The sequence below is a fragment of the Stenotrophomonas sp. X genome (genome assembly GCF_055721025.1).
Window position 1 is genome coordinate 3017264 of the sequence record NZ_CM146756.1, and the last position, 114128, is coordinate 3131391.

The 114128-nt window shown below is 67.6% G+C and carries 102 protein-coding genes, 1 tRNA gene and 1 riboswitch (2 of these 104 running past the window's edge); of the genes, 49 read left to right on the plus strand and 54 right to left on the minus strand.

Features of this window, described 5'->3' with window-relative positions:
* Positions 1-270: the 3' end of a polyprenyl synthetase family protein gene (locus ACZ75I_RS14055; protein ID WP_346476859.1), read on the plus strand. Its footprint begins 609 nt before the window's first position; the window shows 270 of its 879 coding nt (coding positions 610-879); its start codon lies beyond the left edge, outside the window; its stop codon occupies positions 268-270.
* A gap of 75 nt (positions 271-345) precedes the next feature.
* Here ACZ75I_RS14055 and ACZ75I_RS14060 read toward each other — a convergent pair whose 3' ends face one another.
* Positions 346-717 (minus strand): DUF4870 domain-containing protein, encoded by a 372-nt coding sequence (locus tag ACZ75I_RS14060; RefSeq protein ID WP_005418071.1) that lies wholly within the window; start codon positions 715-717, stop codon positions 346-348.
* 87 nt (positions 718-804) lie between these two features.
* A complete protein-coding gene (pmbA, locus tag ACZ75I_RS14065) occupies positions 805-2172 on the minus strand; it encodes a metalloprotease PmbA (protein WP_061479649.1) in 1368 nt (455 codons plus the stop codon).
* A gap of 68 nt (positions 2173-2240) precedes the next feature.
* Here pmbA and yjgA point away from each other — a divergent pair, with 68 nt between their 5' ends.
* Positions 2241-2828 carry a ribosome biogenesis factor YjgA gene (yjgA, locus tag ACZ75I_RS14070; protein WP_088496583.1) on the plus strand — a complete coding sequence of 196 codons (588 nt, stop codon included), beginning with the start codon at positions 2241-2243 and terminating at the stop codon, positions 2826-2828.
* 41 nt (positions 2829-2869) lie between these two features.
* On the opposite strand, the gene tldD is transcribed toward yjgA, so the two are convergent.
* From tldD to ACZ75I_RS14090, 4 genes are read right to left on the minus strand one after another with little or no spacing between them, the layout of a single operon-like run.
* Positions 2870-4315, minus strand: a complete 1446-nt coding sequence (gene tldD, locus ACZ75I_RS14075; RefSeq protein ID WP_472958105.1) for a metalloprotease TldD — start codon at positions 4313-4315, stop codon at positions 2870-2872.
* 58 nt (positions 4316-4373) lie between these two features.
* Positions 4374-8231 carry a YhdP family protein gene (locus ACZ75I_RS14080; protein ID WP_472958106.1) on the minus strand — a complete coding sequence of 1286 codons (3858 nt, stop codon included), beginning with the start codon at positions 8229-8231 and terminating at the stop codon, positions 4374-4376.
* A 30-nt stretch (positions 8232-8261) separates the two neighbouring features.
* A complete protein-coding gene (rng, locus tag ACZ75I_RS14085) occupies positions 8262-9749 on the minus strand; it encodes a ribonuclease G (RefSeq protein WP_005418079.1) in 1488 nt (495 codons plus the stop codon).
* Entirely contained in the window at positions 9742-10350 is a 609-nt protein-coding gene (locus ACZ75I_RS14090; RefSeq protein ID WP_065179231.1) for a Maf family nucleotide pyrophosphatase, read from the minus strand. Before ACZ75I_RS14090 ends, rng begins: the two co-directional genes overlap by 8 nt.
* A 130-nt stretch (positions 10351-10480) precedes the next feature.
* Between ACZ75I_RS14090 and ACZ75I_RS14095 the strand changes: the two genes are divergently transcribed.
* The 4 genes from ACZ75I_RS14095 (at position 10481) to ACZ75I_RS14110 (ending at position 16655) form a co-directional block, all read left to right on the plus strand.
* On the plus strand, positions 10481-11218 hold the full coding sequence (locus ACZ75I_RS14095) for an SIMPL domain-containing protein (protein WP_005418081.1): 738 nt from the start codon (positions 10481-10483) through the stop codon (positions 11216-11218).
* A gap of 215 nt (positions 11219-11433) precedes the next feature.
* On the plus strand, positions 11434-12084 hold the full coding sequence (locus tag ACZ75I_RS14100; protein ID WP_346476856.1) for an energy transducer TonB: 651 nt from the start codon (positions 11434-11436) through the stop codon (positions 12082-12084).
* A 195-nt stretch (positions 12085-12279) separates the two neighbouring features.
* On the plus strand, positions 12280-15069 hold the full coding sequence (locus ACZ75I_RS14105) for a TonB-dependent receptor (protein WP_061479655.1): 2790 nt from the start codon (positions 12280-12282) through the stop codon (positions 15067-15069).
* A 164-nt stretch (positions 15070-15233) separates the two neighbouring features.
* The gene (locus ACZ75I_RS14110; RefSeq protein WP_061479656.1) at positions 15234-16655 is read left to right on the plus strand and encodes a basic amino acid/polyamine antiporter; all 1422 of its coding nucleotides are present in this window, start codon (positions 15234-15236) and stop codon (positions 16653-16655) included.
* Between the two features lie 102 nt (positions 16656-16757).
* Here ACZ75I_RS14110 and ACZ75I_RS14115 read toward each other — a convergent pair.
* The 8 genes from ACZ75I_RS14115 to ACZ75I_RS14150 form a co-directional block, all read right to left on the minus strand.
* Positions 16758-16834 (minus strand) — tRNA-Asn (locus ACZ75I_RS14115).
* 22 nt (positions 16835-16856) lie between these two features.
* Positions 16857-17327 (minus strand): 23S rRNA (pseudouridine(1915)-N(3))-methyltransferase RlmH, encoded by a 471-nt coding sequence (gene rlmH, locus ACZ75I_RS14120; protein WP_005418108.1) that lies wholly within the window; start codon positions 17325-17327, stop codon positions 16857-16859.
* A gap of 64 nt (positions 17328-17391) precedes the next feature.
* On the minus strand, positions 17392-17802 hold the full coding sequence (gene rsfS, locus ACZ75I_RS14125) for a ribosome silencing factor (RefSeq protein WP_005418109.1): 411 nt from the start codon (positions 17800-17802) through the stop codon (positions 17392-17394).
* Positions 17803-17859: 57 nt separating this feature from the next.
* Positions 17860-18528 carry a nicotinate-nucleotide adenylyltransferase gene (gene nadD / locus ACZ75I_RS14130; protein ID WP_185807464.1) on the minus strand — a complete coding sequence of 223 codons (669 nt, stop codon included), beginning with the start codon at positions 18526-18528 and terminating at the stop codon, positions 17860-17862.
* Positions 18529-19566, minus strand: a complete 1038-nt coding sequence (gene holA, locus ACZ75I_RS14135) for a DNA polymerase III subunit delta (protein ID WP_049414424.1) — start codon at positions 19564-19566, stop codon at positions 18529-18531. It abuts the gene before it with no gap.
* Positions 19567-19578: 12 nt separating this feature from the next.
* Positions 19579-20163 carry an LPS-assembly lipoprotein LptE gene (locus tag ACZ75I_RS14140; protein ID WP_061479658.1) on the minus strand — a complete coding sequence of 195 codons (585 nt, stop codon included), beginning with the start codon at positions 20161-20163 and terminating at the stop codon, positions 19579-19581.
* Positions 20164-20300: 137 nt separating this feature from the next.
* Complete coding sequence (gene leuS / locus ACZ75I_RS14145) at positions 20301-22943, minus strand: leucine--tRNA ligase (protein ID WP_180870248.1); 2643 nt, start codon at positions 22941-22943, stop codon at positions 20301-20303.
* A gap of 105 nt (positions 22944-23048) precedes the next feature.
* Entirely contained in the window at positions 23049-23648 is a 600-nt protein-coding gene (locus ACZ75I_RS14150) for a DUF998 domain-containing protein (protein WP_180870246.1), read from the minus strand.
* 257 nt (positions 23649-23905) lie between these two features.
* Here ACZ75I_RS14150 and trxA point away from each other — a divergent pair, with 257 nt between their 5' ends.
* The 4 genes from trxA to ACZ75I_RS14170 all read left to right on the plus strand — a co-directional run bounded on the left by trxA (position 23906) and on the right by ACZ75I_RS14170 (position 28740).
* Entirely contained in the window at positions 23906-24763 is an 858-nt protein-coding gene (trxA, locus tag ACZ75I_RS14155) for a thioredoxin (protein ID WP_180870241.1), read from the plus strand.
* A gap of 107 nt (positions 24764-24870) precedes the next feature.
* Complete coding sequence (locus tag ACZ75I_RS14160) at positions 24871-26571, plus strand: FecR family protein (RefSeq protein ID WP_472959062.1); 1701 nt, start codon at positions 24871-24873, stop codon at positions 26569-26571.
* Positions 26568-28190 carry a CHASE2 domain-containing protein gene (locus tag ACZ75I_RS14165; RefSeq protein WP_180870237.1) on the plus strand — a complete coding sequence of 541 codons (1623 nt, stop codon included), beginning with the start codon at positions 26568-26570 and terminating at the stop codon, positions 28188-28190. Before ACZ75I_RS14160 ends, ACZ75I_RS14165 begins: the two co-directional genes overlap by 4 nt.
* Before the next feature lie 97 nt (positions 28191-28287).
* Positions 28288-28740: a DUF4442 domain-containing protein gene (locus ACZ75I_RS14170; RefSeq protein ID WP_072168538.1), complete on the plus strand. Its 453-nt coding sequence runs from the start codon at positions 28288-28290 to the stop codon at positions 28738-28740.
* 137 nt (positions 28741-28877) lie between these two features.
* Here ACZ75I_RS14170 and ACZ75I_RS14175 read toward each other — a convergent pair whose 3' ends face one another.
* Entirely contained in the window at positions 28878-30194 is a 1317-nt protein-coding gene (locus ACZ75I_RS14175) for a hypothetical protein (RefSeq protein ID WP_472958110.1), read from the minus strand.
* Between the two features lie 76 nt (positions 30195-30270).
* On the opposite strand from ACZ75I_RS14175, the gene ACZ75I_RS14180 reads away from it, so the two are divergent.
* The 9 genes from ACZ75I_RS14180 to rnfB all read left to right on the plus strand — a co-directional run bounded on the left by ACZ75I_RS14180 (position 30271) and on the right by rnfB (position 39452).
* Complete coding sequence (locus ACZ75I_RS14180) at positions 30271-30954, plus strand: DUF502 domain-containing protein (RefSeq protein WP_180870231.1); 684 nt, start codon at positions 30271-30273, stop codon at positions 30952-30954.
* On the plus strand, positions 30951-31739 hold the full coding sequence (locus tag ACZ75I_RS14185) for a queuosine precursor transporter (RefSeq protein ID WP_180870228.1): 789 nt from the start codon (positions 30951-30953) through the stop codon (positions 31737-31739). The genes ACZ75I_RS14180 and ACZ75I_RS14185 overlap by 4 nt, the downstream gene beginning before the upstream one ends.
* Positions 31740-31833: 94 nt before the next feature.
* Complete coding sequence (locus ACZ75I_RS14190; protein WP_472958111.1) at positions 31834-33774, plus strand: DUF885 domain-containing protein; 1941 nt, start codon at positions 31834-31836, stop codon at positions 33772-33774.
* Between the two features lie 16 nt (positions 33775-33790).
* Positions 33791-34861 carry a serine hydrolase domain-containing protein gene (locus ACZ75I_RS14195; protein ID WP_472958112.1) on the plus strand — a complete coding sequence of 357 codons (1071 nt, stop codon included), beginning with the start codon at positions 33791-33793 and terminating at the stop codon, positions 34859-34861.
* Complete coding sequence (gene gloA2, locus ACZ75I_RS14200; protein WP_072169114.1) at positions 34858-35262, plus strand: SMU1112c/YaeR family gloxylase I-like metalloprotein; 405 nt, start codon at positions 34858-34860, stop codon at positions 35260-35262. The genes ACZ75I_RS14195 and gloA2 overlap by 4 nt, the downstream gene beginning before the upstream one ends.
* A 465-nt stretch (positions 35263-35727) precedes the next feature.
* Complete coding sequence (locus ACZ75I_RS14205) at positions 35728-36171, plus strand: DUF2147 domain-containing protein (protein WP_049415741.1); 444 nt, start codon at positions 35728-35730, stop codon at positions 36169-36171.
* 101 nt (positions 36172-36272) lie between these two features.
* Complete coding sequence (gene metG / locus ACZ75I_RS14210; protein ID WP_061480617.1) at positions 36273-38345, plus strand: methionine--tRNA ligase; 2073 nt, start codon at positions 36273-36275, stop codon at positions 38343-38345.
* Positions 38346-38423: 78 nt separating this feature from the next.
* Entirely contained in the window at positions 38424-39014 is a 591-nt protein-coding gene (locus ACZ75I_RS14215; protein WP_061480618.1) for an HAD family hydrolase, read from the plus strand.
* 24 nt (positions 39015-39038) lie between these two features.
* Positions 39039-39452, plus strand: a complete 414-nt coding sequence (gene rnfB, locus ACZ75I_RS14220) for an Rnf electron transport complex subunit RnfB (protein ID WP_061480619.1) — start codon at positions 39039-39041, stop codon at positions 39450-39452.
* Between the two features lie 50 nt (positions 39453-39502).
* Here rnfB and ACZ75I_RS14225 read toward each other — a convergent pair whose 3' ends face one another.
* Positions 39503-39850 (minus strand): RidA family protein, encoded by a 348-nt coding sequence (locus ACZ75I_RS14225; protein ID WP_005418155.1) that lies wholly within the window; start codon positions 39848-39850, stop codon positions 39503-39505.
* A 193-nt stretch (positions 39851-40043) separates the two neighbouring features.
* On the opposite strand from ACZ75I_RS14225, the gene mprF reads away from it, so the two are divergent.
* Positions 40044-42608: a bifunctional lysylphosphatidylglycerol flippase/synthetase MprF gene (gene mprF / locus ACZ75I_RS14230; protein WP_472958114.1), complete on the plus strand. Its 2565-nt coding sequence runs from the start codon at positions 40044-40046 to the stop codon at positions 42606-42608.
* Between the two features lie 128 nt (positions 42609-42736).
* Here mprF and ACZ75I_RS14235 read toward each other — a convergent pair whose 3' ends face one another.
* From ACZ75I_RS14235 to ACZ75I_RS14250, 4 genes are all read right to left on the minus strand, one after another.
* Entirely contained in the window at positions 42737-44083 is a 1347-nt protein-coding gene (locus ACZ75I_RS14235; protein WP_472958116.1) for a virulence factor family protein, read from the minus strand.
* A 78-nt stretch (positions 44084-44161) separates the two neighbouring features.
* Entirely contained in the window at positions 44162-44779 is a 618-nt protein-coding gene (locus ACZ75I_RS14240) for a DUF998 domain-containing protein (RefSeq protein WP_180870209.1), read from the minus strand.
* Entirely contained in the window at positions 44776-44949 is a 174-nt protein-coding gene (locus tag ACZ75I_RS14245) for an oxidoreductase-like domain-containing protein (RefSeq protein WP_061480629.1), read from the minus strand. Before ACZ75I_RS14245 ends, ACZ75I_RS14240 begins: the two co-directional genes overlap by 4 nt.
* Before the next feature lie 49 nt (positions 44950-44998).
* Positions 44999-45601 carry an HD domain-containing protein gene (locus ACZ75I_RS14250; protein ID WP_088496759.1) on the minus strand — a complete coding sequence of 201 codons (603 nt, stop codon included), beginning with the start codon at positions 45599-45601 and terminating at the stop codon, positions 44999-45001.
* 229 nt (positions 45602-45830) lie between these two features.
* Here ACZ75I_RS14250 and ACZ75I_RS14255 point away from each other — a divergent pair, with 229 nt between their 5' ends.
* Complete coding sequence (locus tag ACZ75I_RS14255) at positions 45831-46982, plus strand: tetratricopeptide repeat protein (protein WP_180870207.1); 1152 nt, start codon at positions 45831-45833, stop codon at positions 46980-46982.
* A gap of 7 nt (positions 46983-46989) precedes the next feature.
* On the opposite strand, the gene ACZ75I_RS14260 is transcribed toward ACZ75I_RS14255, so the two are convergent.
* Positions 46990-47325, minus strand: coding sequence for a zinc ribbon domain-containing protein YjdM (locus tag ACZ75I_RS14260; protein ID WP_010482882.1), 336 nt, complete (start codon positions 47323-47325; stop codon positions 46990-46992).
* Positions 47326-47504: 179 nt separating this feature from the next.
* On the opposite strand from ACZ75I_RS14260, the gene ACZ75I_RS14265 reads away from it, so the two are divergent.
* The 3 genes from ACZ75I_RS14265 to ACZ75I_RS14275 all read left to right on the plus strand — a co-directional run bounded on the left by ACZ75I_RS14265 (position 47505) and on the right by ACZ75I_RS14275 (position 49583).
* A complete protein-coding gene (locus ACZ75I_RS14265; protein ID WP_472958119.1) occupies positions 47505-48866 on the plus strand; it encodes an Hsp70 family protein in 1362 nt (453 codons plus the stop codon).
* Between the two features lie 271 nt (positions 48867-49137).
* The gene (locus ACZ75I_RS14270) at positions 49138-49389 is read left to right on the plus strand and encodes a YkgJ family cysteine cluster protein (RefSeq protein ID WP_032954387.1); all 252 of its coding nucleotides are present in this window, start codon (positions 49138-49140) and stop codon (positions 49387-49389) included.
* Between the two features lie 11 nt (positions 49390-49400).
* Positions 49401-49583, plus strand: coding sequence for a hypothetical protein (locus ACZ75I_RS14275; RefSeq protein WP_005410566.1), 183 nt, complete (start codon positions 49401-49403; stop codon positions 49581-49583).
* A gap of 49 nt (positions 49584-49632) precedes the next feature.
* On the opposite strand, the gene ACZ75I_RS14280 is transcribed toward ACZ75I_RS14275, so the two are convergent.
* From ACZ75I_RS14280 to ACZ75I_RS14290, 3 genes are read right to left on the minus strand one after another with little or no spacing between them, the layout of a single operon-like run.
* Complete coding sequence (locus ACZ75I_RS14280; RefSeq protein WP_346477246.1) at positions 49633-50514, minus strand: DUF4097 family beta strand repeat-containing protein; 882 nt, start codon at positions 50512-50514, stop codon at positions 49633-49635.
* 11 nt (positions 50515-50525) lie between these two features.
* A complete protein-coding gene (locus ACZ75I_RS14285) occupies positions 50526-51059 on the minus strand; it encodes a hypothetical protein (protein ID WP_346477247.1) in 534 nt (177 codons plus the stop codon).
* A complete protein-coding gene (locus ACZ75I_RS14290) occupies positions 51056-51634 on the minus strand; it encodes an RNA polymerase sigma factor (RefSeq protein ID WP_346477248.1) in 579 nt (192 codons plus the stop codon). Before ACZ75I_RS14290 ends, ACZ75I_RS14285 begins: the two co-directional genes overlap by 4 nt.
* Positions 51635-51766: 132 nt before the next feature.
* Between ACZ75I_RS14290 and ACZ75I_RS14295 the strand changes: the two genes are divergently transcribed.
* Positions 51767-51946: a hypothetical protein gene (locus tag ACZ75I_RS14295; RefSeq protein ID WP_346477249.1), complete on the plus strand. Its 180-nt coding sequence runs from the start codon at positions 51767-51769 to the stop codon at positions 51944-51946.
* Positions 51947-51981: 35 nt separating this feature from the next.
* Positions 51982-52575: a mechanosensitive ion channel family protein gene (locus tag ACZ75I_RS14300; RefSeq protein ID WP_346477250.1), complete on the plus strand. Its 594-nt coding sequence runs from the start codon at positions 51982-51984 to the stop codon at positions 52573-52575.
* A 518-nt stretch (positions 52576-53093) separates the two neighbouring features.
* Here the strand turns inward: ACZ75I_RS14300 and ACZ75I_RS14305 are convergent.
* The gene (locus ACZ75I_RS14305; RefSeq protein WP_346477189.1) at positions 53094-53360 is read right to left on the minus strand and encodes a DksA/TraR family C4-type zinc finger protein; all 267 of its coding nucleotides are present in this window, start codon (positions 53358-53360) and stop codon (positions 53094-53096) included.
* A 170-nt stretch (positions 53361-53530) separates the two neighbouring features.
* The gene (locus ACZ75I_RS14310; RefSeq protein ID WP_069139975.1) at positions 53531-54088 is read right to left on the minus strand and encodes a DUF2058 domain-containing protein; all 558 of its coding nucleotides are present in this window, start codon (positions 54086-54088) and stop codon (positions 53531-53533) included.
* A 63-nt stretch (positions 54089-54151) separates the two neighbouring features.
* On the opposite strand from ACZ75I_RS14310, the gene ACZ75I_RS14315 reads away from it, so the two are divergent.
* The 3 genes from ACZ75I_RS14315 (at position 54152) to ACZ75I_RS14325 (ending at position 57118) form a co-directional block, all read left to right on the plus strand.
* Entirely contained in the window at positions 54152-54652 is a 501-nt protein-coding gene (locus ACZ75I_RS14315; RefSeq protein ID WP_053499398.1) for a M48 metallopeptidase family protein, read from the plus strand.
* Between the two features lie 47 nt (positions 54653-54699).
* Complete coding sequence (locus tag ACZ75I_RS14320) at positions 54700-55398, plus strand: RNA pseudouridine synthase (protein ID WP_088496799.1); 699 nt, start codon at positions 54700-54702, stop codon at positions 55396-55398.
* 163 nt (positions 55399-55561) lie between these two features.
* Positions 55562-57118: a phospholipase D family protein gene (locus ACZ75I_RS14325; protein ID WP_472958120.1), complete on the plus strand. Its 1557-nt coding sequence runs from the start codon at positions 55562-55564 to the stop codon at positions 57116-57118.
* Positions 57119-57121: 3 nt separating this feature from the next.
* Here the strand turns inward: ACZ75I_RS14325 and ACZ75I_RS14330 are convergent, their stop codons facing one another.
* On the minus strand, positions 57122-58198 hold the full coding sequence (locus ACZ75I_RS14330; protein WP_346477201.1) for an HDOD domain-containing protein: 1077 nt from the start codon (positions 58196-58198) through the stop codon (positions 57122-57124).
* A gap of 277 nt (positions 58199-58475) precedes the next feature.
* On the opposite strand from ACZ75I_RS14330, the gene ACZ75I_RS14335 reads away from it, so the two are divergent.
* A complete protein-coding gene (locus ACZ75I_RS14335) occupies positions 58476-59573 on the plus strand; it encodes a Glu/Leu/Phe/Val dehydrogenase dimerization domain-containing protein (protein WP_004153019.1) in 1098 nt (365 codons plus the stop codon).
* 47 nt (positions 59574-59620) lie between these two features.
* Here ACZ75I_RS14335 and ACZ75I_RS14340 read toward each other — a convergent pair whose 3' ends face one another.
* The gene (locus ACZ75I_RS14340) at positions 59621-62464 is read right to left on the minus strand and encodes a S8 family serine peptidase (protein WP_472958121.1); all 2844 of its coding nucleotides are present in this window, start codon (positions 62462-62464) and stop codon (positions 59621-59623) included.
* Positions 62465-62646: 182 nt separating this feature from the next.
* Here ACZ75I_RS14340 and ACZ75I_RS14345 point away from each other — a divergent pair, with 182 nt between their 5' ends.
* The 3 genes from ACZ75I_RS14345 to ACZ75I_RS14355 all read left to right on the plus strand — a co-directional run bounded on the left by ACZ75I_RS14345 (position 62647) and on the right by ACZ75I_RS14355 (position 64855).
* Positions 62647-63822 (plus strand): thiolase family protein, encoded by a 1176-nt coding sequence (locus ACZ75I_RS14345; protein WP_049413060.1) that lies wholly within the window; start codon positions 62647-62649, stop codon positions 63820-63822.
* A gap of 124 nt (positions 63823-63946) precedes the next feature.
* The gene (locus tag ACZ75I_RS14350) at positions 63947-64288 is read left to right on the plus strand and encodes a hypothetical protein (RefSeq protein ID WP_049413058.1); all 342 of its coding nucleotides are present in this window, start codon (positions 63947-63949) and stop codon (positions 64286-64288) included.
* Positions 64289-64444: 156 nt separating this feature from the next.
* Positions 64445-64855 (plus strand): hypothetical protein, encoded by a 411-nt coding sequence (locus ACZ75I_RS14355; RefSeq protein ID WP_346477191.1) that lies wholly within the window; start codon positions 64445-64447, stop codon positions 64853-64855.
* Positions 64856-65135: 280 nt separating this feature from the next.
* Here the strand turns inward: ACZ75I_RS14355 and ACZ75I_RS14360 are convergent, their stop codons facing one another.
* Positions 65136-66773: an acyl-CoA dehydrogenase family protein gene (locus ACZ75I_RS14360; RefSeq protein WP_346477192.1), complete on the minus strand. Its 1638-nt coding sequence runs from the start codon at positions 66771-66773 to the stop codon at positions 65136-65138.
* 113 nt (positions 66774-66886) lie between these two features.
* Here ACZ75I_RS14360 and ACZ75I_RS14365 point away from each other — a divergent pair, with 113 nt between their 5' ends.
* From ACZ75I_RS14365 to pdeM, 4 genes are read left to right on the plus strand one after another with little or no spacing between them, the layout of a single operon-like run.
* On the plus strand, positions 66887-67885 hold the full coding sequence (locus ACZ75I_RS14365) for a ligase-associated DNA damage response exonuclease (RefSeq protein WP_472958123.1): 999 nt from the start codon (positions 66887-66889) through the stop codon (positions 67883-67885).
* A complete protein-coding gene (locus tag ACZ75I_RS14370; RefSeq protein ID WP_472958125.1) occupies positions 67882-69489 on the plus strand; it encodes an ATP-dependent DNA ligase in 1608 nt (535 codons plus the stop codon). The genes ACZ75I_RS14365 and ACZ75I_RS14370 overlap by 4 nt, the downstream gene beginning before the upstream one ends.
* On the plus strand, positions 69486-71945 hold the full coding sequence (locus tag ACZ75I_RS14375; RefSeq protein ID WP_472958127.1) for a ligase-associated DNA damage response DEXH box helicase: 2460 nt from the start codon (positions 69486-69488) through the stop codon (positions 71943-71945). Before ACZ75I_RS14370 ends, ACZ75I_RS14375 begins: the two co-directional genes overlap by 4 nt.
* Entirely contained in the window at positions 71935-72576 is a 642-nt protein-coding gene (pdeM, locus tag ACZ75I_RS14380; RefSeq protein WP_061479805.1) for a ligase-associated DNA damage response endonuclease PdeM, read from the plus strand. The genes ACZ75I_RS14375 and pdeM overlap by 11 nt, the downstream gene beginning before the upstream one ends.
* A 1-nt stretch (position 72577) precedes the next feature.
* Here the strand turns inward: pdeM and ACZ75I_RS14385 are convergent, their stop codons facing one another.
* From ACZ75I_RS14385 to rlmD, 9 genes are all read right to left on the minus strand, one after another.
* Positions 72578-72847: a hypothetical protein gene (locus ACZ75I_RS14385; protein WP_053500349.1), complete on the minus strand. Its 270-nt coding sequence runs from the start codon at positions 72845-72847 to the stop codon at positions 72578-72580.
* 180 nt (positions 72848-73027) lie between these two features.
* Positions 73028-74296: an FAD-dependent oxidoreductase gene (locus ACZ75I_RS14390; protein WP_134969075.1), complete on the minus strand. Its 1269-nt coding sequence runs from the start codon at positions 74294-74296 to the stop codon at positions 73028-73030.
* Positions 74297-74421: 125 nt separating this feature from the next.
* Positions 74422-74628, minus strand: a complete 207-nt coding sequence (locus ACZ75I_RS14395; protein WP_005410590.1) for a cold-shock protein — start codon at positions 74626-74628, stop codon at positions 74422-74424.
* Between the two features lie 88 nt (positions 74629-74716).
* Positions 74717-75463: an S-methyl-5'-thioinosine phosphorylase gene (locus tag ACZ75I_RS14400; protein ID WP_180870510.1), complete on the minus strand. Its 747-nt coding sequence runs from the start codon at positions 75461-75463 to the stop codon at positions 74717-74719.
* Positions 75464-75545: 82 nt separating this feature from the next.
* Positions 75546-76100, minus strand: coding sequence for a hypoxanthine-guanine phosphoribosyltransferase (locus ACZ75I_RS14405; RefSeq protein WP_005418223.1), 555 nt, complete (start codon positions 76098-76100; stop codon positions 75546-75548).
* On the minus strand, positions 76100-77107 hold the full coding sequence (gene nagZ, locus ACZ75I_RS14410; protein WP_061479808.1) for a beta-N-acetylhexosaminidase: 1008 nt from the start codon (positions 77105-77107) through the stop codon (positions 76100-76102). Before nagZ ends, ACZ75I_RS14405 begins: the two co-directional genes overlap by 1 nt.
* 90 nt (positions 77108-77197) lie before the next feature.
* Positions 77198-77893: a DsbA family oxidoreductase gene (locus tag ACZ75I_RS14415; RefSeq protein WP_134969074.1), complete on the minus strand. Its 696-nt coding sequence runs from the start codon at positions 77891-77893 to the stop codon at positions 77198-77200.
* Between the two features lie 113 nt (positions 77894-78006).
* Positions 78007-78492 carry a CYTH domain-containing protein gene (locus tag ACZ75I_RS14420; RefSeq protein WP_053500339.1) on the minus strand — a complete coding sequence of 162 codons (486 nt, stop codon included), beginning with the start codon at positions 78490-78492 and terminating at the stop codon, positions 78007-78009.
* Positions 78493-78526: 34 nt separating this feature from the next.
* Positions 78527-79861 carry a 23S rRNA (uracil(1939)-C(5))-methyltransferase RlmD gene (gene rlmD / locus ACZ75I_RS14425; RefSeq protein ID WP_134969073.1) on the minus strand — a complete coding sequence of 445 codons (1335 nt, stop codon included), beginning with the start codon at positions 79859-79861 and terminating at the stop codon, positions 78527-78529.
* A gap of 127 nt (positions 79862-79988) precedes the next feature.
* Here rlmD and ACZ75I_RS14430 point away from each other — a divergent pair, with 127 nt between their 5' ends.
* Positions 79989-80717 (plus strand): response regulator, encoded by a 729-nt coding sequence (locus ACZ75I_RS14430; protein WP_346477200.1) that lies wholly within the window; start codon positions 79989-79991, stop codon positions 80715-80717.
* Between the two features lie 508 nt (positions 80718-81225).
* Here the strand turns inward: ACZ75I_RS14430 and recO are convergent.
* The 9 genes from recO to rpoE form a co-directional block, all read right to left on the minus strand.
* A complete protein-coding gene (gene recO / locus ACZ75I_RS14435) occupies positions 81226-81945 on the minus strand; it encodes a DNA repair protein RecO (RefSeq protein ID WP_049447075.1) in 720 nt (239 codons plus the stop codon).
* Between the two features lie 18 nt (positions 81946-81963).
* Positions 81964-82860 carry a GTPase Era gene (gene era, locus ACZ75I_RS14440; RefSeq protein ID WP_005410599.1) on the minus strand — a complete coding sequence of 299 codons (897 nt, stop codon included), beginning with the start codon at positions 82858-82860 and terminating at the stop codon, positions 81964-81966.
* On the minus strand, positions 82857-83537 hold the full coding sequence (gene rnc, locus ACZ75I_RS14445) for a ribonuclease III (RefSeq protein WP_061479811.1): 681 nt from the start codon (positions 83535-83537) through the stop codon (positions 82857-82859). The genes era and rnc overlap by 4 nt, the downstream gene beginning before the upstream one ends.
* The gene (locus tag ACZ75I_RS14450) at positions 83527-83910 is read right to left on the minus strand and encodes a DUF4845 domain-containing protein (protein WP_014038086.1); all 384 of its coding nucleotides are present in this window, start codon (positions 83908-83910) and stop codon (positions 83527-83529) included. The genes rnc and ACZ75I_RS14450 overlap by 11 nt, the downstream gene beginning before the upstream one ends.
* A 37-nt stretch (positions 83911-83947) precedes the next feature.
* The gene (gene lepB / locus ACZ75I_RS14455; protein ID WP_005418234.1) at positions 83948-84742 is read right to left on the minus strand and encodes a signal peptidase I; all 795 of its coding nucleotides are present in this window, start codon (positions 84740-84742) and stop codon (positions 83948-83950) included.
* A gap of 54 nt (positions 84743-84796) precedes the next feature.
* Positions 84797-86590 carry a translation elongation factor 4 gene (lepA, locus tag ACZ75I_RS14460; protein WP_005418237.1) on the minus strand — a complete coding sequence of 598 codons (1794 nt, stop codon included), beginning with the start codon at positions 86588-86590 and terminating at the stop codon, positions 84797-84799.
* A gap of 182 nt (positions 86591-86772) precedes the next feature.
* Positions 86773-88305: a DegQ family serine endoprotease gene (locus ACZ75I_RS14465; RefSeq protein WP_061479812.1), complete on the minus strand. Its 1533-nt coding sequence runs from the start codon at positions 88303-88305 to the stop codon at positions 86773-86775.
* A 74-nt stretch (positions 88306-88379) separates the two neighbouring features.
* Positions 88380-89261, minus strand: coding sequence for a sigma-E factor negative regulatory protein (locus ACZ75I_RS14470; protein ID WP_472958132.1), 882 nt, complete (start codon positions 89259-89261; stop codon positions 88380-88382).
* The gene (gene rpoE / locus ACZ75I_RS14475; protein WP_005418256.1) at positions 89258-89878 is read right to left on the minus strand and encodes an RNA polymerase sigma factor RpoE; all 621 of its coding nucleotides are present in this window, start codon (positions 89876-89878) and stop codon (positions 89258-89260) included. Before rpoE ends, ACZ75I_RS14470 begins: the two co-directional genes overlap by 4 nt.
* 235 nt (positions 89879-90113) lie before the next feature.
* On the opposite strand from rpoE, the gene ACZ75I_RS14480 reads away from it, so the two are divergent.
* The 4 genes from ACZ75I_RS14480 (at position 90114) to ACZ75I_RS14495 (ending at position 95030) form a co-directional block, all read left to right on the plus strand.
* Positions 90114-92177 (plus strand): 3-hydroxyacyl-CoA dehydrogenase NAD-binding domain-containing protein, encoded by a 2064-nt coding sequence (locus ACZ75I_RS14480; protein WP_061479814.1) that lies wholly within the window; start codon positions 90114-90116, stop codon positions 92175-92177.
* A 493-nt stretch (positions 92178-92670) separates the two neighbouring features.
* Positions 92671-93534, plus strand: coding sequence for a pirin family protein (locus tag ACZ75I_RS14485; RefSeq protein WP_061479815.1), 864 nt, complete (start codon positions 92671-92673; stop codon positions 93532-93534).
* A gap of 121 nt (positions 93535-93655) precedes the next feature.
* On the plus strand, positions 93656-94375 hold the full coding sequence (gene aqpZ / locus ACZ75I_RS14490) for an aquaporin Z (RefSeq protein ID WP_346477240.1): 720 nt from the start codon (positions 93656-93658) through the stop codon (positions 94373-94375).
* Between the two features lie 196 nt (positions 94376-94571).
* Positions 94572-95030 carry a hypothetical protein gene (locus ACZ75I_RS14495; RefSeq protein WP_049414687.1) on the plus strand — a complete coding sequence of 153 codons (459 nt, stop codon included), beginning with the start codon at positions 94572-94574 and terminating at the stop codon, positions 95028-95030.
* 128 nt (positions 95031-95158) lie between these two features.
* On the opposite strand, the gene ACZ75I_RS14500 is transcribed toward ACZ75I_RS14495, so the two are convergent.
* A complete protein-coding gene (locus ACZ75I_RS14500; RefSeq protein WP_346477241.1) occupies positions 95159-96010 on the minus strand; it encodes a pirin family protein in 852 nt (283 codons plus the stop codon).
* Between the two features lie 215 nt (positions 96011-96225).
* On the opposite strand from ACZ75I_RS14500, the gene ACZ75I_RS14505 reads away from it, so the two are divergent.
* Together ACZ75I_RS14505 and ACZ75I_RS14510 are read left to right on the plus strand one after the other, a co-directional pair.
* Positions 96226-98307, plus strand: a complete 2082-nt coding sequence (locus ACZ75I_RS14505) for a carbon starvation CstA family protein (RefSeq protein ID WP_049414685.1) — start codon at positions 96226-96228, stop codon at positions 98305-98307.
* On the plus strand, positions 98307-98531 hold the full coding sequence (locus tag ACZ75I_RS14510; RefSeq protein ID WP_005410613.1) for a YbdD/YjiX family protein: 225 nt from the start codon (positions 98307-98309) through the stop codon (positions 98529-98531). Before ACZ75I_RS14505 ends, ACZ75I_RS14510 begins: the two co-directional genes overlap by 1 nt.
* A 117-nt stretch (positions 98532-98648) precedes the next feature.
* Here the strand turns inward: ACZ75I_RS14510 and ACZ75I_RS14515 are convergent, their stop codons facing one another.
* From ACZ75I_RS14515 to ACZ75I_RS14525, 3 genes are all read right to left on the minus strand, one after another.
* Entirely contained in the window at positions 98649-99899 is a 1251-nt protein-coding gene (locus ACZ75I_RS14515; protein ID WP_005418276.1) for a DUF819 family protein, read from the minus strand.
* A gap of 120 nt (positions 99900-100019) precedes the next feature.
* Positions 100020-101306, minus strand: coding sequence for a sensor histidine kinase (locus tag ACZ75I_RS14520; protein ID WP_061479822.1), 1287 nt, complete (start codon positions 101304-101306; stop codon positions 100020-100022).
* Positions 101293-102006 carry a response regulator transcription factor gene (locus tag ACZ75I_RS14525; RefSeq protein ID WP_072169171.1) on the minus strand — a complete coding sequence of 238 codons (714 nt, stop codon included), beginning with the start codon at positions 102004-102006 and terminating at the stop codon, positions 101293-101295. The genes ACZ75I_RS14520 and ACZ75I_RS14525 overlap by 14 nt, the downstream gene beginning before the upstream one ends.
* A gap of 131 nt (positions 102007-102137) precedes the next feature.
* On the opposite strand from ACZ75I_RS14525, the gene ACZ75I_RS14530 reads away from it, so the two are divergent.
* The 4 genes from ACZ75I_RS14530 (at position 102138) to ACZ75I_RS14545 (ending at position 109050) form a co-directional block, all read left to right on the plus strand.
* Positions 102138-103841 carry an ArnT family glycosyltransferase gene (locus ACZ75I_RS14530; RefSeq protein WP_061479818.1) on the plus strand — a complete coding sequence of 568 codons (1704 nt, stop codon included), beginning with the start codon at positions 102138-102140 and terminating at the stop codon, positions 103839-103841.
* Between the two features lie 113 nt (positions 103842-103954).
* The gene (locus ACZ75I_RS14535; protein WP_061479819.1) at positions 103955-104722 is read left to right on the plus strand and encodes a phosphatase PAP2 family protein; all 768 of its coding nucleotides are present in this window, start codon (positions 103955-103957) and stop codon (positions 104720-104722) included.
* Positions 104719-106368, plus strand: coding sequence for a phosphoethanolamine transferase (locus tag ACZ75I_RS14540; protein ID WP_154351223.1), 1650 nt, complete (start codon positions 104719-104721; stop codon positions 106366-106368). Before ACZ75I_RS14535 ends, ACZ75I_RS14540 begins: the two co-directional genes overlap by 4 nt.
* Before the next feature lie 717 nt (positions 106369-107085).
* On the plus strand, positions 107086-109050 hold the full coding sequence (locus tag ACZ75I_RS14545; protein ID WP_231352244.1) for a M2 family metallopeptidase: 1965 nt from the start codon (positions 107086-107088) through the stop codon (positions 109048-109050).
* Positions 109051-109177: 127 nt separating this feature from the next.
* Here the strand turns inward: ACZ75I_RS14545 and ACZ75I_RS14550 are convergent, their stop codons facing one another.
* From ACZ75I_RS14550 to ACZ75I_RS14560, 3 genes are all read right to left on the minus strand, one after another.
* A complete protein-coding gene (locus ACZ75I_RS14550) occupies positions 109178-109570 on the minus strand; it encodes a hypothetical protein (protein WP_005418286.1) in 393 nt (130 codons plus the stop codon).
* Between the two features lie 83 nt (positions 109571-109653).
* Positions 109654-110550, minus strand: coding sequence for a siderophore-interacting protein (locus tag ACZ75I_RS14555; RefSeq protein ID WP_061478838.1), 897 nt, complete (start codon positions 110548-110550; stop codon positions 109654-109656).
* Between the two features lie 141 nt (positions 110551-110691).
* Positions 110692-111918 carry a multidrug effflux MFS transporter gene (locus ACZ75I_RS14560; protein WP_472958138.1) on the minus strand — a complete coding sequence of 409 codons (1227 nt, stop codon included), beginning with the start codon at positions 111916-111918 and terminating at the stop codon, positions 110692-110694.
* A gap of 298 nt (positions 111919-112216) precedes the next feature.
* Positions 112217-112319: riboswitch (glycine riboswitch) on the plus strand.
* A 62-nt stretch (positions 112320-112381) separates the two neighbouring features.
* On the opposite strand from ACZ75I_RS14560, the gene gcvP reads away from it, so the two are divergent.
* A protein-coding gene (gene gcvP / locus ACZ75I_RS14565; protein WP_049411804.1) for an aminomethyl-transferring glycine dehydrogenase crosses the window boundary here: on the plus strand, positions 112382-114128 show its 5' portion. Its footprint extends 1121 nt past the window's final position; only the first 1747 of its 2868 coding nucleotides appear in the window; its start codon is at positions 112382-112384; the stop codon falls past the right edge of the window.

Genomic DNA, 114128 nt, shown 5'->3' on the forward strand with positions numbered 1-114128 from the left:
CTGGACGGCTTCGCCGGCGCGCTCGGCCTGGCCTTCCAGGTCCGCGATGACATCCTCGATGTCGAAGCCAGTTCCGAACAGCTGGGCAAGACCGCCGGCAAGGACCAGGCGCAGGACAAGAGCACCTTCCCCGCGCTGCTCGGCATGGACGGTGCGAAGGCGCAGCTGCGCGAACTGGCCGCACGCATGCAGGCCACGCTGGCCGACTATGGCGAAGAAGCCGATGCGCTGCGCGCGCTGGCAACGCTGGCGGTGGAACGCGATCACTGATCGCTGGCGTGACGTTGGCGCCAAACAGGAACGCCCGGCAATGCCGGGCGTTCCTGTTTGCGCATGCAGACGGTATTACTTGACCAGGCGCAGCGCGAACGGGTAGCGGTAGGCTTCGCCGTTGTTGGCCTTCACAGCGGCGATGATGCAGAACACCAGGTTCAGGATGCCGACGATCGGCGCCAGGATGCCGCCGATGATCACGATGGTCAGCACGATGCAGATCAGCATCGCAATGGTGATGGTGATCTGGAAGTTCAGCGCTTCCTTGGCCTGGTCTGTCACGAAGGACTTGCTGGCGTCATCCTTGTTGATCAGCCAGATGATCAGCGGGCCGATGAACCAGGTGAAGATGCCCAGCAGGTGCGCGGCCAGCGCCATCGTGCGCTGGTCGGCCGGGGCATTGGTGGTTGCCGGCGGCGGCGGGACGTTATCGAATTCACTCACGACAAAACTCCTTTTCATTGGGTGGTCTTGACCCACCAGCACCAAGCTGGATGCGTCAGGCGGGCATAGCTTACGCCATCGATGCCATCAATCATTACCGGCAATGGTCATCCGCCCCAGCAGGATCGAGCCGGTCCGGATGTGCGAGCGCGGGTCGACGTCGCTGCCGACCGCCTCGATGCTGCTGAACATCTCGCGCAGGTTGCCGGCGATGGTGACGCCGTCCACCGGGTACTGGATCTCGCCATTCTCGACACGGAAGCCGCCGGCGCCGCGCGAATAGTCGCCGGTCACCCCGTTCACCCCCTGCCCCATCAGCTCGGTCACCAGCAGGCCGTCACCCATCTGCCGGGCGATCTCTTCGAGCGAGCCAGCATTGGCCGCCAGCTGCAGGTTGTGCACGCCGCCAGCATTGGCGGTGGTCTGCAGGCCCAGCTTGCGCGCCGAATAGCTGCCCAGCACATAGCGCTGCAGCACGCCGTCACGGACCAGCGCCGAAGCACGGGTGGCCACGCCGTCGCCGTCGAAGGCGGCCGAGCGCAGGCCGCGGCGCAGGTGCGGCAGTTCGTCAATCTGCATCCACTCCGGGAACAGGCGCTGGCCGACGCTGTCCAGCAGGAAACTGGCCTGGCGGTACAGCGCGCCGCCGGACACTGCCGACAGCAGGTGGCCGACCAGGCTGCGCGCCACTTCCGGGGCGAACAGCACCGGCATGCTGCCAGTGGCCAACGAACGCGGCTGCAGGCGGGCGATGGTGCGCTCGGCGGCGCGACGGCCGACCAGGCCCACGTCTTCCAGGTCCCCCTGCGCCAGCGCGCTGGTGTACCAGCCATCGCGCTGCATGCCGTCGCCCTGCCCGGCGATCAGCGCGCAACCTATCGAATGGTGGGTGCCGCGCTCACGGCCGAAGAAGCCGTGCGAATTGGCGTACACCGACAGGCTCTGCATGCTCGACACGGAAGCGCCATCGGAATTGCGGATCTGCGCATCGGCCTCGCGGCCAGCCGCCTCGCAGGCCAGGGCCAGGTCCACCGCCTCATCGGCCTGCAGCGCCCACGGGTGCCAGCCATCCAGGTCCGGGAAGTCGGTGGCCATCAGTGCGGCCTCGGCCAGGCCGGCGGCCGGGTCATCCTCGGTATGCCGTGCGATCGCGCAGGCCTGCTCGACCGTAGCGGCCAGGCTGGCCTCGTTCAGGTCGCCAGTGCTGGCACTGCCCTTGCGCTGCCCGAAATAGACGGTCACGGCGATGCCACGGTCACGGGTGGACTGCACGGTCTCGACCTCGCCGAGGCGGACATTGACCTCCAGGCCGCGGTCCTCGCTGCAGCTGACCTCGGCCTGGCTGGCGCCCAGCGCGCGGGCGCGGTCGAGCAGCTGCTGGGAGAGGTCGGCCAGCCGTTCCAGCCGGGCCAGGCTGTCGTCGCCGACGGCCACTTCAGGGGCGATCACGTTCAATGCTTTATCCTGTACGGGTTGGGCCCGGCATCACGCCGGGCGACTTTTTTTGAAATCAGGTAGGGACGATGCGCGGACGCGACGAAGAAACCGGTGAATTCCACGACAAGAGCCGCAGCCAGAACCGGCGCGATGCACTCGACGTGCTGGCCCTGGGTGAGAAGCTGGTGTCGCTGACCCCGGCCCAGCTGGCGCGCCTGCCGATTCCGGAAGACCTGCTGCCGCACATCGCCGAGTGCAAGCGCATCACCGCCCACATCGCCCACAAGCGCCAACTGGCGTTCCTGGCCAAGCACATGCGCCGCGAAGAAGAGGCCACGCTGGATGCGATCCGCGATGCGCTCGACGCCAACAGCGAAACCGGCCGCCGCGAAGTGGCGATGATGCACCGCGTGGAAGACTGGCGCGACCGCCTGCTGGCCGAGGGTGACAAGGCGCTGGCCGCTCTGCTCGATGACTATCCGCAGGCCGACCGCCAGCAGCTGCGCACGCTGGTACGCAACGCGCAGGCCGAGAAGGCCAGGAACAAGCCGCCGCGCGCTTACCGCGAGATCTTCCAGGTGCTGCGCGGCCTGATGCTGCCAGCCGCGCTGGGCCTGAAGGCCGGCGCCGAAGACGCCGACCACATCGGGACCGGCGAGGCCGACGAGGACTGAGTCCCCGTCGGCCCGGGCGGTTGCTGTGGCCATCGCCACGCTCAGGCCTGGGTACCGCCGACGGTGACGCCCTCGATCAACAGCGAGGGCTGGCCGACACCCACGGGCACACTCTGCCCGTCCTTGCCGCAGATGCCCACGCCCTCGTCCAGGGCCAGGTCATTGCCGACCATGCGCACCTTCTGCATGGTTTCCGGGCCGTTGCCGATCAGGGTCGCGCCCTTCACCGGCGTGGTGATGCGGCCGTCCTCGATCAGGTAGGCCTCGGTGGCCGAGAACACGTACTTGCCACTGGTGATGTCGACCTGGCCACCGCCGAAGTTGACCGCGTACAGGCCCTTCTTCACCGAACGGATCATCTCCTGCGGGTCGTGCTCGCCGGCGCGCATGTAGGTGTTGGTCATGCGCGGCATGGTCAGGTGCGCGAACGATTCACGGCGCCCGTTGCCGGTCGGGGCCATGCCCATCAGCCGCGCATTGAGGCTGTCCTGCATGTAGCCGACCAGGATGCCGTCCTCGATCAGCGTGGTGCACTGGCTGGGGTGGCCTTCGTCGTCGATGTTCAACGAACCGCGGCGGCCGTCGAGGGTGCCGTCGTCGACGATGGTCACCCCCGGTGCCGCCACACGCTCGCCGATGCGGCCGGCGTAGACGCTGGTGCCCTTGCGGTTGAAGTCGCCTTCCAGGCCGTGGCCGACCGCTTCGTGCAGCAGCACGCCCGGCCAACCCGGGCCGAGCACCACCGGCATCATGCCGGCCGGCGCCGGCACCGCTTCCAGGTTCACCAGCGCCTGGCGCAGCGCTTCCTGGGCGAGGGCTTCGGGGCGGCCGCTGGCAAACAGGTCTTCGTAGCCATAACGGCCACCGCCCCCGGCATAGCCGGACTCGCGACGGCCGTTGTGCTCGACGATCACCTGCACATTCAGGCGTACCAGCGGACGCACATCGGCCGCCAGCACACCGTCGCTGCGGGCGATCAGCACCGTATCGACGCCGCCGGACAGGCTCACCATCACCTGCTTCACGCGCGGGTCGGCGGCACGCAGGTAAGCATCCAGGCGCTTGAGCACCTCGACCTTGGCTTCGTTGCCGATACCATCGATCGGGTCCAGCGCCGGGTACAGTGCGCGCGCATTGCCGCGCAGCAGCGATCGCCCGGACTGCGCACCGCCCTCACGCGAGATCGCGCGCGCCGACTGCGCCGCCGCCAGCAGCGCGTCGGCGTGGATGTCATCGGAGTACGCAAATCCGGTCTTCTCGCCGGAAATCGCACGTACACCCACGCCTTGCTCGATGGAATGGGCACCGTCCTTGACGATACCGTCTTCCACGCTCCAGCTCTCGCGGCGGGCGTGCTGGAAATAAAGGTCGCCGAAGTCGACACCGGGGCCGAGCAACTGGCCGAAGGTGCGCTCCAGGCCAGCGGCATCCAGGCCGCCGGGGCGCAGCAGGCGGTCTTGGGCAAGCGTCAGGGCGATATCAGTCATGGTCTCGATCTGGGGGTGCGGGGGCGCTCAGGCAAGCCCCGTGAACAGGGAACCGCGCTCAGCGCGAGCGCGGCAGGTCGGTGACGGTCGGCGGAATGGCCGGTGCAGACGCCGGCACGGGCGGTGATGGGGTCTTGTCGCGGCTGCGCTCGATCACTTCCACCTTCGGTTCCTTCCATGGACCGGTCACCTTGTAGGTTCGGGCGCCAATCTCGCCCAGCGGCTTGGACAATACCGCATTGGTGGCCGCGCCCAGCGCGGCACCCACCGGGCCGCCGGCCACCGCACCGACCACGGTCAGCAGGTTGCCCGCGCGCGGGTTGACGTCGATGGTCTGGTCGAACCGCTGGTTGCGCAGGTCGGCCTGGCCACGGATGGTGATGTTGGCCGCCGGGCCTTCGATCAGCACCTTGTCGGTGCGCGCCATGCCCTGGCCGAACTGCATGCTGCCGTCGATCTGGTTGAACGCGAAGCCCTTGGAGAAGAAGTCGCGGAAGTCGAACATCAGGCGCCGCGGCAGCTGCGCGACGCTGAGCAGGCCCAGCACGCGGCCGGCGCCTGGCTCCAGCTCCAGCAGCTGGCCATTGCGCGCGTGCAGGTCGAGGCTGCCCTGCAGATTGCCCAGCTGGAAGTCCGACGGGCCTCCGCTCCACGAGGCCTGCAACTGCGCCTGGCCGGAACCGCCGCGCAACTGGCCGCCGTAGTCAAGATTCTGCATCAACCCACCCAGATCCTCACTGCGCACCTGTGCGATCAACTCGGTTCGGGCACCGCCGGTCCGGCCCAGCCAGCGACCGCTGATGTCGATCTCCTGGTCCGGCGCACGGAAACGCAGCTCATCCACGTTCAGGCCGTTGGCCAGCGGCCGCGTGCGCAGCACCGCCTGGCCCAGTACCACCTTGCCGAACTTCAGGTCGGCAATGTCCAGCGCGAACGGCGGCAGCTTGGCCGGATCCATGTCGTTGGCGCCGGCCTGCACCCGCGCCGGCGCAGCCGGCGCCCCCGGTGCGGCTGGCAGCGACTGCCAGTGCACGCGGTCGAGCTGGCCACTGATGGTGCCGCCCTCCGCATTGGGAACGGTCAGGCGCCCGGCCAGCGACGGGCCGTCCAACCGCACATCCAGTGCCTGTGGACCCGGGTGCAGCTGCAGCCGGGTCTGCTCGAACACACCGCCGATCAGCTTCAACTGGCCGACCTGGACGTCCACCGCTCGCAGCGGCATCGCATCGTCGTCCCCGCCGCCCCGCGCCAGGCCGATCCACTCCATCGCATCCAGCGTCGCGCTGCGGCCATTGACCGTCAGCCCGCTCGGCGGCGGCTCACGATCAACATGATCACTGCCCAGCGTGACCTGCACGCCGGTCTGGTTGTTGTGGCTGCGTGCGGCCAGGGCCAGGCGCTGGCCGAAGGCCACATCGATGCGGCCGGCACCCATCGGCAACTGCGCGGCCACCGTGGTCGCCAGCGCTTCGGCGGCCGGCTTGTCCAGTGGTGCCGGCAGGTCCAGCCGCGTGCCGACCAGGTCCGAACTCAACCGCAGTTCACTCGGCGGCGCGGGCGCCCCCGGAGCCACCTTGGGCAGGTTGACCGCGATGGTCCACGCTGAAGTGCCGGTGATGTAGGGCTTGAGCCAGGTCATTTCCGGTGCGCGGTCAATCAGTACGCCCGCATCAAGATGCGCCGTCAGCTTCGATTCGAAGGCCCGCGTGCTGTCGTGCACGTAGCCACCGGCGCGCAGGCTCAGGCGGCCATCCTGGCCGAGGTGGCGCACCGCCAGTTCCTCGGCGCCGAAGCCGCCATTGCTGTAGCGCGCCTGCCCTCGCATGTTGTCGAAGGCCAGCTGGAAGCGCTTGTCGACCAGCTTCACGCCGGTCAGGTCGACCGTCCCCTGCAGATGACCACCGCCTTCATCGTGGTGCAGCGGCTGCAGCAGATCGAAAGTCACATGCGCCGGACCACTGGCAACCAGGTTGTCCAGGGTATCGCCATAGTCCTTGTGCAACGGGCTCTGGCGCAGCATCGCCAGCAGCTTGCCGGCCTCGCTCGGCGCGTCGGCGCGCACGTACAGCGGCTGATGGCCGAAGTCCGGAATGCCGGCTTCGAATTTCTGCACCGCCACGCCCGCCAGATCGCCACGTCCACGCATCTCGAAGCCGGGGCCGATGAAGGCGATATCGGCATCGACCTGGCGCATCAGCGGCCAATCGTGCTGGAAGCGGATGTCGCCATTGCTGATGTGGCCGGTGGCCTCGAAGCGGCCATCGTTGTTGTCGAACGGCCAGTCGTCCAGGTCACCGGTGACCAGGCCGACACCGCCACGCACCTGGCCGCCGGCCAGTGCCATGTCCAGCCAGTCGGTGGCGCCCTTGCTCATCTTGGAGTGGATCCAGAAGCGCTTGGCCGCCGTCATCGGCACGTCGTCCAGCTTGGCGGCCAGCTGCAGCCACGGCCGCGTGCCGTCGCCCTGGAACCAGACGCCGCCGCGCACGTCGGCCGCGTAGTCGGTGCCCTCCACGCGCATCGCCGGCGTTCCGATCCGCCAACCGCCGCCCTCGTCGCGCCACCCCACGATCTGTCCGGCCAGATGCAGGTCATGCCGCACGCCAAAACCGGTCGGCCAATCGAACTGCAGCTGCCGTTGCGGCTGCAGCTGCAGGCTGAAGCCATCAGCATCGCCTTCGAAACGCCCCCCGAGGCCGCGCAGGCCCGGAGAATTGCCGACGCTGGCAAAGCCCAGCGACTGCAGTTCGCCCTGTGCCCGCAACGGGCCATCACGCTCGCCGGCCAACTGCAATCGGCGCACCTCCAGCTGCGGCCGGGACAGGAACAGCCAGCGCCGCAGTCCCGGTTCAAGGAGATTGCTCAGGGCCAGCCCTCGCAGCGCGGTGCCGGCCTGCACCGCACCGGCGTTCACCCGCAGCTGCTTGCCGATCTGCAGCTGCAGGCCATCGAGCTGCTGTTCGCCATCTTCGGTCTTCAGGCGCAGGCGCGGCACCTGCAACGCCCAGCCATCGGCCTGGCGCTGCCAGCGCAGGCGGGCCTGCAGCCGCTGCAGCTGCAGCTGTGGCGCTGCCACGCCGGGCATCGGTGCACCGTCGACGCGCACGTCCCGCAGGTCCGAATCGGTGGTCAGCGCGACCGGCGCGAAATCACGCAGGGTCAGCCACAGGTTCAGCTCGCCCTTGCCCTCGCGGAGGCGCACGCCGCCGGCCGCCAGCAAGGGCGACCAGGCATGGAAATCGACCGGGTCGGCGCCGAGCCAGGCCTGGCCGTTGCCGCGCGCACGGTCCACGTCCAGTACCGCGGTCAGCGGCAGCGCTTGCGCATCGGCCCAGGCGCGTACACCCACGCGCAGGCGATCACCATTGACCCGCATGCGCAGGTCGATGCGCGGCAGCGTGGTGTCGATGCCGATCCCCGGCGCGTGCACGCCCAGGCGGCCGCCGATCACCTGCAGCTCGCCGAGCCGGCGCAACGCATCCAGCGGATCCCCCCCGTTGTCGGATTGCGGCAACCCGCGCACCGACCAGCGTCCGTCTTCGCCCTGCTGCAGGTCCAGGGCCAGGCCACGCAGGCGCAATTCGGTCAGCGAGCGCCCGGGCAGCAGCCCGCTGTACATCGATACCAGCACCTCGGCCTCGCCGATCGCCAGGCCCTGCCCGGCACCGATGCGCAGGCCCTTCAGCTGCAGCAGCGGGCCACGACGGGTCCAGGTCGTCTGCAGCTGGTCAAAACGCACCGGCTGGCCAGCCCGCTCGCTCAGCCAGGCGGCGATCCTGTCGGGATGACGCTCGGCCAGCGGCAGCAGTTGGCTGAAGGTGCCCACCAGCAGTGCAAGCCCGACCAGGCCCACCGCACAGGCGGCAATGAAATGACGGCGGATCCTTCGCAGTCGCAGGCGCGGCGGCGCGCTCATCGGCCACCGCCGGCCTGCAGCCGGCGAGGATCAGAGCAGAACAACATCGAATTGCTCCTGCAGGTACTGCTCGTCCGCCTGGAAGCGGATGCTTTTGCCGAGAAATTCCTCCAGCTCAGCCACCGCCGAGGACTCCTCATCGGTGATGCGCGCGACCACCTTGGTCGACGCGATGACCAGCAGCCGCGCGGCATCGAACTGGCGCACGGCGCGGGTGATCTCGCGGAAGATCTCGTAGGTCACCGTCTCGGTGGTCTTGATGCTGCCGCGGCCACTGCACTGCGGGCAGGTTTCCGACAGCTGGCGCTCCAGGCTTTCGACCGTGCGCTTACGGGTCATTTCCACCAGGCCCAGCGGCGAGAAGTCGTACACCGTGGTCTTGGCATGGTCGCGGGCCAGCGCCTTTTCCAGCGTGCGCAGCACCTGGCGGCGATGCTCTGCATCATCCATATCGATGAAGTCGATGATGATGATGCCGCCCAGGTTGCGCAGCCGCAGCTGACGCGCCACTGCCTGCGCCGCTTCCAGGTTGGTGCGGAACACCGTTTCTTCCAGGTTGCGCTGGCCGAGGAACGAACCGGTATTGACGTCGATGGTGGTCATCGCCTCGGTCTGGTCGATCACCAGGTAGCCACCGGACTTGAGCGGCACCTGCTTGTCCAGCGCGCGGCCGATCTCGTCTTCCACGCCGAACATGTCGAAGATCGGGCGATCGCCGGAATACAGCTCCAGCTTTTCGGCCAGCACCGGCATGTACTTGGCGACGAAGGCCTGCAACTGGCCGAACGTCTCCTTCGAGTCCACCTTCACCTTGTCCACGTCCTTGCGGATCAGGTCGCGCACGGACCGCAGCGGCAGGCTCAGGTCTTCATAGATGATGCTGCACGACGGCGCCTCGCGGCCGCGGCGCTCGACCACGTTCCACACGCGCGACAGGTAGGCGATGTCCTCGGCGATGGCCTCGGCCGGCTGCCCTTCGGCGTTGGTCCGCACGATGTAGCCGTAGCCACCGTGCTGCGCCGACAGTTCGGTCACCAGCGCCTTCAGGCGGGCGCGCTCGGTTTCGTCTTCGATGCGCGCCGACACGCCCACCACCTTGGACTGCGGCAGCAGCACCATGTAGCGCGAGGGAATGCTGATCTGCGTGGTCAGGCGCGCGCCCTTGGTGCCGATCGGGTCCTTCACCACCTGCACCACGATGTCCTGGCCGTCACGCAGCAGCTCGACGATCGGCACGCTGGCCGGCGGTGGCAGGGTGGTGTTCTCGGTGTCGGCGCTGGCCACCGGCGCCGGCCGCACCACGTCATTGGCGTGCAGGAACGCCGCGCGCTCCAGGCCGACTTCGACGAAGGCGGCCTGCATGCCGGGCATGACCCGCTGCACCTTGCCCTTGTAGATGTTGCCGACCACACCACGGCGCCAACCGCGCTCGATGTGAAGTTCCTGCAGCATGCCGTTTTCGATCACCGCGACACGGGTCTCGCGCGGGGTCACATTGACCAGGATTTCCTCAGACATCGGCAGCCTCCCTGGCGGCATCGGCAGTGGGGACCGGCACGCCACAGCGCGCCAGCAGACGATCGGTATGCAGCAGCGGCAGCCCCATCACGCCGGAGTAGCTGCCGGAAAGGTGTTCGATCCAGCGTTCGGCCCCACCCTGGATGGCGTAGGCGCCGGCCTTGTCCAGCGGCTCGCCGGTGGCGACATAGGCGGCGATGTCGGCGGCATCGATCGGGGCGAAGGTCACTTCGGAAATGACCAGCTCGCTGTCCAGGCCGCCCGCGCCGACCACCACCACGGCGGTCATCACCTGGTGGGTGCGCCCGGCCAGCCGCGCCAGCATCGCCCGCGCGTCAGCGGCATCGACCGGCTTGCCGAAGACCTCGCCGTCCAGGACCACCTCGGTATCCGAACCAAGCACCCGCGCCTGCGGGTCGTCGGCCAGCACCCGGGCCAGCCCGGCGCGCGCCTTGTCGGCGGCGACCCGGCATACATACTGTTCGGCGCTTTCAGTGGCCGCGCGCTGCTCGACGACCTCCAGGTCAAGGGCCTGGAAGGGGCGTCCGAGTCGGGCCAGCAGCTGGTTGCGTCGGGGGGAGCGGGAAGCAAGATAGAGCATCGGCACAGCATAACCTGAGGCCGCCACCTGAATCGTCGGCAACCCGTTACGGAACGCGTACAACCCCGAACAGGCTCACAGCGCGTTCATCGCTACGACACCACCCTCACCGGCACAACAAGGAGATCCCATGCGCCTGACCGCCACCCCGCTGCTGCTTGCCCTGTCCCTCGCCCTTGGAACCTCGATGACTGCTCATGCCGCTCCGTCGTCGCCGTCGATCGCCGCCGCGGCCGAAGGCACCCTGCTGAACATCTCGGCCAACGCCGAGGCCACCCGCGTGCCGGACGTCGCCACCCTGTCGGCAGGTGTGGTCACCCAGGCTGCCGACGGCAACAGCGCGATGCGCCAGAACGCCCAGCAGATGGACAAGGTGCTGGCCGCGATCAAGGCCGCCGGCATCGCCGAGCGCGACGTGCAGACCAGCGGCGTCAGCCTCAACCCGCAGTACCGCTATGCCGACAATGAGGCACCGAAGATCACCGGCTACCAGGCCAGCAACACGGTCAGCCTGAAGGTCCGCGACATCGCCAAGCTCGGCAAGGTGCTCGACGCGCTGGCCGCGCAGGGGGCCAACCAGATCAACGGTCCGCAGTTTGAGATCGACCAGCCCGAACCGGTCTATGACGAAGCCCGCCTGGCCGCCCTGAAGAAGGCCCAGGCCCGCGCCCAGACCTATGCCAGATCGCTGGGCCTGCAGGTGCGCCGCATCGTCAGCATCTCTGAAAACAGCAACGGCGGTTTCCGCCCGATGCCGATGATGCGCACCATGGCCGCCGGTGCGGCGATGGACAAGGCTACCCCGGTCGCACCGGGTGAATCGACCGTCTCGGTCAACCTGGACGTGGTGTTCGAACTGGGCCGCTGATCGCGCCCGGCACGGCCGACACAGGCGGGTCCCGCAGGGGCCCGCCTTTTTCGTGTATTCCAGCGGCGTTGGCTGAAGGCCAGCCCAACGCGCATGCCCCTGCCTCTAGGCAGTGGCCGCCATGCCGCGCTACTGATGGACTGCCAGCCGCGTGCGGCAACCCCGCCACGGACCCTGGTGCGTTGAGGACTTCGTCACTGGCATGGAGGTGGATCATGGTTCGTACCTATCCCGTTGCATCCCCGCACTTCGACCCCGCCCGCGTAGCCGCCTGGAGTGCAGCGATCGCCCTGCACCTGCTGGCCTTCCTGTTGCTGCTCATCCCTGCGACCTACCAGGCCGTGCAGGCCCCGCGTGAAAAGAGTCCGGTCCGGCTGATCGAGAAGATTCCGCCACCGCCGGCGCCGCCGGTTCCGGTCCCGCCAAAAGAGATCGTCCAGGTGGTACCGAAGCCGCGGACGCAGCCGGTGGTACCGCCACTGCCCGCACCCACCGCGACCGTGGAAGAGACCCAGGGCATCGCATTGCCGGCCGCCGAACCGGCTCCGCCGCAATTGGCGCCCAGCATCGACACCTCCACCCCGCTGGCCGGCGCCCAGCTGCAGTACCGCAGCGCTCCGCCGCCGGCCTATCCGATCCAGTCCCTGCGCAACCACGAACAGGGCACGGTGCTGTTGCGGGTGGAAGTGGACACCCGTGGCCAGCCGGTCGCGGTCAGCGTCGAGCGCAGCAGCGGTTCGCGCAACCTGGACCAGGCCGCCCGCCAGCAGGTGCTCAAGCACTGGCGCTTCGAGCCTGCCCAGCGTGACGGCGTGGCGGTCCCGGCCATCGGCATGGTGCCGGTGCAGTTCTCGCTGCCGGACTGAGCGTCCCACCGGCCCGGCCCCGCGCCGGGCCGGCCCCTGCCACTGCCCGGCAAATGCGGACATGCCCGAGCCAAGCGTTACTGATTAAGCAAAAATTCACGTCTTCGTCACCTGCTGGAAACCTAGATTGGCGCGTCCCGGTATCGATCCGGCGACAGCCCTCAACGCTACGGTTTTCCAGTTAGGAGAGAAGCTGTGAAACACCCGATCCAACGGCCCGCCAGCCGCCGCCGCACCACCCTGGCATCGTCCATCACCCATATCCTTGCTGGCAGCACCCTGCTGCTGGTCGGCGCCGTGGCTTCTTCCTCAGCCTTTGCACAGGAGCAGGCCACCAACCTCGACCGCATCACGGTCACCGGCTCCAACATCCCGCGCACCAACACCGAGACACCGTCGCCGGTGCAGGTGGTGACCCGCCAGGAAATCGACCGCACCGGCAAGACCACGGTCGCCGAGTACCTGCAGACCCTGACCGCCGACGGCGCAGGCTCCATTCCCAAGACCTTCGGCAACGGCTTCGCCGGTGGCGGCGCCGGCATCTCGCTGCGTGGCCTGGGCGCCGGCTCGACGCTGGTGCTGTTGAACGGCCGCCGCATGGCCACCTACGGCCTGGCCGATGACGGCCAGAAGGTCTTCACCGACCTCAGCACCATCCCGCTCGATGCCGTCGAGCGCGTGGAAGTGCTCAAGGACGGCGCCTCGGCGATCTATGGCTCCGACGCCATCGCCGGCGTCGTCAACATCATCCTGCGCAGCGACTTCCAAGGCGCCATCCTGCGCGGTTCCTACGGCATTTCCGGTGACGGCGATGGCGATGCGAAGAAGGCGACCCTTACTGCCGGCACCGGCGACCTGTCCAGCGATGGCTGGAATGCGTTCTTCAGCCTGGACGTCGGCAAGACCGACGCGATCAAGATCAGCGACCGCAAGAACCGCAAGTGGATCGGTACCGGCGATATCCGGCGCTGGGGTTACGACGCTGCAGACGCGCAGTTCCTGGGCGGCGCCTACCTGTCGGGCGGTACCGCCGGCGGCGTGGGTCCCAATGGTTCGGTGTTCGACGCCACCGGCCATCTGGTTGCCCTGCCGGGCTGCGCCGGGCTGACCACGATTCCCGGGCAGAGTGACGCGACCGCACAGGCCCAGGGTTGCCTGTGGGATCCGGCGCAGCAGTACCGCGACCTGAGCCCGGAAGAGAAGTACGTGAACGTGTTCGGCCGCGCCAGCTTCGCGTTTGGTGAAGGCGGCGAGGTCTATACCGAGATCGGTTACTCGAAGAAGGAAACGATCTTCAGCAATACGCCATCCGGCGTATCCGGCGGCTGGGGCTACCCTGGCGGCCCGGTCAACGCCAACAGCGGTGCCGGTGCGACCCAGCTGTATGCAGGTCATCCGGACAACCCGCTGCCCACCGCGGCCCGCCTGCGTTACAGCGCGTGGGACGTGGGCCCGCGCGTGACCGACAATACCAATGAGTTCAACCGCTTCCTGGTGGGTGTCAAGGGCAACTGGGGCGACTGGAGCTACGACACCGCCTACCTGCATTCCGGCACCGACCTGGTCAACAAGCGCACGGGTTTCCTGCGTTATGACGCAGTACGCTGCGTGCTGGGCAATCCGGCCTGCCCCTATGGCACCTGGCGCATCGGCGACAATGCCTCGCAGACGCCGCAGTCGGTCTACGATGCCATCAGCCCGACCATCAGCGCGCGTGCCAAGTCGAGCCTGGACATGTTCGACTTCACCATCTCGCGCAGCCTGATGGATCTCAAGGGCGGTCCGCTGGGCCTGGCCTTCGGTACGGAGTGGCGCAAGACGAGCAACAGCCTGACGCCGCAGACCTTCACCGATATCGGCCAGATCATCGGCCTGGGCTACTCGGCCTACGACGGCACGCAGAATGTGTATGCCGGCTACGCCGAACTGTCCGCACCGGTGCTGGAGCAGTTGGAACTGAGCGCTGCGGTCCGCTACGACAAGTACGAAAGCGGCGAAGGCAAGGCCACGCCGAAGCTGGGCGTGAAGTGGACCCCGGCAGACTGGATCGCACTGCGCGCCAGCTACGCTGAAGGCTTCCGTGCGCCGAACCCGGCCGAGAACGGTGACGGTGGCTTGGCCGCTTTCTCCAACGCCCGCGATCCGGTGCGTTGCGCCATCGACCCGGCCAACGAATGCACCGCGCGCTCGGTGGCGATCATCACGCGGCCGAACAAGGACCTGAAGCCGGAAGAGTCCAAGAGCTACTCGGTGGGCATCGTTCTGCAGCCAACCTCGACCACCTCGCTGACTGTGGATGCGTGGGAAATCAAGCGCACCAACGAAATCGCGCAGGGCAGCACGGCCGACGCCATCGCCGCGGGCAACGTTCTCCGCGATGCCAACAACATCGGCGGAGTCGCCAACAGCGGCACCATCCTGGCCGTCAATACCGCCTACGTGAATGCCAACTCCTCGCGCGTCCGCGGTATCGACACCGACATCCGCCAGACCTTCGACATCGGCCCGGGCCAGCTGGAAATGGACCTGCAGTGGAGCCACGTGCTCAAGTTCGAGCGCACCGAGGGTGATACCACCGTCGACTATGTGGGCACCCACGGCAACTGCGACGTGACCAACTGCATCGGCACGCCGAAGGACCGCATCAACTTCGGCACCACCTGGAAGCAGGGCCCGTGGAGCATCAGCGGCGTGGCCAACTACATCAGCAAGCTGGAGAACAAGGACCGCCGCGGCGGTGACTACCTGGCCTTCTATGAAGACGGCGAGCCGGTAGAGAAGATCTCCTCGTTCACCACCTTCGATCTGTCCGGCCGCTGGAACATCACCGAAGCCTTCGAGCTGAACGCTTCGGTGCAGAACGTGTTCGACCGCATCGCGCCGCTCGACCCGAGCACTTACGGTGCAGTCAATTACAACCCGCTGCACTTCAGTGGTGCGATTGGCCGCTACTTCACTGTCGGCGCCAAGTACACGTTCAAATAATCCCGCTGCTGTGTTTGCTTCGAAGGCCCGGGCTGTTGCCCGGGCCTTCGTCGTTTCCTGGCTGTTCGTTGTCCATGCCGGCTCCCGCACACCCGGCCTTGCAGCCATGTTCACGAGTACATGGCTAGGGTGTGCTCGCGGCATCCGGGCCGCAGGGGATCTCAATGGCCACGACATCGCAACGCCTCGGCCTGCCGGCGTTGACTGCACTGGTAGTCGGCTCGATGGTCGGCGCCGGTATCTTTTCGCTGCCGCAGAACGTCGCGCGCAGTGCCGGTCCGGCCGCCGCGATGATCGGCTGGGCCGTCAGTGGCGCCGGCATGCTGATGCTGGCCTTCGTGTTCCAGGCCCTGGCCAACCGCCGTCCGGACCTGGACACCGGCATCTACGCATATGCACGCGAAGGCTTCGGCAACTACATCGGCTTCTCCGCGGCGTGGGGCTACTGGGTCGCTTCGGTACTGGGCAATGCCAGCTTCTTCGTGCTGATCTTCAGCGGCCTGGGCCATTTCATGCCGGTGTTCGGCGAAGGCAACACGCCAGCCGCCGTGGCCGCTTCGTCCGTACTGTTGTGGACCGTCCACCTGCTGGTGCTGCGAGGCCTGCGCACCGCCGCCATCGTCAACGGCCTGGTGACGGTGGCCAAGCTGCTGCCCATCGCACTGTTCCTGGTGCTGGCCGCCGGCGCGTTCCGCATGGAGGTGTTCCGCGCCGACTTCTTCGGCACACCTGCGCTTGGCGACCTCGGCCAGCAACTGCGCGGCATGATGCTGGTCACCGTGTGGGTGTTCATCGGCATCGAAGGCGCCAGCATCTATTCGCGGCGTGCCGCGCGCCGTGCCGACGTCGGCCGTGCCACGGTGATCGGTTTCCTGGGGGTCTGGCTGCTGCTCGTCCTGGTCAGCCTGCTGTCGATGGGCGTGCTGTCGCAGGCCGAACTGGCCGGGCTGCCCAACCCGTCGATGGCCTATGTGCTGCGCGCCATCGTCGGCGAATGGGGCGCGACGGTGATCATCGCCGGTTCGATCATTTCGGTGCTGGGCGCGTTGCTGGCCTGGGTGCTGCTGTGTGCCGAAGTGCTGTATGCCGCCGCTGGCGACGGCACAATGCCCGCCTTCCTGGGACGCGAGAATGCGCGTGGTGTGCCGGCCAATGCATTGTGGTTGAGCAACGGGCTGATCCAGCTGTTCCTGCTGCTGGTGCTGTTCAATGCGGGCAGCTACACCGGCCTGGTGCTGCTGGCCGCATCGATGAGCCTGGTGCCCTACTTCCTGTCCACCGCGTTCGGCGTGCAACTGGCCTGGCGCGGGCAGTCCTACGCGGGTGAGCCACGCGTGCGCTGGCGCGATTTCGTGGTCGCGCTGCTGGCCAGCGCCTACGCGCTGTGGCTGGTGTATGCCGGCGGCCTGAACAACCTGCTGCTGTCGGTGCTGCTGTACGTGCCCGGCGTTGTTCTGTTTGCGCAGACCCGGCGCCAGCGCGGCGAGCCGGTTTTCACGCGCTGGGAGTGGGGGCTGTTCGGCGCGATCCTGGCAGTAGCGATCGCCACGCTGGTAGCGTTCTGGAAGGGCCGGATCACGCTGTAGCGCCGAGCGCGTGCCCGGCTTGGAGGATGCAGCCGAGCATGGGCTCGCCGCCACAACACGGCAAAAAAAAAACCTGCATCTCGCGATGCAGGTTTTGCAAGGTGGCGCCCGAAGTTGGACTCGAACCAACGACCCCCTGATTAACAGTCAAGTGCTCTAACCGGCTGAGCTATTCGGGCAGACGACTAGTATAACCACTCTTCACGCGCGATGGTAGGGGTGATTGGCAATCATTGCGGCAGCCCGATACAGCTGCTCGGCCACCACCAGACGCACCAGCATGTGCGGCAGCGTCAGCGGTCCGATCGACCACTTTTCGTCGGCCAGCGCGGAGACCTCTGGCGAATGCCCTTCCGGGCCACCGATCAGGAAGGCGAGGTCCCGGCCCTGCCCCCGCCAATGCTCCAGGCGCTGCGCCAGCTGCTCGGAACTCAACTGCCGCCCCGGCACGTCCAGTGCCACCACGTAAGCGTTCTTCGGCAGCGCGGCGATGACCCGCTTGCCTTCATCCTCGGTGGCACGGCGCGGATCGCGCCCCTTGCCGCGCAGGCCGGGTTCGATTTCCACCAGCTCGAACGGCAGCCAATGCGACAGCCGCTTCTGGTATTCGGCGAACCCCTGCGCGACCCAGCTGGGCGCGCGTTCACCGGTGGCGATCAGGCGGGCTTTCATCAACGGTCCTCCAAAACGTCGACGGCGCCATCGGCGCCGTCGAAGGGATGCGTCAACGTGCGGCTCAGGCCACTTCGTCGTCGCTGGACGGCGGCTGGTCGCCGACGGTCCACAGGCGCTCGAGCGCGTAGAACTCACGCACGCGCGGCAGCATCACGTGGACGATCACGTCGCCCAGATCGACCAGCACCCACTCCGCTTCGCGCTCGCCTTCAACACCCAGCGGCATCACGTCGATGTTCTTGGCGAAGCGCACGACTTCATCGGCAATCGACTTGACGTGGCGGGTCGAAGTGCCCGAAACGACGATCATGTAGTCGGCAACGCTGGACCGGCCGCGCACGTCGATCTCGACCAGGTCCTTGGCCTTCAGGTCTTCGGTGGCTTGGCGGACGCTGGCCAGCAGTTCCGGCACGGACGGCGGCGGGCTGGGCAGATCGACCTTGATGGTCTGGGGCTGGGTCTGGTTGCTCAAAATGGATCGACTCGATAAACGTGGGGCGATTATACGGGGATGGCGCGGCCGCGCCATTCACGCCGTGCCCGGGCGGTACAGCCCGTGTGCAGAGACATAGTCGGCTACGGCCGGTGGCAGCAGTGCGCGCCAGGGACCGCCAGCGGCAATCTGCGAGCGCACGGCGCTGGCCGATTCCTCGCGCAGTGGGTGGTGCAGGCGCAGGATGCGCCCGGCCGGGCTGGCGAACAGGGCCTGCTCATTGTCGGCCCAGCGCCCTTGCAGGGCGCGCCCCAGCTCGCCATCGATCGACGCCTGCAACGGACTGCCCGGTCGTTCGGCCACCACGAAGTGGGCCAGATCGAACAGGGCCTCCCATTCGTGCCAGCCGGACAGCCCCAGCAGGCTGTCGGCGCCCACCAGCCAGGCCAGCGGCCGGCTCGGGCCCAGCTCGCCACGCAGCTCGCGCAGGGTGTCGACGGTGTACGACGGGCGACCAGGGCAGCGGGTGGCACGATCCAGTTCGCGACGGTCCAGCAGCAGCCCCGGCTCGTCGCCGATGGCCAGCGACAACATCGTGCAGCGCTGCTCAGCGGTGGCACCGGGCACCGCGCGGTGCGGCGGATCGGCGGCCGGCAGCATGCGCACGGCGACCTGCAGTTCATCACGGGCCGCACGCGCGATCGCCAGGTGCCCGAGGTGCACTGGATCGAAGGTGCCCCCGTAGTAGATCCGCAGGCTCATCACTCAGGCCCGCGCCAGCAGGCGCACGGCACGCGGTTCGGCCACGGCCACCAGCAGGCGTTCCAGCGCCAGCCAGGCGTCGCCGTCAGCGCGCCCCTTGGCAATGCGGTCGACCAGCCCCGCCTCGGCCACGAAGCGCTCCCAGCGCTTGCCTTCCGGGTGCCGCTGCAGCGCGCGCTTGTAAGGCGCCTGCCGCGATTCCCAGATGCCACGCGATTTCATTTCAGCGGCCAGGTTGCCACCACGCGCCTGCACGCGGGCCAGGCCTGCGCCCGCCAGCAGTTCGCGGATCACGATCGGCATCAATGCGGCCACCGCCTCCCCTTCACCGCGCAGGCCGGCCAGCATGCGCAGCACCGCCGGCGGCTGGCCGGAGAACGTCGCCTCCACCAAGCGGAACACGTCGTAGCGGGCAGCGTCAGCCACCAGCGACTCCATCCGTTCCACATCCAACGGCTGGCCGTCGGCCAACAGCGCCAGCTTGTCGATTTCCTGGGCGGCGGCCAGCAGGTTGCCCTCCACCCGCTCGGCCAGGCGCTGCACGGCGGCCGGGTCGGCACGCAGGCCCTTGCCGCGCAGGCGGCGCTCGATCCAGTCCGGCAGTTCGTGTGGCTTGATCGCCCAGGCCACCGACAGCACGCCGATGCGGCTGACCGCCTCGGCCCACTTGCCCTGGTGGGCCTTGCTCCATTCATTGGCGGTGATCATCAACACCACGTCCGGCGCCGGGTTGGCGCAGAACTGGCTGATCACCTCGGCGCCCTCCTTGCCCGGCTTGCCGCTGGGCAGGCGCACCTCGACCAGGCGGCGGGCGCTGAACAGGCTGGGCGCATTGAAGCTGGCGTCAAGCTGGTTCCAGTCGAAATCACGCCCGTCGGCGTCGAACACTTCGCGTTCGCCGATGCCCGAGGCGCGCGCACGCGCGCGGATGGCATCTGCGGCCTCCAGCACGCGCAGTGTTTCCGGGCCTGCGATCAGGTATACCGGCGCCAACGCCGTGTCAGCGCCCTGGCTGGCCAGCTGCTCCGGACGCAGTTCCATCGTCGCTACCGCTCAGTGCTTGACGGCGGCGGCCGGCTCTGCCGGCACCGCGCCCTCGATCGGCTGGGCCTTCGGCGCGGACAGGCTGCCCCCCTTCTCGATCTCGGCGCGGACCACGCTGTCGATACGGCGGATGATCGAGGCGGACATTTCCCGGCGCAGCTCCGTGGCCAGGATTTCGCGTTCGGTGGTGGTGCCGGTGGCGTCGGTCGGCGGCGACACGTAGTCGCGCGACAGCTCGATCACCTGCTGCGGCACCAGTTCGCTGCCATCCTCGCGGCGGAAGATGAAGATCACCGCATAGCGCAGGCTGTACTCCTGCGCACGACCCTGCGAGTCGATGGCGATCGGGAGGTCACCCCAGCGCTCGGACAACACCTGCAGCTGGGTACTGGGTTCCTTGCTGTCCTCATCGGCCAGCCTGGCACCGGAGGCCAGCAGGCTGCGATTGAGCAGCTTGACCAGTTCACTGTACGGGGCGGTGGAGACCACCTTCACCGGGGCGGTGTCGGTCGGCAGCATCAGCTTGTTGCGCAGATGGAAGCCGCAGCCGGCGAGGCCGAGGACAAGAACGAGGGCAAGCAGGATTCGGGTCATGGAGACAGTCTGGCGGAGCCGGGCGATCACGGCAACACACAGCGTGCCCGAAGCCGCGTGAATGCAGGGCCATCAAGCACCCGGCCCTGCTTCTGGAAAGGCACCGGCCACCGCGCGGGTGGCCGGTGCGAGGTACATCAGGCGGCGACGATGTTCACGATCTTGCCCGGGACGATGATGATCTTGCGCACCGTCAGGCCTTCCATGAACCTGGCCGCGTTGGGCTCGGCCAGCGCCAGCGCCTCGACCTGCTCGCGCGCGGCATCGGCCGCTACCTCGATGGTGCCACGCAGCTTGCCGTTGACCTGCACCGCCAGGGTCAGCGCATCGCGTACCAGCGCACTGCTGTCGGCCTGCGGGAACGGCTGGTCTTCCAGCAGCGTCTCGCCATGGCCCAGCACCTGCCAGAGGGCGTGGCTGGCATGCGGCGTGATCGGGTTCAGCAGCAGCACGACGGCCTGCAGCGCTTCCTGGCGCACCGCGCGGCCCTGCTCGCTGTCGTCCTCGAACCTGGCCAGCGCGTTCATCAGCTCCATCACCGCTGCGATGGCGGTGTTGAAGCTGTGGCGGCGGCCGTAGTCGTCACCGACCTTGCCGATGGTTTCGTGGGTCTTGCGGCGCAGCGCCTTCTGGTTGGCATCCAGTGCTGCAACGTCCAGCGCCGGGGCGGCACCGTCGGCAGCATGCTTCTGCACCTGGGCCCACAGGCGGCGCAGGAAGCGCGCCATGCCGTCCACGCCGGCCTCGTTCCACTCCAGCGACTGCTCCGGCGGCGCGGCGAACATCGAGAACAGGCGCACGGTGTCGGCGCCGTACTTGCCGACCATCGCCTGCGGGTCCACGCCGTTGTTCTTCGACTTGGACATCTTCTCGGTGCCACCGACCACCACCGGCTGGCCGTCGGCGATCAGGGTGGCGCCGGTGATGCGGCCGCGCTCGTCACGCTGCACTTCCACATCGGCCGGGTTGATCCAGTCCTTCGAACCGTCCGGATTCGGGCGGTAGTAGGTCTCGGCGATCACCATGCCCTGGCACAGCAGGTTGCGCGCCGGTTCGTTGCTGTCCACCATCCGCGCGTCGCGCAGCAGCTTGTGGTAGAAGCGGAAATACATCAGGTGCAGGATCGCGTGCTCGATGCCACCGATGTACTGATCGACCGGCAGCCAGTAGTTGCCGCGCTTGTCGACGGCGTCACGGGCACCCGGCGAGGTGTAGCGGGCGTAGTACCAGCTCGACTCCATGAAGGTGTCGAAGGTGTCGGTCTCGCGCTCGGCGGCGCCACCGCATTCCGGGCAGGTGGTCTTGCGCCATTCCGGGTCGGTCTTGATCGGCGAACCGGTCCCGGAGAACGCCACGTCCTCCGGCAGTACCACCGGCAGCTGCTCCTCCGGCACCGGCACCGCACCGCACTTGGCGCAGTAGATCACCGGAATCGGGCAGCCCCAGTAGCGCTGGCGGCTCACGCCCCAGTCGCGCAGGCGGTAGTTGACGCGGCGCTGGCCCTGGGCCTTGCGCTCGAAACGTTCGGCCAGCGCTTCGAACGCGCCCTGGAAGTCCAAGCCGTCGAATTCGGCCGAGTTGACCAGTTCGAAGGCACGGCTCTTGTCGCTGTACCAGTCCTGCCAGCGGCTGCCGTCCCAGGTGCGCTCTTCCTCAGTGCGCGGATCCTTCAGCGCGATGACCTGCTTGATCGGCAGCCCGTACTTGTTGGCCACTTCATTGTCGCGCTGGTCATGGCCCGGCACCGCCATCACCGCGCCGGTGCCGTAGCCCATCAGCACGAAGTTGGCGACCCACACCGGGACCGGCTCGCCGGTGACCGGGTGCAGCGCGCGCAGGCCGGTGTCCATGCCGCGCTTTTCCTGGGTCTCCAGCTCGGCCTCGGACACACCGCCCTGCTTCAGGTCGGCCAGCAGCGCGGCCAGTTCCGGGTTGTTCTTCGCCGCGTGCAGCGCCAGCGGGTGTTCGGCGGCGATCGACACGAAGGTCACGCCCATCACCGTGTCCGGGCGGGTGGTGAACACGCGCAGCGGGTCCAGCGCGCTGCCGTCGACATCGCGCACGTCGAACTGGATTTCCAGGCCTTCGGAACGGCCGATCCAGTTGCGCTGCATGGTCTTGACCGATTCCGGCCAGCCGTCCAGCTCGTCCAGGCCATCCAGCAGCTCCTGAGCGTAGTCGGTGATGCGCAGGAACCACTGCGGGATCTCACGCTTCTCCACCAGCGCACCGGAGCGCCAGCCGCGGCCGTCGATGACCTGCTCGTTGGCCAGCACGGTCTGGTCGACCGGGTCCCAGTTCACCACCGCGTTGCGGCGATAGGCCAGGCCCTTGCGCATCAGGCGGGTGAACATGCGCTGCTCGTGGACGTAATAGTCCGGACGGCAGGTGGCGAACTCGCGCGACCAGTCGATGGCATAGCCCAGCGATTTCAGCTGGCTGCGCATGTGGTCAATGTTCTTGTAGGTCCACGCCGCCGGCGCGGTCTTGTTCTTGATCGCGGCGTTTTCCGCCGGCAGGCCGAACGCGTCCCAGCCCATCGGCTGCAGCACGTTGTGGCCGGTCATGCGCTTGTAGCGGCTGATCACGTCGCCAATCGTGTAATTGCGCACGTGGCCCATGTGCAGCGCACCGGACGGGTACGGAAGCATCGACAGGCAGTAGTACTTCGGCTTGTCCGAGGTCTCGTCGACCTCGAAGGCACGGGTGGCGTCCCAGTACTGCTGGGCGGCGGATTCAACCTGCTGCGGGTCGTAGGCGTTGGTTTCAGCGCTGGTCATGGAACACGCGGATGCGGCGGCAAAGCGGTACAGCGTACCGCAGTGCGGCAAACGTCTCCAATCCTGCCTGCTGGGGGGGGGCGCCGCGATGCCCCGGGAGCCGTCTCAGCGTTGGCGCGACAGCGGCAGTGCGGTGGCCAGCCAGGCCACCCAGCAGGCGAACGCCAGCCGTTGTGCCAGCGGCGCCGGCAGGACGCCCTGCAGGGCAAACGCGGCCACCGCAGCCAGCATGCCGCAGCCCAGGGCCAAGGCGCCCAAGGCGCGGCCATGCGCCTGACGCAGCTGTGTCGTGCCCAGCAACAGGGTTCCGGCGACGAAGCCCAGCACCCAGATCATCCAGGCACTGGCATGCAGCTGGCTGGCCGGCCCATGCAGATCGTCCACGTCCAGCGGCAGCAAGCCCATCGCGGCAAAGCCCAGGCCAGCCAGCAGCAGCATCTGGCTGCCGACCCTCGGTGCCCAGCCGGCAGTGGCGGGCAGGCTGCGGCGCAGGCGCTCAGCCACCACAGCGGCGAGCACGCCGGGCAGCACAAAGCCAAGCAGATTGAAGGCCAGCGCATGCGGTACACCCCGCGCACCCAGCAGCGCCACCGGGTGGCGGGCCTGTGCGTAGCCCTCCAGGCCGGCACCGAAGCCAGACACAGCCAGGACGAACACGACTGCAGCAAGCAGTCCCAACCAACGATCAAGCCGGACCATGGACATTGCGCGCAGTCACCCGGAAAAGAATGGATCAGCGCATTGTCGCGGCAGCGACGCGGTGCGCCAAGCGCGCGACCGAGGCCGGGTGCTTCCGGCGCACCGCGACCACCAGGCCGGTCAGCTCCGGAAAGCGGGTGATCCACGAGCTGCACTGCGTGCCACGCCCCCGAGGCCGTCGCGCGCGATGTGATGGCAGGGTTGAGACGGACATCGATCGTCACCATAGAATCGGTCTCCAGATGCCAAGCGATGCTTTCCCCATGACCGAGACGACCTACGTATTCGACGCCACCACTGCTACCTTCGAGGCCGAAGTCCTGCAGAAGTCGCTGCAGACGCCGGTGCTGGTCGACTTCTGGGCCACCTGGTGCGGGCCGTGCAAGACCCTCGGCCCGATGCTGGAAAAGCTGGCTGCCGAGTACAACGGTGCGTTCGAGCTGGCCAAGGTCGATGTCGACAAGGAACAGCAGATCGCTGCGGCCTTCCAGATCCGCTCGGTGCCAACCGTGTTCCTGGTCAAGGGCGGCCAGCTGGTGGACGGCTTCCCGGGCGCCATTCCGGAAGGCCAGCTGCGTGAGTTCCTGGCCCAGCACGGCATCGTACCGGCCGATGTGGGCGATGCTGTCCCCGAAGATGACGCCCCGCTGGATCCGCAGGCGCAGGTCGATGTGCTGCGTGCGCAGATCGCCGCCGAGCCGGACAAGGATGAACTGAAGCTCGACCTGGCCCTGGCCCTGCTGCAGATCGGTGGCGTGGACGAGGCAGGCACCCTGATCGACGGCCTGCCTGCCAACCTGGCCACCGACGACCGCGCCGTGCGTGCCCGCGCCCGCCTGGCCTTCGCCGCCGCGCTGAAGGATGCCCCGGCCGCCGAGGTACTGGACGCACGCATCGCCGCTGACGGCAAGGACCTCAAGGCCCGTCACCTGCGCGGCGTGCAACTGCTGCTCGGCGGTCATGACGAGGCCGCGCTGGCCCAGTTCCTGGAAATGCTGCGGATCGACCGCGGATTCGAGGAAGGCCTGCCGCGCAAGGCGCTGATCGACGCCTTCAATGTGATCTCCGACGAGGACCTGGTCGGCCAGTACCGCCGCAGGATGGCGTCGCTGCTGTTCTGAACGGGAACCCGCTCCGTTCAGAATCCCTGCACTGAACGCGGGCAATAATGCCCGCGCTGGTGGCCATGCGGTCGCCACGATCCGTTCGGGGGGATGAGGTCGGGGCCATGGGGTCTTGCAGCTGCACCCCCGCATTGCCGGGATTGCAAACTGTGACCGTCGTCCGCTCTCTGTCGTTCGCCATGCATTTAACGGGCGCTCTGCTCTGCGCCCTCTTCCTGATGCCCGCCATTGCCGGCGCCCAGGACTGGAACTACCGGGTCCGGCCCGGCGATACCCTGTGGGACCTGGGCGGGCTCTACCTGAAGCCCACGGTACGCTGGCAGCAGCTGCAGCAGCACAACCGCATCGACAACCCCTACCAGTTGCCGCCGGGCCAGCTGCTGCGCTTCCCGATCAGCTGGCTGCGCACCGAGCCGGCGCCGGCCCGGGTGCTGTCCGTGCGCGGCAAGGTCGCGCTGGCAGGCGCCGATGGCACGGCGACCCGCGCGCTCCAAGCCGGCGAACAGCTGCATATCGGTGACACCGTGGAGACCGCAGGCGATTCCAGCATCACCCTGGAATTCGCCGATGCCTCGCGCCTGCAGCTGCGCGAGTACTCGCGCCTGCGCCTGGACCAGCTGAGCCGTTACGGCCACACCGGCATGGTCGACACCCGACTGCGCCTGCAGCAGGGGCGAGCCAGCAACCGGGTGACGCCGGCGCGCGGCCCCGCCTCGCGTTACATCATCGATGCGCCCACCGCGACCAGCAGCGTGCGCGGCACGGTGTTCCGGGTCAGCGCCGGGGATAACGGGCACGTCGGTGCCACCGAGGTCCTGCAGGGCAAGGTGCAGGTCGGCAACTCCCATGGCCAGCGCCTGGTCCGGCCGGGCCAGGCGACCCGCAGCAGCAGTGCCGATGCGGCGCCCGCTGCGGTCTCCGCACTGCTGCCGGCGCCGGCGCTGCGCAATGACGTGCTGCGCCTGGCGCCGCTGCCGACCGTGCTTGCCTGGGAGCCGGTCAATGGCGCCGATCATTACCGGGTGGAAGTGGTGCAGGCGGCAACGCCGGAGATCCTGCTGTTCGCCGCCACCACCGCCGACACCCGGCTGGCGATCGGCGATCTGCCGCCTGGCCAACTGCGCATCCTGTTGCGCGCGGTCGACGCCCAGGGGGTCGAAGGCCTGGATGCCAGCGCCGATTTCGAGCTCGGTGACCAGCCACCACCGCCGCTGACCGTATCGCCGCTGCATGGGCAGACGATCAACAGCGACCGCCCGCGTTTCCGCTGGAGCCAGGCCCCCGGTGCGCGCAGCAGCGTCCTGCAGATCGCCACCGAACCCAGCTTCCTGCAGCCCCTGCAGGAGCAGGCCACCCATGCGACCGACCTGCGCCTGGCGCAACCGCTGCCGCCCGGCCAGTACTACTGGCGGGTGGCCTCGCGCGATGGCGAAGGCCGACAGGGCCGCTATGGCCAGGCGTTGCCGCTGCAGCTGAGCAATGAACCGGTGGACCCGGCCCTGCAACCACCCGAGGCCGCACACGGCGAGCTGACGCTGCGCTGGCAGGCCGGCAGCGAGGGCCAGCGCTACCGGGTGCAGGTGGATCGCCGCGGCGACTTCAAGGCACCGCTGGTCGACGAAACCGTGGACCAGCCGCAGGTGAGCTTCAAGCGCCCGTGGAGCGGCACCCTGCATGTACGCGTGCAGTACATCGACGATGACGGCCACGCCAGCGCGTTCTCGCCTGCCCAGCAGGTCCCGCTGCCGTGCCGCCTGTGCTACGGCGCGGGTGGCGGTGCCCTGCTGCTCTGGTTGTTGTTGTGAGGCGCTCGCCGCTGCCATGGTCGAAGCGGATCCTGCTGGCCCTGCTGGCCGGCGTGCTGACCATCGTTGCCAGCCAGGGACAGTGGCTGTGGCGGCAGGACGAGGCGGCCTATGACGCGTTGGTCGGCAACTGGGAGTACCGCCCCGATCCCAGCGTGCTGATCGTCGCCATCGACGAAGGCAGCCTGCAGCGCATTGGCCAGTGGCCCTGGCCCCGCTCGGTGCATGCACGCCTGCTTGACCGCCTGACCGATGCCGGCGCCGAACGCGTCGCGCTGGACCTGATGCTGTCCGAACCGGATCGCCGTGACAGCCGACAGGATGATCAACTGGCGGCCGCCATCCGACGCAATGGCCGGGTGGTGCTGCCGGTGCTGGCCGCGCCGGCGGCCGGCGACCGCATGGCCGAGGAGATGCTGCCGATCCCACAGATCGCTGCCAGTGCTGCCGCCATCGGCCACACCGATGTCGAGGTGGATGGCGACGGCGTCGCCCGTGGCGTCTATCTGCACGCAGGTATCGGCCAGCCGCACTGGCCGGCACTGGGCCTGGCACTGGCCGACCTGCCTGCCGGTGCCGTACGCGGCCTGCCCGATCCCGACCCGGAACTGGGCTCGCCCTATCAATGGCGTCGCGACGATTACGTTCGCGTGCGCTACGCCGGCCCCCCCGAGCGGCTGCCGCAGGTGTCCTATGCGGACGTTCTCGATGGCCACGTGGACATGGCGATGCTGCATGGCCGCCGCATCGTAGTTGGCATGACGGCCAGCGGCATCGCGCCCCGCCTGCTGACCCCGACCACCCGCGAGTTCTGGATGAGCGGCAGCGAGTACCAGGCCAACATCACCTCGATGCTGCTGCAGCACAGGCAGATCGATGTTCTACCGCATGCCTGGCAGCACGCCATCAGCGGTGTGCTGGTGGCGCTGTGCGTGATCCTGCTCGGCCTGCGCCTGCCCTGGCTGGTCGCGCTGTGTTCGTTGCCAATGCCTGCCCTGCTGAGCTGGCTGCTGCTGCGCACGAGTGACCTGTGGTGGGCGCCGGCCAGCGCGATGCTGGGCGTGACGCTGGCACTGCTGGTCTGGGCGGTGTGGCGGGTCTCGGCCTGGCACCGCCAGGCCAACCGCGACGCCCTTACCGGCCTGGGCAACCGCCTCCGCTTCGAGCAGTCGCTGCAGCAGGAATGCGACGCAGCGCGGCGCAGCGGCAAGCCATTGAGCCTGGCGTTGATCGACGTCGACCACTTCAAGCGCCATAACGATCGCCACGGGCACCAGGTGGGCGACCGCGTGCTGCGTGATGTCGCCCGCCTGATCGGCGCCCATGCGCGCCGCCCGCGCGACATGGCGGCACGCTACGGTGGCGACGAATTCGCGCTAGTGCTGCCGGATACACCGGCCGAGGGCGCACGCCAGGTGATCGAGGACCTGATTGCCTGCGTGCGCGCATTGCCGGCGCCGGGCGATGGCAGCGACGATACCGTCACGCTCACCATCGGCGTATTCACCCGCGTGCCCGACGGCGAACTGCAGCCCCACCATTTCGTGGAAGGCGCCGACACCGCCCTTTATCAGGCCAAGGCCAACGGCCGCGACGGGTACATGATCGACGGCCCATGAGGCAGGACATGCACGCCGCCGTTGAACACACGCCCGGGGTGCAACATACGCATGCGAATGGTTAGACTGGGCACCTCGCCTCGCGCCCCGGACCCGCATGAACGCCCGCCTGTTCCGCTTCGGCATCAACCTGTGGCCACCGTTCCTGTTCACCGGCATCCATGTCACCCGCATCACGCCCGATTACCGGCAGATCGACGTCGAGCTGCGGCTGCGGCCGTGGAACCGCAACTACGTCGGCACGCATTTCGGCGGCAGCCTGTTCGCGATGACCGACCCGTTCTGGATGCTGGGCCTGCTGCACATCCTCGGCCGTGACTACTACGTGTGGGACCGGGCCGGTGCGATCGATTTCCTCAAGCCTGGCCGGGGCACGGTGCGCACCTCGTTCCGCATCGACGATGCGCTGCTGGCCGAACTGCGTGCCGAAGCAGCGGGCGGCGAGAAGGTGCTGCGCTGGTTCAGCAACGACGTCGTCGACGACAGCGGCGAGGTGGTCGCCCAGGTGCGCAAGCAGGTCTATCTGCGGTTGAAGCCACACGCGCGCTGATCCGGCGCGGGCGCTGTCCTCTGCTGCCCTGCCAGGGAGGCTCCGATGCGCCCGTATGCGCGTGTGCACCTGCGGTGCGACGCGGAGCGAAGGCGGCCGCGAGGATGACGAGGACAGCGCGCACTGGCCGCCGCTGCTCAGTCGCGCGCGGCGGCGGCCGGGGCGTCCCCTGCCACCATCGGTACCGACAACCATGGGCTCTCGTCGGCGCTGCGCGGCGCTGAGCGCCGCGGTACCTGCAGGCGGCGGCCATCGGCCGACAACTGCGGTGTGCGCACCTGCGAGCGGAACTCGGCAGGCAAGCGCTTCAGCGCATCCACAGGGTCCTCGGCCTGCTGTCGCAGCCAGCGTTGCGCACCGATCAGCCGCACCATCGCGGCAGCATCCTGGGGCCGTGACGAATAGGCCGGATAGGCCGGGCCCGCGATATCGGCCAGCACGCACCCCATGACGTTCGACAGGCAGCCGAAGTCATGCTGCGGCGGTGCCGGCACCGGCAGCGGGCGATCCGCCTCCAGCGCGGTCATCGCCGCCGCGCCACAGGCCCAGCCCAGGTTGCCCGCCACACGCGCCAGGGTGCTGCTGCGATCGAGTACCAGCACGCCACCGAACTCCTGCGCCGAGGTTTCGATCGCAGCCCTGCTCATCGCATACTCGCCCTGCATCGCACGGCACAGGCTCTGTTCGGCGGCCCGCATCGGCTTCATCGCCTGCTCGCATTCCGCTGGCAGCGGCTGGTCGGCCGGCAATTCGACCAGCATGTCGGCCAGCAACTGGGCATTGGCCTGCACCAGGCTGGCACCGATGATGCTCTCCACCAGGTAGCTGCCGCCCGTCACCAGCCGGCGGCCCAGCTGCAGCCCGCGGCAACTGCCACGCAGCGCACCGTCGATATCACCCTGCACATAGGCCAGCGCGCGTGCGCTGGTGGCGTCGATCACCAAACCATAGGTCGGCATCGGCACGAGGATGCCTTCGCCTTTGGGCCGGAACGGCGACACGAAGTGATCCGCATCGGCCAGCTGGTCCAGGCGCGCATGCAGCTGCTGGTGGCCAGCGTGGGCATCGACGAAGCGCTGCGGGTCCGCGCGCACCTGGGCGAGGCAGTCACTGGCGGTCGGTCCGCAGCTGGCCGAAGGCCGTGATTGCAGCTCGACGTGGTCCTCTGCCAGCTGCGGACGGGCGCCGCCATTGCCGTGCGGATCCGCCTCCCAGCGCTGTACGTCCCGGGCCAGCGCCTGATCGCGCTGGCCCGGGTCGAGATCGTCGAACGCGAGTGTCCACAGCAGCGCAAAGCCGTTGCAGCCATCAGCGGGCAGGCGGGCCTGCAACCGCTGCTGGGCCTGCAGCCGTGATTCCGGCACGGGCCACATGCGCGAGGCACACCACACCACGATGGCCAGCACCAGCAGTCCTGCCAGGGCCCAGCCCAGTCCGCGCAGAATCTTCAACACAGCTTCCCTTCCATGCATCGCTGCCGCAGTCGATCCCCCAGCGTAATCGACCGGCTGTGGCCGCTACAATGCGCGCATGTCGCTCGAAGCCCCCGCCCTGGTCCCCCGCCCCTCCCTGCAGCGCCTGTTCCTGACCGGCCTGCTGACCCTGCTGCCGATCTGGCTGACCTGGGTCGTGGTCAAGTTCGTGTTCGTGCTCCTTTCGGGCATTTCCAGCCCATTGGTGGTGCCGCTTTCCGAGCAGATCGCGACAAGCTTCCCGCATTACCTCGGCTGGGTCCGTGCCGAGTGGATCCAGAACACCATCGCCCTGCTCGCCACCCTGCTGGTGATCCTGGCGGTGGGCGTGGCCAGCCGCCGCGTGCTCGGCCAGCGCCTGCTGCGCTGGGTCGGCGCGGTGATCAAGCGCATTCCGCTGGCCAGCATCATCTACGACAGCGCCAAGAAGCTGCTGGACATGCTGCAGACCGAGCCGGGCAGCACCCAGCGCGTGGTGCTGATCGATTTCCCGCACCGCGACATGAAGTCGGTCGGGCTGGTCACCCGCGTGATCAAGGAACACGGCACCGACCGTGAACTGGCCGCGGTGTACGTGCCAACCACGCCGAACCCGACCTCGGGTTACCTGGAGATCGTGCCGGTGGAGCTGCTGACCCCGACCGACTGGACCGTCGACCAGGCCATGAGCTTCATCATTTCCGGCGGTGCCGTCGCACCGTCCAGCGTTCCGTTCACGCGCGCAGGCGAACGCAGCCAATGACCACCGAGGCGCCAATCGAGCGCCCGCTGCAGGACCGCGCGGTCCTGCTGTTCATCGTGCTGGCCGCGTTCTTCTGCGGCAACGCCGTGCTGGCCGAACTGATCGGGGTGAAGATCTTCGCGCTGGAAGACACCCTCGGCATCGATCCGCTGAACTGGAACCTGTTTGGCCAGACCGGCTCGCTCAGCTTCACCGCCGGTACCCTGCTGTGGCCGGTGGTGTTCATCATGACCGACACGATCAACGAGTTTTTCGGCAAGCGCGGCGTGCGCTTCATCTCGTGGCTGGCTGTGGTGCTGATCGCCTATGGCTTCCTGTTCGCCTTCGCAGCGATCTCGCTGGCGCCGGCCAGCTGGTGGGTCACCTCGATGGACGGCCACGGCGTGCCGGACTACCAGGCGGCATTCGCAGCGGTGTTCGGCCAGGGCATGTGGACCATCGCCGGTTCGCTGGTGGCCTTCCTGCTCGGCCAGCTGATCGACGTGGCCGTGTTCCACCGCATCCGCCAGGCCACCGGCGAGCGCCACGTGTGGCTGCGTGCGACCGGATCCACCGCGATCTCCCAGGTGGTGGACAGCTTCGTAGTGATCTGGATCGCCTTCGTGCTCGGCCCGCAGCACTGGCCGACCTCACTGTTCCTGGCCGTCAGCAGCGTCAACTACATCTACAAGATGGGCTTTGCGATTGCCTTGATTCCACTGCTGTACCTGATGCGGCGTGCGATCACCCGCTACCTGGGCGCAGACAGGGCCGCCGCGCTGCGCGCCGCCGCCGCGGCTGACTGAAGCCCCAGCGACGGCAAGCTGACTGCGCCTTCACGCTGGCCGTACGCGGCCGGATCGTGCAAGCTCCACGGTCTGTGTTCCACGGAAGCTCCTGATGCCGCATCGCACCCGCGCCCTGGCCGCCGCCATTGCCGCGTTGTTCCTGTTCAGTGCCGTACCGTCGGCCGAAGCAGCGAAGAAAAAGGCCAGCCGCCCTGCCGCCGCGCAGACCCGCCAGGCTGCCAAGCCCAAGGCCAGGCCCGCCCGCGCCACCGCGCCGGCGCGTGGCAGCTCGGCGCGCCGCGCCGCGCCGCGCCCGGTCGCGCCGGCCCGAGCCGTACCCAAGCAGGTGCAGCTGGAGCGCCTGTACGACGAGTACTGGGATGCCTCGATGCGGTTGAACCCGCTGCAGGCCACCTTCCAGGGCGAGGCCCGCTACAACGACCAGCTGCCCAACATCCTGTCCGCCGCCTGGCGCCAGCAGTCGCACGACTTCACCACGCAATGGCTGGGCAAGGTCGAGAAGCTCGGCAGTGACGGCCTGCAGGGCCAGGACCTGCTCAGCTACGAGATCTTCGTGCGCGACGCGCGCGCATCACTGGCCGCCGAGCGGTACCCGAGCTGGATGATGCCGATCAGCCAGTACTACAACATCGGCAGCATCATGGCGATCCTCGGCTCCGGTGCGGGCGCGCAGCCATTCAACACCGTGCAGGACTACGACACCTGGTCACGCCGTTCGCTGGGTATTCCCGAGCTGTTCGACCAGGCCATCGACAACATGCGCCAGGGCATGAAGGCCGGCGTGGTACAACCACGCGACCTGATGGAAAAAGTGCTGCCGCAGCTGGATGCTGTGATCAAGCCGACCGCCGAGGAGAGCATTTTCTGGTCGCCGATCCGCACCATGCCGAACACCATCCCGGCTGAGGACAAGGCGCGCATCAGCGCTGAATACAAGCGCATGATCGAGCTGCGCATCATGCCGGCCTACCGCGCCCTGCGCGGCTTCATCGCCACCGAATACCTGCCGGCCACACGCACCAGCAGCGGCCTGGGCGCATTGCCCGATGGCCAGGCCTGGTACGCCAACCTGATCGTGCAGACCACCGCCAGCGACCAGACCGCCGCACAACTGCATGCGCTGGGCGAACAGCGCGTGCAGGAACTGCAGGCGCAGATCGCCACGGTGATGAAGGACGCCAAGCTGCGCGGCTCTCCCACCAAGCTGCTGCGCAGCATGCGCAACGACCGCCAGTTCCAGTACGGCGACGCCAACGCGCTGATCAACCGCTACCGCCAGGTGCAGCAGCAGGTCAGCGCACGCCTGCCGCAGGTGCTGGATACCTTGCCGCAGGCACCGCTGGAGGTCCGTGCGGTGGAACCGGAACGCGCACTGACCGCCGCCGCTGCCGCCTATCAGCCGTCGGCGGCCGGTCAACCGGGCGTGCTGTACATCAACACCCGCGACCTGCCCAGCCGCAAGCGCTGGAACGTGCCGGTGCAGTACCTGCATGAAGCGATCCCGGGCCACCACGTGCAGCTGGGCCTGCAGCAGGAGCTGGCCAAGCTGCCACGCTTCCGCCGCCTCGGTGGCGATCTCGCCTTTGTCGAAGGCTGGGGCCTGTATGCCGAAACGCTGGGCGAGGACCTGGGCATCTACACCGATCCCTACGACCGCATCGGCTACCTGTACTCGCGCCTGCTGCGCGCCGCCCGCGTGGTGGCCGATACCGGCGTCAATGCACAGGGCTGGAGCAAGCAGCAGGCTGTCACCTACCTGCAGAAGACCGTGGACATGAGCAGCGACGACGCCAGTGCCGAAGTCGAGCGGATCATGGCCCAGCCCGGCCAGGCGCTGTCGAACGTCGCCGGCCTGACCACCATCGTTGCCCTGCGCGACAAGGCCAAGGCACGCCAGGGCGCCGCCTTCGACCTGCGCCGCTTCCACGCCGAACTGCTGAAGGACGGCTCGATGCCGCTGGACGTGCTTGACCGCAAGATGGAACGCTGGATGGTTCAGCCGGCCAGCACTCCGCCCACGCCTTCACCTTGACCCTTCCGGAGCCGCCATGCGTCCTGCCGTCGCCCTGTTCGCCGTCGTGCTGGGCCTGCTGCCTTCAACGGGTATCGCCGCACCGGTGCTGACGCCACCGGATGCGGGCATCGACGGGCTGATGCAGGCCTACGACGGCCAGGTACCCGGCGCTGCAGTCCTGGTGCTGCACGACGGGCAAGCGGTGTTCCGCCGCGGCTACGGCCTGGCGGTGGTGGAGGACGGCACCGCGGTCACCCCGGCCAGCAACTTCCGGCTGGCCTCGGTCAGCAAGCAGTTCACCGCTGCGGCGGTGCTGCTGCTGGTGGAGGATGGCCGGCTTGGGCTGGATCAACCCGCCCGGCAGTGGCTGCCCGAACTGCCACCGGCTGCGGCGGCCATCACGATCCGCCAGCTGCTCTCGCACACCGGCGGCCTGCTCGACTACGAAGACCTGATGGATCCGGCTGACACTCGGCAGGTGCATGACGCCGACGTGCTGGCCCTGTTGTCGCACGAGGACCGCCTGAATTTCGCACCCGGCACGCAGTACCGCTACAGCAACAGCGGCTATGCACTGCTGGCACTGATCGTCGGCCGCGCCTCCGGCCAGGATTTCGCGGCCTTCCTGCAGCAGCGCATCTTCCGCCCACTGGGCATGGTCCACACCGTGGCCCATCAGGACGGTGTCGATACCATCGCCGCACGCGCCTATGGCTACAGCTGGATCGATGGCCGCTGGCAGCGCACCGACCAGAGCGCCACCAGTGCCGTGCTCGGCGATGGCGGGATCTACTCCTCGCTGGACGACCTCGCCCGCTGGGATGCGGCGCTGTACGACGACCGCCTGCTGTCGAAGGCCTCGCGCCGCGCGATGTTCAGCCCGGCCACATCGACATCCGAACCGGATGTGCCGCACTACGGCTTCGGCTGGCGCCTGAACGGCCCGGTGCAATGGCACAGTGGCGAAAGCATTGGCTTCCGCAATGTGATCGTGCGACACCCGGAAAAGCACCTGACCGTGATCGTGCTGACCAACCGCAACGCCCCCGAACCCTATCCGCTGGCACTGAAGATCGCCCAGCGCTGGCTGGACACCCTGCAATGAACACTGGTTCCGACGCCCTGCTGGGCATCCACCACGCGGCACTGATCTGCAGCGATTACGCGCGTTCAAAAGACTTCTACGTGCGCATCCTCGGCCTGCGCGTGCTGGCCGAGAACCACCGCGCTGCGCGCGATTCCTGGAAACTGGACCTGGCCCTGCCCGACGGCGGACAGCTGGAACTGTTCTCGTTCCCCTCGCCACCGCCCCGCCCCAGCCGCCCGGAGGCCCAAGGCCTGCGCCACCTCGCGTTCCGGGTCGCTGCGCTGGAGCCGTTCATCGAACGCCTGGCCAGCCACGGCGTGGACTGCGAACCGATCCGCGTGGACGAATACACCGGCCGCCGCTTCACCTTCTTCGCCGACCCCGACGGCCTGCCGCTGGAACTGTACGAAGTCGGTTGACGGCCCTGGGGTCAGATCCCTTTTCCGACGGAAAAGGGATCTGACCCCATCGCCGCCACCGGAAACGTCATCCACGCGTGGATCTACCGTGTCGACCAAGGTCGACACCTACCAACAGCACACGGAACCTGTCGAAGGCGGGGCGGGTCCGTTTGCGGGGGCGTGAGCCGCATGGGCCCGAGGCATGCCTCGGGCGGGTTGGGCAGGACGCCCAACCCCGGTCTTGCCGTGTGCGCAGGATTGCGCACACGAGCAAGCGGCGACCGAGCTTACAGGGACGTACTTGCAGCGCCCCCCGCAAACGGACCCACCCCGCCATCCCACGGAATCCCGCCGTTGCTGTTGCCGTTGCCTCTGCGGGTGCAGGGCGCAACCCTGCAACGCGCCCCTTCCCCATACTCCGCCGAATGGGTATACAGTCGACCCATGCCGGCACCGTGCCGGAATGAACCCTGGGAGGGGACCATGCGCAAGACCTTCAAGACCCTGCTGCTGGCATTGCCGCTGTGCCTGGCCGCACTTTCGGCGCAGGCCGCCGACGGCGCCGCCGGCCGCTGGAAGACCATCGACGACAAGACCGGGAAGGTGAAGTCGATCGTCGAGATCACCCAGGCCCCCAACGGCACGCTGACCGGCAAGGTGGTCGACATCCTGCACTCGGACAAGGGCCCGAACCCGGTCTGTGACGGCTGTGAAGGCGCCAACAGGAACAAGCCGGTGAAGGGCATGACCATCCTCTGGAACCTGAAGGCCGACGGCGCCAACAAGTGGTCCGGCGGCACCATCCTCGACCCGGCCAACGGCAAGACCTACAAGTCGAAGATGGAACTGCAGCCCGGCGGCACCCGGCTGGACGTGTCCGGCTGCATCGCCTTCATCTGCCGTGCGCAGACCTGGCAGCGCGAATAAGCGCTCCGCACCTGCTTCAACCCCGTGACCCGGCCCCGGCCGGGTCACGTCGTTGCGGGCATGCGATACTCTGCGGTTCCCCTCGGCTTCACCCCGCGACCATGACCCGTACCGCGCTCGTCACCACCGCCCTGCCCTACGCCAACGGCCCGCTGCACCTGGGTCATCTGGTCGGCTACATCCAGGCTGACATCTGGGTACGTGCGCGGCGAATGAGCGGCGGCAGGACCTGGTTCGTCTGCGCCGATGACACCCACGGCACGCCGATCATGCTGGCCGCGGAAAAGGCCGGAGTCACCCCGGAAACCTTCATCGCCAACATCCAGGCCAGCCACGAACGTGACTTCGCCGCCTTCGGCGTGGCCTTCGACCACTACGACTCGACCAATTCGGCGGCCAACAAGGCGTTGACCGAGCAGTTCTACCTGAAGCTGGAAGCGGCCGGCCACATCAGCCGCCGTTCGGTCGCGCAGTTCTACGACCCGGCCAAGGGCATGTTCCTGCCCGACCGCTACGTCAAGGGCATCTGTCCGAACTGTGGCAGTGCCGACCAGTATGGCGACAACTGCGAAGTCTGCGGCGCGACCTATGCACCGACCGACCTGAAGGAGCCGCGTTCGGTCATCTCCGGCGCCACGCCGGAAATGCGCGATTCGGAGCACTTCTTCTTCGAGGTGGGCCACTTCGATGCGTTCCTGCGCGAGTGGCTGGCCGGCGATGTCGCCCTGCCGGGCGTGAAGGCCAAGCTGGGCGAGTGGCTCAATGCCGAAGGCGGCCTGCGCGCGTGGGACATCTCGCGCGATGCGCCGTACTTCGGTTTCCAGATTCCCGGCCAGCCGGGCAAGTACTTCTATGTCTGGCTGGACGCGCCGATCGGCTACCTGTCCAGCTTCCAGACCCTGTGCGGCAGGAACGGTGAGGACTTCGAAGCGCACCTGCGTGCCGGCACCGCCACCGAACTGCACCACTTCATCGGCAAGGACATCGTCAACTTCCACGGGCTGTTCTGGCCGGCGGTGCTGCACGGAACCGGCCACCGCGCGCCGACCCGCCTGCACGTCAACGGCTACCTGACCGTGGACGGCGCCAAGATGAGCAAGTCGCGCGGCACCTTCGTGATGGCCCGTACCTTCCTCGATGCCGGCCTGGAGCCGGAAGCGCTGCGCTACTACTACGCCGCCAAGTCCGGCGGTGGCGTCGACGATCTCGACCTGAACCTGGGTGACTTCATCGCCCGCGTCAACGCCGACCTGGTCGGCAAGTTCGTCAACCTGGCCAGCCGCTGCGCCGGCTTCATCAGCAAGCGCTTCGACGGCCAGCTGGCCGCGCAGCTGCCCGATGCGGCGCAGTACCAGCGCTTCGTCGATGGCCTGGCGCCGATCCGTGAAGCCTACGAGCGCAACGACCCGGCTGCGGCGATCCGCTTGACCATGACCCTGGCCGACGAAGCCAACCGCTACATCGACGACGTCAAGCCGTGGGTCATCGCCAAGCAGGAAGGCGCCGATGCGCAGCTGCAGGCCGTGTGCAGCCAGGGCCTGAACCTGTTCCGCGTGCTGGTCACCGCCCTGAAGCCGGTGCTGCCGGCCACCGCCGCGCAGGCCGAGGCCTTCCTGGCCGCGCCGGTGAATGACTGGACCGAGCTGGCGCAACCGCTGCTGGGACACCGCATCACCGAGTACACCCCGCTGTTCACCCGTATTGACCCGAAGAAGATTGACGCCATGATCGACGCGTCCAAGGACACCCTGCAGCCGGCGGCTGCCGCTGCCCCCGCCGCCAAGCCGGCCGCCCCGGCTCCGGCCCCGGCCAAGGACGAAGCAAAGAGCGCCGACGCCCCGGCCTACATCGGCATCGACGATTTCGCCAAGCTCGACCTGCGCATCGGCAAGGTGCTGGTCTGCGAGTTCGTGGAAGGTTCGGACAAGCTGCTGCGCTTCGAACTGGACGCCGGCGAGCTGGGCAAGCGCCAGATCTTCTCCGGCATCCGTGGCAGCTACGGCGAACCGGAGAAGCTGGTGGGCCGCAGCGTGGTGTTCATCGCCAACCTGGCCCCGCGCAAGATGCGCTTCGGCCTGAGCGAAGGCATGATCCTGTCGGCCGGCTTCGACGGTGGCGCACTGGCGCTGCTGGACGCCGACAGCGGCGCGCAGCCGGGCATGCCGGTCCGCTGATGCCTGCAGCGGGCGTGGTTACGGCCACGCCCGCCGGCAGCTCCGGCCCCGGGAGGCAACGCGATGGGAAGCAACGCAATGGAACTGGCGCTGTTCGACTTCGACCACACCGTGACCACTTGCGATACCTATGGCCGCTTCCTGCGCCGCGTGGCCACCGCCGAACAGCTGGCACAGGCATGGTGGAAAGTCGGGCCGTGGCTGGCCGCGTACAGGCTGAAGCTGATCTCGGCCGAACGCATCCGTGCACGCGTCACCCGCCTGACCTTCAGTGACCGCCACAGCGATGACATCGCCACGCTGGCCGCAGGCTTCTCGCGCGAGTTCCTGCCCGACGTGGTGCGCCCGGAAATGCTGGAGCAGATCCGCTGGCACAAGGAACAGCGGCACACCGTCGTGATCGTGTCCGGCTCGCTGGACCTGTACCTGCGGCCGTGGTGCGAGCAGCTGGGCCTGCAGCTGATCTGCAACCGGCTGGAAAGCCAGGACGGCCGCCTGACCGGCCGTTACGCCGGTGGCGACTGCGGTCCGCGCAAGGCCGAGCACATCCGCCGCCAGTTCGATCTGTCGCGCTACGTGCGCATCCATGCCTACGGTGACAGTTCCGAAGACAAGCCGATGCTGGCGCTGGCCCACGAGCGCTGGTTCCGCGGCAAGCCCCTGAAATAACCCAACGCGCAGCCTTCGCCACGCATGAGCCTGATCCCGCCCCTGACCGAACGCCTCGACCGCCTGCTGCCGCAGACCCAATGCGGGCAATGCGGCTATGACGGCTGCCGCCCGTATGCGCAGGCAATGGCACGTGGCGAGGCGGGTGTGGACCGCTGCCCGCCGGGTGGCGACGCCGGTGCACGGGCGTTGGCGCAGGTGCTGGGTGTACCGGCGATTCCGTTCGATCGTTCGCGCGGCGAGCACAAGGCGGCTCAGGTGGCGTTGATCGTCGAAGCCGACTGCATCGGCTGCACCAAGTGCATCCAGGCCTGCCCGGTGGACGCCATCGTCGGCGGCGCCAAGTACATGCACACGGTCATTGCCGACCTGTGCACCGGCTGCGAGCTGTGCATCCCGCCGTGCCCGGTGGACTGCATCGAGCTGCTGCCCCTGTAACAGGGGTCAGATGCCTTTCCGCAGGAAAGGGACCTGACCCCATCCCGCAGTTACGGCACCGCTGCCGTCACCACGATCTCGACCTTCCACTCGGCGTGGGCGAGCTTGGCTTCGAAGGTTGCGCGGGCCGGGGTCGCGCCCTCGACCACCCACTCGTCCCACGCCTTGTTCATGCCGTCGAAGTCGGCGATGTCGGCCAGGAACACTTCCGCACGCAGCACGTGCTGGCGATCGCTGGCGACCAGCGCCAGCAGCTTGTCGATCTCTGCCAGCACCTGCCGGGTCTGGCCGGTGATGTCCTGGCTGGTGTCTTCCGGAATCTGGCCGGAGAGGTAGGCGACCTTGTTGTACACGGTCATTTCGGACATGCGCGGTCCGACGTCGTAACGCTCCATCATGGGCGTGGCTCCTGCGGGTGATCAGGCCCGCATTGTCCTCCAATCCGGTCAACGGTGGGTGCACGGGTCCCCCGCGCGACACGTCACTACCCGGCTCCGACACATCCGCTGGTCAAATGGCGGCGACAGGCGCACGATGCGCCACGCCCCGCGTTGACACCGCACTCGCCCCTCCTGACGCACCCTTGCGCCGATGACCGCAGCCACCAACCCCGCCGCCGCTTCCTCCACCCCGGCATGGAAGCGGATCCTCACCATTGTCGTTCCCCTGCTGATCCTGTCGCTGGCCCTGCATGGCCTGGCCAGTGAATTCGATGAGCACGGCTACCGCGCCATCCGCCAGGCGTTCCGCCAGCTCAGTGGCCTGCAGATCACGCTCACCGTGGTGCTCGGCCTGGCCAGCTACGCCTGCCTGATCGGCTTCGATGCCATCGGCCTGCGCCGCAGCGGCATCCGCGTGCATCCGGCACGCATCTGCATCACCGCCTTCCTTGCGCATACGCTGGGCCAGACCGTGGGCTTTGCCGCGCTGACCGGCGGCGCAGTGCGCCTGCGCGGCTACCGCAGCGCCGGCCTGGACCTGGCGCAGATCGGCCAGGTGGTGCTGATGAGCACGCTCGGTTTCGTGTTCGGTGCGTGGCTGTTGATCAGCGTGGCGCTCTGCATGGAACCGGCGGCAGCGGCGTTGGCATTGCCACTGAATCCCGATGCCGTGCGCATCGTCGGCATCGTCGTCCTGCTCGCCTATCTGGGTACCGTGCTGCTGGTCGGTCGCGATGGACGGCAGTTCAGCGTGTTCGGCCATGTGTTGTGGCTACCCGACCGCCGCACCATGCTCGGCGTCACCGTGCTCAGCGTGATCGAGCTGGTGCTGGCCAGCGCCGCGTTCTATGTGCTTCTGCCGGACTCGACGCCGACCGGCCTGCCCGGCTTCGTCGGCCTGTACCTCGTCGCGGTACTGGCCGGCCTGGTCTCGACCGTGCCGGCCGGCCTGGGCGTGTTCGAATGGAGCCTGTTGAAGCTGTTGCCCCAGGTGGCACCGGCGGCGGTGCTGGCGGCCGCGTTGATCTACCGCGTGACCTATTACGTACTACCGCTGGTGCTGGCCACGTTGCTCGCCCTTGCCCCCGCGCTGCGCCAGCCGCTGCAGGCCAGTGCCGGGGCAACCCGCGCCGGCTGGAACGCACTGCGCCCATGGTTGCCGCAGATCATCGCGCTGGCGGTGTTCAGCATCGGCGCCGCGCTGGTCATCGACGGCACCCTGCCCACGCCACGCCGGCACCTGGTGAATGCCTCGCTGCCGATCCTGGAAACCTCGCACCTGATCGGCAGCCTCAGTGGTGTCGCGCTGCTGCTGATCGGGCAGGGCCTGGCCCGGCGCAGCCACGCGGCGTGGATGCTGGCGATGGCGGTGTGCGTGGTCACCCCGCTGCCGCTGTGGCTGCGCGGTGGCCAACCGTTGATCGCCGTCTCGGCGGTGCTGGTGGCGATGGCGCTGTGGGCCGCGCGCCGCGAGTTCTACCGCCAGGGTGCGCTGCTGGATGAAGCCTGGTCCTGGCCGTGGCTGCGCAACCTGGGCCTGGTGCTGGTGGCAGTGACCTGGCTGCTGTTCTTCACCTACAGCCATGTCGAATACCAGAACGAGCTGTGGTGGCAGTTCGCGGTCTCCGGCAACGCACCGCGCGCGTTGCGCGCGTTGCTGGTGGTGGCCATCGCGCTGGTGATGTTCGGCCTGGCGCGGCTGCTGCACAGCACGCGTAGCCCGCTGCCCGCCGCCGATGAAGCGACGCTGCAATCGCTGGCGCCGGTCCTGGCCGGTGCCACCGACACCCAGGCCTGCCTGGTGCTGACCGCTGACAAGGCAGTGCTGCGCGATGAAGCGAAACTCGGCTTCGTGATGATGCAGCGCTATGGGGGTTCGCTGATCGCGATGGGCGACCCGGTCGGCCCGCCGGACGTCGCCCGCGCATTGATCTGGCGCTTCCGCGAGGAAGCCGACCGCCTCGGCCTGCGCCCCGTCTTCTACCAGGTCGGCGAGTCCTACTGGCAGACCTACCTTGACCTCGGCCTGGGGCTGGTCAAGCTGGGCGAAGAAGCGATGGTGCCGCTGCATGATTTCGGCCTGGAAGGGCGCGAGCGCGCCGACCTGCGCCAGGCCTGGAACCGGGGCAAGCGGGGTGGCCTGTCCTTCCGCGTGGCGCCCGTGGAGGAAATTCCCAGCCTGCTGCCGCGCCTGCACGCGATCTCCAACGCTTGGCTGGAAGACAAGGCCGGCGACGAAAAGGGCTTCTCGCTCGGCAGCTACGACCCGGATTACCTGGTGCGCTTCCCGGTGGCGCTGGTCGAGGCCGAAGGCCAGATCGTGGCCTTCGCCAACCTGTGGCAGGCACCGGCCGGCGCCGAGCTGTCGGTGGACCTGATGCGCCACGTCAGCCATGCACCGAAGGGCACGATGGACTTCCTCTTCATCGAGCTGTTCCTGTGGGGCCGCGCACAGGGCTATGCACGTTTCTCGCTGGGCATGGCGCCGCTTTCCGGGCTGGCACAGCATCGTCTGGCTGGCCGCTGGAACCGCCTGGCCGGCCTGCTGGCGCGGCATGGCGAACGTTTCTACGGGTTCAGTGGCCTACGCCGCTTCAAGTCGAAGTTCGATCCGCAGTGGCGGCCGCGCTATCTCGCCGCGCCTGGCGGCATGCACCTGCCGGCGGCGCTGCTGGACGCCACGCGCCTGATCTCTCTGGACCCGCGGCGCAACTGACGACCCGCACCACCCGGCAGGTGTCGACCTTGGTCGACACGCCAGCGCCAACACGCTGACGGGCGTGGCCCGGCGTTACCGTGGCTCGTTCTGGTGGGTGCGAACCGTTGGTTCGCACGCTCTCCGCTTCACGCCCCGCCCTTGAGGATCACTTCGGCCAAGCGATCGTAGTCCCCCCCGAAATGGTGATCGCCCGGCAGCTTCACCTTCCTCACGCCGTCATTGTCCGGCAGGTCCGGGCACAGTGCGTCCTCGTCCTTGTCGCCGTACACGCACAACGTTTTTTCCGCCGGCAGCCTGGCCACCTCCGGTGCGATCGGCAGACCATCGCCGCCACCGCCCAGCCAGTTGCTGACATGGAATTCGAAGTCGGCCTTCCTGCCCACCGACAGCAGCACGATGCGCTCCAGCGCCTCGCGGGTACCGGCATCGAGCTGGTTGATGGTCGCCGGCAGCACGTCGGCGCCCTGCGAGAAGCCAATCAGCATCACCTTGTCGCGGTGCCACTGCTGGCGGTAGTGGTCGATGATCTTCTGCAGGTCAGCGGCGAAGCCCTTCGGCGTGCGCTCACTCCAGAAGTAGCGCAGCGAGTCGATGCCGACCACGGCCACGCCGTGCTCGTTGAGCGACGACGCCACGTCCTTGTCCAGGCCGGCCCAGCCACCATCGCCGGAAACGAATACCGCCAGCGTATCGCCGCTACCGGTCGCCGGTACTTCCACCACCGGCAGGCCTTTCAGCGCGGCCGGCGGCGGTGCCAGACTGACCCCGGCCTGCGCGCCGATCACCCGCGCCGCGGCGACCAGGCCCGGCGACGCATCACCGCGCGCGGTGCGCTTGAATTCGCGCGCCATCGCCACCTGCTGCACGAACTGGCTGGCCTCGCCCACCTTGCAGCCGTGATCGCCAGCGGCACTCAACCACGGAAAATTCAGTTCGGCGGGCTGCAGCGTGTTGTGCTTCACACCATCGCCGCAGACCATGCGCTCATGGTTGTGGTCCGGGCAGAAGCCGGTGGTCAGCAGGCCGGCAAACACCTGGGTGTCGGCCTGCGCCGCGAGCGAATAGGCCATCTCGGCACCCTCGCCGTCACCGCCGACCAGCGGCAGGTGGTAGCCGGGCAGATGCAGGGACGCCTGCAGCCAGCGCGAGAAGTTCTCGACGTCACCGGCGCCGAACGAACAGGTCGGGTTGCCTTCGCGCTTGAGCACGCCGCGCAGGTGCGCGATGTCCACGGCGGCGACCATCGCACCGTCGGCACGCAGGGCCTCGATCGGCAAACGGCTGGTATCGCCACCGGGAGTCGGTTCGTGGAACCAGATCACCACCCGCTGCGGGGTACCGGCCGGCATGTGCACCGGAATCTGCTCGAACCGCCCATGGCTGAACTGCTGCACGGCCGCTGCCGCTGTTGCCGGCAGCGCGGCCAGCGCCAGCACCACACCCATTGCCCTGCCCAGCCCTGCACGCTTCATATCGCATCCCCGATGGAATGCACACACGATACGCTGCCTCCACGTGCACGGCACGTACCGGTGCAGGCCGTTGGGGTTTCAGCAGGCAGCGGTGCGCCGGCTGCGACGGTACAGGGCCAGCGCCAGGTACAGCAGCCAGCCTGCGATCACCACGATCACGACCTTCTGGCCCAGCCCGCGCGGCGGACCGGCGCGCCACAACACATGCAGCCACAACAGTACGAACGCCAGCCAGGCCCAGCCCCAGAGCAGGCCCGCGGCGGACTGCCAACCCGGTTCGCGGCGCAGGTACCAGGCCTGCAGCAGCATGCCGACGCTGGCACACAGGAACGCGGTGTTGGCCGCCAGCCCATGGATGAACGGTGCCAGCAGCGGCGTCGCTTCCGGCAGCCAGCTGTCACCGATGGCGACCGTGGCCAGGCCCAGTGCCGAGACAGTGAACAGCAGCGGCGCCGCCGCGCTGCGCCGCGGGCCGATGCTGCCCCGGTAGAGGCTGATGCCGAGCAGGGCGATCGCCAATGCCAGCAGGCAGTAGGCCGCGCGCAATGCCAGCCCCCACGGCCCGTGCAGATAGAGGCTGAGCGTGGCCCGCACCCAGTCCAGATCGGTGCGTGCGAACTGGGTCCACAGCGCGGTGGCCACGAACAGCAGCAGCGCCGCCAGCGCCAGCAGTGCCGCTGGGCGCGCGCGGCTCATGCGGACGCCTCCGGGTGCCGCGCCAGCCATTCGGCCAACGCCTTGCGATAGCGCTGCAGCTCGTCGGCATACAGGTCCAGCACGCACAGCGGGCAACCGCTGCCGCAGCATTCGTTCGGACCGGGCTCTTCCGGCGGCAACGGGCGGGGATCGGGATCAGGGACAGACACGGTTGGAAGCGGCAATCGGTGGAAACAGGCCCCAGTGTACCGGGCTGGTTCAGCGGCCCAACTGCCGGCGCAGGTTGTCGCGCGCGGCCGCGTCGAGTCGCTGGTGGAAGAATTCGCTGAGGAAGATGCGCGGTGCACGCAGCAGGCCCTGCAGGAAACGGCGGCGGCCGGCGCGATACAGGAAACCCGGCACCACGCCCTTGTACTCTTCGGCCACGCCGCGGTCATAGGCGCTGAACACCGGTTCCGGCGCGGCCAGGATCGCCATGTCGCAGTCCAGGAACAACGCGGCCTCGGCATCGACGTCGTCCGGGCCAAGCTCGCCATGGCGGGCAGTCAGCAGGATCAGCTGCTCGACCCGGGCCGCGTCGACCGTGGCAAGTTCCGGCGCCTGCGCGATCACTTGCAGGGCCAGCTGCGCCGAACGCGCCTCGTTGTCCTTTCGCCCCGCCACATAGATCGCATCGTGGTAGAGCGCGGCCAGGTAGACCTCGGCCGGCTGCTGCCAGCCTGGACCGTCGGCAACCTCCTGGCAGTGCTGCAGCACCGCACGCACGTGGCCGAAGTGATGGTAGGCACGTGGTGGCGTCGCATAGCTGTCCTGCAGCGCCTGCCACTGCGCCGGAGCGAGCGTCAGCGGGGAGAAGTCCATGACCGGATCATCCCGCCTGCGCCGGTGGCGGGCAAGCTGGCCATTTTTTCACCACACCCTCACAACGTCCTTCGCACGGGGCCCCAACGCGGTTGTCCACAGCTTTGTCGAGCGCTGGTCCACACCGGCTGTGGATGAACGCGCGGACCGACCAGCGGTCACTGCAGGGGTGCGCGCACAGGTCTACACTCGCCTCAGGCGGGAGCGCCCGCCGCTGCCGGGAGCCGTCATGTACCGTCCTGCCGCCCGATCCGTTCTGCTCGCACTGGCCACATTGGCGGCACCCTCCGCGATCGCCCTGAACCCTGGCGCGAACGAAGTCCCTGCGCTCACTGCCAGCACCGCTGCGCCGACGATTCCGACGCCGCAGCAGGTGTTCGCGATTCCACCGGCCATGCTCGATATGCTGCACACCCAGGTAACCCGTCGCAGCTATTCGCGCGAGCAACGCCTGCAGGCGCTGGTGGAGATGATCTTCGACCGCCATGGCATGGATCTGCAGTACGACGCCGACGCGACCCTTACCGTCAGCGAGATCTGGCAGCAGCGACGCGCCAACTGCCTGGCCTTTACCCTGATGTTCGTGGCGCTGGCACGCGAAGCCGGCATCCAGGCGCGCGTGCAGGAGGTCGGCCAGGTGGTGTCGTGGTACCAGGACCAGGCCCAGGGCCTGGTCTACAGCGTAGGCCACGTCAATGCCGGGGTCGGCTTCGCCGGCCGCTTCGCCACCGTCGATCTGGATCGCAATGTGCTGTACGACCGCCGCGGGCCGCTGCCGATCAGCCAGGCGCGGGCGTTGGCGCACTTCTACAACAATCGCGGCGCCGAACGCATGGCCAGCGGCGACCTGGCGGGCGCACGTACCTTCTTCGATACCGCGCTGGCGCAGGACGGCAGCTTCGCTGCCACCTGGAACAACCTGGGTGTGCTGGAAAACCGCACGGGCGATACCGCCGCCGCGCGACGGGCACTGGAAAGGGCGCTGCGACTGGACGGCCGCCAGGATGCTGCACTCACCAACGCCAGCGCCCTCTACCGCAAGCTCGGCATGATTGCGCAGGCCCAGGCACTGGAGCAGCGGTTGCAATCGGTGCAGCGCGAAGACCCGTTCGCGCAGTACCTGCTCGGAGCCGAGGCCGAACGCGCCGGGCAACTGCAGCAGGCGATCCGCTATTACCGGAAGGCCGTGCGCCTGTACGACACCGCGCACCAGTTCCACTTCGGGCTGGCGCGGGTCTATTTCCTGGCGGGCCAGCTCAAGCACGCCGATCGTGAGCTGCTGCGTGCACAGGAACTGGGCGGGGCGCCGCAGCAGGCGCGCTACCAGGCCAAGCTGGACAGCCTGGCCCGCTGGCGCGCACGGCAGCAGGCCAGGCGCTGAAGGCCGGTCAGGCCTTCTTGAGGAAGCAGGTCTTCAGGACCAGGCCCTTGATCTTGTCCGAATTGCCTTCGATGTGCTCGGCATCGTCCTCGACCAGGCGGATGTTGCGGATCACGGTGCCCTGCTTGAGCGGGATCGAGGAGCCCTTCACCTTCAGGTCCTTGATCACGGTGACGGTGTCACCGGCCTGCAGGGTATTGCCGTTGCTGTCACGCACGACCAGGGTCGAACCGGCACTTTCCTCGGCGGTCCATTCGAAGCCGCAGTCGGCGCAGATCCACAGCGCGCCATCGGCGTAGGTGTTTTCCAGGGTGCACTGCGGGCAGGCAGGGGCAGAAGACATCAGCAAGTACCTCAAAGTGAATCAACAGCCGCCATTGTAACCGCCCGGCTCCCCTGGCCTTTTCCGGGCAGTACGCCGCGACCTCCTTGACCCGGCCCGGAACAGGAAACTGCGGGACCTTGCAGTCGGCGGCGAACTGCAGCAGAGTGCGCGGCCCCTGATCGCCCCCGGAACTCCCCATGCGCCTCGGCATCGACTTCGGTACCAGCAACTCCGCCGCCGCCATCGTGCATGAAGGGAAGCTGCTGCCGATCCGCTTCGGCGACGCCGAGCAGTTCCGGACCAGCGTGTACTTCCCCGGCGTGGTGCCCGACCCGGATGACTTCCAGCTCGATGACGGCCAGGAGCACCAGCTGCAGCAGATGATCGACAGCGCTGCGCGTGCGGCGCGCGCCGCCGGCCAGGAACGCACGCCGCAGGCGCTGCGCCGCGAAGCCCTGCGCGCGCTGCGCCGGGAATGGATGGAGGCCCGTGCCGGCAAGGAACGCAGTGCCAGTGACCTGCTGCAGAATGCGGTCTACGGTGACGAAGCGCTGGAAGCCTATTTCGAGGAACACGAAGGCAACCTGGTGCAGAGCCCGAAATCGATGCTCGGCTACAACCTGCACCCACGCGCCAAGCAGACCATCACCGGCATCGCCGCGCACATCCTCGAGCACATCCGCCTGACCGCCAGCGCCCAGCTCGGCCAGCCGCTGCGAGCGGCCCTGCTCGGGCGTCCGGTGCAGTTCCGCAGCTCGATCGGTGCGGCCGGCAATGACCAGGCGCTGGACATCCTGCGCGAAGCCGCCCGCCAGGCCGGTTTCGACCAGATCGATTTCCTCGAGGAACCGGCTGCGGCGGCCATGCACTATCACGCCGAAAGCCGCGAACGGCACCAGGCCGTGATCGTCGACATCGGTGGCGGTACCACCGATATCGCCCACGCCGAAGTCGGCGGCGACGACGCCCCGCGCATCCACCGCGCCTGGGGCATCGCCCGCGGCGGCACCGATATCGACCTGGCGCTGAGCCTGTCCAGCTACATGCCGCTGTTCGGCCGCGGCATCACCCGCGTGCCCGCCCATCACTACGTGGAAGCGGCCACCGTGCAGGACATGACGCGCCAGCGTGACTTCCGCCAGCACAAATACGATCACGTCGACGATCCGTGGCGCGCACGCCTGCAGGCCCTGCAGGACACCGGCAATACCGCCCGCCTGTACCGCGACGTCGAGCGCGCCAAGATCGCCCTCAGCGCCGCCAGCGAACATCGCAGCACGCTGGACTACATTGCCCGCGACCTGCATGTCGACAGCAGCGCCGACGGCCTGGCCGCAGCCGCCCATGGTTATCTGGAGCAGATCCGGGAGCTGCTGGCCCAGGTCCGCAGCGACATTGGCGGCGATCCGGACGCGGTGTTCCTGACCGGCGGCATGTCCCGCGCCGGGTATCTGCGCCAGGCCGTTGCGAAGGCCTTCCCGGGCGCCCGCATGGTCCACGGCGAGCCCTCGCTGGGCGTGGTCCAGGGCCTTGCGCTGACGGCAGCCAGCCAGGATTAACAAAACGTTACGCGATCCAAGTTACCCTTGGTCGGCTAGAACCCTGCTGTACCTTCCATCGGCCACGCCGGTGTGTGTCCACGGTGCAGCCTGGCCCGCCCTGCGGGCCTAGCGGCCATGCCTTCCTGGCTCGTTCATGGTCCGCGTACCACCGGAGCCGCCATCGAGACCCGCTTTGGGCACCCGCCAGGCCCCTGAGGCCTTACAACCTGACGCAGCACATGCACCCATCGACTGCCGCCGTTGTGACGCGGTCTGTTGCCGGCTGCCCGTGTTGCTGCAGCCCGGCGACCACGTGCCCGGCCAGTTCCTGTCACGCGACACCCACGGCCGTGCCGTGATGGCGCGCAACGAGGAAGGCTGGTGTGCGGCGATCGATCCCTATCACCTGCGCTGCACGATCTATTCGCAGCGCCCGGCGATCTGCCGCCAGTTCTCGATGGGCGGCAGTGACTGCCGCCGTGAGCGGCAGGACTACCTGCGCCAGGCCGATGCCTGGGCGCTTTCCTCCCCTTCCACCTGACAGGAGCAACCATGCCCCGCAAGGCAAAGACCCCCGCGAAGGCCAGCAACAGCATCCGCAGCGAACGCAAGGGCGCGGCCGCCAGCACCGTGGTCAGCAGCGATTCGATCGCTTCGGACCTGGCAGCGTTCCGCAAGGCCGGTGGCAAGATCGAAGTCCTCGGCACCACCTGGGCGCTGAAGAAAGCCAGCTGACCCAGTAGCGACCGCGGCGGCGCTGCCGCCGCGGCCTGCCGGATCGCGCTCAGCGATCCAGGCTTACCCGAACACTGCCCGAATGCGACTGGATGCGGATATCACCGTCGCCGCTGCCCAGCCGTGTATCAAGATGGCTGCCGGGGCCGTAGCGCGGCCGCTCCACCTGGCCAGCATCGCTGTTGATCGACCCGCTGAAGCTGTTCACCGACAGCTGCGCCGAGACGGCGCGCGGCAGGCGCAGGTTGACCGACGCACTCACCGATTCGACATTGATACGGCCACCCGGCGCCAGCCCGGCCGCCGACAGGTCAATGCTGCCCGATACGGTTTCCACCGCCAGCCGCTGCACCCGCCCGGCATCGACGTCGACCCGGCCGGATACCGTCTGTGCACCGATGTCACCGGACACGCCGCCACCGGCTTCGATGCGGCCGCTGACCGTGTTCACGTCCAGCTTCGGCGTCTGCAGGCGTGCGCTGACGCTGCCACTGACCGTATTGAGCTTGCTGTCACTGCTACGACCGGAGGCGCTGAGGCTGCCGCTGACGGTGTCGGCCTGCAGGCGGCGCACGTCGATGCCACTGATGTCCTGGCTGGCACTGACCGTGCTCAGCAGCAGTTCCACCGAGCGCGGCACGTTCAGCACCAGCGTTGCGCCGCCGTTGTTGCTGCGACGCGGATATTCGATCTCCCAGCGGACGCGGTTGGCACTCTTTTCCTGGCGCAGCTGCAGGCCATCACTGAGCGTACCGGTGAGCTGCACGTCGTTGCGGTCCCAGCCACGCACGGTCACCTTGCCGGCCACGTTGCTCAGTTCGATGCGGCCGCCGGCGGCCAGGTTGTGGCGTTCGTCGATCCGGGTGTCAGCCAGGGCCACCGCGGGCAGCAGCAACAGCGCGGCGCAGCAGGTCATCAGGGTTCGTGTCATCGGGGGTCTCCTCAGGTCGTCAGGCCGGACTCGGCGGCATAGGCCGCCTGCCGGGTCAGTTCCAGCCGCAGCGCATAGGTGCGCTTGAGCTGGCCAAGCAGGTGAGGCGCACGTGGGTCCTGCGCCAGCGCGGCCTGGATCTGTGCCGCGCTTTCATCCAGTTCGTGCAGCGCCGGCTGCCATTCCGGTGCCCGGCCTGCGGGCAGCGAGGCCACCGCCTGCCGGTACTGCTCGGTCATCGCCGCTGCCTGCAACTGCAGCGTGGACGGCACCGGTATATCCGGCTGCGCATGCCGCCAAGGGGCCACGGCGTAGATCGCCAGGCTGGCAGCCAGGGCAGCGCCGGCCGTCAACCACCAGCGGCGCCGCGAACGCGTTGCCAGCGCCACCACGTTGCCCGTTGGCGCGGGCGCTTCCTGCGGTTCACGCGGCGGCAGCCGGGCAGACAGGCGTGCCCAGCCATCGGCGGGTACATCGCGCTCGTTTGGCAGCGCGCGCAGCCGGGCCAGCAGATCGTGATCGGAATCGTGTTCGTGTGTACTCATGTCATGTCTCCCAGCCGTGCGCGCAGCAGGCCGCGCGCACGATGCAGCTGTGCCTTTGAACTGCCGACGGCCATCTGCAGCTGCTCGGCGATTTCCTGGTGTTTCCAGCCTTCGATGTCGTGCAGTACCAGTACCGCACGCGCCCTCGGAGGCAGCGTCGCGAGTGCGCGCTCCAGGTCGCGCTCGGTACCGGCGCAACGGTCGTGCACCGATAGCTCATGCAGGCCGCCGTCGACCTCCTCCAGACTGTCGTGGTCCTGCCCGGCGGCGCGCCCGCGCAGTTCCATCAGTGCGGCGTTGACGCCCAGCCGATGCAACCAGGTCGACAGGCTGCTTTCGAACCGGAACCCCGGCAGCGCCTTCCATGCCTGCAGGAAGGCTTCCTGCAGGGCATCCTCGGCACGCGCCTGCTGGCCCCCGCACAGGCGCCACAGTACGGCGAACACGCGCGGCGCATGGCGCCGGTACAGCAGTTCGTAGGCCGCAGTGTCACCGGCGGCGGCCGCCCGCACCAGGGCGGGTTCGTCGACAGGGGCGTGGGCGGCAGGCGGCGCTGGCATGGTGGTGTCGAGCATATCGCTTGGATGCGGCGACCCGGAAAAAGGTTTAGAGCCGATTGCCATCGCCGATCAAGGCCATGCAACCTTTTCGACGATGGCTGCATCCATGCAAGGTCATTCGAGAAAACACCTCCAGGGAGTTCCGCCATGTCCAGCCCATCCTGCGCCGCCCTGCTGGTAATCGTCGCTTGCGTCGTGCTGCAGGCATCGGGCCTGTCCTTCCGGTTGTGCCCCGACAACGGCCGCGCCTGCCTGCAGCAGGATCGCGAGGAGCTGGTCTGCCTGGCGTGGTCACCGATGGTCGAAACCCCGGCACGCGCCGGGTAACATCGAGGCCGTTCCCGCCACCTGTTTTCGCCCCCATGATGTTGTCGCTGAAGGATCACCTGCCGGCCTGGAGCCACCCATGGCTGAACTACGCGGGCGTGGCCCTGCAGATCGTGCTGGTGCTGCTGGTCGCCTGGCTGCTGCGGGTACTCGCCCGTCGCCTGATCCGGCGCTTTGCCGAGCACTACACGCTGCCACCTGAAATGGTGATGGGCGCGCGCCGGATCACCAGTTTCGTGGTCTATTTCAGCGCCCTGCTGTATATCCTCAGCCTGCTCGGCGCGAAGCCTTCAGTGCTGTGGACCGCGTTCACCGGCTTCGCGGCCGTGGGCGCAGTGGCCTTCTTCGCGGCCTGGAGCGTGCTCTCCAACATCTTCTGCACGTTGCTGATCTTCACCACTCGCCCGTTCCGCCTGCATGACTACATCGAAGTGCTGGAGAACGGCGAGAAGCCGGGCCTGAAGGGCCGGGTGATCGACGTGAACCTGATCTACACCACACTGCAGGAATCCGGCGACGGCCACGAAGGCACGGTGCTGCAGTTGCCGAACAACCTGTTCTTCCAGCGCACGGTGCGCCGCTGGCGTGACCCGGCGCAGGCGCCCGGCGGCATCCAGGGCGACGGCTGAGGGTGGGGTTTTCGGCAGGGCTGCGCCCTGCACGCGCCGAAGCCTTCAAGCCAAGGCAACAGCAACAGCAAAAGCTGGCATTCCGTGGGGTGGCGGGGCGGTGTCGGAGTGCGGGGACGCCGCAAGTACGTCCTTGTAGGCTTGGCAGCCGCATCCATGCGGCTGACACCCCGCACTCCGACACCGCCCCACCTCCGACAGATTTCCGCGATCGGGTAGATCCCGCCGTGCGTGGATAAATTTCCATCGAAATCGAAAATTTCGATATCGGAATGATTTGAGCCGAGCATGGCTCGGCTCTACAGAAGAACGGACAGATCGCGGAAATCTGTCGAAGGCGGGGTGGGTCCGGTTGAGGGGGCGTGAGCCGCATGGATGCGGCGACCGAGCTTACATGGACGTACTTGCAGCGTCCCCCTCAATCGGACCCACCCCGCCATCCCACGGATAGCACGCTTTTGCCGTTGCCGTTGCCGTTGCTCCAAGCAGGTGCAGGGCGCAGCCCTGCCGAACAACCTTTACCTCAACTGGCTGTCCTTGCTGCCACGCCGGTTGTAGCCGGCATGCGCCTGTTCTTCGTCGTCATGCGCCTGCTGGCACGCCACGCACAGCCGGACACCGGGCACGGCCTGGCGCCGCGCCAACGGGATCGGCGCGTCGCATTCCTCACAGTGTTCAAGGCCCGGGCCCTGCCGCAGCTGGCGTCGCGCGCGGGCGATCGCATCGTCGATGGTGGCGTCGATCTGGTCCTGGACCGCGCCGTCTCCCGCCCAACCGGTAGCCATGGCCATCCTCCGCAGGTGTGTCGCCTGATATGGAGACAATACACCCCGGCAAAAAGGCACGCCTTAATGTAGAGCCGAGCCACGCTCGGCTGCTCTTCAGGAAGACGAACAGAGCGCGGATGGGTTCGATCAAGCCGATTGCGACTTAATCCCCTCCGTCCCCTCTTTGCTTACCAGATCAGGTCGTCCGGCACCTGGAACTGGGCGTAGTAGGCGTCGTCCTCGGCGTTGCCGGTGGAGATCTCGGCGGTCGAGCCCGGCTGGCCGTGGTCGACGATGATCGCCTCCGGGGTCCGCTCGCGTACCTTCTCGGCGGCGGCGCGCGGCAACAGGGCGTAACCCTCGCCATTGGCGACGATGACCAGCACGCCCACCGACAGCGCCTTGCGCAGCTTGGGGTCGATCAGCAGGGTGCGGATCGCCGCGCCATCGCTGAAGCGATACTCGTCATCGCCCTTGTGGGGCACTGCATGGGCCGCGATGATCTGCTTCGCCTGCGCCTTCTGTTCCGCCTGCCTGGCCTGGGCATTGCGCTCGGCGGCCAGCGCACGGTCGCGCTCGACCTTCTCGGCACGGGCACGTTCAGCCTCACGCTGAACCTCGGCCGAGGCCGATTCGGCCTTGCCCTGGCGGGCCTTGGCCTGCTCCCGCGCGGCGGCGCTGGCCTGCGACTTCTTGGCCAGACCGGCCTTGAGCAATTGTTCCTGCAGCGCGTTGGGCTTTGCCATGGTCGGTACGTACCGCGTGTAATCTTGGATGCTTCCATTCTACCGACGCCCCGCCGCCCCTGCATGGCAGTCCTGAAGTACCTCACCGGCTACCCCGAACCCCTGGTCGCCCAGGTCAGCGAACTGCTGGCGCAGGGCAAGCTCGGCCCCTGGCTGCAGCAGCGCTATCCCGACCCGCACGAGGTGCGCAGCGACCGCCAGCTGTACGACTACACCCAGGCGCTGAAAGATCGCTACCTGCGCAAGTCGGTGCCGCTCAACAAGGTCTGCTACGACAACACCCTGGAAGTGATCAAGCACGCGCTGGGTACGCATACCGCCATTTCCCGCGTGCACGGCAGCCGCCTCAAGGCCAGCCGCGAGATCCGCATCGCTACGGTATTCCGCCAGGCGCCAGCGGCGTTCCTGCGCATGATCGTGGTGCATGAGCTGGCCCACCTGAAGGAAGCCGACCACAACAAGGCCTTCTACCAGTTGTGCCAACACATGGAACCGGATTACCTGCAGCTGGAGTTCGATACCCGTCTGTACCTGACCGAGCTGGCCAACCGCAGCCAGCGCTGACCGGCCGCAGCGGCTACACTGCCCGCCCCCTGCCCGACCTGCCCGCCATGGAACCGATCCGTCTCGACAAACGCCTGTCCGCCCTGCTCGGCATCCCCCGCGGCGAAGCGCGGCGCTATATCGAAGGCGGCTGGGTAACGGTTGACGGCGAAGTGGTGGAACAACCACAGCGCCCGGTTGATGAAGCCGCGCAGATCGTCGTGGCCGAGCAGGCCAGCGATGAAAAGGCCGAGCGGGTCAGCATGCTGCTGCACAAGCCGGCCGGCGTTGCTGCTGAGACCCTGTGTGCGCTGGTCAGCAGTGACAGCCGCAGCGAACTTGATGCCAGCGACATCCGTCCGTTGCAGCGCCATTTCCACGGCCTGCAGCTGGCCGCTGCGCTTCCGGCCAGCGACAGCGGCCTGGTGGTGGTCAGCCAGGATCCGGCCACGCTGGCCCATCTACAGCGCAATCTGGGCCGCACCGAACAGGAATACCTGATCGAAGTGGCCGAAGGCGGCCCCGAGCGAGGACCGTGGCTGCTGGCGCGGCTGCAGCAGGAATCCGGCGGCGCGAAGGTCAGCTGGCAAAGCGAGCAGCGCCTGCGCTTTGCCGGCAAGGGGCTGACCGCCAAGGGGCTGCGCGTGGCGGTGACCGCCGCCGGGCTGCAGGTGCTGGCCGTGCGCCGACTGCGCATCGGCCGCGTGGCATTGGGGCCGCTGCCGCCGGCGCAGTGGCGTTACCTGGGCAGCGACGAGCGGTTCTGAGGCCTGCGGGTCAGGGCCCTTTCCTGCGGAAACGGGCCCGCCCCCATCGTGACGCCCCCGGGGTCGGATCCGTTGCCGAAGGCAAGGCCGCTGACGCCCTATCGATCCTGCAGGCATTCCTTCACGCAGGGCGTGGATCTACCATCGAGGCATGAGCCTGCCCATGCCCCTGTGGCGACGCCTGTTGCGCGTCGCTGCAATCATCCTCGCTGCGCTGTTGCTGCTGGTCCTGTCCGGGCTGCTGCTGGCCGACCATCTCACGCCACAGGCACAGGGCGCGCCCTCGCATGTACTGCCACTGCAGCCGGCGCAGACCCGCATCGACCAGCAGATCGTGCCGCTGCAGGACGCGCATCCCGGGCAATCAGGCGTAGCGTTCCTCAGTGATGGCATGGATGCCTTCGCCGCGCGCGCGATGATCACCGCGCACGCTGGCCGCAGCCTGGACCTGCAGTACTACATCTGGCACGACGACCTGATCGGCCACCTGATGGCCAAGGCGCTGCATGACGCCGCCGAGCGCGGTGTGCGCGTGCGCATCCTGCTCGATGACATGAATGCCAAGGACAAGGACGCGCTGATGATGGCGCTGGACCGGCACCCCAACATTGAAATCCGCCTCTACAACCCGTTCCGCAACCGGACCGGCATCCTGCGCATGGTGGAGATGGTGCAACGCTTCTTCAGCGTGAACCACCGCATGCACAACAAGAGCTGGATCGCCGATGGCCGCGTCGCGATCGTCGGCGGCCGCAACATCGGCGAGGAGTACTTCAGCGCGCGCACCGATGTGAACTTCCAGGATCTGGACCTGCTGGTCGCCGGCCCTGCCGTGGAGCAGGCCAACCGGATCTTCGACGACTACTGGAACAGCGAGGCCGCCATTCCGGTATCCGCGCTTGCCTTCCATACCGATGCGCAGCTGCGCCTGCTGGTGCGCGAATCGGATCATGAGGCGCAGCGGGACGTGGCCCGGCCCTACCTCGCGCGCGTGGCCGAATCACGCCAGCGGCAGCGCCCGAGTCCCGAGCCATTGCACTGGAGCAGTGCAGTGCGCATCGTCTCGGACCCGCCGATGAAGCATCGCAGGGATGATCGCGCTGCCTGGCTGGTGTCGACCCTGATCAGCGAGCTGCAGGCCGCCCGGCACAAAACGTTGTTGATCTCGCCCTACTTCGTGCCAGGCAACGAAGGCCTGGATGGCTTTTCGGCCATGGCCGGGCGGGGCGTGCAGGTCGGCGTGGTGACCAACTCACTGGCTGCCAACGACGTCGCCGCCGTGCACGGCGGCTACATGAGCTACCGCGTGCCGTTGCTCGAAGCGGGCGTCCACCTGTACGAACTGAAGGCGCAGGGTCAGTCCGGCGATGCCGGCATGTTCGGCAGCAGCGGCGCGAGCCTGCACACCAAGGCGTTCGTGGTCGACGACCGCCGCGGCTTCGTCGGCTCGTTCAACCTCGACCCGCGCTCGGCCTACCTCAACACCGAAATGGGCGTACTGTTCGACGACCCGTTGCTGGGGGCGCGGCTGCGCGATGAGTACCTGCGCCTGGCAGACCCCAGGCATAGCTGGTGGCTGGCGCTGGACGACCGTGGCCGGTTGCGCTGGCTGGAGCGCGAGCCGCCACCGCACTGGGTCGAGGCCGAGCCAGGGGCAACGGCGCGCAAACGCTGGTTGTCGCGGGTGATCAGCTGGCTGCCTGTCGAATCGCAGCTGTAGCACTCAGGCCGCCGGGCCGGCCTGGTCCTGTCCGGCCTCATCCAGCGTTTCCACGCTGCGCCCATGCAGGCGCCGCCAGATCCAGCGCAATGCATGCGGCGGCGCTGAAGGCAGCTGCTCCAGCAGCGCCAGCATGCGGCTCTGGCTGGCATGCCCATGGCGGCACAACAGGCTGGCCGCTGCGGCGGCGCTGGCCAGGCGCAGGCTGTCGGCCAGCGCCCCTTCTGCATCCACCGCCAGGGCCTGGTGAACCGGCTCAGGCAGCTCCCATGCGGCGGCCACCCGCTGCGCCAACGGTAACGACCACTGCTGCAGCAGCTGCAGGGCCAACGCCGGCTCCACGGCCTCGCCGCGGGCCTGCGCTTCCTGCAGCAGCTGGCGCATTACCAGTGACGCGCCCAGTCCCTGCACCAGGCCCAGCCACTGCGCAGCGAAGGCATCACCGAAGGTGACCGTACGTGCGTGATCGGCGGCCGCGCGCGAGGCCAGCAGCGCGTGCTCCCAGATGATCGCGCTGAACTGCGGGAACACTTCGCACTGCACCTGCATCACCGGCTGCACCAGTACCGCGCTGATGATCTGCCGCACGCCTTCGGTACCCACCAGTGTCACCGCCCGCTGCAGGCTTTCAACCGGGCGCTCATGCACCTTGTAGGCCGGGCTGTTGGCGATGCGCAGCAGGTTGCCGGTCAGTACCGGGTCCTGGCCGATGATCGCGGCCATCACCCGCGCTGAGGCGGCATCGTCGTTGACGGTCTGGATCAGCTGCGGCAGCAGTTGCGGCCGGCGGGGCAGCTGCCTGGCCGCCCAGTTGCGGTCCTGCAGCGCGCGCGCCACCGCCTCGCCCAGCCCTGCGGCCTGCACCGGCGTGGATTCACCGGCCAGACGCGGGTACAGGGCCAGCGCATGCAGGCCACGTTGCAGATGTGCAGCGATCTCGGCCGGGGGCAGCGCCTCGCCCTGCAGGCTCGCCGCTGCGGCGGCCACCGCCTGGCGGGACGCAGCAACCAGCCGCGACGGTGCCGCCCCGGTCGAACGCGCCAGCCAGACGCGCAGCGATCGCCACCAGGCCGCTGTCATCGCCGCCTGCCCTGTCGTTGTGGTGCCCTTGCCGTCACTGACCGCCTGCCTCTTCACGCGAATCCGGCCACCCGCCGTCGTCGCAGCATCGGCCGCATTTTCATCTTCTTTAACTGCAAGGCATGCGATGTCGACGGCACCGGCCGGGGGAATGGACTAGAATGGCGCCGCGCGACCCGTCCCCCAGCCATGACGACGTCGCTTTTTTTGTTTTGGGACCCTACCGTTCACTGGCCGTTCGCTGCAGTTCGCCGCTGTTCGCGCCATCGGAGACGCCATGCTATTCGAAACCCTCGCCACCACCGGCCACGAACAAGTGGTGTTCTGCCACAACCACGATGCCGGCCTGCAGGCGATCATCGCCATCCACAACACCACCCTGGGCCCGGCCCTGGGCGGCGTGCGCATGCGTCCGTATGCCAGCACCGACGAGGCGCTGGCCGACGTGCTGCGGCTGAGCCGGACGATGACCTACAAGAATGCGCTGGCCGGCCTCAACGTCGGTGGTGGCAAGGCGGTGATCATCGGCGACCCGAAGGTGGACAAGACTGAAGTACTGTTCCGCGCCTTCGGCCGTTATGTCGACTCGCTGGGAGGGCGCTACATCACCGCCGAGGACGTCGGTACCGACGTCAACGACATGGAGAACATCTACCTGGAGAGCCAGTTCGTGACCGGCGTGCACCAGGTCCATGGCGGCTCCGGCGATCCGGCCCCGTTCACCGCCTACGGTGCGCTGCAGGCGCTGATGGCGGCGATGCGCTTCAAGTTCGGCCATGAAGAAGTGGGCAAGACCAGCATCGCAGTGCAGGGCCTGGGCCACATCGGCATGGAGCTGGTCAAGCTGCTGCGCGATCGCGGCGCCAAACTGTATGTCACCGACCTGGACAGCGCGCTGGTTGATCGCGCGGTCAGCGATTTCGGCGCCGAAGCGGTCAAGCCGGACGAGATCCACGAAGTGAACGCCGATGTGTTCGCACCGTGCGCGCTGGAAGGCGCGATCAACGCCGACACCTTGCCGCGGATCAAGGCGAAGATCATCTGCGGTACCGCCAACAACCAGCTGTCGAGCCTGGAAATCGGCGATGAACTGCATGCGCGCGGCATCCTGTATGCGCCTGACTACGCGGTCAACGCGGGCGGCGTGATGAACGTGTCGCTGGAGATCGATGGCTACAACCGCGAACGCGCGATGCGCCTGATCCGCAGCATCTACCACAACCTCACCCGCATCTTCGAACTGTCGCAACGCGAGAACATCGCGCCGCAGCGGGCAGCCGACCGCATCGCCGAAAGCCGTATCCTGTCGATCGGCAAGCTGAAGATGCCGCTGGGCCGCAGCACCCCGCGCCTGGGCAACCTGCGCGGCGGCTGAGCCTGCCGATGTCGCGCCGGGCCTTGCGACCCGGCGCGACCGCCCGTTCAGAAGCCGGTGCTGTAGCGCAACGCCGCCTGGCGCGCGCCTTCGCCTCCGACGCGCTGGTCAAAGCCCAGGCTCAGGCGGCCGTTGCGGCCCCACCACGACTCCAGCGCCACGCCGAACAACGCACTGCCTCGCGGCGCGTTCCAGCCCGCCAGTGGCGCCCATGCATCAACGCCGACGAAACTGGCCTGCCAGTCCGCATCGGCACCATCGAGCCGCTGCTGCCATTCGGCATGCCCGCGCAGGGTCCAGCGCCCCCAGCCACGTTCGCCGCGGATACCGGCCAGCATCTGGCTGCGCAGTACGCGGTTGGCATCGCCACGCAGGCCGAAGCCGAACCCGCCCAGTTCGTTGAAGGCATCGGTATCCACGCGCGTCGTGCTGGCGCCCAGATACGGTGTCAACGACGCACCCGCGTTGCCGAAGCGATAGCCGCCTTCGACACTGGCACTGCTGAAACGTCCGCCGTAACGTGCAGAGACACCGTAGGCGCCGGCGCCCAGCAGCAACTGGCGATCCAGCGCACGGGTGAACTGGCCGCTGCCGACCTGCGCCAGCGCATAGCCCCGGCCCAGGTTCCAGCCGGCGTACAGCTGCGCCTGCGCCTGGCGATCACGCCCACGATCACCGCCGAAGCCACTGCCACCATTGCTGCGGGTTTCGCCGAAGGCCACACCCATCAGCCCATTGCTGCCCAGCGGCAGGTCCTGGCCGGCCATCCAACCACGGCTGTCGGCGGCATTGCCGGCGAAACTGCCCTGCCCGGCTTCGCCGAGCGCGCTCTGCCAGACCCCGCGCAGGCTCGGCGCCGCCTGCACGCGATCGAAGCGCTCGGCGATCGCGCGGCGTGACATGTCGATGCTGTCGAAGGTGGCCGACTCGGCCCGCGCATGCGCCTGTCCGGACAGGCTCTGCAAACTGGCCTCGAGGCCTTTGCTGCCACCGCCGGTCCACTGCAGCGCACCGGCGGCCGTACCGAAGGCCGAGCCCTGCAGCGTCGTATCGCCATCAAGCGCGCTGAACGCACTGTCCACGCGTTGCGCAGCCGACTGCGCCGAGGCCGTGAGCCCGGTCGCTGCCGCCGTGACGCTGACCTGGGTCAGGTTCAACCAAGCGTTGTTGCTGTCATAGCCATAGCTGCTCTGCAGCAGCGACAGGCCCTGCAGGCCGCTGGAGGTGGCCGGGCTGCTGAAGGTGCCGCTGAGGCCGCCGGCGGCGTGGATCAGGTCCTGGCGGCTGCCGTTCTGCGGCACATAGCCGGAGACGAAGCCGTGCACGCGCACGCCCCCGTTGATCGTGGCGCTGCCGGTGACCTGCAGCGCATTGGCACCCAGTGCGATCATCAGCTGTGCACCGGCCTGCTGGGTGTAGTTGCCCTCGATGGTGCCGGTGGTGCTGCCGGTGGTGAGGAACACGCTGCTGCCGTTGACCACATTGCCGATCACGCGCGGCGTACCGCCATTGAACTGCAGGCCGGTCGAATCCGGATCGGGCTGCGCCAGGATCGTCACGTTGGAGCGGATCACGCTGCCGTTCTGCAGTGACAGGATGCCGCGCTCGATGCGGGTGGCGCCGCTGTAGCTGTTGTTGCCACCCAGCACCAGGGTTCCCCCGCCCTGCTTGACCAGGCCACCGCTGCCGACGATGTCGTTGCTCCACAGCGAGCCACTCGATGGCGCATCGACATTGGCCACCACATCGCCCCAGTCGAAGCGCCCCGGCCCCTTGATCGCCCGCGAGATGTCGAGCAGACCGTAGCCGAACACCGCATCCACGCCGGGCGCACCGATGTCCTTGGCGGTGCCCAGCAGGGTCTGCCGCACCAGGTTGTTGTCGAAGTACGGGTAGCGCTGCCAGACCAGGGCGGCGGCGCCGGAAATCAGCGGGGCGGCGAAGGACGTGCCGTAGTTCCAGTAATAGCTGCCGCCGTTGGCATCGGGATAGACCGCGCTGCCCGGCGCCGCCAGGCAGTAGCGCGCGGCTTGGCCGCAGGCATTGGCGTAGCTGGCCAGCGTGCCCGGTGCATACGGATCCACCGCAGTGGCCACCAGCCAGCCGCGCTCCAGATCGGCCGCCGGCAGCGAGCCGGCAACGCCCAGCTGGCTGGGCAGCGCGGCCAGGCTGCTCGGCTCGGGGCGCGCATCGTTGCCGGCCGCGAACACCACCAGGCCGCCATGATTGATGACGAACGGCCGGTACTCGGCCGCCACCTGCGCGGTGGTCGGCAGGTCGGTCCAGTACAGGCCGCCCCACGAATTGTTCATCACCTTCACGTTGTAGCTGATCAGGTCCTGGTGGACCTGCGCCACGCCCAGTGGGCCGCTGAAGGAATTGCCCTTGCCGCTGCCGTCATCGACGGGCGGCTTGTCGGCGATGATCCGCGCCGAAACGATCTGTGCGCCGGGGGCGATGCCGCCCGGCCAGGACCCCACCGGAGCACCCGCGGCCAGGCTGGCCACCGCCGTGCCGTGGCCCACCACGTCGTCCACCTGCAGGTTGTTGCGGGCGGGGTCGATGTAGTTGAGGTTGGCGACCACGCGCCCGTTCAGCGCCACTGCGTTGCGCTGCACGCCCGAATCGACGATGCCGATGCGCACCCCCTGCCCGGTCAGGCCAGCGGCCTGTGCGGCACGCGCATTGGTCACGGACAGGTGCGCGTCGAAGGCCGGCTCCTGCGGCTTGGCCGGAGGCGGGGTGGTCGGCGGGGGCGTGGTCGGGGGCGTCGGGGTGGTCGGGGGTGGATCGATGCGGACATTGCCGCCGCCTCCGCCGCCACCACATGCCGTCAATGCCATCGCCAGCGCCGACGCCAGCGCCGACCTCACCATCATCGTGCGTTCCATCGATTCCTTCCCATGAACGTTGGCCTGCCTACATCCCGGCAGGCGTGCGGTGCCGCCCAGCGGCGGCCCTCCCCGACCCTCTATACTTGGGTCGACCCCCACGCAGTCTGCCGGGAAATCGCGGCGCTTCCAACGTCCTCGGTCTCCTTTCCGAACATTGCTTACGCATCAACGAGATTGCCATGTCCAACATCGTCATCGCCGCCGCCAAGCGCACCGCCATCGGCTCCTTCCTCGGCCAGTTCAACGGCGTGCCGACCCCGACCCTCGGCGCGGCCGCCATCGCGGCCGCTCTGGAACAGTCGGGCGTGCCGGCCAGCGACGTCTCTGAAGTCCTCATGGGCTGCGTGCTGCCGGCCAACCTCGGCCAGGCGCCCGCCCGCCAGGCGGCGATCGCCGCCGGCATTCCGCTGTCGACCGGTGCCACCACCCTCAACAAGGTATGCGGCTCGGGCATGAAGACCATCATGCTCGGCCATGACCTGATCAAGGCCGGTTCGGCCAGCATCGTGGTTGCCGGCGGCATGGAATCGATGTCCAACGCCCCGCACCTGCTGCCCAACTCGCGCACGGGCAACCGCTTCGGCAACTTCCAGGCGATCGACCACATGGCCCACGACGGCCTGGTCAACGCCTACGACGGCAAGGCTATGGGTGAATTTGCCGAGTGCGCCGTGGACAAGTACCAGTTCAGCCGCGAGGAACAGGACGCCTATGCGATCGAATCGGTCAAGCGCGCACAGGCCGCACAGGCCAATGGGGCATTCGCCGACGAGATCGTCGCGGTGAAGGTCGCCACCCGCAAGGGTGAGGTCGAGGTCGCCACCGACGAGCAACCCGGCCGCTCCGACATCGCCAAGATCCCGACCCTGCGCCCGGCCTTCAAGAAGGACGGCAGCGTCACCGCCGCCAGCTCCTCCAGCATCTCCGACGGCGCCGCTGCGGTGGTCCTGCTGACCGAGGAAGACGCCAACGCACGTGGCATTACCCCGCTGGCGCGCATCGTCGGCCACGCCACCCATTCGCAGGAACCGGAGTGGTTCACCACCGCCCCGATCGGCGCGATCCGCACGCTGCTGGCCAAGACCGGATGGTCGCTGGACCAGATCGACCTGTTCGAAATCAATGAGGCCTTCGCCGTGGTGGCGATGGCACCGATGCGTGAACTGGGCATCCCGCACGACAAGCTCAACGTGAATGGCGGGGCCTGCGCACTGGGCCATCCCATCGGTGCCTCCGGTGCACGCCTGGTGGTGACCTTGGTCAACGCCCTGCGCACGCGCGGTGGCAAGCGCGGCATTGCCACCCTGTGCATCGGTGGCGGTGAAGCAACAGCCATCGCCATCGAATTGATTTAAAAAGATTTAACGACGATTTCGCAAAAATGAATGCGGGATCGCTTGACACCCAATCTTGGCTTGTCATCATGTTGTCGGCGCGCAGCATGCGCGTTGCCTAATTCTAACGACGAGGATTTACACAATGAGCATCAACAAGCTGCTGGTCGCGATGTCCCTGGCTCTGGCCCTGGCCGCCTGCTCGAAGCAGGAAGCTGCCCAGGACGCCGCTGCTTCGGCCAACGAAGCCGCCACCGAAGCCCAGGCTGCTGCCGACCAGGCCGCCGCTGCCGGCGCCCAGACCGCCGACGCTGCCCAGCAGGCTGCCAACACCGCCGCCACCGCTGCTGACGCTGCGACCGACGCTGCTGCCAGCACCGCTGCTGCCGCGACCGACGCTGCTGCTGGCGAAGCCAAGGACGCTGCCAAGGCTGCCGAAGCTACCGCTGAGCAGGCCAAGGACGCTGCTGAAGAAGCCAAGAAGTAATAACTTCTTTCTTCAAGCTGTTCTGGAAAAGCCGCTGGTTCGCCAGCGGCTTTTTCTTTGGCCTGCTGCCTGCGCACGCGCCTCGGATCGCGACCCCGTCTTCACAACGGCATGAATAGGCTGGCGTCCCCATCCATTGCAGTACCGGAGACCGCCATGAAGATTCGCCCGATCACCACCACGCTGCTGGCCGCCTCCCTGCTGCTGGCCCTGGCCGCCTGCAAGGGTCCGGAAGCCGAACAGGCCAAGCAGGACGCGCAGCAGGCCGCCGACAGCGCCGGCGCGGCCGCCCGTGACGCCGTGGACAAGGCCGCCGAAGCCACCCGCAACGCTGCCGACAAGACCGCTGCCGCTTCCGAGCAGGCCGCCGCCGATACCCAGCAGGCACTGGACAAGGCCGCAGACGCCACCGCAAACGCCGCAGACAAGGCCAAGGTTGCGGCCACCGACGCCGCTGCACATGCCAGCGACGCCACTGCGGACGCCGCACAGAAGGTTGCTGACAAGGCCCGTGATGTCGCCAATGACGCCAAGGCCAACGCCGCCAAGGAAGAAGCCAAGCACTAAGGCGTACCGGCAGCCGGGCATCGGCTCGGCGCCACAGGAAAAGCCGCGGCACTGCCGCGGCTTTTCTGCTTTTCGCTCTCTGCTCTTTCGGTTGATTCCGTGCTGGACGCGTACGGAAAGTGTCCAAGGACGCGCGGGTAGGTTGCGCAGGGGCGTAAGCGCCATGGATGGCGCGCCCGAGCCTACAAGGACGTATTCACGGCGTCCCCTGCGCAACCTACCCGCGCGGCCCACCCATCAGTATCAGCGCCCACCACGAGGGGCTTCGCCGTTGGCCGCCCTACGGCAGCGCGCGCGCCAGCATTGCCGACAGATCCACACCCGCCGGCAGCGTCCCGAACACCAGCCCATGCTGCCCTTCCAGCCGGCTGCGCACGAACGCTTCAGCCATTGGACTGCCCGCCCGCAACATCAACGCTGCCTGCAATAGCAGCGCAGTGCGCTCGCAGAAAAGCCTCGCCTGCGACTCATCCGGTGCCGATGCCGCTGCCCAACGCTGCAATGCCGCTGCGTAGCGCGCATCACGATCGGCCACCGCTGCCAGCTCGGCGCGCAGCGCCGCCAGTGCCTCCGGTTCACGTGCCAGCGCGCGCAGTACGTCCAGGCACTGGATGTTGCCACTGCCTTCCCAGATCGAGTTCAACGGCGCCTGACGGTACAGCCGCGGCAGCATCGATTCCTCCACATAGCCTGCGCCGCCGAGGCATTCCTGCGCTTCGTTGACGAAGGCCGGTGCGCGCTTGCAAAGCCAGTACTTGCCCAGCGCCGTTCCCACCCGTGCCAGCGCAGCTTCGTTGGCATCCACGCCTGCGCGATCCACCGCGCGTGCGATGCGCATCGAAAGTACCGTGGCTGCTTCCGATTCCAGCGCCAGGTCGGCCAGCACGTTGGTCATCAACGGGTGCTCGACCAGCAGCTTGCCGAAGGTGCGGCGATGGCTCGCGTGGTGCAACGCCTGCGCCAACGCCATGCGCATTTCCGCCGCTGCGCCCAGCATGCAATCCAGGCGGGTCATCATCACCATGCCGATGATGGTGGCCACGCCACGCCCCTCCTCGCCCACCCGCCATGCCTGCGCGCCGCAGAACTCGACTTCGCTGGAGGCATTGGCCCAATCGCCGAGCTTGTCCTTCAACCGCATCAGGCGGAACGCGTTGCGGTCACCGTCGGCCAGCCAACGCGGCATCAGCAGGCAGGTCAGTCCTCCCGGCGCCTGCGCCAGCACCAGGAAGCCATCGCACATAGGTGCGGAAAAGAACCACTTGTGGCCGACAAGGCGATAGCGCTCACCATCGATCGGTTCGGCGCGCGTGCTGTTGGCGCGCACATCCGAGCCGCCCTGCTTCTCGGTCATGCCCATGCCCAGGGTGATGCCGGCCTTGTCAGCCACCGGCACGTCGCGCGGGTCATAGACCGGCGCTGCGGCCTTGCGTGCCCACTCGGCCAGATGCGGCTGCGTGTGCAGCACCGCTACCGCTGCATGGGTCATCGTCAAGGGGCAACTGGTGCCGGCCTCGGCCTGGTGGTGCAGGTAGCTCAACACCGCACGCGCGACGTGCGCGCCGGGTTGCGGTTCGTGCCAGGACAAGCCGGCGACACCGTGCGATTTGGCCGTTTCCATCAACTGGTGATAGGCCGGGTGGAACTCCACCGTATCGATGCGATGACCCTGCGCATCATGCGTGCGCAGGCGTGGGCGATCGCGGTTGGCATCGAAGCCGAGCCGGTACAGCTCGTCGCCGGCCAGCGCGCCATAGACCGCCAGGCGTGGCGCGAAGCTGCCAGCGCCTTCGCGCTGCACGGCTTCCATCAGCGCCACGTCGTCAGTCCACAACTGGCGCCCCGCGAACGGTGGCGGCTGGTTCAACACCACATGGGTTTCGTAGGGCGCGTCGCTGCTGAAGCTCGGTCCACTCATCCGGTCCATCCTGGCGGCAAGAGGTATGCGGTCCGATTGTGCCGCATGACTTGCCAAGCCCGTGTTCAGGCCGGTTCTCACCCTGTGCACGAGCGGCAGGCCACAGTGACCGCATGGCAGCCAACGACGATCTGGTGGTGTTGCGCCCGGAAGGGCTGTACTGCGCCGCCGGCGATTTCCACATTGATCCCTGGCGACCGGTAGCGCGCGCGGTCATCACCCATGGCCACGGGGATCACGCCCGCCCGGGCATGGGCGAGTACCACTGCAGCGAAGGCAGCCTGCCGATCCTGCGCTGGCGCCTGGGCGATGTGCCGGTGCAGGCGCACGTCGAGGGCGTGCCGTTCCGCCTGGGCCGGGTACAGGTATCGCTGCATCCAGCTGGTCACGTCCTGGGATCTTCGCAGGTGCGCATCGACGACGGGCGGCAGCTCTGGGTCGCCTCCGGCGACTACAAGCGGCAGCCTGACCCAACCTGTGCGCCTTTCGAAGTGGTGCCCTGCGATACCTTCATCACCGAAGCCACCTTCGCCCTGCCGATCTACCGCTGGCCGGACACTTCGGCCGTCGCTGCGGAGATCGTGGCGTGGCGCCGCGAATGCGAACAACGCGGCGAGGCTGCGATCCTGCTGTGCTATGCACTCGGCAAGGCACAACGGGTGCTGGCCGAGCTGCGGCCGCTGGACGATCGGCCGGCCTGGCTGCATGGCGCCATCGCCAATGGCGTGGCGGTGTACCGGCAGGCCGGCGTACCGATGCTGGAGACGCTCACCGTGGCCGAACAGGGCCGCCAGCCCGATGCCGCCGGCCAGTTGATCCTCGCCCCGCCCTCGGCTGCGGGCACGCCCTGGATGCGCCGCTTCGGCCGTCACCAGCTGGGCTTCGCCTCGGGCTGGATGCAACTGCGCGGCAACCGCCGCCGCCGCAACGTTGATCGTGGCTTCGTCATTTCCGACCACGCCGATTGGCCCGCACTGCTGCAGACGATCGAACAGACCGGCGCGCAGCGGGTGATCGCCACCCATGGCAATACCGATGCGTTGATTCCGTTCCTGCGCGAGCGCGGCGTGGCTGCCGAAGCCTTCCGTACCGATTTCGGGAGCGAGGAATGAAGGCCTTCGCAGCGCTCTACCAGCGCCTGGACCGCAGCACTGCCACGCTGGACAAGCGCGTAGCGCTGGTCGACTACTTCCGCCAGGCAGGCGCGCACGATGCGGCGTGGGCGCTGTACCTGCTCAGTGGTGGCAAGGTGGGCGGCACGCGCAGGAAGATCGCCGCCAGTGGCGAACTGCGCGCCTGGATTGCCGAGGAATCAGGGTTGCCACCGTGGCTGGTGGAGGACAGCTATGCGCAGGTGGGTGACCTGGCCGAAACGCTGACCCTGCTGCTGGACGACCCACCGAACCCCTCGCCTGACCGGCCCCTGGCCGAATGGATCGAACAGCACCTGCTGGCGGTGGCCAACCAACCCGAGGCGATGCGCCGTGCGGCAGTCGTGGCCGGCTGGCAGCAGCTGTGCAGCAGCGAACGCCTGGTGTTCAACAAGCTGCTGACCGGCGCCCTGCGCGTTGGCGTCTCGCAACGACTGGTGCAGCAGGCGCTGGCCGAATGGTCCGGCCTGGACATCGCACGCATCGCCCAGCGCATGCTGGGCGAGTGGGTGCCCTCGCCCGGGCTGCTGGCCCAGCTGCTGTCGCCGGATGAGCTGCCGCTGGACCGGCAGCAGCCCTACCCGTTCTTCCTCGCCTCGCCACTGGAGGGCAACCCTGCCGAACGACTTGGCGCGATCGATGACTGGCTGCTGGAATGGAAGTGGGATGGCATCCGCCTGCAGCTGCTGCGCCGGCGCGGCGAGGTCGCCTTGTGGTCACGCGGCGAAGAGCGGCTGGATGGCCGCTTCCCCGAGATCGAACAGGCGGCGATGGCGCTTCCCGATGGCTGCGTGCTGGACGGCGAGCTGCTGGCCTGGGACGAAGCCGCGGACCTGCCGCGTGCCTTCACCGCGCTGCAGACGCGCATCCAGCGCCGAAAACCCGGTGCGGCCACCCTGCGCAACACGCCGGTGCGGGTGCTCGCCTATGACCTGCTTGAACTCGATGGCGTGGACCTGCGCGAACGTCCGCTGCAGCAGCGGCGCGCGCGTCTCGCCGAGGTCGTCGGTGCACTGAACGATGCACGGATCCAGTTCTCACCCGGCGTTGTCGCCGACGACTGGCTTCAGGCGGCGGCAATGCGCGACGTGGCACGCGAACGCGGCGTGGAAGGACTGATGCTGAAGCGGCATGCCTCGCCCTACCAGGCCGGACGCCGCCGTGGTGACTGGTGGAAATGGAAGGTCGATCCGCTCACCATCGATGCGGTGCTCCTGTACGCGCAGGCCGGCCATGGGCGGCGCAGCACGCTGTACACCGACTACACCTTCGGCGTCTGGGACGGCGACACGCTGGTGCCGGTGGCCAAGGCCTATTCGGGCCTGGATGACAAGGAAATCCTCGCGCTTGATCGCTGGATCCGCGCCAACACCCGCGAGCGCTTCGGCCCGGTGCGCAGCGTTCGCGCCGAACACGTCTTCGAGCTGGGCTTCGAGGCGGTCAACCGCAGCAGCCGGCACAAGTCGGGCATCGCTGTGCGCTTTCCGCGCATCCTGCGCTGGCGCCACGACAAGCCCGCCAGCGAAGCCGATCAGCTGGCCACGCTGCAGGCATTGGCACGATGAACCGCAGCCAGGCACTGCGCCGGCTGGAAGACTGGTTCGCGTCCAGAGGCTGGCGCTCACTGCCGTTCCAGCGCGCGATGTGGCGTCACTATCTCGCCGGCGAATCCGGACTGCTGCACACACCCACAGGCAGCGGCAAGACACTGGCGATGTTCGGAGGGCCGCTGCTGCAGGCCATGATCGACCCGCCGCCCTCCCCCCGCCGCGCCAGCGCGGTACGCCCGCTGCAGGTGCTGTGGGTGACCCCCTTGCGCGCCTTGGCCAGCGACACCGCGCGCGCGCTGCAGACCGTGGTCGATGGGCTGGGGCTGGGTTGGCGTGTCGGCCTGCGCAGTGGTGACGCCAGCAACCGCGAGCGGCGCCAGGCGCGCGAAGGCCGCATCGACGTACTGGTGACCACGCCAGAATCACTGGCGCTGCTGCTGAGCTATCCAGATACGCTGCCGCGCATGCAGCGGCTGCGCTGCGTGGTGGTGGACGAATGGCACGAACTGCTGGGAAACAAGCGCGGCGTCCTGCTGCAGTTGAACCTGGCGGTGTTGCGCGATACCACGCCGGCATTGCAGCTGTGGGGACTGTCAGCCACCCTGGGCAATCTGCAGGAGGCGCGCGACGTGCTGCTGCCCGGGCGACCGGAAGCACCGATCGTGCAGGGCGTACGACCGCGCCCACTGAGCGTGCGCAGCCTGCTGCCAGACCCCGGCGAGCGCTTCCCATGGGCGGGGCATCTGGGCCTGGCACAGCTGCCACGCGTGCTGGAGGCGCTGATGCAGGCACGCAGCAGCCTGCTGTTCACCAACACCCGTGCACAGGCGGAACTGTGGCATCAGGCGCTGGCGGCGGTCTGGCCGGAAGAACCGGACACGCTTGCGCTGCACCACGGCTCGCTGGATCCGGCGCTGCGCCAGCAGGTGGAGGATGGCCTGCGCGCGGGCGCGCTGCGCTGCGTGGTTGCCACCTCCAGCCTCGACCTGGGTGTCGACTTCCCCGAGGTTGAGCAGGTCCTGCAGCTGGGCAGCCCGAAGGGCGTGGCGCGCCTGCGCCAGCGCGCCGGACGCGCACGCCACCGCCCGGGTGCCAGCGGCGCCATCCTGTGCGTGCCCAGCCATGCGCTGGAACTGGCCGAGTACGCTGCGGTGCGCCGTGCCTTGGCTGAAGGTGTGGTCGAAGCGCGCAGGCCGCCGACGCTGTCGCTGGATGTGCTGGCCCAGCACGCGGTCAGCCGCGCACTGGCGGGCGGCTTCGACAGCACTGCGCTGCTGGCACAGGTCCGGCGTACCCATGCCTTCGCGTCGCTCGGCGACGACCAGTGGCAGGCCGTGCTCACGTTCATCGTGCAGGGCGGGCAGGCGTTGGCCCAGTACCCCGATTTCCACAAGGTCGTGCGAGATGCCGATGGGTGGTACCGCATGCACGACCGCCGCCAGGCGCTGCGTCATCGGCTGTCGATCGGCACCATCAGCAGCGATGGCAGCGTGCGCGTGCAGTTCCTGCGCGGCGGCAGCCTGGGCGCCGTGGAGGAGCAGTTCGCCAGCCGCCTGCGCCGTGGCGACCGCTTCCAGTTCGCCGGGCGCCTGCTGGAGCTTGTGCAGCTGCGCGACATGACCGCCTTCGTGCGGTTGGCACGAGGGCGCGGAGACGGTGTCGTGCCACGCTGGCAGGGAGGCCAGTTGCCGCTGTCGATGCCACTCGGACGTGAGCTGGAGTGGGTACTGTCCGGTGCTGACGACAGCGCCGAATCACGCTGGCTGTCGCCCTTGCTGGCACTGCAGCAACAGTTGTCGGCGCTTCCCGGCCCGGGCCACCTGCTGGTGGAAGAGGTGCGGCGTCGCGAAGGCCAGTTCCTGTTCGTCTATCCCTTTGCCGGCCGCCACGTGCATGAGGCGCTGGCCGCCCTGCTGGCGCTGCGCTGTACCCGCCGGCAGCGCAACAGCATCGGCTATGCGGTGAACGATCACGGCCTGGTGCTGGCACCGGCACAGGCCATCGATCTGGACGCGGCGCAATGGCGGGCGCTGTTCGCCTCCGATCAGCTGCCGGATGACCTGCGTGCTGCGGTGAACCTGGGCGAGCTGGCGCGTCGCCAGTTCCGCGGCATCGCACGCGTCGCCGGCCTGCTGGTCCCCAGCCTGCCCGGTGGCATGCCACGGGCACTGCGCCAGCTGCAGGCGTCCGCGGGACTGCTCTACGACGTACTGCGCGAGCACGACCCGGATCACCTGCTGCTGGCGCTGGCGGAACAGGAAGTGCTGAATGACAGCCTCGACATGCCGGGGCTGCAACAGGTACTGGCCAGGATTCGGATGCAGACCCTCTCGGTGCAGCGCCCGGCGTCACTGACGCCGTTGGGTTTCCCGCTGTGGGCCGAACGCCTGCGCGGGCAGTTCAGCAACGAAGACTGGCGTACCCGGGTGCAACGCGTGGCCCAGCAGCTGGAGCGTCGGCATGGCCGATGAACTGCCGCTGCTGCGCGCAGGCGAGCCGCTGGTGCTGCTTGGCGCGCGTGCACTGTACTGGCCCGCGCGGCAGGCACTGCTGCTCGCCGACCTGCACCTGGGCAAGGCCGATGTCTTCCGCCGCGCAGGCATCGCGCTGCCCGGCGGCGGTACCGGCAAGGACCTGCAACGCCTGCAGGGGCTGCTGGACGCGCGTGCCTGCCGCGAGGTGTGGATCCTGGGCGACATCCTGCACGGCCCGGCGCATCGTGCTGCGTGGTACCAGCAATGGCTGGGATGGCGCGAACGCAATGCCGCACTGGACGTGCATGTCCTGCGCGGAAATCATGACCGGCAGCTGCCGCATGCCGAGCTGCAGGTGCAGATCCACGACGAAGTACGGTTGCCACCGTTCCTGCTTCGGCATGAGCCGGTGCCCGATGCGGAGCTGCATGTGATCGCCGGGCATCTGCATCCACAGATCGCTTTGCCTCCGTTGCGGCGGCGCTTCCCCGCATTCTGGCTGCGTGACAGGATGACGCTCCTGCCGGCCTTCTCCGCGTTCACCGCCGGAATCGTTCCTGTTCCCGCTGCCGGCGAACAGATGGTCGCCTGCGTGGACAACGGCCTGGTGGCACTGCCCCTGGCTTGAATCAGGCCGGACGGATATCCAGCTGCGGCATCAGCTGGAACTCAGGCGTGTCCTCTTCCCGTCGCCGCGGCAATGCCTGGATCGCCGCCAGCATCTCCTGCGCGCAGGTGCGGATGCGCGTGTGGTGCTCCGGCGACGCATGACTGATCAGGCTGCCGACATGGAACTCGAACACGTCCTCCAGTACGTCGGGCTGGTCCTCGTGCAGCATCTGCAACAGACCGCGCAGCTTGCAGATTTCCGATTCCAGCTCCTCGACCGCGAACAACATGGCATCCTCCTCTTCGACAACAGGCGGCACATCCGGGCCGCAACAGGCCGCGACGGCAGCGCCTCCCGGGCCACGCGCGATGTTGATCACGGAAAGGAAAACGGGCGACGCGCAATCGCGTGCAACCTACTTCTCGCATATGCGCAGTGAGGCAACCGTTAATTCACGTGACGACGCGTTTCACGCAGTGGCTGTGATCGCGTTGATGCGAGGCACCTGCGCCGCAGTGGCCAGCGCGTCGACGAAAGCCGGATCCAGCGCGAGCGAACCGAACCAGCCATGCTGGGTACCGCTGAGCACACGCAGCATGTGACCACGTCCACCCGGCAGGCGCCCCATCGGGCCGAGCAGCACGTCGCGCGCTTTGGCCCAGGCATCGCGATCGGACTGGAACAGCGGCGTCAGCCAACGGCTCCAGCGCTGGTAGACCGCAACGTGTGCCCTGCGCTGCGCCTGGTAGGCCTGCAATGCCGCGGCACCGCCACCATGCGCGCGCAAGGCATCGCGCAGCGCCAGCGCATCGAGCAGCGCCATGTTCACGCCCTGGCCCAGCTGTGGGCTCATCGCATGCGCGGCATCGCCGGCCAGCACCATGCGGCCGTGATGCCAGCGCGTCATCACCGCGTCGCGGTAGACGGCCCGTGCCAGTTGGCCGGCATCACGCAGATGCGCGAAGCGTGCACTGGCCTGCGGCCACAGCGCATGCAGTTCGTCCAGCCAGGGCGTCATGCCGTCGGCCTGCCAACGTTCGAAATCGGCGCGTGGCAGGCTCCAGAAAAAGCTCAGGCGCGGCGTGTCATCACCGGGCCGCGTACCGACCGGCAACAGCCCGATCATCTTGCGCGCGGCCACGTAGCGCTGCCGCAGCTCCTGCAGGTGTGGCCAGTCTTCGGCCGGCAACAGGCACCACAGCGCACCCCACGGATACACGCGATCCAGTCCGTTACCGTCTTTGATCGTGCCGCGCAGCGTCGAGGCCGCACCATCGGCGGCCACCACCAGGTCGAACGCACCGTGCAGGCGCCCTTCGCTGTCACGCAGGCGGCCGTGCTCGGCATCCACTGCGGCGATGCTGACGCCGGCATGCAGCTGGCCCGCACCTGCACGCGCATCATCCAGCAACGAGAACAGGGCGCCGCGCTGCATGCCAAGGCCGTGCAGGCGCGCGTCCAGGCCGGCGTAGCGCATGTCCATCACTGCGCGTTCGCACGGCGTATCGCCGTACAGGCGATGCACCGGCGCGGCATGCGCGCGCACGGCGTCAAGCAGGCCCATCTGCCACAGCACCTGCAGGCCGCTGGGCTGCAGCAGGAAACCGGCGCCAACCGGTCCCGGCGTGGGCACACGTTCGAAGATCTCCACCTCGTGGCCATCACGGGAGAGCAGGATGGACAATGCCTGTCCAGCGGTGCCGTAGCCGATCACGGCGATGCGCAGTCGTTCCTTCATGGGCGCATTGTGCCCGAGCGCAAATCCGGATGCCCAGCGGGGCCCCGCCCACGGCAGCGCAATTCTTGTCGCAGCGCAAAAAAAAACCCCGCCGGAGCGGGGTTTTCAACGCACTGTCGAGTGGATCACTCGGCCGGCGTGATGTTCGAAGCCTGGGCGCCCTTCGGGCCCTGGGTCACGTCATAGGTGACACGCTGGCCTTCCTGCAGGCTGCGGAAGCCCTTGGAGTTGATGGCGGAGAAGTGCGCGAACACGTCGGCGCTGCCATCCTCCGGCGAGATGAAGCCAAATCCCTTGGCGTCGTTGAACCACTTGACGGTACCGTTCGGCATGGTGATGCGAGACCTTATGCAATGAATGGGTGGTGTACGCTGAACCCGCGCACAAGCTGAGTATGCAAAGCTTGCTCGGGGAAGACAATCACCCCCGCGCCAATTCGCCCACCAGTTCCGGAAGTCCGTTGCTGGCCGCCTGCACATTGGCCAGCACTTCGGCCATCGTAATCTCCTCGCCATCACCGCAGCCGGCGGCCCAGTTGGCGATGATCGCCAGGCAGGCATAATCCAGCCCCAGCTCCCGCGCCAGTGCGGCTTCCGGCATGCCGGTCATGCCCACCAGATCGCAACCGTCGCCGCGCATGCGGGCGATTTCGGCGATCGTTTCCAGGCGCGGGCCCTGCGTTGCGCCATAGCAGCCACCGTCATGGACCGTGACACCGGTCACTTTGGCTGCCGCCAGGATCTTGCTGCGCAGCATCGGCGTGTACGGATGGCCGAAATCGACGTGGACCACGTCGGAGCCTTCTTCTTCACAGATCGTGCTGATGCGGCCCCAGGTGTAGTCGATGATCTGGTCCGGGCAGGCGAGCACGCGCGGACCGAAGTTCTCGGTGATGCCACCCACCGTGTTCAATGCCAGCACCCGCTGCGCGCCCAGCTGCTGCAGCGCAGCCAGGTTGGCTCGGTAGTTGATCTTGTGCGGCGGCAGCGAATGCCCCTCGCCATGCCGCGCCAGGAACGCCACGCGATGGCCGAGCAGCGTGCCCACGCGCACCGGACCGGACGGGCGGCCGAAGCGGGTGTCGACCTCGTGGGTCTGCACGTCGTCAAGCTTGGCCAGGTTGTAGACACCGGTACCGCCGATCACGGCCAGGGCGATCTGTTGCATTCGAAGCACTCCATGAAAAGACGAACGCCGGCACCCGAGGATGCCGGCGGCAGAAGAAGACGCGCCGCGGGCGGCTGCGCCGTTATTCCTTCATCGCGTAGATGGCCGGCACGCAGCGCAGGGTCTCGTTGACGTCCATGCCGAAGCCGAACACGTAGCGGTCCGGCAGCTCGATGCCCGCGTAATCGGCGGTCACGTCAGGCAGCGCACGGTCGTGCTTCTTCACGGTCATCGCAGCGATGCGCACATCGGTCGCGCCCTGTTCCAGGCACCAGGTGCGAACGCCCTGCAGGGTGTAGCCCTCGTCGAGGATGTCGTCGACCAGCAGCACGCGGCGGCCGAACAGCGAGGTGGCCGGCTTGTGCTTCCAGACCAGGTCACCGCCGGTGGTTTCGCCGCGGTAGCGGGTGGCATGCAGGTAATCGAACTGCACGTCCTGGCCGCGCGCGCCCAGTTCCAGCGCCAGCTGGCCGGCGAACGGCAGCGCACCATGCATGATCGACAGGAACAACGGCACCTCGCCCTTGTAATCGCGCGCGATGGCGTCGGCGATAGCAGCGATGGCCTTGTCGATGGTGGGGCGGTCGACCAGCAGGTCAGCCTGGGCCAGGGCCTGGGAAATGGTGAGGTTGGGCATCAGACGGTTCTTCCAAGGGTTTCAAGCAGACGGGATTGGGTGTCGCCATGGCGGGCATCGGCCAGCAGGCCGTCCCAGCCGAGTGCGCCGCGGCCGAGCAGGCCCAGCAGCGCAGCAGTATTGAGGGAGCGTCCCTGCACCGCATGCAGGGCTTCATCGACCAGTTCCGGATGGCAGACCAGCACCACGTCGCAGCCGGCGTCCAGGTGCGCGTGCACGCGTGCCGGCACGCCGCCGGCGCTGTGCGAGGCGGCCATGCCGATGTCATCGGAGAACACCACGCCGCGGAAGCCGAGTTCGCCGCGCAGGATGTCCTGGATCCAGCGTGGGGAATAGCCGGCGGGCTCCGGTGCCACCTGCGGATAGATCACGTGCGCCATCATCACCGCATCGGCACCGGCGGCGATGCCGGCCTGGAACGGCACCAGGTCCTGCGCGCGCAGTTCGTCCAGTGCGCGTGGATCGATCGCGGTATCCACGTGGGTGTCTTCCAGCACGGTGCCGTGGCCAGGGAAATGCTTGAGCGTGGCAGCCATGCCGACCGCGTGCATGCCGCGCACATAGGCTGCGGTGAACGCGGCCACGACCTGCGGGTCTTCACTGAAGGCGCGGTTGCCGATGGCGCGGTTGCCGCGGCCAAGGTCGACCACCGGGGCGAAGCTGAGATCCAGGCCGCTGGCGCGGACTTCACTGGCCATCAGCCAGGCATGCTGCTCGGCCAGCGCCAGGGCCTGCTGCGGGTCGGTGGCGTACAGGGCACCAATGTCCTGCAGCGGCGGAAGATCGCTGTAACCCTCGCGGAAGCGCTGTACGCGGCCGCCCTCCTGGTCCACGCAGATCAGCTGCGGGCGCGGGGCAGCGGCACGGATGGCCGCGCTCAGATCGGTCACCTGCTGGCGCGAGGCGAAGTTGCGCTTGAACAGCACCACTCCGGCCACGGCGTCGTGCTGCAGCCAGTCACGTTCCTGGGCGGTCAGTTCGGTGCCGGCAACGCCGATCAGCAGCATGGTCGATCTCCACAACGCGCGCCCGCATGGCGCAGTGCCGCATTGTCGCAGAACCGGCCGACAGGCGCAGTGGTCAGAAAAAGGGGACGGTCAGACCTTGCAGCCGTCCGGGCCGCAGGCCTCGTCGCCGTCAGCCGGGGTGGCCGGGGCGCCCTGTTCGGCCGCGATCTGCTGCAGGGCCTGGGCGAACGCCTCGGGTGGTTGGGCCCCGGAAATCGCCCACTTCCCATCGATGACGAAGGTCGGCACCGAAGAAATGCCCAGTGCATGGGCCTGCGCCAGCTTGGCTTCGACCTCGGCCAGCCCGCGGTCGGAGGCCAGCATCTGCGCGATTTCACCACCGTCCAAGCCGCCCGCCACGCCGGCCTTCACCAGCACTGCGGTATCGGCCAGGTTCTGGCCATGCTCGAAGTGGGCGCGGAACAGCGTTTCACCCACCGCATCCTGCACGCCATGCTGGCCGGCCAGCCACAACACCCGATGCGCCGGCAGTGTGGTCACCCGCACCTGGCCCTGGTTGAAATCCATCGGCAGCCCCTCCGCGCGTGCGGTGGTCTGGGTCTGGCCGAGGATCTGCTCGGTGCGCTCGACGCCCCCGAACTTGCGCGCATAGGCCTCGCGCAGCGGCACCGGGGTGTCGTCCGCATCCGGGTCCAGCTGGAACGGCTGCCAGTGGATATCGAGGTCAGGCGCATTGGCGCCCAGCAACTGCACGCCCTGCTGGAAACGATGCTTGCCAATCCAGCACCAGGGGCAGACCACGTCGGAGTAGATGTCGATTCTCATCCGAACGACATGGGGACCGCCTTCCTCGATAAAAGGGGACGGAGGGGATTAAGTCGCTTTCCGCACAGGCGGGGTAAAGCCGACTTAATCCCCTCCGTCCCCTTTTTGGGGGTTCACCACTGTGAATACGGGCGGCTGGCCAGGGCAACGTTGTAGTAGCGGGCGTCATCGGTCACTTCGGCGCCGACCCAGTCCGGCAGGTCGATGGCCTGGTCCGCGCTTTCCAGCTCGACTTCGGCCACCACCAGGCCGGCGTTGTCACCGAGGAACTCGTCCACTTCCCAGGTCAGGCCGGCGTGTTCGACCAGATGGCGGCGCTTGTCGATCAGGCCGCCGACACACAACGCCAGCAGTGCGCGCGCGTCCTCCACGGGGATCGGGTAGTCGAACTCCTGGCGGGTGTGGCCGAGGGTGCGCGACTTCAGGTTCAGCGCGGCGTGGTCGCCTTCGATGCGCACGCGCACCGAGGCGTTCTGGGTGCCGCGGTCGAGCGCGCCCATGTCGTTGATGTAGCCCTGCGCCATCGGGATCACCCGATGCGCGGCGGTGCGCCAGCCATCGCTGCTGACCAGGAATTTGCGTTCGATTTCGATGCCCATGGCGCAATTATGCGCCACGGGTGATGACAGCTGCTCAGCGCTTTTCGAATACCGCGATGCTTTCCACGTGCGCGGTGTGCGGGAACATGTCCATGGCACCGGCGCTGACCAGGGTGAAGCCCTGTTCGTTGACCAGATAGCCGGCATCGCGCGCCAGCGAGCCCGGGTGGCAGCTGACGTAGACGATACGCTTGAACTGCTTCAGCGGCAGCTGCTGCAGCACTTCGATCGCGCCCGAGCGCGGCGGATCCAGCAGCAGCTTGTCGAAGCCCTGGCGCATCCACGCCGTGCTGCGCTGGTCCTGGGTCAGGTCGGCGCTGAAGAACTGCGCGTTGGCCAGGCCGTTGCGCTCGGCGTTCTCACGCGCACGCGCCACCAGGCCTGCATCGCCTTCCACACCCACCACTTCACGCACACGGCGGGCCAGCGGCAGGGTGAAGTTGCCCAGGCCGCAGAACAGGTCCAGCACGCGCTCGTCCTTACCCGGCTGCAGCAGGTCCAGGGCGTGGGCGATCATCTTCTCGTTGAGCTTGGCGTTGACCTGGATGAAATCCAACGGGCGGAACGCCAGCTCGACATCCCACGGCGCCAGCCGGAACGACAGCGGCACGCCCTGCCCGTCCAGCGGCTGCACGGTGTCCACGCCGCCGGACTGCAGGTAGATCACGAACCCATGCTGCTGGCCGAAGGCAGCCCAGGCCGCGCGGTCCGCATCGCTGAGCGGTTGCAGGTGGCGCACGGTCAGCACCACCGCCTGGTCACCGGCGATGAACTCGATCTGCGGGATGTCGCGCTTGCCATCGAGCGTTTCAATGAAGGTGGACAGCGCCTCGACCTTGGTGCCGATTTCCGGAATCACCGTCAGGCATTGGCTGAGGTCGGCGACGAAACGCGGATCCTGTTCACGGAAGCCGACCAGGGTCTTGTCCTTCTTCTCGACCCGGCGCACCGAGAAGCGGCCCTTGCGGCGGTAACCCCAGCTCTCGCCGACCAGCGGCGGCAGCACGGTGCCCGGCTTCACATGGCCGATCCGCTCCAGGTTGTCCATCAGCACGCGCTGCTTGGCGACGATCTGCTGGGCCTCGTCCAGGTGCTGCAGTACGCAGCCGGCACAGGTGCCGAAATGGGGGCACTTGGGGGTCACCCGCTGCGGCGAGGCCTGCAGCACCTCCAGCGTGCGCGCCTCGTCGAAATGGCGGCTGCGGGCTGTCTGTTCGGCCATCACCACCTCACCGGGCAGGGCGCCGCTGACGAAGGTAACCTTGCCGCCCTCGCCTTCACGGCGGGCGACACCGCGACCATCATGGCTGAGGTCGAGGATCTCGGTCTGGAACGGGGTACGGTCGGTGCGGGAGCGGGATCGGGCCACGTGGCAACAGGCTGCGGGCAAAAATGGGGGCGTATTGTCGCAGATCCTGACCGATGGGGCCCGGACCCGCTTGCGCCCGTGGCCGCCGTGCTTGATGATTGGGACAGCTGACATGGAGGCAGCCCTGATGCAGATGACCCCGCGGGCCACACGGCCCCGCTTCCTGCTTGTCGAGGACGACATCATCAGCCGCGGTTTTTTCAAGGCGGCGTTGGAAACGTTACCGGCGGATGTGGATACCGCAGATTCGCTGGCCAGTGCCCTGGCCAGTGCCGAGCCCGGCTCGCATGACCTGTGGCTGATCGACGTCAACCTGCCGGACGGCAATGGCGCGCAGCTGTTGCGTGAGTTGCGCCGTTCACATCCCGACACGCCGGCACTGGCACATACCGCCGACGGCGATGCCTCCATTCACGCCCGCCTGCGCGAAGCTGGTTTCAGCGACACCCTGGTCAAGCCACTGGGCCGCGACCAGCTGCTGAAGGCCGTGCGCCGAGCGCTGGTCAACAGCCCGGCGGGGATCTTCGTGGCACAGGCCCCGGCCGCGGTCGAACTGGCCGTACAGGACTGGGACGAGACCGCAGCCCTGGCAGCGCTCAATGGCCAGCGCAACCACCTGATCGCACTGCGCGAACTGTTCCTGGCCGAGTTGCCGGGCGTGCGCGACGCGGTCGAGCAGGCGGTCGACCAGCACGACGAGCGCCAGTTGCGCAGCCAGCTGCACCGGTTGCAGGCTAGTTGTGGCTTCGTCGGCGCGGCACGGCTGGGGCGCGCGGTGCGGCAACTGCATCACGCGCCCGAGTCCGGGCAGGCCCAGGCGGGGTTCCGCGAAGCGGTGGCGGCCCTGCTGCATTGAGGGTTGCTCGGCAGGGCTGCGCCCTGCACCCGCAGAGGCTTCAAGCCAAGGCAACAGCAAAAGCTGGCATTCCGTGGGCTGGCGGGGCGGTGTCGGAGTGCGGGGACGCCGCAAGTACGTCCCTGTAGGCTTGGCAGCCGCATCCATGCGGCTGACACCCCGCCCTCCGATACCGCCCCACCTCTGACAGTTTTCCGCGATCGGGTAGATCCACGCCATGCGTGGATGAATCTCTGTCAGATATCGAAATCAATCTGGGGTCGGATCCGTTTTCCTGTGGAAAACGGATCCGACCCCATGCCATTCCGACAGCTCGCAAGAATCTGTCGAAGGCGGGGTGGGTCCGGTTGAGGGGGCGTGAGCCGCATGGATGCGGCGACCGAGCTTACATGGACGTACTTGCAGCGCCCCCCTCAACCGGACCCACCCCGCCTCCCCACGGATAGCCAGCTTCTGCCGTTGACGTTGACTCTGCAGGTGCAGGGCTGCAAGCCCTGCCGAACACCCCCTACCTGCGGGGCGCGAGCTGCTCGAGCATTTCCCAGGACTTCAGGCCGCGTGGCCCCAGGTGATGGGCCAGCACCCGCCGCATCGGCAGGCGCAGGCTGGCCAGATCGGCGGCATCCGGCTCTTCGTCAGCCGCCAGCGCCAACAGCGCCGACCCGGTGGCGGCTGCCCGGCGCTCCCCGCCGCGCTCGCTCAGCAGGCGCTGCGCACCCTCCTGCGGGTCCAGTTCGTAGCGTGCCGCCGGGTCGATCGGCTGGCCATCGCTGGCGCTGTCCAGCTCGAAACCCAGGCCCAGTGCAGACAGCAGCTCGCGTTCGAAACGGCGCAGGGTCCAGGCCAGGCCAGCGCCCACCGCCAGCCGCGCACGCGCCTCGCCGTAGGCGAGGTACAGCTCCGGCAGCGGGTCCTGGCGCGGGGCCAGGCGCAGGGTCAGCTCGCTCAGGTAGAAACCGGCGAGCATCGCCTGCCCGACCAGGCGTGGCGCGGCATCCAGCGCCTCGGCGCCACGCAGCTGGGCCAGTTCCCCCCGCTGCTGGGCACTGAAGCGGATCCACTGCAACGGCTGCAGGGCGGCGCGCAGCACCTGGCCCTTGGCAGTGGACACGCCACGCGCAAGCAGGCCGATACGGCCATGCTGCGCGCTCAACACTTCGACCAGCAGGCTGGTCTCGCGGTAGGCCCGTGCGTGCAGCACGAAGCCGGTGTCGTCCTCGATCATCATCGAAGCGACTACAACGCCTTACTCGTAACCGAAGGCCTTCAGCGCGGCCTCGTCGTCGGACCAGCCTTCACGCACGCGCACCCAGGTTTCCAGGAACACCTTGGCCCCGAACAGACGCTCCATCTGCAGGCGGGACTTGGCGCCGATCTCCTTCAGGCGAGCGCCGCCCTTGCCGATCACGATGGCCTTCTGGCCTTCACGCTCGACCCAGATCACCGCACCGATGCGCAGCAGGTTGCCGTCCTCGGTGAAGCGCTCGATCTCGACAGTGGTGGCGTACGGCAGTTCCTCGCCGAGCTGGCGCATCAGCTGCTCGCGCACCAGTTCACCGGCCAGGAAACGCTGGCTGCGGTCGGTGATCTCGTCCTCGCCGAACATTGGCGGGGCTTCCGGCAGCAGCTTCAGCACGTCGCGCACCAGCGCTTCCAGGCCGTTGCGCTTCTGCGCGGAGATCGGATGCACGGCGGCGAAGTCGCGACCCTCGGTCACCTGCTGCAGGAACGGCAGCAACGCGCCCTTTTCCTTCAGGCGATCGATCTTGTTGACCACCAGCACCACCGGGATGCCGGCGTCGCGCAGCACGTTGAACGCCAGGCTGTCCTCTTCATCCCAGCGACCGGCTTCGATCACCAGCAGGCCGGCATCGACGCCTTCCAGCGAGCCACGCGCGGCGCGATTCATCACCCGGTTCATCGCACGCTTCTGCACCTTGTGCAGGCCGGGGGTGTCGACCAGCACCAGCTGGCCTTCCGGATAGGTGGCGATGCCCAGCAGGCGATGGCGCGTGGTCTGCGGACGGTTGGAGACGATGCTGACCTTGGCGCCGACCAGGGCATTGGTCAGGGTCGACTTGCCCACGTTCGGGCGGCCGATGACGGCCACGCTGCCGCAATGATGGGGAGTTTGTTCGCTCACTTGGAATCCAGTTGTTCTAGGACGGCCGCAGCCGCCTGTTGTTCGGCAAGCCGCCGCGAGGCGCCTTCGCCCTCGGTGCTGGCGGCCGGGTCGGCTACGTTGCAGCGTACCCGGAAGTGCTTGGCGTGGTCGTCACCGGATTCTGACACCAGTTCATACTGCGGCAACGGCTTCTGTCGGGCCTGCAGCCATTCCTGCAGGCGGGTCTTGGGGTCCTTCTCGGGTCGGCCGGAGGCCGGCAGTGCCTCGATCGAAGCGCTGAACCAGGGCAGTACCACCGCCCGGCAGGCCTCGAAACCGGCGTCCAGGTAGATCGCAGCCACCACGGCTTCCACCGCGTCGGCCAGGATCGAATCACGACGGTGGCCACCGGACTTCATTTCGCCCGGGCCCAGGATCAGCCGCTCGCCCAGCTCCAGGCTACGTCCAATCACCGCCAGCGCGCCCTCACGCACCAGTTCGGCGCGGGCACGGGTCATCGCGCCCTCGTCAGCCTTGGGCCAGCGTCGGTACAACGCCTCGGCCGCCATCATGTTGACGATGCTGTCGCCCAGGAACTCCAGGCGCTCGTTGTGTGGCGCACCGGCGCTACGATGCGTCAGCGCCTGCTTGAGCAGCGCCGGGTCGCGGAAGGGATGACCGATCAGATCACCACGTTGGAAAGGTTTATTCGGCACCGCTTCGGGTCAGGTCCTGGGATGAATCGAATTTGCCAACCACGTCCAGGTTGCCGACCAGCGGACGGCGCACTTCGTAGTTGACCTTGAGGGTCCAGCCATTGTCGCGACGGTCGAACTTCACGTTGGCCGGCTTCACGTTTTCCGAGTAATTGATGTACAGGCGCTTGAAGAACAGATCCTGGATCCGGGCCGGCTCCATGCTGCCCACACCCGGCTCCTTGGCCAGGCTCTTCATCGCCGAGCGCACCGCGTAATACTCCTGGTACATCGGGAACAGCTTCATGCCGATGTAAAGGAAGAAACCCACCACGATCAGGACCGCCAGGAACGAGGTCAGGGTCATGCCACGCTGCGTGTTCATCGTCTTCATTGCGTTCTCCCCAGATACGCGTTGGATGTGAAGGTACTCAGTTGATGCTCGAGCCGATCCGCGACGGCTCGAAGCCATCCTTGCAGAACCAGCCCTGGCAGTTCAGCCAGATCAGGAAGGCCTTGCCGCGCAGGTTTTCTTCCGGCAGCAGGCCCCAGAAGCGGCCATCGTCGCTGTTGTCACGATTGTCGCCCATCACCAGGTACTTGCCGGCCGGTACAGTCCACTGGCCCTGGCCACGCGGATAGTCGGTCTCCAGCACGGTATGGGTACGGCCCGGCAGGTGCTCGACCAGCAGGTTGGCGCCCTCGCCCTGGCCCTTGTGGCCGGCATAGATGCCCTTGTTGTCGTACTTCAGCGGTTCGCCATTGAGGATCACGCCGTCGCCTTCGAAGACCACGGTGTCACCCGGCACGCCGATCACGCGCTTGATGAAGTTCTCGCCCTTGGCCGGGTCGTTGTCGCTGTGGCCGGGAAAGTGGAACACCACCACGTCGCCGCGCGACGGCTCGCCGAAGGGGACGATCTTGGTGTTGCTGATCGGCAGGCGCAGGCCGTAGGAAAACTTGTTGACCAGGATGAAATCGCCGATCAGCAGGTTCGGCATCATCGAGCTGGACGGGATCTTGTACGGCTCGGCGATGAAACTGCGCACGATCAGCACGATCGCCAGCACCGGGAAGAATGCACGCGAGTAGTCCACCAGCACCGGCTCGGTGTCGAGCAGGCCCGCGCGCTGGGCGCGGCGCTTGGCGAGGTACAGCTTGTCGGCGAGCAGGATCAGGCCCGAGGCCAGGGTCAGCACGACCAGGAGGATCTCAAACAGTTTCATTCAGGGTCCTTTGCAACGTCACCAGACGACCGGCCCCGCGAGGCCGGTGCGGGCTTACTTGTTGTCCATCTGCAGCACGGCCAGGAACGCTTCCTGCGGGATCTCCACGCGGCCGACCTGCTTCATGCGCTTCTTGCCTTCCTTCTGCTTTTCCAGAAGCTTCTTCTTGCGCGAGACGTCGCCACCATAGCACTTGGCCAGCACGTTCTTGCGCATCGCCTTGACCGTGGTGCGGGCGATGATCTGCGAGCCGACGGCGGCCTGGATGGCCACGTCGAACATCTGCCGGGGGATCAGGTCCTTCATCTTCTCGCACAGCTCGCGGCCACGGCGGTCGGCGTGGCTGCGGTGCACGATCAGCGACAGTGCGTCGACCTTGTCACCGTTGATCAGCACGTCGACGCGCACGAACGGGCCGGCGTCGAAGCGCACGAAGTGGTAGTCCAGCGAGGCATAGCCACGGCTGACCGACTTGAGCTTGTCGAAGAAGTCCAGCACCACCTCGGCCATCGGCAGCTCGTAGCTGATCTGCACCTGGCTGCCCAGGTAGTTGATGCCGATCTGGCTGCCGCGCTTTTCTTCGCACAGCTTGATGATGTTGCCGATGTATTCCTCGGGAGTGAGCACATTGGCGCGGATGATCGGCTCGCGGATCTCCTCGACCTGGTTCACCGGCGGCAGCTTGGCCGGGTTGTCCATGTTGATGACCGAGCCGTCGGTCTTCAGGACCTCATACACCACCGTCGGCGCGGTGCTGATCAGGTCCAGGTTGTATTCGCGTTCCAGGCGCTCCTGCACGATCTCCATGTGCAGCATGCCCAGGAAGCCACAGCGGAAGCCGAAGCCCATCGCTTCGGAGCTTTCAGGCTCGAAACGCAGCGCGGCATCGTTCAGGCGCAGCTTGTCCAGCGCTTCGCGCAGGTCCGGGTAGTCCTCGGCATCGACCGGGAACAGGCCGGCGAACACGCGCGGCTGCATTTCCTGGAAGCCCGGCAGCGGCTTCGGCGCCGGATCGCCGGCCAGGGTGAGGGTGTCGCCGACCGGCGCACCATGCACGTCCTTGATGCTGGCGGTGACCCAGCCCACTTCACCGGCACGCAGCGCCGGCAGCACCTTGCGCTTGGGAGTGAACACGCCGACGTTGTCGACCTGGTGGTTGCGGCCGGTCGACATCACCTGCAGCTTGTCACCGGCCTTGATCTCGCCCTGCATCACGCGCACCAGCGAGACCACGCCCAGGTAGTTGTCGAACCACGAGTCGATGATCAGCGCCTGCAGCTTGTCGGTGTCGCGCGGCACCGGCGGCGGGATGCGATGGACGATCGCCTCCAGCACGTCCTGCACGTTGAGGCCGGTCTTGGCACTGACCGGCACGGCGTCGGAAGCGTCGATGCCGATCACGGCCTCGATCTCGGCCTTGGCGCGCTCGATGTCGGCGGTGGGCAGGTCGATCTTGTTGATCACCGGCACCACTTCCAGGCCCTGCTCCACTGCGGTATAGCAGTTGGCTACCGACTGCGCTTCCACGCCCTGCGCCGCATCGACCACCAGCAGCGCGCCTTCGCAGGCGGCCAGCGAGCGGCTGACTTCATAGGAGAAGTCGACGTGGCCGGGGGTGTCGATGAAGTTCAGGTGATAGGTCTGCCCGTCCTTGGCCAGGTACGGCAGTGACACCGATTGCGCCTTGATCGTGATGCCACGCTCGCGCTCGATGGGATTGGAGTCGAGCACCTGCGCTTCCATCTCGCGGGCCTGCAGGCCACCACAGAGCTGGATGATGCGGTCGGCCAGCGTGGACTTGCCGTGGTCGACATGGGCGATGATGGAGAAGTTGCGGATGTTCCGCATCGAATCAGAAGACATAGGTGGCGGCGGCGCGCGGCGTCGTCAGGGTAACGGTCGATTATCGCATGCCCGGCGCCCGGCCGCGAAAACTGCCTCATCGGACCGGGGCCAGAACGGCCGAAGCCCCGCCGGGGCGGGGCTTCGGGGGCCGCGCCGGCGCCGCCGAAGCGGCCCCGGCAGGAGCCTTACTGGCCGGCCTTCACCGCCACGAAGGCGCTGTTGCCGTTGGCCGTGCGGACCAGCAGCATCACCACGTCGTCCTTCTTGAAGCTGGACAACGCCCGGTTCAGGGCATCCACGCTGCCGACCGCAGTGCGGCCGACCTGCAGGATCACCATGCCCGGCGACAGGCCGGCATCGCGTGCCGCCTGGCCCTTGACCCCGGTGATGCGCACGCCTTCATTGCCGTTGAGCCCCAACTGCTTGCGCTGGGCCGCGTTCAGGTCGCTGACGTCCAGCCCCAGCAGGGCGTTGGCACCGGTCTGCGGAGCCGCCTCGCCACCGCCAGCCGACGGCCCGCGGGCATTGGCCTGCCCGTCCTCGCTCAGTGCGGTCAGCGTGGCACTAAGCTCATGCGGCTTGCCGTCGCGGTAAACCACCAGGTTCACCTTGCTGCCCGGCGCCATCGCACCGATCAGCGGCGGCAGGTCGGACCAGCTGTTGACCGCGCTGCCGTTGACCGAGCGGATGACATCGCCCACCTGCACGCCGGCCTTGGCGGCCGCACTGCCAGCCACGATCTGGTTGACCAGCGCGCCGCGGCTGTCGGGCAGGCCCAGTCCCTGCGCCTTCAGCGAATCGATCGGTTCGACCACCGCGCCGAGCTGGCCGCGGGTGACCTTGCCGCTCTTCTTGATCTGCTCGACCGCGCTCATCGCCAGGTCGATCGGGATCGCGAAGCTGATGCCCATGTAGCCGCCGGAGGCCGAGAAGATCTGCGAGTTGATGCCGACCACTTCGCCGCGGGTGTTCAGCAGCGGCCCACCGGAATTGCCCTGGTTGATCGCCACGTCGGTCTGGATGAATGGCACGTAGCGCTGGTCCGGCCCCCCCGTACTGCGACCAACGGCGCTGACCACGCCGGCGGTAACGGAATGGTCGAGGCCGAACGGCGAGCCGATCGCGACAACCCATTGACCCGGCTTCAGGGTGTTGGAATCGCCCACGCGCACGGTTGGCAGGTTCTTGCCATCGATCTTGAGCAGGGCCACGTCGTACTGCTGGTCGCTGCCCACCACCTTGGCGGTGAACTCGCGGCTGTCGCCCAGCTTAACCTTCACCTCGCTGGCGTCGGCCACCACGTGGTAGTTGGTCAGTACGTAGCCATCGGGCGAGATGATGAAGCCCGATCCCATGCCACGCCCCTTGATGCTGGGACCGCCATCCTGCCCACCCGGCCCCTGCCCCGGCATCGGGAAGTCAGGGCCGAAGAAGCGGCGGAAGAACTCCGGCATGTCATCGTCGCCCATCGGGCCGCGCGAGGCCTGGCGGTTGTTGCGGACGATGGTGGTGTCGACGTTGACCACGCCCGGGCCGACCTGTTCGACCAGGTTGGTGAAGTCAGGCAAGCCACTGACCAGCGGTTGTGCAGGCGCCCGCGGCGCCGCGGCCGGCGCAGGCTGGGCCGGGGCGGCAGGCGCCGGCGCCTGCGCGCAGGCCACCAGGGGAAGGGTCAGGGCCAGCAGGCCAATGGCCTGCGTGCGAAGTCGGGGAGTCATCGGACGGCAACCTCCGGGTCGGATGGAAAGAGGAATACGGGCCCCGCCGACGGCGGGGCGTGAAGGCGCCCGGCTCAGTCGCGCGGGCGCGGCGGCACCGGCAGGTCGTCCTGCAGGCGCGGCTCGAACGGGTAGAACGCGACACCGCCGGCGCGGGCCGGGAAACTGGCATTGAGCGCACCACCCGCGGTCGGCGCCAGGCTGGAGCGCGGCCACGGCCGGGCCTGCAGCCCGCCGACCTCACCGAATGGCAGGTTGTGGTTGGCGGTGGCCGGTACGGTCGGAGCCAGCGGTGCCTGCAGGGCGGCGATGGCGCGCTGCGGAGCGTCATCGCGCTGGGCGGCACGCGCGGCCTGCTGGCTGCGGGTTGCACTGGCGCGGCGGGCGTCCTGGCGACGGCTGGTGGCAGCCATCGCCACAGCCGGCGCCGCCGCCACGGCCATCGCGGCGGTATCCACCGATGCTTCGGTCACCGGGGCCGGCGCGGTTGGCGCCGGCGGCAGTTCCGCCTGGCTGGCGATCACCTGCGGCGCCAGCGGTACACCCGGTGTGGCCTCCTTCAGTTTCTCGCCGCCGATGAACAGCGCGACGGCGGCCACCGACGCGGCCAGGGCGGCGCCGCCGCCCCAGGCCCGCCAGCCACTGCGACGTACCTGGCGACGCGGCTCGGCCTGTGGCGCCGGCTCGGCCGCGATGGCGGCAGCCACGGCGGCACTGAACCCGGCCGGAGCCAGTGCCGACGCCTGCCCGCGCATCACGTCGCCCAGCAGCTGCCAGCGCTCCTGGCAACCGGCCAGCTCGGGGTCGTGCTCCATCCGGCGCAGCAGGAAACGCGCTTCATCGGCGCCCAGCTCGCCATCGACCAGGGCCGACAGCTGCTCGCGATGGCGCTGGTCCAGGCGCTGCCCGGCGGGCGATTGATGGTTCTGCGATTCGTTGAACGGGTTACTGGTCATACGCGGCTCTTCTCACGGGTGGCGCTGCCGATGTCCAGCAGCGGCCGGAGTTCGGTGTCGATCGCCTCGCGCGCCCGGAAGATCCGTGAACGCACCGTGCCGATCGGGCACCCCATCTTCTGCGCGATATCCTCGTAGCTCAGGCCTTCCACCTCGCGCAGGGTGATCGCTGACCGGAGTTCTTCCGGCAGCGCGTTGACGGCCTTCATCACCGTCTGTTCCAGCTCCTGGCGCATCAACTCGCGTTCGGGCGTGTCGGTGTCACGCAGGCGCGTACCACTGTCGAACTGTTCGGCATCGCCGATGTCGATGTCATCGGTCGGCGGCCGTCGATTGTGTGAAGCCAGGTAGTTTTTGGCGGTATTCACGGCGATTCGATGCAACCAGGTTGAGAACTGGGCATCGCCACGGAAACTCCCGATCGCGCGGTAGGCACGGATGAAAGTGTCCTGGGCGACGTCCTGACATTCGCTCCAGTCGGCGATGTAGCGACCGACCAGGGCCACCACCCGATGCTGGTACTTGCGCACCAGGACATCGAAGGCGGCACTCTCGCCGTGCTGCACGCGCCGGACCAGTTCCAGATCCAGCTCCTGTGGTGTATCAACCTCGGCCATGAGGGGCCGCACTCCTGTCAGCCCAACCGACGTCGGGCAATGAGACTGCCAATCCCGGGAAAAGTTCAGTCGCCGATCACCTGGCGCCGCACCAGCTTTTAACCACCGTTCCGTTAGCGTCCCGGTCCACGGCCATGGATCCGGGGGCGCCACTCCCCTGCTATTGGGATTTGACGCGGGGGAAACAACCTCTGGATCATAGCCGCTTCTCCATACACAACCGGATGGAACGTCCATGCTCTCAGGCTTCGATGGTCTCCGCTTCAGCCACTGGCACCCCGAGATCCGCGACGACGGCGTGGTGGTTCTCTCCCTGGATCGTCAGGACAGCAGCGTCAACGCGATGTCGCAGGACGTGCTGCTGGAGCTGGGCGACCTGCTTGAGCGCATCGCGCTGGACCCACCCAAAGGCGTGGTGGTCCAGTCACTGAAGAAGGCCGGCTTCATTGCCGGTGCCGACCTGAAGGAGTTCCAGGAATTCGACCGTCGCGGCACTGTCAACGACGCGATCCGTCGTGGCCAGGCGACCTATCAGAAGCTGGCCGAGCTGCCCTGCCCCACCGTTGCGGCGATCCACGGCCACTGCCTGGGCGGCGGCACCGAACTGGCGCTGGCCTGCCGCTACCGCGTGGCGTCCAATGACAGCAGCACCCGCATCGGCCTGCCGGAAACCCAGCTGGGCATCTTCCCGGGCTGGGGCGGCAGCGCCCGCCTGCCGCAGTTGGTGGGCGCGCCGGCGGCGATGGACATGATGCTGACCGGCCGCACCCTGTCGGCCTCGGCCGCGCGTGGCATCGGCCTGGTCGACAAGGTGGTGGCGCCAGCGGTGGTGCTCGACACCGCCGTCGCGCTGGCGCTGTCCGGCACCACCCGCCCGTTCAAGCAGCGCGCGACGGCGTGGGCCACCAACACCTGGCTGGCACGCAGGCTGCTGGCGCCGCAGATGGTCAAGCAGGTCGCACGCAAGGCGAAGAAGGACCAGTACCCGGCGCCGTACGCGCTGATCAGCACCTGGCAGCGCAGCGGCGGCAAGCCGATCCAGGCCCGCCTGGACGCCGAACGCCGTGCGGTGGTGAAGCTGGCGAGCACGCCGACCGCGCGCAACCTGATCCGTATCTTCTTCCTCACCGAGCGACTGAAGGGCCTGGGCAGTGGTGATTCCGGCATCCGTCACGTGCACGTGGTCGGCGCCGGCGTGATGGGCGGCGACATCGCCGCGTGGGCCGCTTACAAGGGCTTCGAGGTGACCCTGCAGGACCGCGAGCAGCGCTTCATCGACCCGGCCATGGAACGCGCGCAGGCGCTGTTTGCCAAGAAGGTGCGCGACGAAAGCAAGCGCCCCGCCGTGGCCGCACGCCTGCGTGCCGACCTGGAAGGCAATGGGGTTGCCGAAGCGGATCTGGTGATCGAGGCGATCATCGAGAACCCGGAAGCCAAGCGTGCGCTGTACCAGACGCTGGAACCGAAGATGAAGCAGGACGCCCTGCTGACCACCAATACCTCGTCGATTCCACTGGTGGAACTGCGCGATCACATCCAGCGCCCGGCGCAGTTCGCCGGCCTGCACTACTTCAACCCGGTAGCACAGATGCCGCTGGTGGAAATCATCCACCACGATGGCATGGCGCCGGAGACCGAGCGCCGCCTGGCCGCGTTCTGCAAGGCGCTGGGCAAGTTCCCGGTGCCGGTGGCCGGCAGCCCGGGCTTCCTGGTCAACCGCGTGTTGTTCCCGTACATGCTGGAAGCCGCCACCGCGTACGCCGAAGGCATCCCGGGCCCGGTGATCGACAAGGCCGCCGTGAAGTTCGGCATGCCGATGGGCCCGATCGAACTGATCGATACCGTCGGCCTGGACGTGGCCGCCGGTGTCGGCCGCGAACTGGCGCCGTTCCTGGGCCTGCAGATTCCGGCCGCGCTGCAGACGGTGGAACCGGACAAGCGTGGCAAGAAGGATGGCCAGGGCATCTACACCTGGGAAAACGGCAAGCCGAAGAAGCCGGACGTGGCCAGCGACTACCAGGCCCCGGCCGACCTGGAAGACCGCCTGATCCTGCCGCTGTTGAACGAGGCAGTGGCGTGCCTGCACGAAGGCGTGGTGGCCGATGCGGACCTGCTGGATGCCGGCGTGATCTTCGGCACCGGTTTCGCTCCGTTCCGCGGCGGTCCGATCCAGCACATCCGTGCGGTCGGTGCCGATGTGATCGTCGAGCGGTTGAAGGCGCTGCAGCAGCGCCACGGCGACCGTTTCGCCCCGCGCCCGGGCTGGGACAACCCCGTCCTGCGCGAACCGGTGGTCTGAGTTCATCGGCCGGGCCTGCGGCCCGGCACCCGCAGAGGCAACGTCAAATGCCACAGCAGAAGCCAGAGCCAAAACGGCTCTGGCTTTTCTGTTTGTTGGGCGGGGCGGTGTCGACCTTGGTCGACACGCTTGATCCACGCCATGCGTGGATGCGAGCGAAGCGACCGGCGTTTGCTTTTGATTTTCTTTTTCTTCTCCGTGGCTGGACAGCACACGGAAACTGTCAGAGGCCGGGCGGGTGGGTGGCGCAGGGGCGTGAGCCGCATGGATGCGGCGATCGAGCTTACATGGACGTACTTGCAGCGTCCCCTGCGCCACCCACCCGCCCGGCCAAGCGCGGCTTCTGCTTTTGCTTCTGCCTTCAGCGCCCCCCCCCCACAGCCACGAGGGGCTGCGCCGTTGGCTGGAACACCCTGTTACCCATACGAGGCATGTCCCCGTCACAGCCGCATGCGATGCTGATCGCCTGATCCCTGCCAGCGAGAACGCCCGCATGACCACCATCATCGCTCCGCGCGTGCACGACATCGGCGGCCTCGAAGTCCGTCGCGCCGTCCCCACCCTGCAGGCGCGCAGCATCGGTTCGTTCGTGTTCGTCGACCAGATGGGCCCGGCACTGATGCACCCCGGCACCGCCATCGACGTGCGCCCGCATCCGCATATCGGCCTGGCCACGGTCACCTACCTGTGGTCGGGCGCGATCGGCCACCGCGACACACTTGGATCGGACCAGGTGATCCGTCCTGGTGACGTCAACTGGATGACCGCTGGTCGCGGCATTGCCCATTCCGAGCGGACACCGCAACCGGACCGCGACCATGACAACCCGATCCACGGCATGCAGACCTGGGTCGCGCTGCCGAAATCGCACGAGGAAATCGAGCCGGCGTTCTATCACCATGCTGCGGCCACCCTGCCCGAGCAGCGCCGCAACGGCGCCTGGCTGCGGGTGATCGCTGGCCGCGCCTATGGCGAGGAATCGCCGGTGAAAGTGTTCGCCGATACGCTCAATGTGGCGATCGATCTGGACGCGGACGCGGAAATCGACATCGACGACGGCCACCGCGAGCGCGCGCTGTACATCCTTGAGGGCGATGCGCAGTTGGATGGCGTGGACATCCCCGCACAGCACCTGGTCATCCCCGAAGCCGGCGCACGCGGCCGCCTGCGCGCAAAGACACCGGTAAAGGCGATGCTGTTCGGTGGCGAGCCGCTGGATGGCCCGCGCCACCTGTGGTGGAACTTCGTGTCCAGCTCGAAGGAGCGTATCGAGCAGGCCAAGCACGATTGGGAAGCCGGTCGCTTCGGCACCATCCCCGGCGACGACAAGGAGTTCATCCCGCTGCCGCAGTACTGAGCATCGCGTGTTGCACACAGCCGAGGGTGTATTCCTGCACCCGGCGTTGACGCTACAGTCACCCGCTGATCATTGAAATGTGACATAAATCACACTTTCGACCGTCAAAGGAGTGCAACACATGAGCATGGGTAAACGCTTGTCCGCCGAATTCCTCGGCACGTTCTGGCTGGTTCTGGGTGGCTGTGGCAGCGCGGTGCTGGCCGCCAAGTTCGGTGGTGACGGCAATCCGCTGGGTATCGGCTTCCTCGGCGTGGCGCTCGCCTTCGGCCTGACCGTGGTGACCGGCGCCTATGCGTTCGGCCATATCTCCGGTGCGCACTTCAACCCGGCAGTCAGCGTCGGCCTGTGGGCGGGTGGTCGCTTCCCGACCAGGGACCTGGTGCCGTACATCATCGCCCAGGTTGCGGGCGGCCTGCTGGCCGGCTTCATCCTGCTGCAGATCGCCTCCGGCGCCAGTGGCTTCGCCATCGACGGCAGCCAGGCCGGAGCGTTCGCCAGCAATGGCTATGGCACGCTATCGCCCGGTGGTTACAGCGTGGCGGCCGCCTTCCTGTGCGAAGTGGTACTGACGGCGGTGTTCCTGATCGTGATCATGGGTTCCACCCACGGCAAGGCACCGGCCGGATTCGCCCCGCTGGCGATCGGCCTGTCGCTGACCCTGATCCACCTGATCAGCATCCCGGTCACCAACACGTCGGTGAACCCGGCCCGCTCCACGGCCGTGGCCTTCTTCGCCGGCAGCGGTGCGGTCAACCAGTTGTGGCTGTTCTGGGTCGCCCCGCTGCTGGGTGGCGCGATCGGTGGTCTGATCTACAAGTGGATCGGCAACGACCGCTGATCCCCGCAGCACCCATTGCGGTCGACCGTCGGCCGCAATGGTTGCGCTTGCAACCGCGAATTGTGCGATTGCTCACGTTCCGTTAAGGTTGAGTTGACCGTCCGTGCACATGCCGGATGGGGGGCATCCGGGGATGGGATGCCATGGTCGCCGGCTCTGCTGGCGAAGCCAACCAATTCATCACCTTGGGGGATGCATGAAGTTCGTGCCTGTCATGTTGTCGAGCCTGCTTTTCGCTGCGGCCCAGGCCGCCGCGCAGGCGCCGTCCGAATGTCCTTCGCTGCCGGCCAGCAGCGGTCTGCAGTGGCAGCAGCAGGTGCAGGCCGATTTCCTGGTCTGCCGCGCCAGCACCCCTGATGGCCGGGAAGTGCTGAGCCTGATGCTCAGCGCGCGTGACCCGTCCATTCCGCTGAACCGCTCGCTGCGGCAGGAAAAAGGCAGCTTCGGCGGTGAATCGCTGTACTGGTACCAGCCCGACCTGGGCGGCCAGCAACCGCCGGGGTATGCCGAACGGCGCATCAGCGTGGTCAAGCTCGACAAGGGGCGTTACGCGCAGATTTCGCTGTATCCGGACAGCGCGCAGGAGCTGGGGTCACTGCAACAGCTGGCGCAGGGCATGAGCCTGACCCCGTCGGCCGTGGCCGCCGGGCGCTGAGGATGACGGGGATGACTGCCTGGCAGCATCCCCGCAGCGCGCCCCGATCCAACGGTAGTGCCGGCCGCTGGCCGGCACCCCGATCCGCCTCCATGCGAGGCAGTTGCCGGCCAGCGGGCGGTACTACGTCAGAACTTGCCTTCCTGGAAATCGACGAAGGCCTGCATCAGTTCCTGCCGCGTGTTCATCACGAACGGCCCGTGGCGCATCACCGGTTCGCGCAGCGGACGGCCGGCCACCAGGATCAGGCGCGCGCCTTCATTGCCGGCCGAGATGTGCAACTGCTCGCCACCGCCCAGCACCGCCAGTTCCTGGCGAGCGACGTCGCGCGCGGCGTCCTGCTCACCCACAGTCACGCCACCTTCGAACACGTACGCAAAGGCGTTGTGCCCTTCCGGCAGCGCGTAAGTCCAGGCACGGTCGGGCGCCAACGTGATGTCGAGGTAGAGCGGGTCGGTGGCCGGTTGCACGATCGGGCCGCGGGTGCCATCGACCGTGCCAGCGATCACCTTCACCTCCACGCCCGCTTCCGGGTGCACCACGGGAATCCGCTCAGGCACGAACTCCTGGTACTTCGGCTCGGTCATCTTCTCCTTCGCCGGCAGGTTCACCCACAGCTGGAAGCCACGCATCTGCCCGCTTTCCTGCTCGGGCATCTCCGAGTGCACCAGGCCGCGGCCAGCGGTCATCCACTGCACGCTGCCCGGGGTCAGCAGGCCTTCGTTGCCATGGTTGTCGCGATGCCGCATGCGCCCGTCGAGCATGTAGGTGACGGTCTCGAATCCGCGGTGCGGATGCTCCGGGAAACCGGCGATGTAGTCCTCGGCGCGGTCGGTGCCGAATTCATCAAGCAGCAGGAACGGATCGAGGTCGGGCAGCGTCGGGCCACCGATGACGCGGGTCAGGCGCACGCCGGCACCGTCGGAGGTGGGCATGCCACGGATGGTCCGCAGCACGCGGACCGGTTCGGGAAAGCTCATGGCGACTCCTGTTGGATGGATGCCACTGAAGATGGACGCCGCACGGCCACACGCCAATGGACGGCGCCGCAACCGATTGTTCCATCCCTGATGTTCGCTGCACGTCAGCACAACAAGCGTACGACCAAAGTACTACCGCCGATTCGTCCTGTGCCAATTGACCCTGTCGAGGGCACGCGGGACTCTTTGACTGTCTTTCCGGGAGAGAGCACCTCATGAAAGGGTTTTCCAAAATAGGCTGGGCGGCCCTCGCCCTGCTCGGCGCCTTCTGTCTGGGCACCGTGGCCCTGCGCCGCGGCGAACACATCAATGCGCTGTGGATCGTCGTCGCCGCGGTTTCGCTGTACCTGGTGGCCTACCGCTTCTACAGCCTGTTCATCGCCAACAAGGTGATGCAGCTGGATCCGACCCGGGCCACCCCGGCGGTGATCAACAACGATGGCCTGGACTACGTGCCGACCAACAAGCACGTGCTGTTCGGCCATCACTTTGCCGCCATCGCCGGTGCCGGCCCGCTGGTCGGCCCGGTCCTGGCCGCGCAGATGGGCTACCTGCCTGGACTGCTGTGGCTGGTGGTGGGTGTGGTGCTGGCCGGTGCGGTGCAGGACTTCATGGTGCTGTTCCTGTCCAGCCGTCGCAACGGCCGTTCGCTGGGCGACCTGGTAAGAGAAGAGATGGGCCAGGTACCTGGCACCATCGCGTTGTTCGGTGCGTTCCTGATCATGATCATCATCCTGGCGGTGCTGGCGATGGTGGTGGTCAAGGCGCTGGCCGAAAGCCCGTGGGGCATGTTCACGGTAATCGCGACGATGCCTATCGCCATCCTGATGGGCGTGTACATGCGCTATATCCGCCCCGGCAAGATCGGCGAGATCTCGGTGGTCGGCCTGATCCTGCTGCTGGCCGCGATCTGGTACGGCGGCAAGGTCGCCGCCGACCCAGTGTGGGGCCCGGCGTTCACGTTCACCGGCACCCAGATCACCTGGATGCTGATCGGCTACGGCTTCGTCGCATCGGTGCTGCCCGTGTGGCTGTTGCTGGCCCCGCGCGACTACCTGTCGACCTTCCTCAAGATCGGCACGATCATCGCGCTGGCCGTCGGCATCCTGATCGTGATGCCGGAACTGAAGATGCCGGCGCTGACCCAGTTCGCCGCCAGTGGCGACGGCCCGGTGTGGAAGGGCGGCATGTTCCCGTTCCTGTTCATCACCATCGCCTGCGGTGCGGTCTCTGGTTTCCATGCGCTGATCTCCTCCGGCACCACGCCGAAGCTGCTGGCCAATGAAGCGCACATGCGTTACATCGGCTACGGCGGCATGCTGATGGAATCGTTCGTGGCGGTGATGGCGCTGGTCGCGGCCTCGATCATCGATCCAGGCATCTACTTCGCGATGAACAGCCCGGCGGCGGTGATCGGCGCCGATGCGGCGTCGGCGGCGCACTACATCACCAACACCTGGGGCTTCACCATCACGCCGGAGCAGCTGACCGCGACCGCGGCGGCGATCGGCGAGCCGACCATCCTGCATCGTGCAGGTGGCGCACCGACACTCGCGGTGGGCATCGCGCAGATCCTGCACGAAGCGATCCCCAGTGGCAGCGACGCAATGATGGCGTTCTGGTACCACTTCGCGATCCTGTTCGAAGCATTGTTCATCCTGACCGCGGTGGACGCCGGCACCCGTGCCGGACGCTTCATGCTGCAGGACCTGCTGGGCAACTTCGTCCCGGCGCTGAAGAAGACCGAGTCGTGGACCGCCAACATCATCGGCACCGCCGGCTGCGTGGCGCTGTGGGGCTACCTGCTCTACACCGGTGTGGTCGATCCGTTCGGCGGCATCCAGACCTTGTGGCCGTTGTTCGGCATCTCCAACCAGATGCTGGCCGGTATCGCGCTGATGCTGGGCACGGTAGTGCTGTTCAAGATGAAGCGCGACCGCTATGCGTGGGTTACCGCAGTACCGGCAGTGTGGCTGCTGATCTGCACCACCTACGCCGGCTTCATCAAGATCTTCGACAGCAACCCGGCACAGGGCTTCCTGGCACAGGCACACAAGTTCCAGGCCGCGCTCGCCAGCGACACCATCACCGCACCGGCCAAGTCAGTGGCGCAGATGAAGCAGATCGTGGTCAACGCCTACGTCAACACCGGCCTGACCGCGCTGTTCCTGCTGGTGGTGGGCGCAGTCCTGGTGTATTCGATCAAGACCATCCTGGCGGCCCGCCGCAATCCGCAGCGCAGCGACCGCGAGACCCCGTACGTGGCGCTGAAGCCGCATGAAATGGTGGATCTGTGATGAGCACGCAACTGGTTCCCGCCGGCCAGTACCAGGCCCACCGCCGCATCTGGCGACGCCTGGTGCAGACCGCACGACTGTGCTGTGGCATTCCTGATTACGACAACTACGTCCGGCATATGCTGGAAAAGCATCCGGACCAGGAGCCGATGGACTACAAGACGTTCTTCCGCGAGCGCCAGGAAGCGCGCTACGGCGGACGCAATGGTGGCCGCTGCTGTTGAGGGCCGGGACGGCCTTTTCGCAGGCAAAAGAAGGCCGAGCGCGTGCTCGGCCCTACACGGGCAGAGCGGGTTCGCGGCGCACGCCGCGAACCCGCAACAGGAACGTCCGGTCAGAACTCAGGCGCCGGCCATCCACTTCAGGATCAGGCCGGTGACATAGGCCAACCCGGTACCGGTGGCATAGCCCACCGTCCCCAGCAGCACCCCCACCGGCGCCAGCGTCGGATGGAAGGCCGCGGCCACCACGGGAGCCGAGGCGGCCGCCCCGATGTTGCCCTGCGAACCGATCGCGAAAAAGAACAACGGCGCGCGCAGCAGCTTGGCCACCACCCACAGCACCAGCACATGCGTAGCCATCCAGATCGCGCCGAGCAGGAACAGCCACGGCCGATCCAGCAGCGACAGCAGGTTCATCTGCATGCCGATGCAGGCGATCAGGAAGTACAGGAACACCGTGCCCAACCGCGATGCGCCTGCGGCTTCCAGCCGGCGCGCGCGGGTGAAGCTCAGGCCCAGGCCCATCGCCGTGGACAGCAGGATCACCCACACGAACTGGCTGTCCAGGCTGAACTGGCTGGCCCAGCTGACGTTGGCCTTGAACCAGCCCGACAGCGGTGCGGCGATGGCGTGGGCCAGGCCGACGCCACCCAGTGCCACGCCGACGATCACCATCAGGTCGGTCATGCTGGGAATGCGCGCGTTCTGTGCCTCGTAGGCGCTGATGCGTGCCTTCATCTCGTCGATGGCGCGCGTATCGGCCCCGTTGCGGGTGTCGATCTGCTGCGCGCGGTTGGCCAGGAACAGCAGGATCGCCATCCACAGGCTGGCGCAGGCCACGTCGACCACGGCGAACTGGCCGAAGGTGGTGGCGTCGGTGCCGAACACCTCACGCATGGCGACCATGTTGGCGCCACCACCGATCCAGCTGCCGGCCAGCGCGGCCATGCCGGCCCAGGTATCACCGGCCACCGTTTCCGGATGGATCAGCTTCATCAGCTGGAAGGAGACGATCGCACCGAGCATGATGCCAGCGGTACCGGCACAGAACACAAGCAACAGCTTCGGCCCCAGCTTGATGACGCCCTTGAGGTCGATCGACAGCGTCAGCAGGACCAGCGCGGCCGGCAGCAGCACGTCACGCGCGACCGGGTTGTACAGCGAGGTGTTGTGGCCATCGATGACACCGGCGGTGTTGTAGATGGCGGGGATGAAGTAGCACAGCAGCAGTGCCGGCACCCAGGCGAAGATCTTCTTCAACAGCGGGGTCGGACCACTGGCGGCCCAGAAGATCAGGGCCAGGGTGGCGGCAATCAGGCCCAGTCCAACGATATCGTTGCTGATCAGGGCAGTAGCGGGTTCGGTCGGCATGGGATCCTCTGTCGATCGAAGGAGCGGGAAAAAAAAGCGCCGCATGAAGCGGCGCAGGTCGAGATTAACATTGTCTTCACGTCGGGTCATGCCGCAGCGCGGAGCAGGTCGGCCGTCCGATCAAGCGGGGCGCGAAGCGCCGAAGTCCAGGGTGACACGCGTCCCGCGCGGTTGGCGGGGCTGCAACTGCAGCGTCCAGCCCAGGTGCTCGCACAGCCGCGCGATCAGGTCCAGGCCGATGCCACTGCCTCGATCGGCACGCTCGCCGCGGGCCATGCGCGCGTGGATCGCCGCGATCTCCTCCGGGCTCATCCCGTGCCCGGGGTCCTGCAGGGTCAGTACCGCCGACGAACTCAGCTGCAGCTCGATATGGCCGCGGCCGCTGTTTTCGATGGCATTGCGCAGCAGGTTGCCGATCGCCGCCTGCACCACCGCCAGCGGCGCGACGATATCCACCGGCGCAGCCTGGATGCCGATGCTCAGGTCCTTGTCGCCGAGCAGGTAGCGATGGTCGTCGACGATCTCCGGCAGCAGCTGGTCCAGTGCGATGCGCTCGGCACGCGCGGCCAGGCGCGCGGGATCACGCGCCAGCACCAGCAGCAGCTCGATCAGCTGCTCCACGCTCTGTGCCGTGCGCAGCACCCGCTGCATCTGTTGGCGGGCACGTTCGGGCAGGCCCGGTTGCTCCAGCGCCAGCTCGGCTGCACCGGTCATCACTGCGATCGGCGTGCGCAGTTCGTGGCTGGCGGTACTGATGAAGACCCGCTCACGCTCGACGAACTGCTCGTTGCGGTCCAGGTAGTCGTTCAGCGCATCGGCGATGGTGTGCAGCTCGGAACTGCCGCGCGGGTCGACCTCGATGCGCTGGCCCTGAACGCCCGGCCGCAATGCGCCGATGTGCTGGGCCAGCAGGCTCAACGGGCGCACCATGCGTTCCATGCCGAAGGATGCCATCAGCACGGTGACGAAGATCATGATCACCCCGGCCAGCATCACCCAGCGCGTGGCGAACTGCTCCAGGTCATGGAAATCGGAGATGTCCAGCGCCAGCGCGACCCGTCCCATCGACCGGGTCTCGCGCACCATCACCGCCGTCTCCCGGCCTTTGATCATCACGCCGTCGTGAAGGCCCGGATGCAGCGTACGCAGGCTGTCAGGCAGGTTGACTGCATCGAAGCGGTACAGGCTGAGCGTGTCCGAATCCTGCCAGCGATAGTGCGGTTCATGCTCGACGTGCTCGACGATGCTGTCCAGTTCGGAATTGAGCAGCGCGCGCCAGGCGGCATGTTCGGCGTGTTCGTGCACGTAGTTGCCGACGCTGAACACAGCGATCGACAGCAGGGCCAGGTAGCCCAGCAACCACCACACCACGCGCCGGTACAGCGGGCCCGGCCTACGCGCCTTCATCATCATCCTTGCCTGCATCGGCGGCCGCGGTCACCGCAAGGCGGTAACCAACCCGCGGCAGGGTGTGGATCAGCTTGTCGGCAAACGGACCATCGACGCTGCGGCGCAGCTCATAGACATGCGAGCGCAGCAGGTCACCATCCGGTGGCTCGTCGCCCCACAGGGCGAACTCCAGCTGTTGGCGGGTGACCGCACCGGGGCTGGCGCGCATCAGCACCTCCAGCAGCTTGCGGCAGGCCGGGTAGAGGTGGAGCACCTGACCACCCCGCTGGGCTTCGAGGGTCGCCAGGTCAAGCACCAGGTCGCCCACCTGCAGGCGCTTGCGCGGGTTCCGGCCCTGCGCACGCAGCAGCAGCGCCTCCAGCCGAACTTCCAGCTCGGGCAGGGCGAACGGCTTGGTCAGGTAATCGTCGGCACCCGCGCGGAAGCCGGTGATCTTGTCCGGCAGTTCGTCGCGCGCGGTCAGCATGATCACCGGCACCTCCGAAGCCTGCTCGGCGCGCAGGCGACGCAGCACCTCCGGCCCCTCCATGCGCGGCAGCATCCAGTCCAGGATCACCGCGTCGTAGGGATGGCTGCCGGCCAGGTGCAGGCCGGTGATGCCGTCCGGGGCCACGTCGAGCACGTGCCCGCGCGACTCGAAGTAGTCGAACAGGTTGGCCACCAGCTGGCGGTTGTCCTCGATCACCAACAGACGCATGCACGAAACATCCACGGAAGTTCGTACCATGGTAGCGCTGCCCATGTCGGAATGCGGTCGTCCCGGCCTCCTCTGACGCTTTTCCAACCCCCGCCACCTCAGAATGGCCGTTTTTGCTCCCGGAGCCTGCCGTGCCCGTAGCCCTGCCCCGCCGTTGGCGCCTGCCCCTGTTGTGGCTGTTGATCGTTGCTGCGCTGGCAGCGGGGATCGGCCTTCGGCAGCCGCAGCCACCGGACGAGCCGCGCTTCGTGCTGGCGGCCCGCACCATGGTCGAGAGTGGGCAATGGCTGCTGCCGCACCGGGGCGTGGAGCTGTATGCGGAGAAGCCACCCGTCTTCATGTGGCTGCAGGCGGCGGCCTACGAGATCGTCGGCAGCTGGCAGTGGTCGTTCCTGCTGCCGTCGCTGCTGGGCGCCCTGCTCAGCCTGTGGTTGGTGTCGGATCTGGCACGCCGACTGTGGTCACCGCGGCATTCCCTGTACGCCCTGGCGGCGCTGTTCTGCACCCTGCAGTTTGGCCTGATGGCCAAGCGCGCGCAGATCGACATGGTGCTGGTCGGCATGACCACGGTGGCCCTGTGGGGCTTGATGCGCCACCTGTGCGAACGCCGCAACCTGGCTGCCTTGTGGCTGGCGGGGTTCGCCGCTGGCCTCGGCACGGTGACCAAAGGCGTGGGTTTCCTGCCGCTGCTGATGGTCCTGCCGTGGTTCGGCTGGTGGCTGTACCAGCGTCGCCGCGGGCGCAGCGTTGACGGCCCACACCCGGCAACGCTGCTGTGGCTGATCCCGGCCTTCCTGCTGGGCGTGTCGGTGTGGCTTGCGCCGCTGGGCTGGGCCCTGCTGCACACGCCCAGCGCCGAACTGCAGGCCTACGCGCATGAGCTGTTGTTCAAGCAGACCGGTACCCGCTATGCCAACGCCTGGCACCATCGCCAACCGGCCTGGTACTACCTGCAGGTGATCCTGACCCTGTGGCTGCCGGGCAGCCTGCTGCTGCCGCTGCTGTTCAAGCCGTGGTGGCGCCGCATCCGCCGGGGCGACCGCCGGCAGTGGCTGCTGCTGGGCTGGGCGCTGCTGGTGCTGGTGTTCTTCAGTGCCAGCCCGGGCAAGCGCGAGGTCTATGTGCTGCCGATGCTGCCTGCGATGGCACTGGCGGTTGCGCCGTTGTTGCCGGGCTTGCTGCGCCGGCTGTGCGTGCGCCGCTATTTGTTCGGCTACAGCGTGGTGCTGATGCTGGCCACCGGCGTGCTCGGCGTGATGCTGATGACCGAGCACCCGTGGGCCTTGGCGCAACTGGAACGCCGGGCCATGCCCGATACGCTGCTGCCGGTGCTGGGTGATGGCCTGCTGACCTTCGCCATCGCGCTGGCCACGTTGGCCGTCTGGTTGCGGGTGCGCCGCGCCACGACACTGGTGCTGCTGACCCACGGCATGCTGTGGATGCTCTACGGCCTGGTGCTGATCCCGGCACTGGATCCCTACGCATCGGCATCGGCGCTGATGCGCCGCGTCGGCGCGCGGATCGGTCCGGACGCCGAACTGGCGCTGGTCGCCTGGCGCGAGCAGAACCTGCTGCAGGCTGACCGCCCGGTACGCGAGTTCGGCTTCAAGCGGCCCTGGGCCGAGCAATGGCACGATGCCGGCCCCTGGCTCGCCGAAGCGCCGGACAAGCGCTGGCTGCTGGTGCTGGACGAGGCGATGAGTCCCTGCGTGGATCCGGCCAAGGTGATCGACATCGGCATGGCCAACAGGAATCGTTGGCAACTGCTTCCCGGTACGGCCTGGGACCCGCAATGCCACGCCGAACGGGCCGGCTCGACCGCCGAAGAAGACTGAACGTTGACTCGTGCCGGGGAAATCATTAACCCGGCGCGAACGAGCGTCCGACCCTTCTCCGACATGCAGGTGACGAGCATGGCTGCGGATTCCCGAACCCACCTTCCCTCAGCATGCCCGTTCGTCCCCTTGATTCGATCGCGCCGCTTGCGACATCGCCACTGGCGTCAAGATTCGCCGTAACTCACTTTTGGCTGCCTGTCGCAATCGGTCTGCCCGTGTTTGCGCTGCTGATGGGGTTCGGCGGCGACCAGTGGGTGGCCGATCACCTGTTCCGCCTTGAGGGCAGCCGATGGGTGCTACAGGACGCCTGGATCACCCGCAGCGTCGTGCACAAGGCCGGTAAATGGTTGAGCACTGCGGCGGCGCTGGTCGTGCTCCTGCTGTGCTTCCATCACTGGCGTAAAGGACGCGATCACACCCTGCGGTGGGCGCTGCTTTATGTCGTACTTGCCCTGGCGCTGGGCACCGGCGTGATCTCCCTGCTGAAGTCGCTGGTGCCGATGGAATGCCCTTGGGACTTGCTGCGCTACGGCGGCCACCAGCCATTTATCGGGCTTTTCACCGCACGCCCCGCTGGCATGGCCGCGCAGGCCTGCTTCCCGGCCGGGCACGCCAGTGCCGGCTACGCCTGGCTGTGCCTGTACTACTTCGCCCTGCTATGGCGCCCGTCGTGGCGCTGGGCCGGGTTGTGGATCGGCCTCGGCGCCGGTTTGGTGTTCGGCATCAGCCAGCAGCTGCGCGGAGCGCATTTCCTTTCGCATGACGTCGCCACTGCATTGATCTGCTGGCTGCTTTCGCTCGGCCTCTATCTGATCGTCAAGCGCGTCCTGACACACCGTCAACTGAACCATGCCAACCGCCAGGAGGCAAACGCATGAGCGCATCGGTCCAACGGCCCGCCCGCCTCCCCGCCCTTGCGGGTCTGCGCCACTGGCGGCCGCAGCTGTCCACCGAAGCGCTGATCGCGCTGACCAGCCTGTTCTTCGCGGTGGCCGGCAATGGCCTGTTCTGGCACAGCGCGATGGCCAGCCATCCAGGCAGCCTGCGCTACGCGCTTTCGCTGCTGCTGTTGCTGCTGGGTGCTCACGGCGTACTGCTGGGCATCCTGGTCTGGCGCTGGAACGCCAAGGTGGTGATCAGCCTGTTGCTGCTGGTGACCGCATTCGCCGCGCACTACATGAGCCGCTACCACATCTACCTGGATGCGGACATGCTGCGCAACGTGCTGGCGACGGACCCCAAGGAAAGCCGCGAGTTGATGACCGTGTCGCTGCTGTGGCCGGTCCTGTTGCTGGCCGTGTTGCCGATGGCGGTGTTGTGGCGCGTGCAGCTGCGTCGCCGCAGCTGGGGCCGCAGCCTGTTGTGGCGTCTGGGCTTCCTGCTGGTGGCCGCGGTGACCGCCGTCGGCGGCGCGTTGATCTCGTTCCAGGACGTCTCGGCACTGATGCGCAACCAGCGCGAAGTGCGTTACCTCGCCACTCCGGCCAACGTGCTGCTGGGCATGCCGCGTGCGCTGCGTGGCGACAACCCGGTGCAGCGCGCACCGAAGCTGCCGATCGGCACCGACGCCAAGGCCACTCCGCGAGCGCCGGCCAGCAAGCCGCGCCTGCTGGTGATCGTCATGGGCGAGACCGTGCGTGCGCAGAACTGGGGCCTCAACGGTGGCCGCAACACCACCCCGGAACTGGCGCAGGCCAGCGTGATCAATTTCCCGGACATGCATTCCTGCGGCACCAGCACGGAGGTCTCGCTGCCGTGCCTGTTCTCGCCGTGGGGCCGCCACGACTACGACGAGAAGAAGATCCGTGCGCACCAGTCGCTGCTGCACGTACTCAACCGCGCCGGCATCGCGCCGCTGTGGCGTGACAACCAGTCCGGCTGCAAGGGCGTGTGCGAGGGCCTGGACTTCCAGTCATTGTCCGACGCCACCACACCCGGCCTGTGCGCCGATGGCCGCTGCATGGACGAGATCCTGCTGCAGGACCTGGCCACCCAGGTGCGGGCCAAGCCCGGCGACCGGGTCGTGGTGCTGCACCAGCTGGGCAACCACGGCCCGGCCTATTTCGAGCGCTATCCGCCCGCGTTCCGCCGCTTCACCCCGACCTGCGACACCCGTGACATCGGCCGCTGCTCGCGCGACGAGATCACCAACAGCTATGACAACGCGGTGTTGTACACCGATCATTTCCTGAGCAAGACCATTGCTACCCTGCAGGGCATGCAGGATTACGACACGGCGATGATCTACCTGTCCGACCATGGTGAATCGCTGGGCGAGAAGGGCCTGTTCCTGCATGGCGTGCCGTATGCGATCGCACCGGCCGAGCAGACCCGCGTACCGATGACGATGTGGTTCTCGCCGGGCTTCGCCAGCAGCCGTGGGTTGGACCTGCAGTGCGTGCGCAAGCGTTCGGCGGCCTATACCGACCACGACAACCTGTTCCCGTCGGTGCTGGGCCTGATGCAGGTTAAGACGGCGCTGTACGAGCGCGATCGCGACGTGTTCGCCAACTGCGAAGGTTGAGGGGTGTTTGGCAGGGCTTGCAGCCCTGCACCTGCGGTAGTGCCGGCCGCTGGCCGGTAGCCTCGACAGCGACAGCGACAGCGACAGCAACAGCAAAAGCTGGCATTCCGTGGATTGGCGGGGTGGGTCCGGTTGCGGGGGACGCAGCAAGTACGTCCATGTAAGCTCGGTCGCCGCATTCATGCGGCTCACGCCCCCGCAACCGGACCCACCCCGCCTTCGACAGATTTTCGCGATCTGTCGGAACGACGCATTGCCCTGGTGGGTGTCGACCTTGGTCGACACAGTAGATCCACGCCATGCGTGGATGACCCATTCGATATCTGACAGATGTGTCGACCAAGGTCGACACCTACCGACAGCACACGGAATCTGTCAGAGGTGGGGCGGTGTCGGAGTGCGGGGTGTCAGCCGCATGGGCCCGAGGCATGCCTCGGGCGGGTTGGGCAGGACGCCCAACCCCGGTCTTGCCGTGTGCGCAGGAAAGCGCACACGAGCAAGCGGCTGCCAAGCCTACACGGACGTACTTGCGGCGTCCCCGCACTCCGACACCGCCCCGCCAAACCACGGATCGCCCGCTGTTGCTGCTGCTTCGGCCTTTGCCCTTGCTTGAAAGCCTCTGCGGGTGCAGGGCGCAGCCCTGCCGACTTCCGCCACTTGCGGTGGCAGCGACGGCCCACTAGCCTTCGGCCGTCGTTCACCACCCAAGGACCGCCCGTGAAACACCGTCATCTCCTGCTGGCCTCGGCAATCGCCGCCGCCACGCTGGCCCTGGCCGCCTGCAAGAAGGAAGCTGCCCCAGGCACCGATACCGCCAGCAGCAGCGCTCCGGCCGGTGAAACCGCCGACCAGTTCGTGGCCCGCATCAATGCCGAATTCAAGGCCGCTTACCCGGAGATGACCTCGGCGCAGTGGCTGTCCTCCACCTACATCAACGGTGATTCGGAACGCATTGCGGCCAAGGCCAACGAGCGTTCGCTGACCCAGCTCAACAGCTGGATCGAACAGGCCGCCAAGTTCGACGGCAAGCCGATGAGCGAGGACAGCAAGCGCGCGATCCACCTGCTGAAGCTGATGTCCTCGATGCCTGCACCGCGCGACCCGGCCAAGCTGGCCGAGCTGACCCAGATCGCCACGCGCATGGAAGGCAGCTACGGTGCCGGCAAGTACTGCACCGATGCCAATGATCCGAACTCCTGCCGCCAGCTGGGCGAGCTGGAACAGGTGCTGGCGCGCAGCCGCGACTATGACAAGCAGCTCGACGCCTGGCAGGGCTGGCACAGCACCACCAAGAGCATGCGCGGCGACTACCAGAAGTTCGTCGGCCTGGTGAACGAAGGCGCCAAGGGCATGGGCTTTGCCGATGCCGGCCAGATGTGGCGCAGCGGCTATGACATGCCGCCCGAACAGATCGGCCCGGAAACCGACCGCCTCTGGGAACAGGTCAAGCCGATGTACGAGCAGCTGCACTGCTACGCACGCGGCAAGCTGGACAAGACCTACGGCAAGGACAAGGCCGAAGTGGGCAACGGCCTGATTGCCGCGCACCTGCTGGGCAACATGTGGCAGCAGGACTGGTCGAACCTGTGGGACCAGCTGGAACCGTACCCGGGTGCCGGCAGCCTGGACATCACCGCTGCACTGGAAAAGCAGTACCAGACCAACCTGAGCGCGGCGCTGGCCAAGGCCGGCAAGGACGCCAACGTGGCGGCCCAGTACAAGGCGCAGCGCGAAGCCGAACTGCGTACCGCCAAGCAGATGACCGAACGCGCACAGGACTTCTATGTGTCGCTGGGCATGCCGTCGCTGCCGCAGTCGTACTGGGAACGCACCCAGTTCATCAAGCCCGACGACCGCGATGTGGTCTGCCACGCCAGCGCCTGGGACATGAACATGGAAGGCGATGTGCGCACCAAGATGTGCATCAAGCCGAACGAAGAGAACTTCACCACCATCTACCACGAGCTGGGCCATATCTATTATGACCTGGCCTACAACCCGCTGCCGCCGCTGTTCCAGGGCGGTGCCAACGATGGCTTCCATGAGGCGATCGGCGACACCATCGTGCTGGCGATGACGCCCAAGTACCTCAGCTCGATCGGCTTGGTCGATGCACCGACCGAGAGCCGCGAAGCGGTCATCAACAACCAGATGCGCATGGCGCTGTCGGGCGTGTCGTTCCTGCCGTTCGGGCTGATGATCGACCGCTGGCGCTGGGGCGTGTTCGATGGTTCGATCACCGCCGACAACTACAACAAAGCGTGGTGGGACCTGAAGGCCAAGTACCAGGGCGTGGCCCCGGCCAGCACCCGTGGCGAGGAATTCTTCGATCCGGGCGCGAAGTACCACGTGCCGGGCAACACCCCGTACACCCGCTACTTCCTGGCCCGCATCCTGCAGTTCCAGTTCTACAAGGGCCTGTGCGATGCGGCCGGCTACAAGGGCCCGCTGCACGAGTGCACCTTCTACGGCAACAAGGAAGCCGGCCAGAAATACTGGGCGATGCTGAGCAAGGGTGCCAGCCAGCCGTGGCAGGCCACGCTGAAGGAGCTGACCGGCACCGACAAGCTCGATGCCGGCCCGATGATCGAGTACTTCACTCCGGTCAACGAGTGGCTGAAGCAGCAGAATGAAGGCCAGATGTGTGGCTGGCAGGCCAACGCGGCCCCGGCGGCGAAATGAGAAAAGGGGCGGATCCGCAAGGATCCGCCCCTTCTCCGTGTTGTAGAGCCGAGCCATGCTCGGCTGCGTTTCCACCGTGCTGCGCACGGCAAGCCGAGCACGGCTCGGCTCTACAGATTCGGCGCGATCAGCTGTCCTTCTTCGCCGCCATCGCCGCGGCCAGTTCCGCCTTGAATTCCTCGAAGGTCTGGCCCTTCTCTTTCGCTTCGGCATGCGCGGCGTCGCGCAGCGCATCGGAGTACATCAGGCGCACCGGCGTGCCGTTGCGCTCGTGCAGTTCACCTGCCTGCATGATCAGCGCCAGTACCTGTGCGGCGGAGTCACTGTGGCCGGCGATGCGGCCGTCCATACCCAGCACCCATTCGCCGTCGCGGCGCACGACACCGGCCAGCAGGGTGCGCTGCGCGTCGCGCAGTTCGGCATGCGGCTCCACCGGCGAGGCCTGGGCAGCGGCCTTGTTGGCGGCCTGCTTTTCCTGGCGACGGCGCTGGTCGCGGCGGGTCTTGGAGCTGGTGGACATGGTGCGGTACCGCTGCGAAGGGGGGCGCAAGGATAGCGCACCCCGCCCGCAGCGCTGCTTCACGCGTGCTCGATCCAGTCCGGTCAGTCCAGCACCTTGCCATGCCGCCAGTAGCCCATGAAGGTGATCGCGCGGCGGTCCAGCCCGCAATCGCGCACCAGGTGGCGGCGGATCGCCATCACCGCCCCCGCCTCACCCGCCACCCAGGCATACAGCGGACCGGCCACACGGGTATCGGCCTGCTCCCAGAGGATCTGCGTATCGACGTCGATCTCCTCCAGCGCATCGCCGGCAGCCACGCTCGAGGTCGCTGCCAACCGCGCCTGGACCGCCTGCAGCAACGGCTGTCCGTAGGCGGCCTGCCCGCGCGGCAGCCAGACCAGCTCGGCGCTGGAGGGCGCCTTCAGGTGCACCGCATCACCGGCCTGCGCCACCTCCAGCAGCGCCAGCGTGCGCGGTGGGTCGACCATGGCCGCCAGTTCCTCAAGAATGCCAGCCACCGCCGGTAGCGCGGTTTCATCGGCCACCAGCAGCACCTGGCCGACGCCGGCCGGCGGCCTCCATTCCCAGCCTTCGCTGCTGTCGGCACAGTCGGCATCGGGGGCCAGCAGCACTACGCGGTCGCCCGGTCGCGCGTGGATGGCCCAGCGCGAGGCCGGCCCGGTCTCGCCATGCAGCACGAAATCAACATCGACTTCGCCCAGCTCTGCACGCAGCTGGCGGATGGTATAGGTGCGCATCGGCGGGCGCTGATCGTCCGGCAGCGCCCGGTAGCGGGGGTACCAGTCCTCGCCGCTGGGCACCTGTGGCAGGTCCTGCCCGGGCAAGGGGAAGAACACCTTGATGCGCTGGTCCGGGCCTTCGGTCTTCATCCGCGCCACGTCGGCGCCGGTGAACACCATGCGGTCCAGGGAAGGGGAAAGAACGCGGCGCTCCTTCAGCGCCACCTCGAACAGGCGGTAGGTCTGCTGCGCAGCCATGGCGAAACCTCATGCAACGACATTGGGTCGGCTGGCTGTCGTGCACCCACGCACCGGCTGGCTGGAATGCCCAGCCTAGTCCGGCCGTTCCCTGCCGCAAGTGTTTCGGGCATCGCGGCCCACCCTACCCCTGCGCGCTGCTCAGTGACCCGTGCAGGCTGCCCGCGCCGCGCGCTCGCGCTGGTGTTCCCAGTACCAGAACACGAAACCGGCGCCGAAGAACGCCGCCTGGCCCAGTGCCAGGTGCAGCGGGCTGCCGCTCAGCAGTGGTGACACCACGCCGGCCACCACGGTGCTGATCATCAGCTGCACGAAGGCCTGCAGCGACGAGGCCAGGCCGCGCTGATGCGGGTACATGTCCAGCACCGCCAGCGCCAGGATCGGGAAGATCAGCGCCATGCCCATGCCACCCAGGAAGATCGGCAGTACCGCCCATGGCAGCACGAACTGTGGCGACAGCACCACGTAGCCAACGTTCAACAGCACTGACAATGCGCACAGGCCGAAACCAATGGAGACCTGGCGGGTGGGCGTGGTGTGCCCGGCCATGCGCCCGGACAGGAATGAGCCGGTGGTCATGCCGCCGATGGTCGGGATGAACAACCAGGCGAAACCGCCCTCGCCCAGGTGCAGGTGCTGCATCACGAACACCGGCGCCGAGGAGATGTACAGGAAGATTCCACCAAAGCCGATGCTGCCGGCCAGTGCCAGGCGCAGGAAGCGAGGGTTGAAACCGATGCGCACGTAATCGCGCATCAACGCGCGCGGCGACAACGGCACGCGCGCTTCGACGGGATGGGTCTCGGGCAGGTAGCGTGCAGTGGCCGCCAGCAGGACCAGCCCGAACACCACCAGGAACCAGAAGATCAGCGGCCACCCCGCGCCACTGAGCAGGATCCAGCCACCGATGATCGGCGCGATGGCCGGGGCGATGCCGAACAGCATCGACACCTGGCTCATCAGCCGCTGGGCATCGTGGCCGTGGTACAGGTCGCGGATCACCGCGCGGCCGACGATCATGCCGACACCCGCCGACAGGCCCTGCAGCGCACGGAACGCCAGCAGCGTGGTCAGGTCGGTGGACAGCGCGCAGCCCACCGAGGCGCCGACGAACACCACCAGGCCACCGAGGATCACCCGCTTGCGGCCCCAGGCGTCGGACAGCGGACCGTGCGCCAGGCTCATCAGGCCGTAGAACAGCAGGTAGACGCTGATGGTCTGCTGCACCGCCACCTCGTCCACCGCCAGGCGCCGGGCCAGCTGCGGGAAGGCCGGGAAGATGGTGTCGATCGAGAACGGGCCGAACATGGCCAGGCCGGCAAGCAGCAGGGCCATGCGGCGGGTGGAGGGAGCAACAACGGCGGTCATGAGAAAGGCGTCCGGCAGGGCCATGCGTGGCACGCACGGCGGGCGCCGGTCCCCTTCTGCAGGGACGGCGCCAGATGAAGTCGGGTATCCGGCCATCATAGGTGGGGATTGCGCCCGATGCCATGCAGCGATGCACAAAACGCACGTCCGGGCCATCGGCCATTCAGCCGCGGGGCCGTGCCGGGAGGCGGCCCGCGGGCCCGCAACGGGCTATAATCCGCCGGCAACACGGTGGGAGAAGCGGAACACCGCTGCCGAAGGCGCAACGCCCGTAATCGCTCAGGCCCGATACCACCCGTAACAGAACTCTGGAGAGACCGGTTCGATCCGGCGCCGAAGGGGCACGAAGCTGCGGTTTTCCGCGCTTCCAAACTCTCAGGCAAAAGGACAGAGGGGCGCCCCGCAGACCGCCGACCGGCGGCTTGTGCCCGTGCGTGTGCCCTTTCCTGACGGATCCTTCGCCATGTCCCAGAACACCCCTTCCCTGCGTGAGCTCGAGCACCACAATGCGTTCGTCGAGCGTCACATCGGCCCCAACGATGCCGAGATCGCGCAGATGCTCGACGTCGTCGGCCACGCGTCGCTGGATGCGATGACCGATGCCATCGTGCCGGCCAAGATCAAGTCGCCGGCGCCGCTGGCGCTGCCGGAGTCGATGACCGAAGTGCAGGCACTGGCGAAGATCCGCGCGATCGCCGACAAGAACACCGTGCTGCGCAGCTTCATCGGCCAGGGCTACTACGGTACCCACACCCCGAACGTGATCCTGCGCAACATCCTGGAAAACCCGGCCTGGTACACCGCCTACACCCCGTACCAGGCCGAGATCTCGCAGGGCCGCATGGAAGCGCTGATCAACTTCCAGACCCTGTGCGCCGACCTCACCGGCATGGAGATCGCCAACGCCTCGCTGCTGGACGAAGCCACCGCCGCCGCCGAAGCGATGACCCTGGCCAAGCGTTCGGCCAAGTCGAAGTCGGACACCTTCTTCGTGCACGACGCCGTGCACCCGCAGACCCTGGAACTGCTGCGTACCCGCGCAGAACCGATGGGCATTGTGCTGCGCGTCGGCACCCCCGCCGAAGCACTGGAAGCGGAAGCCTTCGGCCTGCTGCTGCAGTACCCGGACACCTTCGGCCAGGTCGGCGACTACAAGGCGCTGGTTGATGCCGTGCACGCGCGCGGCGGCCTGGTGGCCGTGGCCACCGACCTGCTGGCACTGACCCTGCTGGCCGCCCCGGGCGAATGGGGCGCGGACATCGTGGTCGGCAACAGCCAGCGTTTCGGCGTGCCGTTCGGCTTCGGCGGCCCGCACGCCGCGTTCATGGCCTGCCGTGACGCCTACAAGCGCTCGATGCCGGGCCGCCTGATCGGTGTCTCCATCGATGCCCAGGGCAACCCGGCCTACCGCCTGACCCTGCAGACCCGCGAGCAGCACATCCGCCGCGAGAAGGCGACGTCGAACATCTGTACCGCACAGGTGCTGCTGGCGGTGATGGCCTCGATGTATGCGGTCTACCATGGTCCGGAAGGCCTGACCCGCATCGCCCGGCGCACCCACCGCCTGGCCTCGATCCTGGCTGCGGCACTGCGCAACGCCGGCGTGCAGGTCGGTGGCGACTTCTTCGACACCCTGCACATCACCGGCGTGCATGCCGATGAGATCCACGCCAAGGCACGCGCCGCCGGTTACAACCTGCGGGCGATCGACAGCGACTCGGTCGGCATCAGCCTGGACGAGACCGCCACCCGCGCCGACGTGGTCGCGCTGGCCGCCGTGTTCGGCGCGCAGGCCGACGTCGATGCGCTGGACGCCAGCACCGCCGACGCGCTGCCGGCCGGCCTGCTGCGCCAGTCCGCGTTCCTGACCCATCCCGTGTTCAATACCCACCACAGCGAGCACGAGCTACTGCGCTACCTGCGTTCGCTGGCCGACAAGGACCTGGCGATGGACCGCACGATGATCCCGCTGGGCTCGTGCACCATGAAGCTCAACGCCACCGCCGAGATGATCCCGGTGACCTGGCCGGAGTTCTCGCAGATCCACCCGCTGGTGCCGGCCGACCAGGCGCTGGGCTACAAGGAACTGATCGACACGCTGGAAGCGATGCTGGTCGAATGCACCGGCTACGACGCGGTCAGCCTGCAGCCGAATTCCGGCGCACAGGGCGAGTACGCCGGCCTGCTGGCGATCCGTGCCTACCACCGAT

Coding starts and splice junctions, on each gene's coding strand:
- yjgA (WP_088496583.1), top strand. CDS start 2,241: ATGCGCGGACGCGACGAAGAAACCGGTGAATTCCACGACAAGAGCCGC.
- tldD (WP_472958105.1), bottom strand. CDS start 4,315: ATGACTGATATCGCCCTGACGCTTGCCCAAGACCGCCTGCTGCGCCCC.
- ACZ75I_RS14080 (WP_472958106.1), bottom strand. CDS start 8,231: ATGAGCGCGCCGCCGCGCCTGCGACTGCGAAGGATCCGCCGTCATTTC.
- rng (WP_005418079.1), bottom strand. CDS start 9,749: ATGTCTGAGGAAATCCTGGTCAATGTGACCCCGCGCGAGACCCGTGTC.
- ACZ75I_RS14090 (WP_065179231.1), bottom strand. CDS start 10,350: ATGCTCTATCTTGCTTCCCGCTCCCCCCGACGCAACCAGCTGCTGGCC.
- ACZ75I_RS14095 (WP_005418081.1), top strand. CDS start 10,481: ATGCGCCTGACCGCCACCCCGCTGCTGCTTGCCCTGTCCCTCGCCCTT.
- ACZ75I_RS14100 (WP_346476856.1), top strand. CDS start 11,434: ATGGTTCGTACCTATCCCGTTGCATCCCCGCACTTCGACCCCGCCCGC.
- ACZ75I_RS14110 (WP_061479656.1), top strand. CDS start 15,234: ATGGCCACGACATCGCAACGCCTCGGCCTGCCGGCGTTGACTGCACTG.
- rlmH (WP_005418108.1), bottom strand. CDS start 17,327: ATGAAAGCCCGCCTGATCGCCACCGGTGAACGCGCGCCCAGCTGGGTC.
- holA (WP_049414424.1), bottom strand. CDS start 19,566: ATGGAACTGCGTCCGGAGCAGCTGGCCAGCCAGGGCGCTGACACGGCG.
- ACZ75I_RS14140 (WP_061479658.1), bottom strand. CDS start 20,163: ATGACCCGAATCCTGCTTGCCCTCGTTCTTGTCCTCGGCCTCGCCGGC.
- leuS (WP_180870248.1), bottom strand. CDS start 22,943: ATGACCAGCGCTGAAACCAACGCCTACGACCCGCAGCAGGTTGAATCC.
- ACZ75I_RS14150 (WP_180870246.1), bottom strand. CDS start 23,648: ATGTCCATGGTCCGGCTTGATCGTTGGTTGGGACTGCTTGCTGCAGTC.
- trxA (WP_180870241.1), top strand. CDS start 23,906: ATGACCGAGACGACCTACGTATTCGACGCCACCACTGCTACCTTCGAG.
- ACZ75I_RS14160 (WP_472959062.1), top strand. CDS start 24,871: ATGGGGTCTTGCAGCTGCACCCCCGCATTGCCGGGATTGCAAACTGTG.
- ACZ75I_RS14170 (WP_072168538.1), top strand. CDS start 28,288: ATGAACGCCCGCCTGTTCCGCTTCGGCATCAACCTGTGGCCACCGTTC.
- ACZ75I_RS14180 (WP_180870231.1), top strand. CDS start 30,271: ATGTCGCTCGAAGCCCCCGCCCTGGTCCCCCGCCCCTCCCTGCAGCGC.
- ACZ75I_RS14185 (WP_180870228.1), top strand. CDS start 30,951: ATGACCACCGAGGCGCCAATCGAGCGCCCGCTGCAGGACCGCGCGGTC.
- ACZ75I_RS14190 (WP_472958111.1), top strand. CDS start 31,834: ATGCCGCATCGCACCCGCGCCCTGGCCGCCGCCATTGCCGCGTTGTTC.
- ACZ75I_RS14195 (WP_472958112.1), top strand. CDS start 33,791: ATGCGTCCTGCCGTCGCCCTGTTCGCCGTCGTGCTGGGCCTGCTGCCT.
- gloA2 (WP_072169114.1), top strand. CDS start 34,858: ATGAACACTGGTTCCGACGCCCTGCTGGGCATCCACCACGCGGCACTG.
- ACZ75I_RS14205 (WP_049415741.1), top strand. CDS start 35,728: ATGCGCAAGACCTTCAAGACCCTGCTGCTGGCATTGCCGCTGTGCCTG.
- metG (WP_061480617.1), top strand. CDS start 36,273: ATGACCCGTACCGCGCTCGTCACCACCGCCCTGCCCTACGCCAACGGC.
- ACZ75I_RS14215 (WP_061480618.1), top strand. CDS start 38,424: ATGGAACTGGCGCTGTTCGACTTCGACCACACCGTGACCACTTGCGAT.
- rnfB (WP_061480619.1), top strand. CDS start 39,039: ATGAGCCTGATCCCGCCCCTGACCGAACGCCTCGACCGCCTGCTGCCG.
- ACZ75I_RS14225 (WP_005418155.1), bottom strand. CDS start 39,850: ATGATGGAGCGTTACGACGTCGGACCGCGCATGTCCGAAATGACCGTG.
- mprF (WP_472958114.1), top strand. CDS start 40,044: ATGACCGCAGCCACCAACCCCGCCGCCGCTTCCTCCACCCCGGCATGG.
- ACZ75I_RS14235 (WP_472958116.1), bottom strand. CDS start 44,083: ATGAAGCGTGCAGGGCTGGGCAGGGCAATGGGTGTGGTGCTGGCGCTG.
- ACZ75I_RS14240 (WP_180870209.1), bottom strand. CDS start 44,779: ATGAGCCGCGCGCGCCCAGCGGCACTGCTGGCGCTGGCGGCGCTGCTG.
- ACZ75I_RS14250 (WP_088496759.1), bottom strand. CDS start 45,601: ATGGACTTCTCCCCGCTGACGCTCGCTCCGGCGCAGTGGCAGGCGCTG.
- ACZ75I_RS14255 (WP_180870207.1), top strand. CDS start 45,831: ATGTACCGTCCTGCCGCCCGATCCGTTCTGCTCGCACTGGCCACATTG.
- ACZ75I_RS14260 (WP_010482882.1), bottom strand. CDS start 47,325: ATGTCTTCTGCCCCTGCCTGCCCGCAGTGCACCCTGGAAAACACCTAC.
- ACZ75I_RS14265 (WP_472958119.1), top strand. CDS start 47,505: ATGCGCCTCGGCATCGACTTCGGTACCAGCAACTCCGCCGCCGCCATC.
- ACZ75I_RS14275 (WP_005410566.1), top strand. CDS start 49,401: ATGCCCCGCAAGGCAAAGACCCCCGCGAAGGCCAGCAACAGCATCCGC.
- ACZ75I_RS14280 (WP_346477246.1), bottom strand. CDS start 50,514: ATGACACGAACCCTGATGACCTGCTGCGCCGCGCTGTTGCTGCTGCCC.
- ACZ75I_RS14285 (WP_346477247.1), bottom strand. CDS start 51,059: ATGAGTACACACGAACACGATTCCGATCACGATCTGCTGGCCCGGCTG.
- ACZ75I_RS14290 (WP_346477248.1), bottom strand. CDS start 51,634: ATGCTCGACACCACCATGCCAGCGCCGCCTGCCGCCCACGCCCCTGTC.
- ACZ75I_RS14295 (WP_346477249.1), top strand. CDS start 51,767: ATGTCCAGCCCATCCTGCGCCGCCCTGCTGGTAATCGTCGCTTGCGTC.
- ACZ75I_RS14300 (WP_346477250.1), top strand. CDS start 51,982: ATGATGTTGTCGCTGAAGGATCACCTGCCGGCCTGGAGCCACCCATGG.
- ACZ75I_RS14305 (WP_346477189.1), bottom strand. CDS start 53,360: ATGGCTACCGGTTGGGCGGGAGACGGCGCGGTCCAGGACCAGATCGAC.
- ACZ75I_RS14310 (WP_069139975.1), bottom strand. CDS start 54,088: ATGGCAAAGCCCAACGCGCTGCAGGAACAATTGCTCAAGGCCGGTCTG.
- ACZ75I_RS14315 (WP_053499398.1), top strand. CDS start 54,152: ATGGCAGTCCTGAAGTACCTCACCGGCTACCCCGAACCCCTGGTCGCC.
- ACZ75I_RS14320 (WP_088496799.1), top strand. CDS start 54,700: ATGGAACCGATCCGTCTCGACAAACGCCTGTCCGCCCTGCTCGGCATC.
- ACZ75I_RS14325 (WP_472958120.1), top strand. CDS start 55,562: ATGCCCCTGTGGCGACGCCTGTTGCGCGTCGCTGCAATCATCCTCGCT.
- ACZ75I_RS14330 (WP_346477201.1), bottom strand. CDS start 58,198: ATGACAGCGGCCTGGTGGCGATCGCTGCGCGTCTGGCTGGCGCGTTCG.
- ACZ75I_RS14335 (WP_004153019.1), top strand. CDS start 58,476: ATGCTATTCGAAACCCTCGCCACCACCGGCCACGAACAAGTGGTGTTC.
- ACZ75I_RS14340 (WP_472958121.1), bottom strand. CDS start 62,464: ATGGAACGCACGATGATGGTGAGGTCGGCGCTGGCGTCGGCGCTGGCG.
- ACZ75I_RS14345 (WP_049413060.1), top strand. CDS start 62,647: ATGTCCAACATCGTCATCGCCGCCGCCAAGCGCACCGCCATCGGCTCC.
- ACZ75I_RS14350 (WP_049413058.1), top strand. CDS start 63,947: ATGAGCATCAACAAGCTGCTGGTCGCGATGTCCCTGGCTCTGGCCCTG.
- ACZ75I_RS14355 (WP_346477191.1), top strand. CDS start 64,445: ATGAAGATTCGCCCGATCACCACCACGCTGCTGGCCGCCTCCCTGCTG.
- ACZ75I_RS14360 (WP_346477192.1), bottom strand. CDS start 66,773: ATGAGTGGACCGAGCTTCAGCAGCGACGCGCCCTACGAAACCCATGTG.
- ACZ75I_RS14365 (WP_472958123.1), top strand. CDS start 66,887: ATGGCAGCCAACGACGATCTGGTGGTGTTGCGCCCGGAAGGGCTGTAC.
- ACZ75I_RS14370 (WP_472958125.1), top strand. CDS start 67,882: ATGAAGGCCTTCGCAGCGCTCTACCAGCGCCTGGACCGCAGCACTGCC.
- ACZ75I_RS14375 (WP_472958127.1), top strand. CDS start 69,486: ATGAACCGCAGCCAGGCACTGCGCCGGCTGGAAGACTGGTTCGCGTCC.
- pdeM (WP_061479805.1), top strand. CDS start 71,935: ATGGCCGATGAACTGCCGCTGCTGCGCGCAGGCGAGCCGCTGGTGCTG.
- ACZ75I_RS14385 (WP_053500349.1), bottom strand. CDS start 72,847: ATGTTGTTCGCGGTCGAGGAGCTGGAATCGGAAATCTGCAAGCTGCGC.
- ACZ75I_RS14390 (WP_134969075.1), bottom strand. CDS start 74,296: ATGAAGGAACGACTGCGCATCGCCGTGATCGGCTACGGCACCGCTGGA.
- ACZ75I_RS14395 (WP_005410590.1), bottom strand. CDS start 74,628: ATGCCGAACGGTACCGTCAAGTGGTTCAACGACGCCAAGGGATTTGGC.
- ACZ75I_RS14400 (WP_180870510.1), bottom strand. CDS start 75,463: ATGCAACAGATCGCCCTGGCCGTGATCGGCGGTACCGGTGTCTACAAC.
- ACZ75I_RS14405 (WP_005418223.1), bottom strand. CDS start 76,100: ATGCCCAACCTCACCATTTCCCAGGCCCTGGCCCAGGCTGACCTGCTG.
- nagZ (WP_061479808.1), bottom strand. CDS start 77,107: ATGCTGCTGATCGGCGTTGCCGGCACCGAACTGACCGCCCAGGAACGT.
- ACZ75I_RS14415 (WP_134969074.1), bottom strand. CDS start 77,893: ATGAGAATCGACATCTACTCCGACGTGGTCTGCCCCTGGTGCTGGATT.
- ACZ75I_RS14420 (WP_053500339.1), bottom strand. CDS start 78,492: ATGGGCATCGAAATCGAACGCAAATTCCTGGTCAGCAGCGATGGCTGG.
- ACZ75I_RS14430 (WP_346477200.1), top strand. CDS start 79,989: ATGCAGATGACCCCGCGGGCCACACGGCCCCGCTTCCTGCTTGTCGAG.
- recO (WP_049447075.1), bottom strand. CDS start 81,945: ATGATGATCGAGGACGACACCGGCTTCGTGCTGCACGCACGGGCCTAC.
- ACZ75I_RS14450 (WP_014038086.1), bottom strand. CDS start 83,910: ATGAAGACGATGAACACGCAGCGTGGCATGACCCTGACCTCGTTCCTG.
- lepB (WP_005418234.1), bottom strand. CDS start 84,742: ATGAAACTGTTTGAGATCCTCCTGGTCGTGCTGACCCTGGCCTCGGGC.
- lepA (WP_005418237.1), bottom strand. CDS start 86,590: ATGCGGAACATCCGCAACTTCTCCATCATCGCCCATGTCGACCACGGC.
- ACZ75I_RS14465 (WP_061479812.1), bottom strand. CDS start 88,305: ATGACTCCCCGACTTCGCACGCAGGCCATTGGCCTGCTGGCCCTGACC.
- ACZ75I_RS14470 (WP_472958132.1), bottom strand. CDS start 89,261: ATGACCAGTAACCCGTTCAACGAATCGCAGAACCATCAATCGCCCGCC.
- rpoE (WP_005418256.1), bottom strand. CDS start 89,878: ATGGCCGAGGTTGATACACCACAGGAGCTGGATCTGGAACTGGTCCGG.
- ACZ75I_RS14480 (WP_061479814.1), top strand. CDS start 90,114: ATGCTCTCAGGCTTCGATGGTCTCCGCTTCAGCCACTGGCACCCCGAG.
- ACZ75I_RS14485 (WP_061479815.1), top strand. CDS start 92,671: ATGACCACCATCATCGCTCCGCGCGTGCACGACATCGGCGGCCTCGAA.
- aqpZ (WP_346477240.1), top strand. CDS start 93,656: ATGAGCATGGGTAAACGCTTGTCCGCCGAATTCCTCGGCACGTTCTGG.
- ACZ75I_RS14495 (WP_049414687.1), top strand. CDS start 94,572: ATGAAGTTCGTGCCTGTCATGTTGTCGAGCCTGCTTTTCGCTGCGGCC.
- ACZ75I_RS14500 (WP_346477241.1), bottom strand. CDS start 96,010: ATGAGCTTTCCCGAACCGGTCCGCGTGCTGCGGACCATCCGTGGCATG.
- ACZ75I_RS14505 (WP_049414685.1), top strand. CDS start 96,226: ATGAAAGGGTTTTCCAAAATAGGCTGGGCGGCCCTCGCCCTGCTCGGC.
- ACZ75I_RS14510 (WP_005410613.1), top strand. CDS start 98,307: ATGAGCACGCAACTGGTTCCCGCCGGCCAGTACCAGGCCCACCGCCGC.
- ACZ75I_RS14515 (WP_005418276.1), bottom strand. CDS start 99,899: ATGCCGACCGAACCCGCTACTGCCCTGATCAGCAACGATATCGTTGGA.
- ACZ75I_RS14520 (WP_061479822.1), bottom strand. CDS start 101,306: ATGAAGGCGCGTAGGCCGGGCCCGCTGTACCGGCGCGTGGTGTGGTGG.
- ACZ75I_RS14525 (WP_072169171.1), bottom strand. CDS start 102,006: ATGCGTCTGTTGGTGATCGAGGACAACCGCCAGCTGGTGGCCAACCTG.
- ACZ75I_RS14535 (WP_061479819.1), top strand. CDS start 103,955: ATGCCCGTTCGTCCCCTTGATTCGATCGCGCCGCTTGCGACATCGCCA.
- ACZ75I_RS14540 (WP_154351223.1), top strand. CDS start 104,719: ATGAGCGCATCGGTCCAACGGCCCGCCCGCCTCCCCGCCCTTGCGGGT.
- ACZ75I_RS14550 (WP_005418286.1), bottom strand. CDS start 109,570: ATGTCCACCAGCTCCAAGACCCGCCGCGACCAGCGCCGTCGCCAGGAA.
- ACZ75I_RS14555 (WP_061478838.1), bottom strand. CDS start 110,550: ATGGCTGCGCAGCAGACCTACCGCCTGTTCGAGGTGGCGCTGAAGGAG.
- ACZ75I_RS14560 (WP_472958138.1), bottom strand. CDS start 111,918: ATGACCGCCGTTGTTGCTCCCTCCACCCGCCGCATGGCCCTGCTGCTT.